General features: G+C 69.9%; 113 protein-coding genes (2 of these 113 cut by a window edge). 59 read left to right on the forward strand and 54 right to left on the reverse strand.

The features are described from left to right. Both H6G99_RS05475 and H6G99_RS05480 read left to right on the forward strand, forming a co-directional pair. On the forward strand, window positions 1-356 hold the final stretch of the coding sequence (locus H6G99_RS05475; protein WP_094585765.1) for a protein adenylyltransferase SelO. Its footprint begins 1,108 nt before the window's first position; the window shows 356 of its 1,464 coding nt (coding positions 1,109-1,464); the start codon falls outside the window, past its left edge; its stop codon occupies window positions 354-356. A 112-nt stretch (window positions 357-468) separates the two neighbouring features. After that, the gene (locus tag H6G99_RS05480; protein ID WP_094585766.1) at window positions 469-657 is read left to right on the forward strand and encodes a hypothetical protein; all 189 of its coding nucleotides are present in this window, start codon (window positions 469-471) and stop codon (window positions 655-657) included. Window positions 658-661: 4 nt separating this feature from the next. Here H6G99_RS05480 and H6G99_RS05485 read toward each other — a convergent pair whose 3' ends face one another. Together H6G99_RS05485 and H6G99_RS05490 are read right to left on the reverse strand one after the other, a co-directional pair. Further along, window positions 662-1,153 (reverse strand): GNAT family N-acetyltransferase, encoded by a 492-nt coding sequence (locus H6G99_RS05485; protein ID WP_190610404.1) that lies wholly within the window; start codon window positions 1,151-1,153, stop codon window positions 662-664. Window positions 1,154-1,167: 14 nt separating this feature from the next. Continuing rightward, complete coding sequence (locus H6G99_RS05490) at window positions 1,168-1,725, reverse strand: DUF2062 domain-containing protein (protein WP_353615221.1); 558 nt, start codon at window positions 1,723-1,725, stop codon at window positions 1,168-1,170. Between the two features lie 64 nt (window positions 1,726-1,789). On the opposite strand from H6G99_RS05490, the gene H6G99_RS05495 reads away from it, so the two are divergent. The 10 genes from H6G99_RS05495 to grrM all read left to right on the forward strand — a co-directional run bounded on the left by H6G99_RS05495 (window position 1,790) and on the right by grrM (window position 10,932). Further along, window positions 1,790-2,626, forward strand: coding sequence for a zeta toxin family protein (locus H6G99_RS05495; RefSeq protein WP_190610406.1), 837 nt, complete (start codon window positions 1,790-1,792; stop codon window positions 2,624-2,626). Beyond that, window positions 2,623-3,549 (forward strand): DMT family transporter, encoded by a 927-nt coding sequence (locus H6G99_RS05500; RefSeq protein WP_190610408.1) that lies wholly within the window; start codon window positions 2,623-2,625, stop codon window positions 3,547-3,549. Before H6G99_RS05495 ends, H6G99_RS05500 begins: the two co-directional genes overlap by 4 nt. A gap of 20 nt (window positions 3,550-3,569) precedes the next feature. Further along, window positions 3,570-4,943, forward strand: coding sequence for a tRNA uridine-5-carboxymethylaminomethyl(34) synthesis GTPase MnmE (gene mnmE / locus H6G99_RS05505; protein WP_286190992.1), 1,374 nt, complete (start codon window positions 3,570-3,572; stop codon window positions 4,941-4,943). Between the two features lie 99 nt (window positions 4,944-5,042). After that, a complete protein-coding gene (locus tag H6G99_RS05510) occupies window positions 5,043-5,780 on the forward strand; it encodes a DUF4079 domain-containing protein (protein WP_094585771.1) in 738 nt (245 codons plus the stop codon). Window positions 5,781-5,818: 38 nt separating this feature from the next. After that, a complete protein-coding gene (nadC, locus tag H6G99_RS05515; protein WP_233133952.1) occupies window positions 5,819-6,667 on the forward strand; it encodes a carboxylating nicotinate-nucleotide diphosphorylase in 849 nt (282 codons plus the stop codon). 215 nt (window positions 6,668-6,882) lie between these two features. Continuing rightward, window positions 6,883-7,809 carry an extracellular substrate binding-like orphan protein GrrP gene (grrP, locus tag H6G99_RS05520; protein ID WP_353617179.1) on the forward strand — a complete coding sequence of 309 codons (927 nt, stop codon included), beginning with the start codon at window positions 6,883-6,885 and terminating at the stop codon, window positions 7,807-7,809. Between the two features lie 13 nt (window positions 7,810-7,822). Next, window positions 7,823-8,224 (forward strand): GrrA/OscA1 family cyclophane-containing rSAM-modified RiPP, encoded by a 402-nt coding sequence (gene grrA, locus H6G99_RS05525; protein ID WP_094585773.1) that lies wholly within the window; start codon window positions 7,823-7,825, stop codon window positions 8,222-8,224. 104 nt (window positions 8,225-8,328) lie between these two features. Further along, window positions 8,329-9,288, forward strand: a complete 960-nt coding sequence (gene grrP, locus H6G99_RS05530) for an extracellular substrate binding-like orphan protein GrrP (RefSeq protein ID WP_094585774.1) — start codon at window positions 8,329-8,331, stop codon at window positions 9,286-9,288. A 55-nt stretch (window positions 9,289-9,343) separates the two neighbouring features. After that, on the forward strand, window positions 9,344-9,751 hold the full coding sequence (grrA, locus tag H6G99_RS05535) for a GrrA/OscA1 family cyclophane-containing rSAM-modified RiPP (RefSeq protein ID WP_094585775.1): 408 nt from the start codon (window positions 9,344-9,346) through the stop codon (window positions 9,749-9,751). Further along, complete coding sequence (gene grrM, locus H6G99_RS05540) at window positions 9,748-10,932, forward strand: cyclophane-forming radical SAM/SPASM peptide maturase GrrM/OscB (RefSeq protein WP_190610411.1); 1,185 nt, start codon at window positions 9,748-9,750, stop codon at window positions 10,930-10,932. Before grrA (H6G99_RS05535) ends, grrM begins: the two co-directional genes overlap by 4 nt. A gap of 82 nt (window positions 10,933-11,014) precedes the next feature. On the opposite strand, the gene H6G99_RS05545 is transcribed toward grrM, so the two are convergent. From H6G99_RS05545 to H6G99_RS05565, 5 genes are all read right to left on the reverse strand, one after another. Next, window positions 11,015-13,630 (reverse strand): zinc-dependent metalloprotease family protein, encoded by a 2,616-nt coding sequence (locus tag H6G99_RS05545; protein WP_190610413.1) that lies wholly within the window; start codon window positions 13,628-13,630, stop codon window positions 11,015-11,017. 717 nt (window positions 13,631-14,347) lie between these two features. Then, complete coding sequence (locus H6G99_RS05550; protein ID WP_190610414.1) at window positions 14,348-15,202, reverse strand: hypothetical protein; 855 nt, start codon at window positions 15,200-15,202, stop codon at window positions 14,348-14,350. 308 nt (window positions 15,203-15,510) lie between these two features. Continuing rightward, a complete protein-coding gene (locus H6G99_RS05555; protein ID WP_190610416.1) occupies window positions 15,511-16,434 on the reverse strand; it encodes a hypothetical protein in 924 nt (307 codons plus the stop codon). 76 nt (window positions 16,435-16,510) lie between these two features. Beyond that, the gene (locus H6G99_RS05560; protein WP_190610418.1) at window positions 16,511-17,353 is read right to left on the reverse strand and encodes a hypothetical protein; all 843 of its coding nucleotides are present in this window, start codon (window positions 17,351-17,353) and stop codon (window positions 16,511-16,513) included. A gap of 96 nt (window positions 17,354-17,449) precedes the next feature. After that, the gene (locus tag H6G99_RS05565) at window positions 17,450-18,343 is read right to left on the reverse strand and encodes a hypothetical protein (RefSeq protein ID WP_190610420.1); all 894 of its coding nucleotides are present in this window, start codon (window positions 18,341-18,343) and stop codon (window positions 17,450-17,452) included. Window positions 18,344-18,739: 396 nt separating this feature from the next. On the opposite strand from H6G99_RS05565, the gene argS reads away from it, so the two are divergent. Genes argS through H6G99_RS05595 form a run of 6 tightly spaced genes read left to right on the forward strand, consistent with a single transcriptional unit; the run spans window position 18,740 to window position 26,718 of the window. Continuing rightward, a complete protein-coding gene (argS, locus tag H6G99_RS05570) occupies window positions 18,740-20,536 on the forward strand; it encodes an arginine--tRNA ligase (protein WP_190610421.1) in 1,797 nt (598 codons plus the stop codon). Window positions 20,537-20,589: 53 nt separating this feature from the next. Next, the gene (locus H6G99_RS05575; protein ID WP_190610422.1) at window positions 20,590-22,779 is read left to right on the forward strand and encodes an NAD(P)-binding protein; all 2,190 of its coding nucleotides are present in this window, start codon (window positions 20,590-20,592) and stop codon (window positions 22,777-22,779) included. A gap of 41 nt (window positions 22,780-22,820) precedes the next feature. Continuing rightward, window positions 22,821-23,279: a hypothetical protein gene (locus tag H6G99_RS05580; RefSeq protein ID WP_190610424.1), complete on the forward strand. Its 459-nt coding sequence runs from the start codon at window positions 22,821-22,823 to the stop codon at window positions 23,277-23,279. Window positions 23,280-23,312: 33 nt separating this feature from the next. Continuing rightward, a complete protein-coding gene (locus H6G99_RS05585) occupies window positions 23,313-24,335 on the forward strand; it encodes a polyprenyl synthetase family protein (RefSeq protein WP_190610426.1) in 1,023 nt (340 codons plus the stop codon). Beyond that, window positions 24,335-25,417 (forward strand): saccharopine dehydrogenase family protein, encoded by a 1,083-nt coding sequence (locus H6G99_RS05590; RefSeq protein ID WP_190610427.1) that lies wholly within the window; start codon window positions 24,335-24,337, stop codon window positions 25,415-25,417. The genes H6G99_RS05585 and H6G99_RS05590 overlap by 1 nt, the downstream gene beginning before the upstream one ends. Before the next feature lie 35 nt (window positions 25,418-25,452). Further along, window positions 25,453-26,718, forward strand: a complete 1,266-nt coding sequence (locus tag H6G99_RS05595) for a hypothetical protein (protein ID WP_094585789.1) — start codon at window positions 25,453-25,455, stop codon at window positions 26,716-26,718. A 19-nt stretch (window positions 26,719-26,737) separates the two neighbouring features. Here H6G99_RS05595 and H6G99_RS05600 read toward each other — a convergent pair whose 3' ends face one another. Further along, on the reverse strand, window positions 26,738-29,797 hold the full coding sequence (locus H6G99_RS05600; protein WP_286190993.1) for an adenylate/guanylate cyclase domain-containing protein: 3,060 nt from the start codon (window positions 29,795-29,797) through the stop codon (window positions 26,738-26,740). A gap of 163 nt (window positions 29,798-29,960) precedes the next feature. Further along, the gene (locus H6G99_RS05605; protein WP_286190994.1) at window positions 29,961-30,629 is read right to left on the reverse strand and encodes a Crp/Fnr family transcriptional regulator; all 669 of its coding nucleotides are present in this window, start codon (window positions 30,627-30,629) and stop codon (window positions 29,961-29,963) included. 276 nt (window positions 30,630-30,905) lie between these two features. Here H6G99_RS05605 and H6G99_RS05610 point away from each other — a divergent pair, with 276 nt between their 5' ends. Together H6G99_RS05610 and H6G99_RS05615 are read left to right on the forward strand one after the other, a co-directional pair. Continuing rightward, window positions 30,906-34,481 carry a hypothetical protein gene (locus H6G99_RS05610; RefSeq protein WP_190610433.1) on the forward strand — a complete coding sequence of 1,192 codons (3,576 nt, stop codon included), beginning with the start codon at window positions 30,906-30,908 and terminating at the stop codon, window positions 34,479-34,481. Window positions 34,482-34,758: 277 nt separating this feature from the next. Continuing rightward, complete coding sequence (locus H6G99_RS05615; protein ID WP_190610435.1) at window positions 34,759-36,126, forward strand: vanadium-dependent haloperoxidase; 1,368 nt, start codon at window positions 34,759-34,761, stop codon at window positions 36,124-36,126. A gap of 40 nt (window positions 36,127-36,166) precedes the next feature. Here the strand turns inward: H6G99_RS05615 and speG are convergent, their stop codons facing one another. Next, window positions 36,167-36,742 carry a spermidine N1-acetyltransferase gene (gene speG / locus H6G99_RS05620; RefSeq protein ID WP_190610437.1) on the reverse strand — a complete coding sequence of 192 codons (576 nt, stop codon included), beginning with the start codon at window positions 36,740-36,742 and terminating at the stop codon, window positions 36,167-36,169. Between the two features lie 77 nt (window positions 36,743-36,819). On the opposite strand from speG, the gene H6G99_RS05625 reads away from it, so the two are divergent. Further along, a complete protein-coding gene (locus H6G99_RS05625) occupies window positions 36,820-37,953 on the forward strand; it encodes a pyridoxal phosphate-dependent aminotransferase (RefSeq protein WP_190610438.1) in 1,134 nt (377 codons plus the stop codon). Window positions 37,954-37,975: 22 nt separating this feature from the next. Here H6G99_RS05625 and H6G99_RS05630 read toward each other — a convergent pair whose 3' ends face one another. From H6G99_RS05630 to H6G99_RS05665, 8 genes are all read right to left on the reverse strand, one after another. Next, window positions 37,976-38,770, reverse strand: a complete 795-nt coding sequence (locus tag H6G99_RS05630; protein ID WP_190610440.1) for an MBL fold metallo-hydrolase — start codon at window positions 38,768-38,770, stop codon at window positions 37,976-37,978. A 43-nt stretch (window positions 38,771-38,813) separates the two neighbouring features. Further along, window positions 38,814-39,410 (reverse strand): anthranilate synthase component II, encoded by a 597-nt coding sequence (locus tag H6G99_RS05635; RefSeq protein WP_190610441.1) that lies wholly within the window; start codon window positions 39,408-39,410, stop codon window positions 38,814-38,816. A gap of 9 nt (window positions 39,411-39,419) precedes the next feature. Next, a complete protein-coding gene (locus tag H6G99_RS05640) occupies window positions 39,420-39,893 on the reverse strand; it encodes a diacylglycerol kinase family protein (RefSeq protein WP_094585812.1) in 474 nt (157 codons plus the stop codon). Window positions 39,894-39,961: 68 nt separating this feature from the next. Next, a complete protein-coding gene (gene ybeY / locus H6G99_RS05645) occupies window positions 39,962-40,498 on the reverse strand; it encodes an rRNA maturation RNase YbeY (protein ID WP_190610443.1) in 537 nt (178 codons plus the stop codon). Then, window positions 40,495-40,692, reverse strand: a complete 198-nt coding sequence (locus H6G99_RS05650; protein ID WP_190610445.1) for a DUF3285 domain-containing protein — start codon at window positions 40,690-40,692, stop codon at window positions 40,495-40,497. Before H6G99_RS05650 ends, ybeY begins: the two co-directional genes overlap by 4 nt. Window positions 40,693-40,712: 20 nt before the next feature. After that, window positions 40,713-41,838, reverse strand: a protein-coding gene (prfB, locus tag H6G99_RS05655) for a peptide chain release factor 2 (protein WP_199296980.1) whose coding sequence is annotated in 2 segments (ribosomal slippage) — window positions 40,713-41,762 and window positions 41,764-41,838 — 1,125 coding nt in all. Because the reading frame shifts where the segments join, the coding sequence is not laid out codon by codon here. 32 nt (window positions 41,839-41,870) lie between these two features. Further along, window positions 41,871-42,881 carry an FUSC family protein gene (locus tag H6G99_RS05660; RefSeq protein ID WP_190610446.1) on the reverse strand — a complete coding sequence of 337 codons (1,011 nt, stop codon included), beginning with the start codon at window positions 42,879-42,881 and terminating at the stop codon, window positions 41,871-41,873. Beyond that, entirely contained in the window at window positions 42,878-43,672 is a 795-nt protein-coding gene (locus tag H6G99_RS05665; RefSeq protein WP_190610448.1) for an FUSC family protein, read from the reverse strand. The genes H6G99_RS05660 and H6G99_RS05665 overlap by 4 nt, the downstream gene beginning before the upstream one ends. Before the next feature lie 132 nt (window positions 43,673-43,804). Here H6G99_RS05665 and H6G99_RS05670 point away from each other — a divergent pair, with 132 nt between their 5' ends. Next, a complete protein-coding gene (locus tag H6G99_RS05670) occupies window positions 43,805-44,128 on the forward strand; it encodes a glutaredoxin domain-containing protein (RefSeq protein ID WP_094585802.1) in 324 nt (107 codons plus the stop codon). Continuing rightward, window positions 44,125-45,114 (forward strand): glutathione synthase, encoded by a 990-nt coding sequence (gene gshB, locus H6G99_RS05675; protein WP_190610450.1) that lies wholly within the window; start codon window positions 44,125-44,127, stop codon window positions 45,112-45,114. The genes H6G99_RS05670 and gshB overlap by 4 nt, the downstream gene beginning before the upstream one ends. 12 nt (window positions 45,115-45,126) lie before the next feature. Here gshB and H6G99_RS05680 read toward each other — a convergent pair whose 3' ends face one another. Continuing rightward, on the reverse strand, window positions 45,127-46,518 hold the full coding sequence (locus H6G99_RS05680; protein WP_190610452.1) for an isochorismate synthase: 1,392 nt from the start codon (window positions 46,516-46,518) through the stop codon (window positions 45,127-45,129). 71 nt (window positions 46,519-46,589) lie between these two features. Between H6G99_RS05680 and menA the strand changes: the two genes are divergently transcribed. From menA to H6G99_RS05705, 5 genes are all read left to right on the forward strand, one after another. Then, window positions 46,590-47,579 carry a 2-carboxy-1,4-naphthoquinone phytyltransferase gene (menA, locus tag H6G99_RS05685; protein ID WP_190610453.1) on the forward strand — a complete coding sequence of 330 codons (990 nt, stop codon included), beginning with the start codon at window positions 46,590-46,592 and terminating at the stop codon, window positions 47,577-47,579. Further along, window positions 47,576-48,568 (forward strand): o-succinylbenzoate synthase, encoded by a 993-nt coding sequence (locus tag H6G99_RS05690; RefSeq protein ID WP_353617180.1) that lies wholly within the window; start codon window positions 47,576-47,578, stop codon window positions 48,566-48,568. Before menA ends, H6G99_RS05690 begins: the two co-directional genes overlap by 4 nt. 83 nt (window positions 48,569-48,651) lie before the next feature. Further along, complete coding sequence (locus H6G99_RS05695; protein ID WP_190610455.1) at window positions 48,652-49,908, forward strand: AMP-binding protein; 1,257 nt, start codon at window positions 48,652-48,654, stop codon at window positions 49,906-49,908. A gap of 15 nt (window positions 49,909-49,923) precedes the next feature. Beyond that, the gene (locus H6G99_RS05700; RefSeq protein WP_094587399.1) at window positions 49,924-50,190 is read left to right on the forward strand and encodes a TM2 domain-containing protein; all 267 of its coding nucleotides are present in this window, start codon (window positions 49,924-49,926) and stop codon (window positions 50,188-50,190) included. Continuing rightward, a complete protein-coding gene (locus tag H6G99_RS05705; protein ID WP_190610457.1) occupies window positions 50,190-50,381 on the forward strand; it encodes a hypothetical protein in 192 nt (63 codons plus the stop codon). The genes H6G99_RS05700 and H6G99_RS05705 overlap by 1 nt, the downstream gene beginning before the upstream one ends. Here H6G99_RS05705 and H6G99_RS05710 read toward each other — a convergent pair. After that, a complete protein-coding gene (locus H6G99_RS05710; RefSeq protein ID WP_190610458.1) occupies window positions 50,378-50,821 on the reverse strand; it encodes an acyl-CoA thioesterase in 444 nt (147 codons plus the stop codon). The genes H6G99_RS05705 and H6G99_RS05710 overlap by 4 nt on opposite strands. A 129-nt stretch (window positions 50,822-50,950) precedes the next feature. Here H6G99_RS05710 and H6G99_RS05715 point away from each other — a divergent pair, with 129 nt between their 5' ends. Further along, entirely contained in the window at window positions 50,951-51,637 is a 687-nt protein-coding gene (locus H6G99_RS05715) for a hypothetical protein (protein ID WP_190610460.1), read from the forward strand. Here H6G99_RS05715 and H6G99_RS05720 read toward each other — a convergent pair. The 3 genes from H6G99_RS05720 to H6G99_RS05730 form a co-directional block, all read right to left on the reverse strand. Next, entirely contained in the window at window positions 51,630-52,733 is a 1,104-nt protein-coding gene (locus H6G99_RS05720) for a fatty acid desaturase family protein (RefSeq protein WP_190610462.1), read from the reverse strand. The genes H6G99_RS05715 and H6G99_RS05720 overlap by 8 nt on opposite strands. 118 nt (window positions 52,734-52,851) lie before the next feature. Continuing rightward, on the reverse strand, window positions 52,852-53,265 hold the full coding sequence (locus H6G99_RS05725) for a DUF2752 domain-containing protein (protein ID WP_190610464.1): 414 nt from the start codon (window positions 53,263-53,265) through the stop codon (window positions 52,852-52,854). Continuing rightward, window positions 53,262-54,446, reverse strand: coding sequence for an NAD(P)H-quinone oxidoreductase subunit H (locus tag H6G99_RS05730; RefSeq protein WP_190610465.1), 1,185 nt, complete (start codon window positions 54,444-54,446; stop codon window positions 53,262-53,264). The genes H6G99_RS05725 and H6G99_RS05730 overlap by 4 nt, the downstream gene beginning before the upstream one ends. A gap of 43 nt (window positions 54,447-54,489) precedes the next feature. On the opposite strand from H6G99_RS05730, the gene rsmH reads away from it, so the two are divergent. Together rsmH and H6G99_RS05740 are read left to right on the forward strand one after the other, a co-directional pair. Next, window positions 54,490-55,389 carry a 16S rRNA (cytosine(1402)-N(4))-methyltransferase RsmH gene (gene rsmH, locus H6G99_RS05735; protein ID WP_190610467.1) on the forward strand — a complete coding sequence of 300 codons (900 nt, stop codon included), beginning with the start codon at window positions 54,490-54,492 and terminating at the stop codon, window positions 55,387-55,389. 10 nt (window positions 55,390-55,399) lie between these two features. Continuing rightward, complete coding sequence (locus H6G99_RS05740; RefSeq protein ID WP_190610469.1) at window positions 55,400-55,984, forward strand: DUF456 family protein; 585 nt, start codon at window positions 55,400-55,402, stop codon at window positions 55,982-55,984. Between the two features lie 6 nt (window positions 55,985-55,990). On the opposite strand, the gene H6G99_RS05745 is transcribed toward H6G99_RS05740, so the two are convergent. Beyond that, window positions 55,991-56,824, reverse strand: coding sequence for a hypothetical protein (locus H6G99_RS05745; RefSeq protein WP_094587408.1), 834 nt, complete (start codon window positions 56,822-56,824; stop codon window positions 55,991-55,993). A gap of 25 nt (window positions 56,825-56,849) precedes the next feature. Next, window positions 56,850-57,992 carry a cysteine desulfurase family protein gene (locus H6G99_RS05750; protein WP_190610470.1) on the reverse strand — a complete coding sequence of 381 codons (1,143 nt, stop codon included), beginning with the start codon at window positions 57,990-57,992 and terminating at the stop codon, window positions 56,850-56,852. A gap of 6 nt (window positions 57,993-57,998) precedes the next feature. On the opposite strand from H6G99_RS05750, the gene H6G99_RS05755 reads away from it, so the two are divergent. From H6G99_RS05755 to H6G99_RS05765, 3 genes are read left to right on the forward strand one after another with little or no spacing between them, the layout of a single operon-like run. Then, window positions 57,999-58,577, forward strand: coding sequence for a hypothetical protein (locus H6G99_RS05755; RefSeq protein WP_190610472.1), 579 nt, complete (start codon window positions 57,999-58,001; stop codon window positions 58,575-58,577). Between the two features lie 9 nt (window positions 58,578-58,586). Beyond that, window positions 58,587-59,384, forward strand: coding sequence for a response regulator transcription factor (locus H6G99_RS05760; protein ID WP_190610473.1), 798 nt, complete (start codon window positions 58,587-58,589; stop codon window positions 59,382-59,384). Further along, window positions 59,368-60,438, forward strand: a complete 1,071-nt coding sequence (locus H6G99_RS05765) for a pseudouridine synthase (protein WP_190610475.1) — start codon at window positions 59,368-59,370, stop codon at window positions 60,436-60,438. Before H6G99_RS05760 ends, H6G99_RS05765 begins: the two co-directional genes overlap by 17 nt. Window positions 60,439-60,549: 111 nt before the next feature. On the opposite strand, the gene bchM is transcribed toward H6G99_RS05765, so the two are convergent. Together bchM and H6G99_RS05775 are read right to left on the reverse strand one after the other, a co-directional pair. Further along, window positions 60,550-61,302 carry a magnesium protoporphyrin IX methyltransferase gene (gene bchM, locus H6G99_RS05770; RefSeq protein WP_190610477.1) on the reverse strand — a complete coding sequence of 251 codons (753 nt, stop codon included), beginning with the start codon at window positions 61,300-61,302 and terminating at the stop codon, window positions 60,550-60,552. Between the two features lie 31 nt (window positions 61,303-61,333). Further along, the gene (locus tag H6G99_RS05775; RefSeq protein ID WP_190610478.1) at window positions 61,334-62,548 is read right to left on the reverse strand and encodes an N-acetylglucosamine-6-phosphate deacetylase; all 1,215 of its coding nucleotides are present in this window, start codon (window positions 62,546-62,548) and stop codon (window positions 61,334-61,336) included. Window positions 62,549-62,596: 48 nt separating this feature from the next. Between H6G99_RS05775 and purE the strand changes: the two genes are divergently transcribed. Then, complete coding sequence (purE, locus tag H6G99_RS05780; RefSeq protein ID WP_190610480.1) at window positions 62,597-63,154, forward strand: 5-(carboxyamino)imidazole ribonucleotide mutase; 558 nt, start codon at window positions 62,597-62,599, stop codon at window positions 63,152-63,154. Window positions 63,155-63,233: 79 nt separating this feature from the next. Next, complete coding sequence (locus H6G99_RS05785) at window positions 63,234-64,334, forward strand: AI-2E family transporter (RefSeq protein WP_190610481.1); 1,101 nt, start codon at window positions 63,234-63,236, stop codon at window positions 64,332-64,334. Here H6G99_RS05785 and cysC read toward each other — a convergent pair. Genes cysC through H6G99_RS05800 form a run of 3 tightly spaced genes read right to left on the reverse strand, consistent with a single transcriptional unit; the run spans window position 64,309 to window position 66,306 of the window. Next, window positions 64,309-64,935, reverse strand: a complete 627-nt coding sequence (gene cysC / locus H6G99_RS05790) for an adenylyl-sulfate kinase (protein WP_190610550.1) — start codon at window positions 64,933-64,935, stop codon at window positions 64,309-64,311. The genes H6G99_RS05785 and cysC overlap by 26 nt on opposite strands. A 44-nt stretch (window positions 64,936-64,979) precedes the next feature. Continuing rightward, complete coding sequence (locus tag H6G99_RS05795) at window positions 64,980-65,303, reverse strand: translation initiation factor (protein ID WP_094587415.1); 324 nt, start codon at window positions 65,301-65,303, stop codon at window positions 64,980-64,982. Beyond that, entirely contained in the window at window positions 65,296-66,306 is a 1,011-nt protein-coding gene (locus H6G99_RS05800; RefSeq protein WP_094587416.1) for a phytanoyl-CoA dioxygenase family protein, read from the reverse strand. The genes H6G99_RS05795 and H6G99_RS05800 overlap by 8 nt, the downstream gene beginning before the upstream one ends. Window positions 66,307-66,442: 136 nt before the next feature. On the opposite strand from H6G99_RS05800, the gene trpB reads away from it, so the two are divergent. Then, a complete protein-coding gene (gene trpB, locus H6G99_RS05805) occupies window positions 66,443-67,702 on the forward strand; it encodes a tryptophan synthase subunit beta (protein ID WP_190610483.1) in 1,260 nt (419 codons plus the stop codon). A 4-nt stretch (window positions 67,703-67,706) separates the two neighbouring features. Here the strand turns inward: trpB and H6G99_RS05810 are convergent, their stop codons facing one another. The 3 genes from H6G99_RS05810 to H6G99_RS05820 all read right to left on the reverse strand — a co-directional run bounded on the left by H6G99_RS05810 (window position 67,707) and on the right by H6G99_RS05820 (window position 69,945). Next, entirely contained in the window at window positions 67,707-68,492 is a 786-nt protein-coding gene (locus tag H6G99_RS05810; RefSeq protein WP_094587418.1) for a proteasome-type protease, read from the reverse strand. After that, the gene (locus H6G99_RS05815; RefSeq protein ID WP_199296981.1) at window positions 68,492-69,502 is read right to left on the reverse strand and encodes an HrcA family transcriptional regulator; all 1,011 of its coding nucleotides are present in this window, start codon (window positions 69,500-69,502) and stop codon (window positions 68,492-68,494) included. Before H6G99_RS05815 ends, H6G99_RS05810 begins: the two co-directional genes overlap by 1 nt. A gap of 80 nt (window positions 69,503-69,582) precedes the next feature. Beyond that, window positions 69,583-69,945 carry a rhodanese-like domain-containing protein gene (locus H6G99_RS05820; protein ID WP_094587420.1) on the reverse strand — a complete coding sequence of 121 codons (363 nt, stop codon included), beginning with the start codon at window positions 69,943-69,945 and terminating at the stop codon, window positions 69,583-69,585. Between the two features lie 54 nt (window positions 69,946-69,999). Here H6G99_RS05820 and H6G99_RS05825 point away from each other — a divergent pair, with 54 nt between their 5' ends. The 9 genes from H6G99_RS05825 to H6G99_RS05865 all read left to right on the forward strand — a co-directional run bounded on the left by H6G99_RS05825 (window position 70,000) and on the right by H6G99_RS05865 (window position 77,904). After that, window positions 70,000-71,613 carry a DUF3352 domain-containing protein gene (locus H6G99_RS05825; protein WP_190610484.1) on the forward strand — a complete coding sequence of 538 codons (1,614 nt, stop codon included), beginning with the start codon at window positions 70,000-70,002 and terminating at the stop codon, window positions 71,611-71,613. Window positions 71,614-71,615: 2 nt separating this feature from the next. Continuing rightward, window positions 71,616-72,146: a phosphohistidine phosphatase SixA gene (gene sixA / locus H6G99_RS05830; protein ID WP_190610485.1), complete on the forward strand. Its 531-nt coding sequence runs from the start codon at window positions 71,616-71,618 to the stop codon at window positions 72,144-72,146. A gap of 143 nt (window positions 72,147-72,289) precedes the next feature. Next, window positions 72,290-73,432, forward strand: coding sequence for a citrate synthase (locus tag H6G99_RS05835; protein ID WP_190610487.1), 1,143 nt, complete (start codon window positions 72,290-72,292; stop codon window positions 73,430-73,432). A gap of 51 nt (window positions 73,433-73,483) precedes the next feature. Then, window positions 73,484-74,635 (forward strand): NADH-quinone oxidoreductase subunit NuoH, encoded by a 1,152-nt coding sequence (gene nuoH, locus H6G99_RS05840; RefSeq protein ID WP_190610489.1) that lies wholly within the window; start codon window positions 73,484-73,486, stop codon window positions 74,633-74,635. Window positions 74,636-74,713: 78 nt separating this feature from the next. Continuing rightward, a complete protein-coding gene (ndhI, locus tag H6G99_RS05845) occupies window positions 74,714-75,316 on the forward strand; it encodes an NAD(P)H-quinone oxidoreductase subunit I (protein ID WP_094586745.1) in 603 nt (200 codons plus the stop codon). Next, window positions 75,316-75,942, forward strand: coding sequence for an NADH-quinone oxidoreductase subunit J (locus H6G99_RS05850; RefSeq protein WP_094586744.1), 627 nt, complete (start codon window positions 75,316-75,318; stop codon window positions 75,940-75,942). Before ndhI ends, H6G99_RS05850 begins: the two co-directional genes overlap by 1 nt. After that, window positions 75,939-76,268: an NADH-quinone oxidoreductase subunit NuoK gene (gene nuoK, locus H6G99_RS05855; RefSeq protein ID WP_094586742.1), complete on the forward strand. Its 330-nt coding sequence runs from the start codon at window positions 75,939-75,941 to the stop codon at window positions 76,266-76,268. Before H6G99_RS05850 ends, nuoK begins: the two co-directional genes overlap by 4 nt. Window positions 76,269-76,295: 27 nt before the next feature. Continuing rightward, window positions 76,296-77,282: an NAD(+) kinase gene (locus tag H6G99_RS05860; protein WP_190610490.1), complete on the forward strand. Its 987-nt coding sequence runs from the start codon at window positions 76,296-76,298 to the stop codon at window positions 77,280-77,282. Window positions 77,283-77,319: 37 nt separating this feature from the next. Further along, a complete protein-coding gene (locus tag H6G99_RS05865; protein WP_190610491.1) occupies window positions 77,320-77,904 on the forward strand; it encodes a CYTH domain-containing protein in 585 nt (194 codons plus the stop codon). 18 nt (window positions 77,905-77,922) lie between these two features. Here the strand turns inward: H6G99_RS05865 and pedR are convergent, their stop codons facing one another. Then, window positions 77,923-78,186 (reverse strand): photosynthetic electron transport-dependent transcriptional regulator PedR, encoded by a 264-nt coding sequence (pedR, locus tag H6G99_RS05870; RefSeq protein ID WP_094586736.1) that lies wholly within the window; start codon window positions 78,184-78,186, stop codon window positions 77,923-77,925. Between the two features lie 114 nt (window positions 78,187-78,300). On the opposite strand from pedR, the gene H6G99_RS05875 reads away from it, so the two are divergent. Continuing rightward, entirely contained in the window at window positions 78,301-79,257 is a 957-nt protein-coding gene (locus tag H6G99_RS05875) for a methylenetetrahydrofolate reductase (protein WP_502690439.1), read from the forward strand. On the opposite strand, the gene H6G99_RS05880 is transcribed toward H6G99_RS05875, so the two are convergent. The 6 genes from H6G99_RS05880 to H6G99_RS05905 all read right to left on the reverse strand — a co-directional run bounded on the left by H6G99_RS05880 (window position 79,192) and on the right by H6G99_RS05905 (window position 86,509). Further along, window positions 79,192-80,373, reverse strand: coding sequence for a nucleotidyltransferase family protein (locus H6G99_RS05880; protein WP_094586732.1), 1,182 nt, complete (start codon window positions 80,371-80,373; stop codon window positions 79,192-79,194). The two genes, H6G99_RS05875 and H6G99_RS05880, sit on opposite strands and share 66 nt — an antisense overlap. 47 nt (window positions 80,374-80,420) lie before the next feature. Beyond that, window positions 80,421-81,323: a segregation/condensation protein A gene (locus H6G99_RS05885; RefSeq protein ID WP_190610493.1), complete on the reverse strand. Its 903-nt coding sequence runs from the start codon at window positions 81,321-81,323 to the stop codon at window positions 80,421-80,423. Window positions 81,324-81,420: 97 nt separating this feature from the next. Beyond that, on the reverse strand, window positions 81,421-81,813 hold the full coding sequence (locus tag H6G99_RS05890; protein WP_094586728.1) for a lipopolysaccharide assembly protein LapA domain-containing protein: 393 nt from the start codon (window positions 81,811-81,813) through the stop codon (window positions 81,421-81,423). Window positions 81,814-81,957: 144 nt separating this feature from the next. After that, the gene (locus H6G99_RS05895; RefSeq protein ID WP_094586726.1) at window positions 81,958-83,577 is read right to left on the reverse strand and encodes an NAD(P)H-quinone oxidoreductase subunit 4; all 1,620 of its coding nucleotides are present in this window, start codon (window positions 83,575-83,577) and stop codon (window positions 81,958-81,960) included. Window positions 83,578-83,646: 69 nt separating this feature from the next. Beyond that, window positions 83,647-85,659, reverse strand: a complete 2,013-nt coding sequence (locus tag H6G99_RS05900; RefSeq protein ID WP_190610494.1) for an NAD(P)H-quinone oxidoreductase subunit 5 — start codon at window positions 85,657-85,659, stop codon at window positions 83,647-83,649. 97 nt (window positions 85,660-85,756) lie between these two features. Further along, the gene (locus H6G99_RS05905) at window positions 85,757-86,509 is read right to left on the reverse strand and encodes an NnrU family protein (protein ID WP_190610496.1); all 753 of its coding nucleotides are present in this window, start codon (window positions 86,507-86,509) and stop codon (window positions 85,757-85,759) included. Window positions 86,510-86,628: 119 nt separating this feature from the next. Here H6G99_RS05905 and H6G99_RS05910 point away from each other — a divergent pair, with 119 nt between their 5' ends. Continuing rightward, window positions 86,629-87,630 carry a LysR family transcriptional regulator gene (locus H6G99_RS05910; RefSeq protein WP_190610497.1) on the forward strand — a complete coding sequence of 334 codons (1,002 nt, stop codon included), beginning with the start codon at window positions 86,629-86,631 and terminating at the stop codon, window positions 87,628-87,630. On the opposite strand, the gene H6G99_RS05915 is transcribed toward H6G99_RS05910, so the two are convergent. Both H6G99_RS05915 and H6G99_RS05920 read right to left on the reverse strand, forming a co-directional pair. Further along, entirely contained in the window at window positions 87,605-88,357 is a 753-nt protein-coding gene (locus H6G99_RS05915; RefSeq protein WP_190610499.1) for a DUF3172 domain-containing protein, read from the reverse strand. The genes H6G99_RS05910 and H6G99_RS05915 overlap by 26 nt on opposite strands. After that, window positions 88,354-88,701, reverse strand: a complete 348-nt coding sequence (locus H6G99_RS05920) for an NAD(P)H-quinone oxidoreductase subunit M (RefSeq protein WP_094586716.1) — start codon at window positions 88,699-88,701, stop codon at window positions 88,354-88,356. The genes H6G99_RS05915 and H6G99_RS05920 overlap by 4 nt, the downstream gene beginning before the upstream one ends. 164 nt (window positions 88,702-88,865) lie before the next feature. On the opposite strand from H6G99_RS05920, the gene pds reads away from it, so the two are divergent. Genes pds through H6G99_RS05935 form a run of 3 tightly spaced genes read left to right on the forward strand, consistent with a single transcriptional unit; the run spans window position 88,866 to window position 92,823 of the window. Then, on the forward strand, window positions 88,866-90,287 hold the full coding sequence (gene pds, locus H6G99_RS05925) for a 15-cis-phytoene desaturase (protein WP_190610500.1): 1,422 nt from the start codon (window positions 88,866-88,868) through the stop codon (window positions 90,285-90,287). After that, the gene (locus H6G99_RS05930) at window positions 90,284-91,213 is read left to right on the forward strand and encodes a phytoene synthase (RefSeq protein ID WP_502690438.1); all 930 of its coding nucleotides are present in this window, start codon (window positions 90,284-90,286) and stop codon (window positions 91,211-91,213) included. The genes pds and H6G99_RS05930 overlap by 4 nt, the downstream gene beginning before the upstream one ends. After that, window positions 91,210-92,823, forward strand: a complete 1,614-nt coding sequence (locus H6G99_RS05935) for a TolC family protein (RefSeq protein WP_190610501.1) — start codon at window positions 91,210-91,212, stop codon at window positions 92,821-92,823. Before H6G99_RS05930 ends, H6G99_RS05935 begins: the two co-directional genes overlap by 4 nt. On the opposite strand, the gene H6G99_RS05940 is transcribed toward H6G99_RS05935, so the two are convergent. Next, window positions 92,714-94,201, reverse strand: a complete 1,488-nt coding sequence (locus tag H6G99_RS05940; protein ID WP_190610502.1) for a HAMP domain-containing protein — start codon at window positions 94,199-94,201, stop codon at window positions 92,714-92,716. The genes H6G99_RS05935 and H6G99_RS05940 overlap by 110 nt on opposite strands. 122 nt (window positions 94,202-94,323) lie before the next feature. Here H6G99_RS05940 and H6G99_RS05945 point away from each other — a divergent pair, with 122 nt between their 5' ends. Both H6G99_RS05945 and H6G99_RS05950 read left to right on the forward strand, forming a co-directional pair. Continuing rightward, window positions 94,324-95,088, forward strand: coding sequence for a MinD/ParA family ATP-binding protein (locus H6G99_RS05945; RefSeq protein WP_094586755.1), 765 nt, complete (start codon window positions 94,324-94,326; stop codon window positions 95,086-95,088). After that, complete coding sequence (locus tag H6G99_RS05950; RefSeq protein ID WP_190610504.1) at window positions 95,075-95,374, forward strand: hypothetical protein; 300 nt, start codon at window positions 95,075-95,077, stop codon at window positions 95,372-95,374. The genes H6G99_RS05945 and H6G99_RS05950 overlap by 14 nt, the downstream gene beginning before the upstream one ends. Here the strand turns inward: H6G99_RS05950 and H6G99_RS05955 are convergent. From H6G99_RS05955 to H6G99_RS05975, 5 genes are read right to left on the reverse strand one after another with little or no spacing between them, the layout of a single operon-like run. Next, window positions 95,365-96,327 carry an alpha/beta fold hydrolase gene (locus tag H6G99_RS05955; protein ID WP_190610505.1) on the reverse strand — a complete coding sequence of 321 codons (963 nt, stop codon included), beginning with the start codon at window positions 96,325-96,327 and terminating at the stop codon, window positions 95,365-95,367. The two genes, H6G99_RS05950 and H6G99_RS05955, sit on opposite strands and share 10 nt — an antisense overlap. 20 nt (window positions 96,328-96,347) lie before the next feature. Next, window positions 96,348-97,031, reverse strand: coding sequence for an ATP-binding cassette domain-containing protein (locus H6G99_RS05960; RefSeq protein ID WP_190610506.1), 684 nt, complete (start codon window positions 97,029-97,031; stop codon window positions 96,348-96,350). 5 nt (window positions 97,032-97,036) lie between these two features. Then, window positions 97,037-98,224 (reverse strand): ABC transporter permease DevC, encoded by a 1,188-nt coding sequence (devC, locus tag H6G99_RS05965; protein WP_094586702.1) that lies wholly within the window; start codon window positions 98,222-98,224, stop codon window positions 97,037-97,039. Further along, window positions 98,221-99,318: an HlyD family efflux transporter periplasmic adaptor subunit gene (locus tag H6G99_RS05970; protein WP_190610507.1), complete on the reverse strand. Its 1,098-nt coding sequence runs from the start codon at window positions 99,316-99,318 to the stop codon at window positions 98,221-98,223. The genes devC and H6G99_RS05970 overlap by 4 nt, the downstream gene beginning before the upstream one ends. Next, window positions 99,315-100,358 (reverse strand): aromatic ring-hydroxylating dioxygenase subunit alpha, encoded by a 1,044-nt coding sequence (locus H6G99_RS05975; protein ID WP_158219574.1) that lies wholly within the window; start codon window positions 100,356-100,358, stop codon window positions 99,315-99,317. The genes H6G99_RS05970 and H6G99_RS05975 overlap by 4 nt, the downstream gene beginning before the upstream one ends. A gap of 161 nt (window positions 100,359-100,519) precedes the next feature. Between H6G99_RS05975 and H6G99_RS05980 the strand changes: the two genes are divergently transcribed. Further along, entirely contained in the window at window positions 100,520-101,728 is a 1,209-nt protein-coding gene (locus tag H6G99_RS05980; protein WP_190610508.1) for an MFS transporter, read from the forward strand. 23 nt (window positions 101,729-101,751) lie between these two features. Here the strand turns inward: H6G99_RS05980 and H6G99_RS05985 are convergent, their stop codons facing one another. Both H6G99_RS05985 and H6G99_RS05990 read right to left on the reverse strand, forming a co-directional pair. Continuing rightward, window positions 101,752-102,768, reverse strand: coding sequence for a Rieske 2Fe-2S domain-containing protein (locus H6G99_RS05985; RefSeq protein ID WP_190610509.1), 1,017 nt, complete (start codon window positions 102,766-102,768; stop codon window positions 101,752-101,754). 1 nt (window position 102,769) lies between these two features. Then, entirely contained in the window at window positions 102,770-103,792 is a 1,023-nt protein-coding gene (locus H6G99_RS05990) for an aromatic ring-hydroxylating dioxygenase subunit alpha (RefSeq protein ID WP_094586694.1), read from the reverse strand. A gap of 157 nt (window positions 103,793-103,949) precedes the next feature. Here H6G99_RS05990 and H6G99_RS05995 point away from each other — a divergent pair, with 157 nt between their 5' ends. Further along, window positions 103,950-104,468 carry a Crp/Fnr family transcriptional regulator gene (locus H6G99_RS05995; RefSeq protein ID WP_286190996.1) on the forward strand — a complete coding sequence of 173 codons (519 nt, stop codon included), beginning with the start codon at window positions 103,950-103,952 and terminating at the stop codon, window positions 104,466-104,468. 38 nt (window positions 104,469-104,506) lie between these two features. Further along, window positions 104,507-104,686, forward strand: coding sequence for a hypothetical protein (locus H6G99_RS06000; RefSeq protein ID WP_190610511.1), 180 nt, complete (start codon window positions 104,507-104,509; stop codon window positions 104,684-104,686). A 51-nt stretch (window positions 104,687-104,737) separates the two neighbouring features. Here the strand turns inward: H6G99_RS06000 and H6G99_RS06005 are convergent, their stop codons facing one another. Both H6G99_RS06005 and H6G99_RS06010 read right to left on the reverse strand, forming a co-directional pair. Beyond that, complete coding sequence (locus H6G99_RS06005) at window positions 104,738-105,166, reverse strand: RNA recognition motif domain-containing protein (protein WP_094586688.1); 429 nt, start codon at window positions 105,164-105,166, stop codon at window positions 104,738-104,740. 64 nt (window positions 105,167-105,230) lie between these two features. Continuing rightward, window positions 105,231-106,496, reverse strand: a complete 1,266-nt coding sequence (locus H6G99_RS06010) for a tRNA nucleotidyltransferase/poly(A) polymerase-related protein (protein ID WP_353617181.1) — start codon at window positions 106,494-106,496, stop codon at window positions 105,231-105,233. Between the two features lie 94 nt (window positions 106,497-106,590). On the opposite strand from H6G99_RS06010, the gene H6G99_RS06015 reads away from it, so the two are divergent. Genes H6G99_RS06015 through H6G99_RS06025 form a run of 3 tightly spaced genes read left to right on the forward strand, consistent with a single transcriptional unit; the run spans window position 106,591 to window position 108,205 of the window. Then, the gene (locus tag H6G99_RS06015) at window positions 106,591-106,848 is read left to right on the forward strand and encodes a Ycf34 family protein (protein ID WP_094586684.1); all 258 of its coding nucleotides are present in this window, start codon (window positions 106,591-106,593) and stop codon (window positions 106,846-106,848) included. Continuing rightward, window positions 106,845-107,501 carry a tRNA (adenosine(37)-N6)-threonylcarbamoyltransferase complex dimerization subunit type 1 TsaB gene (gene tsaB / locus H6G99_RS06020; protein WP_190610513.1) on the forward strand — a complete coding sequence of 219 codons (657 nt, stop codon included), beginning with the start codon at window positions 106,845-106,847 and terminating at the stop codon, window positions 107,499-107,501. Before H6G99_RS06015 ends, tsaB begins: the two co-directional genes overlap by 4 nt. Beyond that, entirely contained in the window at window positions 107,495-108,205 is a 711-nt protein-coding gene (locus tag H6G99_RS06025) for a YdcF family protein (protein WP_353617182.1), read from the forward strand. Before tsaB ends, H6G99_RS06025 begins: the two co-directional genes overlap by 7 nt. Here H6G99_RS06025 and H6G99_RS06030 read toward each other — a convergent pair. Further along, entirely contained in the window at window positions 108,147-108,872 is a 726-nt protein-coding gene (locus H6G99_RS06030) for a lysophospholipid acyltransferase family protein (protein ID WP_094586678.1), read from the reverse strand. The genes H6G99_RS06025 and H6G99_RS06030 overlap by 59 nt on opposite strands. Further along, a protein-coding gene (gene fabD / locus H6G99_RS06035; protein ID WP_190610514.1) for an ACP S-malonyltransferase crosses the window boundary here: on the reverse strand, window positions 108,869-109,691 show its 3' portion. The gene runs 71 nt beyond the window's last position; only the last 823 of its 894 coding nucleotides appear in the window; the start codon falls outside the window, past its right edge; it ends in the stop codon at window positions 108,869-108,871. Before fabD ends, H6G99_RS06030 begins: the two co-directional genes overlap by 4 nt.

The following is a 109,691-nucleotide window of genomic DNA, read 5'->3' on the forward strand; positions in this document are numbered from 1 at the left end:
CCCTGCGGCTGCTGGCCGGTTGGCCCGTGGCCTACGGCGCGTTCTTCGCAGGCCTGGCCCAACGCATCCGGACCGGCGGGCTGCCGGCTACGGCCGAGGACCTGGAGCCTTTCGTGGCGGAGGCTCCGGCGCCACCAAGGGCCGAATGGCTCGCCTGGCGGGACAGCTGGTGGCACTGGAGCCAGGCCGTGGCCGCCCCGGAGGGCACCACCGCCGAGGCCGCCATCAGCGCCTGCCTGCAGCGCTGGAACCTGCCGGAGACGCCGGTGCGGCCGGTGATCGAACGGATCTGGGCGGCGATCGATGAACAGGACGACTGGAGTCCCCTGCAGCAATGGCTGGCGCGGACGGTGTGATCGGTGCGGGTCCGCCGACGGTGGAGACGGCCCGTGTCAGGGGCTACAGCCGACCCAGGCGGCGTCTTCTACAACACCTCGAAGCTCAGGCTTTCTCCATCGCAGCGATGCCATGACTTCCGAACAGGCCGCCCAGCTCATCGACAACACGCTCGATCTGGTGCATCAGCGCCTGCTGGATCTGGAGTCGCAATCCCTCGACCATGAGCACAGGGCCCTGGCGGCGGAATTCCGTGAGTGGCGTCAACCTTCCGGCGGCCACATCGACCTGATGGTGTTTCCCGGACTGGCCGAATCCTGAGGCTTCAGCCTCCATCAGGGAGCGGCTTTTCCCAGAATTGGGCCCGGCCCATGGCGGGGTCCAGCTGATAGGGATGGAACCCGGCGCTCCTGTAGGCGCCCTGGGCCGCCCCGTTCCCCTCCAGCACCTCCAGGGTGAGCTTGCAGCAGCCGAGCCGCCGGGCGATCAGCTCCGCCCGCTGCAGCAGTCGCCGCCCCACCCCCTGGCGGCGGAAGTTGCTGGCCACCACCAGATCGTGCACGTTCAGCAGGGGCCGGCAGGCGAAGGTGGAGAAGCCTTCCAGGCAGATGGCCAGCCCGGCCGGCTCCTCCCCCGCGAAGGCCAGGATCCCGTGGGCCGAAGGCCGGCGGGCCAGGGCGTCGACCAGATTCGCCCGGGTGAAGGCGGACAGGCCCTGGCCACCGCCCATGGGGTCGCGGGCATAGGCCTCCATCAGGCTCAGAACTGCAGCGGCGTGGGCCGGGTTGGCGAAGTCGGCCTCGAGAATATCGATCACCGGAGACACCCTGCTCAGGAGGCCCGCTGGCGGCGCTCCAGCCACCGCAGGCAGAGGAAACCGCTGAGCGTGGCCGCCACGACCCCCACCACCGCCGAGCCCAGCAGCAGGCGGGAGGTGAAGTCCCAGCCCAGCTGGCGCAGGGTCTCGTGATGCAGGGTCAGGCGTCCCGGCCAGCCCTTGCCCGGGCCCAGCAGCAGGCTGCCCAGCTGGTAGTTGAACCAGATCAGGGGGATGTCGGTGATCGGATTGCTGATCCAGGTCCCGGCGGCGGCCAGCAGGTGGTTGCCCCGCACCAGGCTGGCCAGGCCCACCCCCAGCAGGGTCTGGAAGCCGAAGATCGGGAAGCAGCCCATGAACACCCCGGCCGCCAGCCCCCGGGCCCGCTGGCCGTGGCTGCCCTCCTGGCGCCAGACCCATTCGATGGCCTGGCGGAAGCGACGTTTCAGGGTTCGCAGGGCCAGAAGTGGAGGTCCGGGCGCGGAGGGTGGGGCATCCGGCCAGCCGCGGAGGGCCGTGGCGAACGCCGCAAAAACGTTAAGGGAGGGAATCCCCCGCTGCCCGGCGGCCAGCCCGGGCGTGGCTGTGGCTGTGGCGGGACGTCCCGCCTAGCGTCCCTGAGTGATTGGATGGGCCGTGCGGCACGCCTCGCTCCTGCTGCCGCTCCGGGGCCTGGCGGGGTTGGTCACCCTGGTGGTGCCACTGCCGGCGGCCATCGCGGCCGAGGCGCTCCCCGCCAGCTGCCAGATCCTGGAGCCCTCCGGTTCGCCGCAGATCTCGCCGGCGGCGATCGATTTTCTGGAGCAGTGCCTGGGCCGTTTCGCCCCGATCAGCAGTCCTGAATCGGAGCGGCAGCTCATCATCGCGGCAGCGCAGAAGGAGGCCGTCTGTGTGTCGCACCGGTCACCGATCGCGATCCTCACCGGCGGGCCCCCGGGGGCGGGGAAATCCACCGGGCTCCGCACCCATGCGCCGGTGGCCCTGGCACCGGGCACGCTGCGCATCGATGCCGATGCCTTGCGGGCCCAGCTGCCGGCGTACCGCGGCTGGAATGCGGATCTCACCCAGGCCGAGAGCGGTGTGCTGGTGGATCGCCTGCTGGCCGGCATCGGCCGGCCCTGCCGTTTCGACCTTCTTTACGATGGAACCATGAGCCGGGTCGATCGCTACCGACGCCTGATTCCCGAGCTCAGGGCGATGGGTTACCGGGTCTTCCTGCTGCATGTGAGCGTGCCCGAATCCCTCAGCCGCAGGAGGGTGCTGGAGCGCTATCAGGCCATGGGCCGCTACGTCTCCCGGGCGGCGATTGGACGCTATTTCGCCACTGGCCCTGCCACCTTCGAGGTGCTGTCCGGCTGGGCGGACGGCTATCTGCGGGTCGATGGCCTCACGGGCCGCGTGCTGCAGCAGGGGGGTGAGCCCGTCCCCACCGGGCCCCAGCCCTTCCCGCCCGGCGCCGCCTCGCCGCGATGACGGCGCTCGTCCTGATCGCCTACAGCGTCGTTTCGGGCCTGCGCAGCACGGTGCTCAAGGGGCTGCAGTTGCAGGGGGCGGCCCATGCCATCGCCGGTGAGAATCCGATCAGCTTCTGCAATGTCTTTTTTATCTCGCAGCTGATGATCGGCCTGGCCTTGCTGATCGCCGAGCCCGTGGATGTGGGACGGGAGATCGATGGCCTCCGTCCCAGGGTCCGTCTCGCCATCGCCGCCGATGCCTTCCTCGGCTGCTTTCTGGCCCCGCTCGCCTTCTACATGGCCCTCGACCAGCTGGCGGTGATCACCCAGACCCTGCTGTTTTCCCTCACCCTGCCGGCCTCGGCCCTGCTGGCGCTGTGGTGGCTGAAGGAACGGCTGCCGGAGCGCTTTGCCCTCAGCCTGGCCCTGATCCTGGTGGGCCTGGTGGTCGGCAGGGTCTTCGGCTCCGGCCTCGGCATGGGGATGGATCAGCTGCCAGGACTGCTGTGGGCGCTGCTGGCGGTGATCGCCACGGCCACGCGTAACTGCCTGCGCCGCCAACTGGTGGCCCAGCACCTGTCCCGCGGCCTCATCGGCGGTGTCACCAACCTGGTGGGCGCCCTGGTGTTCGGACTGATCGCCCTGCTGGTCTATGGCCCCCAGCACTTCTTCCATCTCCAGCTCTGGTGGGTGATCGGCGTGATCGTCATCTACGGCCTCACCCTCAGCCTGGGGACGGAGATCCTGCGCCAGCTGAGCACCGCCCGCTTCAGCGTCACCCAGGTGGCCTTCGCCGGCAGCGCCAGTGTGGTGGTCACGGTGCTCACGGCCGCGGCCTTCCTGCACGAACCGCTCACGCCCGGCGTTCTCGCCAGCCTCGGGCTGATCCTGCTGGGTGTCCTCCAGCGCCACCTGAGCGGCCCCAGCCCCTCCCCGTCTTGATTCCCCCCTCCCCCCCGCTCTTGGGCGACACCATCGCCGCCATCGCCACCGCCGTGGCCGCCGGGGCCGGCAGCGTGGCGATCGTGCGCCTCTCGGGGCCGCAGGCCGAGGCGATCGGCCGGCGCCTGTTCGAGGCCCCGGGCGCCCAGGCCTGGGAGAGCCACCGGGTGCTCTACGGCCATGTGGTGGATCCGGCCGATGGCCGGCGGGTGGATGAGGCCCTGCTGCTGCTGATGCGGGCCCCCCGGAGCTTCACCCGTGAGGACGTGGTGGAGTTTCACTGCCACGGGGGTCTGATCGCCGTGCGGCGGGTGCTGGAGCTGGTGCTGGCGGCCGGCGCCCGCCTGGCCGGCCCGGGGGAGTTCAGCCAGCGGGCCTTCCTCAATGGCCGCCTCGACCTCACCCGCGCCGAGGCGATCGCCGAGATGGTCGCCGCCCGCAGCCGCCGGGCGGCCGACCTGGCCATGGCCGGCATCGACGGCGGTCTGCAGCGCCGCATCGGCGGCCTGCGGGAGCGCCTGCTGGATCAGCTCGCCGAGCTGGAGGCCAGGGTCGACTTCGAGGAGGACCTGCCCCCCCTCGATGGCCGGGCGGTGCAGGCCGAACTGGAGGCGGTACGGGGCGAGCTGGAGGGGCTGGTGGCCGAGTCCCGCCAGGGGGAACTGCTGCGCGAGGGCCTGCGGGTGGCCATCGTCGGCCGGCCCAACGTGGGCAAGTCGAGCCTGCTCAACCTGCTCAGCCGCCGCGAGCGGGCCATCGTCACCGACCTGCCCGGCACCACCCGCGACCTGCTGGAAAGCGACCTGGTGCTCGATGGGGTGCCCCTCACCCTGCTCGACACCGCCGGAATCCGGCCCACGGACGACCGGGTGGAGCTGCTGGGCATCGAACGCAGCCGCCAGGCCCTGGCCGGCGCCGATGCGGTGCTGCTGCTCTTCGACCTGCTAGCCGGCTGGACCGCCGCCGACCAGGAACTGCGGGCGCTGGTGCCCGAGGGGGTGCCCCTGCTGCTGGTTGGCAACAAGCTCGATGCCCTGCCGGCTGGGGCGGCCGCCGCCGCCGTCCCGTCCGTGCCGCCCGAGGCGCCCCTGGTTCGCATCAGCGCCCTCACCGGCGCGGGCCGCGACGGCCTGGTGGCGGCCCTGCTGGGCCTCTGCGGCGCCGCCGAGATCCAGGGGCTGCAGGTGGCCCTCAACGGCCGGCAGCGGGAGCTGGCGGCGGCGGCGGCCACCAGCCTGGAGCGGTCGCTCGAGACCGCCGCGCTGGGTCTGCCCTGGGACTTCTGGACCATCGACCTGCGCGGCGCCATCGCCGGCCTCGGGGCGATCACCGGCGAGGAGGTGAGCGAGGCGGTGCTGGAGCGGATCTTCGCCCGCTTCTGCATCGGCAAGTAGCCCCCCCGACGGTCCGCCGGCCGCCATCACGAAACGCTCACCCCTGTTGACCGCTTAACCTCCAGCCCCAATGCTTTGGGAAGCGATTCCCAGCGGCGAATGCAAACGGTCGACTGGCTCTGGATCCTGCACCCCGCCCTGGCGGTGGTGCTCATCTATCCCCTGATCGGCATGGTGGTGCGGCTGGGCGTCCAGGCCCGGGAGCGCCGGGTTGAGAAGGCCAAGCTGCCCCCCACCACCGGCCGCGACCACGCCGACCTGGGCCAGTGGCTCTCGGCGGGCGTGGTCCTGCTGGTGCTCGTGGCCCTGACCGTGGTGATCGTCACCAAGCAGCCGGCGGAGGGCTTCACGGGCGGCCCCGGCCGTGCCCTGCAGCTGTTGCTGGTGCTGGTGGGCACGGTGGTGTCCCTGCTCGCCCTCTGGCGGGTGAAGGCCAAGGGCTACCGGCTCGTCTTCGCCCTGCTCACCTGGGCCGGGGTGCTCGGCCTCGGCGCCCAGCCGGAGGTGTGGCGCCTCAGCGACAACCCGCTGAGCCCCGCGTTCTGGCAGTCCCACTACTGGGCCGGGGTGGCCGTGGTGGGCCTGATGATCTTCTCGATGGCCGCCCGCCCGGAGATCCTCAAGGAGCTGCGCTGGCGCCGGATCCACCTGAGCGCCTCCATCCTGGCGGCGGTGCTGTTCGTGGCGCAGGGGATCACCGGCAGCCGCGATCTGCTGGAGATCCCCCTGGCCTGGCAGAAACCCACCATCTATGCCTGTGATCCGGTGAAGCGGGTCTGCCCGCCCTTCGCCCCACCCCCGGTGCCCGCCCCCCCCGTCGGCGCCGCCGGCAGCTGAGGCGGCCTGTGATCTCACCCGGTGGGGCCCAGGCCCCGGTGCTGTCTTTCTCCCCGGCCCTGGAGGCGCAGCTGCGCCAGTGGCTGGATGAGGACATCGGCCGCGGCGATCTGACGGCTCCAGCCCTGGTCGGCCGCACCGGCCGGGCCCACTGGGTCACCCGGGCCGACGGTGTGTTCTGCGGCGGAGTGCTGGTGGCGCCGCTGCTGGCGATCCTCGATCCCCGGGCCTCGGTGCGGTTGCTGGTGGGCGACGGCGAGCCGGTGCTGGCCGGCCAGCGGCTGCTGGAGCTGGAGGGGCCGGCGGCCGCCCTGGTGGCGGCGGAGCGCACGGCCCTCAACCTGGCCATGCGCCTCTCGGGCATCGCCAGCGCCACCGCCGCCCTGGTGCAGGTGCTGGCGGGCACCGGTGTCCGGCTGGCCGACACCCGCAAGACCACCCCGGGCCTGCGGGTGCTGGAGAAGTACGCGGTGCGCTGCGGCGGCGGCAGCAATCACCGCCTCGGCCTCGACGATGCCGCCATGCTCAAGGAGAACCACCTGGCCTGGTCCGGCGGTGTGGCGGCGGCGATCGCGGCGGTGCGGGCCTCGGCCCCCTGGCCGGCGCGGCTGATCGTGGAGGCCGAGACCGCCGCCGAAGCCGAAGCCGCCGTGCGGGCGGGGGCCGATGCGGTGCTGCTCGACGACTTCAGCCCCGCGGCGCTGGCGGCCCTGGTGCCCCGGCTGCGGGCCCTGGCGCCGGCGGTGGTGCTGGAGGCCTCCGGGGTGCGGCCCGAGCAGCTGGCCGCCTACGCCGCCACCGGCATCGATCTGATCTCCACCAGTGCCCCGGTCACCCGCAGCCCCTGGCTGGATCTGAGCATGCGCTTCGCGGCGACCCTGGCCTGAGCCGTGGCCTGAGCCCGGCCGGCGCCATGGTGAAGAACCGCCTCACTCCCCTGGCCGCCGTGGCTTCGCCGCCGATCGGTTGTCAGAGTGAGCCTCAATGCCCCCCAGCGCCGACCCGCGTGCCGCAGCGACCCTTCCCGCTTCCAAAGCTTCCGCAGCCCACACCCCGACGCAAGGCCGTCCCGAGCGCCGCCGCCTGGGCGCGGCGCTGCGCCGTGGCAGGGCCCTCCCTGGTGCTGGCGCTGGTGGCGGCGCTGGGCAGCCCCACGGCTGCCAGGGCCGAATCGGTGCTCGAGCAGGCGGCGCGCACCGGCGAGATCACCATGGCCGGCCCCACCGACATGGTGCCCTTCGCCTACCGCGATGCCAGCAAAACGCTGGTGGGCTACAGCCTGGATGTGGCCCGGTTGATCGAGGCGGAGGTCTCCACCTATCTCAACCGGCCGGTGAAGATCGTCTACACCGCCAACGCGGATCCGCTGGCGGTGTTCCGTGACGTGAGCCGCGGTGATGTGGACCTGGCCTGTGGGGTTCAGTTCACCTGGGAGCGGGAGATGTTCGTCGACTTCTCCATGCCCTTCGCCCTCTCCGGGATCCGCGTTCTCACCCGGCAGGGTGGGCTCGATGGCTCAGCGGCTTCGATGGCGGCCAAGCGGATCGGCGTGGTGAAGGACTCCCTGGGCAGCGCCACCATCGCGGCCGTGCAGCCGACGGCGGTGCGGGTCCCGTTCGCCGGAATCGAGCCGGCGGTGCGGGCGCTGCTGGCCGGCCAGGTGGATGGCGTGGGGGGTGATTCCCTGCTGCTCGCCGGTGCCCTCCAGAGCCTCGGGGGCAAGGGTTACAGCCTGGTGCCCGCGGAGCCCTTCTCCCGCTTTGCGGTGGGTTGCATTCTTCCGGAGGACAACTCCACCTTCCGCAACCTGGTCAATCTGGCCATCGCCCGGCTGGTGCAGGGCTACCTCGACGATGAGCCGGCGGCCGTGGCCAGCGTCAACCGCTGGCTGGGTCCGAAGGGAGTCCTGGAGCTGCCCCCCGAGGTGATCAAGGCCTATTTCCAGTCCGTTCTGCTCAACTACGAACGGGTCCGGCCCCTGCCTGCAACGACCCCATCGGCGGTCGCCCCCACCTCCCCTGCTCGCTAAGCGGATTCCTCCCATGTCCATCACCTCCCGCGCGGCCCTGCTCGGTTTCTCCCTGGCCCTGGCGGCCCTGACCGCACCCGGCGCCGCTCAGGCGGCCCTGCTGCCCTCCCCGGCCAGCGGAGCCTCCATTGAGCAACGGCTGCAGCGCATCACCGCGGCGTTCCGCGCCCAGGGTGACCTGAGCGGTGCTGACGGCGCCGCCGCCGGCGATCAGCGGCTGGCCTACGGCTTCGCCAACGCCGGCCGGGGCGGATGGGGCAATGTGGCCGGCGGCGGCGGCTTCGTCAATGGTCACCCCTATTACGGCGGCGGCGCCGGCTTCCGCAACGGGGGCGGCGGTTTCGTCAATGCCAGGGGCGGGGGCGGCTTCGTGAATGGGGGCGGCGTGCGCGGTGGGGCCTTCCGGAACTGGTAGGCCCCCTTCAGGGACGGCACCGGAGCCTGCGTTTCAAGCCCGGAAGCTTCCGTGGGCAAGCCAGCGAACCGCCCCTAAGGTGCAGCACGTTGACGAATCGGCGAATGGATTCTCCCGCTGCGGTGGCCCCCGGTTCCCTCCGATCCCGCCGCGCCAGGGCCCTGGCCCTGGGATCGGTGGCCTGTCTCTGTTCCCTGGGGGCCGCCCTCCCGGCCCACGCCGCCGACGCCGTGCTGGAGCAGGCGGCCAAATCCGGTGAGGTGCTGATGGTGGGTCCCGCCGACAGCCCGCCCCTGATCCGGATGGGGTCGAAGGGGGAGCCGGAGGGCTACGCCATCGACCTGGCCCGCCGCATCGATCGCCAGCTCAAGGCGGAACTCGGTGAGTCGGTGCGGATCCGCTTCGCCCCCGTCGACAACACCGGCGTCACGGTGGAGGCCGTCGCCAGTGGCAAGGCAGGCCTCGCCTGTGGGGTGCCCTTCAGCTGGGAGCGGGAGAAACTGGTGGACTTCTCCCTGCCCATCGGTCTCTCCGGCCTGAGGCTGCTCACCCGCAGCGGCGGCCCCGACGGGTCCCCCGCCTCCCTCGCCGGCCAGCCGATCGCGGTGGTGGAGGGGTCGCTCGGGGCCGGCTTCCTCGGTTCCCTCCAGCCCGGTGCCAAGGCGGTCAGCTTCCCCACCCTGCCCCAGGCCGTCACGGCCCTCGAGCAGAAGAAGGTGGCGGGGGTGCTGGGCGATGCCAACGTGCTGGCCGGCCTGCGGCACGAGCGCAAGCTCTCCGGCGTGGCCCTGGTGCCTGAGCAGCCCTACGTGAGCTACGGCGTCGGCTGCATCGTGCCGGAGAACAACTCCCGGCTGCTGAATGTGGTCAACCTGGCCATCGCCAGCCTCTTCCAGGGCTACCTGGAGGGTCGTCCCGATGCCGTGGCCAGCGTCGCCCCCTGGTTCGGCCCCACCGGTGTGCTGGCGCTCCCCGCCGACCGGGTGCGGGCCTTCTTCGAATCGGTGCTGATCACCCGCGAAGGCCTCCTGCTGGCGGCCCCCGCCCCGGCGCCCCGCCCCTGAGCCCCCCCGTTCCGCCCCACTCTTCCGCCTCCCCTTCCTTCCTGGCAGCAACCCGATGACGAACCACCCCCGTTCCGGTCTGTTCGGTTTCCTGCTGTTGCTGGCCGCCCTGGCGCCGGCCGGCGCCGCGGCCAGGGCTGTCATCGACGCACCGTCCTCCCCCCCCCTGGCGGCGGCGCCCGGTTCCATCGACGCCCGGCTGCGGCGCATCTCGGAGGCCATGGGACAGACCGCCGGCCAGCAGGCGGGGGCGGAGGGCCGGGCCAAGGCCCCTGACGGCCGCCTCGCCTACATCTTCGTGAACGGCGGCGGGCCCCGCTTCGGCTGGGGCAACGGCGGCTTCCGCAATGGGGGCTGGGGCAACGGCGGCTTCCGCAACGGTGGCTGGGGCAACGGCGGCTTCCGCAATGGTGGCTGGGGCAACGGCGGCTTCCGCAACGGCGGCTTCCGCAACTTCTGGTGACCGCCACCGGTACCCCGCCACCGGGCAACCCGGAAGGGTTCGGGCCGTTGCAGCTGCTGGTGGTCCAGCCCACGCCCTACTGCAACCTCGACTGCGACTACTGCTATCTGCCCAACCGTGACGACCGGCAGCGGTTGTCGCTGGAGCTGCTGGAGGCGGCCCTGGCGCGGGTGCTGGAGAGCCCCTACGTGGGCGGTGACTTCACCCTGCTCTGGCACGCCGGCGAACCGCTCACCGTGCCGATCGCCTTCTATGACGCCGCCACGGCGTGTGTGCGGCGGGCGCTGGAGGGCTGGCAGGGGGAGCCCCTGACGATCCACCAGTCGGTGCAGACCAACGCCACCCTGATCAACGAGGCCTGGTGCGACTGCTTCGAGCGCAACGGCATCGCCGTGGGCGTGAGCATGGACGGGCCGGCCTTTCTCCACGACGTCCACCGCCGCACCCGCACCGGCCTGGGCACCCATGCCGCCACGCTGCGCGGTATCGAGCACCTGCGCCGCCGCGGCATCCCCTTCCAGGTGATCGCCGTGATCACCGAGGAGTCTCTCGGCCACGCCGATGAGCTCTACGCCTTCTTCGTGGAGAACGGCATCACCGACGTGGCCTTCAACATGGAGGAGACCGAAGGGGAGAACCGCGTCTCCACCCTCAGCCGCCCCCGGGCCGAGGCCGCCTATCGCCGTTTTCTCGAACGGTTCTGGGCGCTGTGGCAGGAGCGGCCCGAGGTGATGCGGGTGCGGGAGTTCGAGGGCATCTGCAGCCTGGCCCAGGCCGATGCCCGGCTGGCCTGCACCGACATGAACAACCCGTTCGCGATCGTCAACGTGGATGCGAGGGGTTCGATCTCCACCTTCGACCCCGAGCTGCTGGCGGTGCACACCGACACCTACGGCGACTTCGTCCTCGGCCACGTCCAGACCGACAGCCTCGTCTCGATCGCGGACAGTGCCAAGTTCCGGCGCATCCTGGCGGACATGCGCGCCGGAACCGACCGCTGCCGGGACGAGTGCGCCTATTTCGGCCTCTGTGGCGGCGGCGCCGGCAGCAACAAGTACTGGGAGCACGGCACCTTCGCCTGCAGCGAAACCCAGGCCTGCCGCTACCGGATCAAGATCACCGCCGATGTGGTGCTGGCCGGCCTGGAGGAGGCCCTGGGGCTGGCGTCCCGATCCCGCTGAGGGCCCATGCAGAAGAGCCGCTGCGGTGAGGCAGCGGCTCTTGGATCGATCAGCCGTGAAACGCCGGCGCGTGGGCGAGGGGTCAAAGCAGGGGCTGGGTGTCGACCAGCCAGGGGGTGGCCGCTGTGGCGCCGAAGCCGGCGGCCGGGAACGGCGAGGTCAGGGGATCGGTGGCGAGGGGTTGGCTGCCGCCGAGGGAGGCGAGCTCCGTCAGGGCCATGATCGGCTCGCTGCCGAGCAGCGGATCGGTGGTCAGGGCGTCGCCGAAGGCCATCGGGGCACTGGCGATGTCGTCGCTGCCGGCCGGGGCGAGGCTGGTGCCGCCGCCGATGATCGGGTCGACCGTCTCAATGGTGGCCAACTGGGGCGTGCTGACCAGGGGCGCGCCGGTGGCAGTGACCGTGAACTGTTGCTGGAGCTGCAGGCCGGTGGAACTAGTGGGAGAGACGATGGGTCCGGCGGAGACGTAGTTCCAGTTGCTGTCGAGCGACCAGAAGTGGAAGCGGCCCGTGGACACTTCCTTCCAGAGAATCTGGTTCTGGTTGGTGCCGACGGTTTCGGCGGCGAGGATCTGCCAACCGCTGAACTGACCGGCCCTGATCTGGGAGCCGCTCCTGCGGACGGCGGACGTGATGCCGTTCATCTGAACGGAGACCAGGTCGGTGCTGGTGTCCCGCAGTAGCCGGACCGCGCCGTTGGGATCGATCACCTGAAGCGCGCTGCTGGTGGTCGTGGTCGTGGTGGTTGTTGTTGTTGTGGTGGTTGGGGGTTGGCTGGTCAGGGGCGTGCCGGTGGCATTGACCATGAACTGTTGCTGAAGCTGCAGGCCGGTGGAACTTGTGGGAGAGACGATGGGTCCGGCGGAGGCGTAGTTCCAGTTGCCGTCGAGCGACCAGAAGTGGAAGCGGCCCGTGGACACTTCCTTCCAGAGAATTTGGTTCTGGTTGGTGCCGACGGTTTCGGCGGCGAGGATCTGCCAACCGCTGAACTGACCGGCCCTGATCTGGGAGCCACTCCTGCGGACCGCTGACGTGACGCCGTTGATCCGGACGGAGACCAGGTCGGTGGTGGCGTCTCGCAGCAGTTGGACGGCGCCGTTGGGATCCAGAACCTGAAGGGTGGTCGTGGTGGGGGGCGGCGTTGTCGTGGTGGGGGGCGGCGGGGTGCTGCCGGTGGGCTGGACGGTGCCGCTCACCATGTACTGGCCGAGGCTGGCGTAATCGGTGTAGCCGTTGGGGATGGGGGCCAGGGGGTTGCCGACGCCGACGCCGTCGATGCCGAGGAAATAGGTGCCGGCGTCGAGGTTGAGGGAGAAGCTGGCCGTGGTCAGATCGGCCGGGTTGAAGGTCTGGACGAAGCTGCCGTTAGCCCGGTAGAGGGTCGCGGCGATGTCCAGGTTGGGGCCGCGGGAGGCGAGGTACTGGGTGGTGAAGCTGCCGGCGCTGCCGACGAAGGCCCTGGAGGCGTTGACGATGTTGAAGGACACCAGACCGGCGCCGGTGTCAAACCGGAACATGTCGATGTCGGTGTTGCGCTCGATGACGCCGAAGCTGCTGAAGGTCAGCCCGGTGAGCGCCGTGGCGGTGCTGAGGGTGCTGCCGTGGTCATCGACGTTGTAGGTGAAGCCGTTGCCGTTGGTGATCGTGGCGAGGTCGTCCTGGGTGTTGTTGGCGCCGAGGTACTGGGCGTTGCTCCACTGGGTGACGTTCTCGTCGTTGCCCAGCCAGGACGCCCCCATGATGGTGCCCCAGCTGGTGGCACCGGCGCCGCCGTGGCCGCCGTAGTACTCCGTGGTGGTGCCGGCGCCGTCGTGGGTGAGGCCGAGGGTGTGGCCGACTTCGTGGCTGGCCGTCTCGGCGGCGGTGTATTCACCCCGGTTGAACACCAGGGCCACGTCGTCGGTGCTCCAGTTGAAGCTGTTGTAGTAGGCGGTACCGCCACCACCGGCATTCGTGATCGCCTTGCCGGTGAGCAGGTTGAGGTTGCTGGTGAAGGCCACCCGGATGCCCCAGCGGTCATCGCCAGTGCCGAACTTGCGCAGGGCTTCGGTGCCCGGGTCCTGGGTGGTGACGTTGACGTTGAAGGGGGCGAAGTCTTCGGCCACCCGTTGCCAGATGCGCTGGATTTCCGTGAGCGCGGTGGAATCGAGGGTGCTGTAGAAGCCCTTCAGGCTCAGGTTGCCGCCGTTCTCCCAGGGGGAGTTGTTGATCTGATAGCCGTCGAAGTCGAGAAAGATCGTCTTCGTGGCTGTCGGATTGCTGTGCAGACGGAACACATTGCTCAGGTCCACGCCCGTGCCGAGGGTGACCAGGCCGCTCAGGACCAGGGGAGCCTGGTCGGTGGTGGTGTCCCAGGCAGCGGCACCGTCACCGGTGGTGACGGCCAGCACGCTGCAGGCCCGGCAGCCGCAGGTGGGTGCCATGGAGGCGGCACTCGGGCCGGAGGCTTCTCCGGGCCAGGGATCGTTCAGCGCCTGGTGGCTGCTGGTGGCCACCGTCGGGGTGGCGGCGATGGTGACACCGTTCTGGAAGACGGGCTCCGGTGCGGGGGCCTGGGCGGCCGGAGCCGAAAAGCTGGCTTCGAGGCTGTCCAGGCTGTTGCCTGAGCCGTTGGCGGGCGGTGAGGCCTTGGTCGTGGCCAGAGCGGTGTTGATCAGGATGGCGGGCGCTTCGGCTGAGGCCGGGGCCGCGTCCGCCAACAGGGTGAGGGTTGTATCGGAGGAGCGTCTGGCTTGGCTCGAAAGTTCAGGGAACAGGGGGGAAAGCGATTGTTGGGCCCCTGTGAATTCGGTGGTAGTCATGGCGAAGAGAGGGGTAAATGACCAACGAGAACCATCAGCACCTGCAGCCTCCAACCATGGACAGGCGGATGCTTCAGGAGATCTTCAAAGTCGTTGCGCCCAGAGGACTGGAGGGATCGACTTTGTTTCCGGGGGGGGCTGATGGAAGGGACCCTTTTCCCCCGCACTCATCATCGTTCTGCAGCAGCTTTGCTGTCTTTATGCACAGGCCAATTCACGGGGAGAGTTGCGTGACCGACGCTGAGCATTTCCTTGGAATTGCACCACCAACCCTGTGGGTTCGGATTCAAAAATCGCTGTAGGGCGGCCGCAGCGGCCTTGCCCGGGAGGTCGAGCGAAGGCTGGCCCGACGGCGTTGTCGAACGGTGCGGGGGGCTTCCCGAAGGGGGTGAAGGAGGCAGGATCCCAGTCGTGCCAATGCTTTCGGCTGCCTGCTGCCCGGTCTGGCGAACCTTGGAAGAACCCTTCCCGAAGCCTGAGCGTCAGAGCTTTAACGCCCTAAGCGCCTTTAAGCATTTGGTGCAGATCTGTAACGGATCCGCAGCCTCGGCGCTGCTCTCCGCTTAAAGCTCCTTTTGCCGGGATGGTGCCATCCGGAGCACCGGGTGGCAAGCCTCAGGGGGGTGGGGGGACGCCCGTCTCCGAGCTGTCGTCCTCCTCTGGGACCAGTCGGGAGAAGTACTCCTCCTCACTGGCGCCGGAGGACAGGCCCGGGAGGGGCCCACCCCGCAGGCTGATCGCCGTGTGCCACTCCACCAGCAGGGGCACCTCCTGCCCCTTGCGCTGGGCACCCATGGCGAAGGCGATGGCCAGGGCGAAGGAGGAGAGCATCACCCGCAGGCTGTCCCTGACCACGGCCTCGATGGCCTTGGGTGTCGGGGCCTGGATCCTGGCCGCCACCTCCTGCCTCACCTCCTGGAGGCGAGCCAGCATCCTGCGCTTGGTGTCCGGCAGCGGCAGCCCCATGGTCTCGAAGCGGATGCCGAGGCTCGGGGTCTGGATGGCCTGAAGGCGGGCCTGGAGGTTGTCGAGGCTGGTGGCCGTCGTGATGGTCTCCTGGAGGAGATCGAAGGTGCCGTTGGCGACCGAGAGCTGGCGAGCCACGTTGGCCCTGGCCGCCACCACGCTGTTCCAGCCGGCAAAGGCCTGCAGGGGGACGATCAGCAGGAAGCCGATGACCGCCATGACGGCCAGACGGGCGAGAGCGTCGCGCCGTTTCTGCAGGGTTGGATTCTCGGGGTCGAGGTAGGCCGCCAGATGAAGCAGCCCGAGGGCCACCAGGGGGATGGTGGCCGAGTCAAGGCAGGCCGAGATGAAGCGCAGTTGCCAGTCGGTGTCCAGCAGGCGAACGGGAAGGATGCTGGACAGCAGGGTGATGAGGTAGGTGACGAACAGGGCGATCGCCATGAAGGCGAGCCGATCGGCAAGGATCGCCGAATCGAAGGCCCTGAATTCCTTGGTGCCGGCCATCAGGAGAGCCGGGTCCCGGTTCGGGACTCTGGGTGGCCTGCTGGTTTCCCTGCGTGGATGTCGATGGGATGGGACGCGAGCGCCACGGGATCGGAAGCATTCAGGCCGCTGAACTTTCTCGCAGCGGCTTCAATCACCGAGGCTGGAAGTTGCCAGTCTGCCAACCGACCGGCCACTCAATGTGTGACTGGTTATGACCAGGACGAGGTATGGATCACGACTTCGATATCACTGACTGGTGTTGATGTCAGCCTGAACACGGCTCAGGGTGATGGAGGAATCACTTCTCCAGCAGCAAGCGATGACCATCAGGATTCGGTGCTGCTTCGGGCTGAGGAGAGTCTGATTCGGTGCCGCATCTTGCGGCTCCAGCCGAAGGCTGCCGCAGCCCCAAGAACGGGAAGCGGACCCGGAACTGCATCGGTGGGCCCTTCATCAGGAATCCGCCAGAATGCTGCCCCCGTAACCTTTTCGCCGCCGCTTTCAGTTCGTCCGTTGGCTTTTTTGACGTTCTGGTAGCGCAGAGCAATCTGGGCCTTGCTCCAGCTATCGCCCGGATCGAAGGCGTTGAAGAGGTTATAGAAACGCTCCGCCACCTGATCAGCAGTGGCGATGTTCGAGTCGTTGGATTGCAGCTTGAACTGAACCTTGACGGTGCTGCCTCCGCCGATGCCCGTGCTGCCGGATCCGCCATGGCAGCCGTTGCTGCTGCTCATGCGGGCGCAGAAATCAAAGTTGGAGAAGGGGGCATAGGGGGCGGTGGCCGAGCCTGTGATCGTCAGCCATTCGTCTTCGTTCACGCGTACACCGCGGCTGCGCTGTTGCGAGGTGGTGTTGTTGACGCCACCGAACACCCTGCCGAAGCCGGAATCCAGCGGGTTGTAGCTCAGCAGGGAGATCGCCTCGCTGCCGTTGCTGCGCAGGGGCTCGTTGAAGGCGAATCCCACCAGGGTGCCGGAGGAGGGGCCCGACGCCGGGGAGGTGTTGGTGATGCCGAGGTCAAGGGTGTAGGTGTTGCCGTTGCCCGGGTCCTTGCGGAAGTCGAAGCTCATCCGGCCCTTGACGCCGGTGTTGTAGAAGCTGGTGCCGGCGATGCCGCTGTCGAACACCACATCGAAGGCGGTCCTGGCCATGGCGGGGCTGGTGAGCCCGATCGGCCCGACCAGCGCGGCAAGTCCCAGTCCGGTGAGGCCACCGAGCAGCCGGAGGGGGGTCTTGGCTGTGGCGCGCATGAACGCTTCCTTAATCCGCGCTCATCTTAGCAGAGCCTCTCTCACCCTGCTCACAGTTTTGCCCGCCCTCGGGCCTTCAGGGGGAGGCGGGCGGATCGTCCTCCGGCGGGGCGAGCTGGGCGAAATAGTCCTCCTCGATGGCACCGGGAGAGCCAGGACGGGGTGGTCGGCCCTGCCGCCGCAGGCTCCAGATCGTCAGCACCTCGACCAGCAGCGGCACCTCCCGGCCGCGGCGCTGGGCAGCGATCGCGAAGGCCAGCGCATAGACGACGCTGGTGGCCGTCACCCGCAGGGTGTTGGTCGCCACGTTCTCGATGGCCTCCGGTGGCGGCGCCTTGATCCTGGCCTTCACCTGCTCCTCGATTTCGTTGAGGCGGATCAGCATCTGGCGTTGGGTCTCCGGCAACGGCAGGCCCAGGTTCTCGAAGCGGATGCCCAGTTCCGGGGACTGCAGCGCCTGCAGCCGCACCTGGAGATCCTCCAGGCTGGTGGCGGCATTGATCGCCTCGCGGACCAGGGCGAAGTTCCTGTTCGCGATGCTCAGCTGGCTCGTCAACCTGGTCCTGGCCGTGGCGACGGTGCTCCAGGAGGCATAGGTCTGCAGAGGAATCAGCAGCAGGAACCCCAGCACCGCCAGGATCGCCCAGCGGGCCAGGGCATCCCGACGTTTCTCAAGGGCGGCATTGGCGGGATCCAGGTAGGCCGCCAGATGCAGCAACCCCAGGCCCAGCAGGGGGATGGCGGCGGCGCTGATCAGGGTGGAGCTGACGCTCAGTTGCCAGAGGGTGTCGAATGGCCGCAGGGGAATGGCGGTGGCGACGACCCTGACGCCATAGATGACGAAGAGCGCGATCGCCATGACCGAGAGCCGGTCGGCCAGGACCGCAGCCCCACGGGGGCTGGCGGGGGAATCAGTCACCATGCGCGTTGCCTGCCCATGGCATGGTTTCTCCCATCGATGCCAGAGGCTTTGCGGGACAGGTTAGGGCCCGAAGACCGGAAACTTCAGAGCGGCTCAGGCCGCAGGCTGGTTGCGGAGTTCAGCCGTCGTGATCCTGCGGCGCAGCCGGCGGCTGAAGGCGAAGGCTGTGGCAGCACCGAGCACGGGAAGGGGGCCGGGGACTGGATCGCCAGGGCTCCTGGGCGGCTTCCTGGGAACACCAGCCACCTTGTCGCTCTTGCCCCTGGCACCACTGGTGGTGGTCACGTTCTGGAAGCGGAGGGCCACCTGGGCGTTCTTGAAATCTCCGTCATTGGTGAAGGTTCGGGAATTGAAGAGGTCGAAGAACGACTGGGCGACGAGAGTGGCGCTGTTGATGGACGATTTATTGGAGGCCAGGGTGAACCGGACAAGGGCCGACTGACCATCCGTCAGACCCGTGCCGTTCTGGGAGCCGCCGTGGCAGCTGTTGCCGGTGTCCCGGGCGCAGAAGGTGAAGCTCCCGAAGGGTGCGTAGGCAGCCCGGCTTGGCGTTGCCGTAGGGAAGTTGAGGATCTGATTATTGCTGACGTTACGCTCTGCACCACTTGTTGATGCGCCCCAGACATCTCCGAAATTGGAAGCCAAAGGGTTGTAGGTCAGCAGTTTGAAATCAGGGGATGATGTAGTGCCCGGAACGTTGAAGGCAAAGGCTGTCAGTGTTCCTGAGGGATTGCCAGAAACTGGAGATGTGTTCTGGATGTTCAGATCCAGCGTGTAGCGATTATCTGCAGCGTTGGTTGGGTCCAGCTTGATGAAGCTGAACGTCATCTTGCCGGAAACACCGGTGGCTTCTGCACTTGTTTTCTTATTGGCCGCGCTGAAATCGACGTCAAACGACGTGAACGCCATCGCGGGAGCGGCCCCCCCAACGAGGAGACCAGCCAGGCAGCCGACCGACAGAAGCTGGTTGCGGCGGGCCGAGGCCAACATTGCGACAGCATGAAAGTCCGTTCACCATACCACAGGTTTTGTCACCCTGCATCAAGGCGCTTTAGTCAATCCTTAAGCTCCGGGGTGGTTCCGGCCCCGTGCCACGGCTTCCCGGCCCTCAGGTCGTCAGGGGAGGAAGGCATGAACACCCTTGCAATCATTGGGTTCTCCCTGGCCATGGAGTGTCCATGGCTGCGTAGATCACTGTGGGATGGTGCGGATCGGAGCCGACGCTGGCAGATGTTGAATCCCCCTTTCTGCTGCAGAGGAGATGCGGATGGTCGGCGGTGTCTGTGACGGCCACCTTCGCCGGCCCCACCGGCCCCGCCGGTCCCTACGCCCCGCCGGGGAGGATGATCGTGCCCCCGCCTGCCGTTTGACCGGCTTCGCTCCATGCTGCGCATCGCCCACGCCCTGAACAGCCAGCTGCTGGGGGCCCTGGAGAGCGCGTTCCCCGAGGCGTCTGCCGCCGCCCGTGTCGCCGGCGCGCCGCTGGATCCCCAGCTCGGGCCCGCCAGCAAGCCGGAGTTCGGTGATTTCCAGGCCAATGGTGCCCTGGCCCTGGCCCGTCCCCTGCGTCTGGCGCCCCGGGCGATCGCGACGGCGATCGTGGAGCGGCTGGCGGCCGACCCGGACTTTGGGGCCCTCTGCCTGCCGCCGGAGATCGCCGGGCCGGGCTTCATCAACCTCACCCTGAGGCCCGAGGTGCTGGCCGCCGAGGTGGGGCGCCGGCTGGCCGATCCCCGCCTGGGGGTGGAGCCCGTGGCCCCCGGCGGCGCGCCAGTGGTGGTGGATTTCTCCAGCCCCAACATCGCCAAGGAGATGCACGTGGGGCACCTGCGCTCCACGATCATCGGCGACGCCCTGGCCCGGGTGCTGGAGTTCCGCGGCTATCCGGTGCTGCGGCTCAACCACGTGGGCGACTGGGGCACCCAGTTCGGCATGCTCATCACCCACCTCAAGCAGGTGGCGCCCGAGGCGCTCGACACCGCCGACGCCGTCGATCTGGGCGACCTGGTGGCCTTCTACCGCCAGGCCAAGGCCCGCTTCGACAGCGATGAAGCCTTCCAGACCACCTCCCGCGAGGAGGTGGTGAAGCTGCAGAGCGGCGATCCGGTGTCCCGCCGGGCCTGGCAGCTGCTGTGCGACCAGTCGCGCCGGGAGTTCCAGCGCCTCTACGACCGCCTCGACATCCGCCTCGACGAGCGCGGCGAATCCTTCTACAACCCCTACCTGGAGGCGGTGGTGGCCGACCTGGCCGCCGCCGGCCTGCTGGTCAGTGATGGCGGCGCCCAGTGCGTGTTCCTCGAGGCGGAGGACGGCACGGCGAGCCAGGCGCCGCCGGTGATCGTGCGCAAGAGCGACGGCGGCTTCAACTACGCCACCACCGACCTGGCGGCCATCCGCTACCGCTTCGGCGCAGCTCCCGACGGCGACGGCGCCCGCCGGGTGATCTACGTCACCGACGCCGGCCAGGCCAGCCATTTCGCCGGGGTGTTCCAGGTGGCCCGCCGCGCCGGCTGGATCCCCGAGGGCGGGCGGCTGGAGCACGTGCCCTTCGGGCTGGTGCAGGGGGAGGACGGCAAGAAGCTCAAGACCCGTGCCGGCGACACGGTGCGGCTGAAGGAGTTGCTGGATGAGGCGGTGGAGCGCTGCGAAGCCGACCTGCGCCGCCGCCTGGCGGAGGAGGAGCGCCAGGAGGAGGAGGCCTTCATCAGCGAGGTCGCCACAACGGTGGGCCTGGCGGCGGTGAAGTACGCCGACCTGAGCACCAACCGGATCACCAACTACCAGTTCAGCTTCGATCGCATGCTGGCCCTCAGCGGCAACACCGCCCCCTATCTGCTCTATGCGGTGGTGCGGATCGCCGGGATCGCCCGCAAGGGCGGCGGCGATGACGCGGTGCCGTCGGTGCTGGGCTTCAGTGAGCCCCAGGAGTGGGCGCTGGTGCGCCAGCTGCTCCAGTTCGATGCCGTCATCCAGGAGGTGGAGGAGGAGCTGCTGCCCAACCGGCTGTGCAGCTACCTGTTTGAGCTCTGCCAGCTGTTCAACCGCTTCTACGACCAGGTGCCGGTGCTCAGGGCCGAGGAACCGGCCCGCGGATCACGGCTGGCGCTCTGCCGCCTCAGCGCCGACACCCTCAAACAGGGCCTGGGCCTGCTGGGCATTCCCACCCTGGAGCGGATGTGAGGCCACGGGAAAGGTCCGGTAGCGTTTGCCGGCACGGCGGCTGATGGATCCGGATGGTCGTGGGAGAGCCGGTCAGAGCAGAGCCCGTCAGAGGAGAGCCGGTCAGAGTCGTGATCATCGGCGGTGGCTGTGGCGCCATGACCGCGGCCTACGAACTCTCCAGACCTGAGCACAACGGCCGCTACGCCGTCACTGTTTACCAGCAGGGATGGAGGCTGGGGGGCAAGGGGGCGTCGGGTCGTGGTCCGTCCGCTCGGGTGGAGGAGCACGGACTGCATGTGTGGCTGGGCTTCTATGAGAATTCCTTCCGGATGATGCGGGAGTGCTATTCCGCTCTGGAGGCGCCGCCGGAGGGGTCACCGTTCGGCCCCTGGCAGGAGGCCTTTCTGCCGGAAATGGATGTGGGCCTGTTCTCACGGGCAGGATCGGCTGACTGGCAGAAGTGGACGGCGCAGTTTCCACCCAGGCCGGGCCTCCCGGGGGACCCGCTGGAGCCCGGCGCCGTCTATTCCATGGCGGGCTATCTGCAGCAGGCCATTGCCATGCTGCGCACCCTGATCCTGGATGTGGAGGTGAGCACGTCGACGGAGCCCCGCGATGGGGGCCAGCCCGGGGACCTTCTGGACGCCATGGCCGGCTGGCTGGCGGGGGGCACGTTCACCGGAGCGGCTCTGATCGTGGAGGGGCTCGCTCTGTTGAGCAGTGCCCTGCGGATCCTGCCGCTCCCGGTGGAAGCCCCCCTGATCCGCTTCGTTGAGGAGCTGAACACCTCCATCCGATCCTGGCTGGAAGAGCGATGGCTCTCGGATCATCCCAAGCGCTACATCTGGGAGATCGTCGACCTCGTGCTGGCGATCATCGTGGGCAGTTTTCGGTTCAATCTGCTCCGTGACCCCAGGGGACTGGATGCGATCGACCACTACGAATGCAGGGAATGGCTGCGCCTGAATGGGGCTTCGGAGCGGGCCGTTCGCTCCCCTTTCGTGGTCGGTCTTTATGACCTGGCCCTGGCCTACGAGGACGGCGATTCCAGCAAGCCGGCCCTCGCGGCCGGACAGGCGATCCGGGGCTCCCTGCGCATGTTCTTCGGCTATCGAGGCTCCCTGTTCTGGCGCCTGCGGGCGGGCATGGGCGATGTGGTGTTTGCGCCCCTGTATGCCTTGCTGCGTCGCCGGGGGGTGCGTTTCAAGTTCTTCCACAAGCTCACCGATGTTCAGATCCCTGCGGGGCCACCCATCCAGCCCGGCGATCGCAGCCATGTGGAAGCCCTCGAGTTTGAGGTTCAGGCCGAGATTCACGGCAACCGCGACTACGACCCCTTGATCAACGTGGGCGATCGTCCGTGTTGGCCATCGCAACCCGATTTCGAGCAGCTGGTCGACGGTGACCGCCTCCGTATCGAACAGCGGGATTTCGAGTCGCACTGGGATCGCTCGTTCACCTTCAGGCGCCGCCTCGAAGTGAAGCGTGACTTCGATGCCGTGGTTCTGGGTGTGAGCATCGGTGCGGTCCCCCATGTCTGCCCCCAGATCCTGGCCAGGGATCAGCGCTGGGCCACCATGGTGGAGAAGGTGAAGACCACGGCGACGCAGGCTTTTCAGATCTGGCTGCAGGAGGATCTGTCCCAGCTGGGCTGGCAGGGTCCTCCCTACATCGTCTCGGCCTTCGATAAGCCCTTCGACACCTGGTGTGACATGGCCCATGTCATTCCTGAGGAGGCGTGGGCGCGCTCTCCCGCCACCGCCATTTACTTCTGCGGCGTACTCAGGGATCCACCTGTGCCGCCGCCTGATGCCGACAGCCACTATCCGCTCCTTCGAACGGAGGAGGTCAGGGAGAATGCCGTGGCCTTTCTGCGCAACGCCGGCTCAGCCCTGTGGCCCCTGGCCTATGACGCGGGTGGAAACTTCCGCTGGGAGCTGCTGGCCGATCCTGGTCCGGCGGAGGCTGACGCAGAGCCCCTGGGCGCAGAGATCCTCGGTGAGCGGAGATTTCTGAGCCAGTACTGGCGGGCGAACGTCAACCCGTCCGACCGCTATGTTCTGGCGCTGCCAGGCAGTCTGAAGCATCGGATTTCACCGCTGGATCCCACCTACGACAACCTGACCATCGCTGGAGACTGGACCGACTGTGGGTTCAACGAGGGATGTACCGAAGCCGCCGTGATCTCCGGGCGGCTGGCCGCCCATGCCATTGCGGCTTCACCCCCGCTGGCCGAGATCCACGGATATGACCATCCTTGAACGGTTCAGCATAAACTCCCCATCAGAGCGCTACACCATCGATGTCAGATACCCCGTTGCCAGATCACCAGCCGGAAATGGAGCAGGAGGACACTCCGGATGGACGTTGGCAACGTCCCCCGCTTGAGCGTGAGAGCCCTTTGCGCAGTGGCTGGTCAGACAGCGGGCCGCAGGTGGGTGCCCGGCGTATCACCGAAACGGTGGAAGACACCATACGAACGGCCTATCAGGTCATTGGCGAGAACTTTCGCCAGGGTCATGACGCCGCCGAGCGCTACAGCCAGCAGACACCCCGTGGCGCTGCCGATGCCTCCCGCGACCTGGGCGCCCTGACCAGTCGCATGATCCAGTTGGGACGGGACATGGCCAATACCTATTTTGATGCCATGGATATCCTCTTGCAGGAGGTTGATCAGCGTCGCGGGGAGCGTGAACGCCCGCAGGAGCGGCGGGATTCTGCTGCGAATAATGGAGTCGACGATGCCGGCGAGTCCCGTTAATGCAGGCCATGGTGCTTGTGGTGCGTGGGGTCCATGACCAGAACGATCCAGCCACTGCTTGAGGCCTATGGAAAGCTGATTCGCGCGTATGTGGATCGCTATCTCACGAGCCAGCCCCGGGCTCCCTATCTCCATGACCTCCTGGCCGATTATCCGAGCCGTGGCGGCAAGATGATGCGGCCGTGCATCTGCATGGCCAATGCGCGGGCCTTCGGGGGACGGCTGGAAGATGCCATTCCCTTCGCCGGCGCGGTGGAGATTCTCCACAATGCCCTCCTCATTCATGACGACATCCAGGATGAAAGTGTGGAGCGTCGAGGCCTTCCCACCTTGCATGCCCTGCATGGTGTGCCCTTGGCGATCAACGCCGGCGATGCCATGTTGCTGATGGCCTTCGGCCCCCTGCTCGACCATGTCGGCAGTCGCGGCGGCACATTTGCCCGCAGGATTCTTGACGTGACGCGACGGATGGCCAGGGAAACGGCGGAAGGGCAGGCGCTGGATATCGGCTGGAGGCAGGACCATCGCCATGACATCACCACGGCTGACTATCTCACCATGGTGCTGAAGAAGACGGCGTGGATGGCCACCATCTGGCCGGCCCAGGTGGGGATGCTGCTCGGAACCCATGGCCAGGTGGATCCAGATGCCGTTGTCCGGTTCGGTTTCTTTCTCGGTGCCACCTTCCAGATCCAGGATGATCTGCTGAACTTCTCTCCCGAAGCTTCCTACGGCAAAGAGCCACAGGGGGATCTGTTCGAAGCGAAGCACACCCTGCTGTTGATTCATGCCCGTGACCAATGCAATGCGAGTGAACGCCAGCAGCTCGACCACTTCATGAATCTGCGGCGCGAGGAGCGCACCGCTGAAGCCGTGGCCTGGCTTGCGGATCTCATGGTCAGCAAGGGTTCCCTTGACTATGCGCGCATGGTGGCGGAGTCCCTGGCGGGTGCCGCGCGCCACGAATTCACCAGGGCCTATGGCCACCTGCCGGAGTCGGAGGATAAGGATTTCATCGAGGACCTGGTTCCTTGGGTGTTCAACCGGGCAACCTGATGCCGGCTTTTCCTGGCAGCGGTGTCGTCCATCCTGGCGGTCGCGTGCTGCTCTACGGCGCCACCGGGTTCAGCGGCCGGCTGCTGACCCGGTGCCTTCTGGAGCAGGGGATCGATGTGGTGCTGGCGGGCCGGAATGAAGCCAGGCTGGCGGAGTTGGCTCGCCGATGGAAGCTGGATTTCCGTGCGTTTTGCCTCGATGATCCTGCGCAGATCGAGGCGTCCCTCGACACGATTCAGGTGGTGCTGCATGCGGCTGGTCCGTTTACGCGCACGGCGCTGCCGGTGATCGCCGCCTGTATTCGCACCGGCACCCACTATCTCGATCTGACCGGGGAATGGCCCGTGTTTCAGCTGGCGATGGATCAGGGTGAGCGCGCCGCTGCCAACGGCGTGATGTTGATGCCGGGGATCGGCTTTTCGATCGTGGCGTCGGATTGTCTCCTGGCAATGGCCCGGGCCCGGTTTCCTGAGGCGGTGGCTCTGCGTCTGGCCCTTTCCGCCCCTGATGTGATGTCACGGGGCACGTTCCGCAGCCTGATGGGACTCACCAGCTCCACCGTGATGGTGCGCAGGAACGGGACTCCCACCGGCTTGCCTGCGGGGTCGCTGTCGCGCTGCTTCGACTTCGGCGCCGGCTTGCGGAAGGCGGTCGCCGTCACCTGGCCGGATGTCTTCATCAGCCAGGTCACCGATGGCATCGCCACCCTGGAGGTGTATGCCCAGGCCGATTGGCCCGTTCAGTTCGCCTACCGGGCCGGCTCCAGCATGGCCCCGCTGCACCAGTCGGCCCTCGGCCAGCGGCTGCTGGATCTTCTCAGTCAAGGTTGGCCCGAGGCCCCTTCCGCAACGCAACGGCAGCGCTCCGGCTTCACCCTTGTGGTGGAAGCGGAGGATCGCTGGCGACGCTGCCGCTCCCTCCGCATCCAGACGCCGGATGGCTATACCGTCACCGGTGCGACGGCAACGGCGATCGTCGGGCGTGTCCTCAAGGGCCATGTGGCTCCGGGTTTTCAGTCGCCCGCGCACCTCTACGGAGGTTCGCTGCTGGAGGACGTGGGTTGTGTTCTGCCAGTAGGGTGAGCCGACGCGTATCGGGACCAGCCGCACCTGCATTCGTGAACGATCTTCCCTATCTCGATAATCCACTGGATGGCCAGCAGGAGGCACCCCCTTACCTGTTCACGGGCATTCAGTCGCACTACTTCAAGCTCAAGGCCGAGGCCGGCGCCCTGGAGAGCTTCTGCGCACGCTATCTGAACCCGGCATCCAACTCATTCACCTACTGGCCGCTGTCCTCCCTGCCGCTGGTGGGTGCCGGCTTTGGACAGCCTTTCGTTGTCCTTGGGGTCCTTTTCTATCCAGACATGCGGTCTGGCAGCTTCCACCCTGAGCGCTCCACCCGCCAGCACGAAGTCTTTTTCTCCTTCCCCGTTCTGCGCTTCAACAACGGATTCCCAGACAAGATCTGCTGGGTCTACCCCTTCATCTGTGTAGACAACATCCGTTCGGCGATCACGGGTCGAGAAGTGATCGGGCTGTCCAAGCTTGTGGGCCGATTCGATTGTCTGGACTCCCGCCCGTCTGGTTCACCTCACCCCCCGTCCCGCGACTCCCTCTCCGGAGAGCTGTTCGGTGACGATACGGACTCGATGGGGATCAGTGTCCCCACCTACCTGCGCTACGGCCGTGACAGCCATGAGCACATGCTGCCCATCATCCGCATCCAGGCGGACCCCAAGTTCCAGCCTGAGGGCCTGCTCGGCGAGATGGCGTCTGACCTGCAGGACTCACCGGTCCTCGACCGCGCCGCAGCCGAGGCACGGGCTGGCTTCGGACTGCCATGGCCCGCCCCTGACGCGGCCAGCGCGGGAGCTTTCCTGAGCCGAATCGAAGAGTTGATCCATGGATTCACCTTTCTGACTCCGAAGCTGGCCATCAACAGCCTCAAGCAGACGAGGAGCAGTGTTGATCCCGCCTATTCAGACCATCAGGCCCTGCTGGAGACGGTCTGGCAGTCGGAGAACGTTCGCCAACTCCGATTCTGGGAACTCGGCCACTTCCGAATCCAGATCTTCAACTATGCGGGCCTGCCCCTGGCTAACCAGCTCGGTCTGGGGGAATACAAGCGCGATGGTGATTTCATCGAACTGGAAGGTCTGGGCTCCAGCTATTCCCTCAGTACCGATCTGCGTATGGTGAGCTCCTCCGTTCTGGCGGAGGCGAATGGTGCTGCGCCTACGGCTGGCAGCACCCTGCTCCGTGATCTCACCACCATCCCCATGGCCTGCCTGTCCCTGACGGCCGACATGGCGGATGCCTCGATCCAGTGGGCCGGCTTGTCCGTTTCTCTGGCGCGACAGGCCCTTGGCCTGAAGCGCTGAGTGGCAACCTGCAGGCGCGTTACTGCGCGGATCCGCCGATCCGTTCCCGGGCGTAGAGCTGTTTCTTCTCGTTGATCATGGTCTCGAAGCTTGTGGCCCCCTGGGCCCTGGCCATGGCCAGGGCCTGATCCAGGGCCTCCATCACGGTGGGTTCGTCATGGCCCATGGCTCTGGCGATCACGTCCGCTTTGCGGACATGGACCAGGGGCATGAAGTAGGCCTCACCCGAGCGTCTGACCGCTTCCTCCGCTGCCTGAATGGTCGCGAAGGCCTCGGGCACCGAGCCAGCCAGGGAGTGGAGCGTCGCAATTTCCGCCAGTCGATAACCCTCCAGTGTCATCACACCCAGGCGCTGCTGTTCTCGCATGCCTTCCATCGCGATCGCCAGGGCCTCGCCCCCGGGCTCGGCCTGGCCTGCCTGCGCCAGGGCGACCCCTTTGTACACCTTGGCAATGGCGCGCCAGGTCAGGTAGCCATAGGCATCGGAGATCCTCAGGATGGAATCGCTGACGGCGATGGCCTCCAAGTAGCGGCCCTGCAGCACCAGAATCAACAGTTCATGGCTCAGCGTGTAGACCGTTTCGTAGTTCCTTCCCAGGCGTTCCGCATGCCGCCGCGCCTGTTCGAGGGTGGCGGCCACCTGATCCGGATCGCCGCAGGCCTGCTCCACCATGGCGAGGGCCGTGAGTGAGCCGGTCATCGGATCATGGGTGGAGGGAAAACTGAGATCCCAGCCCTCGTGCAGATGGTAAAGGTCAATGCTTTCGCTCAGATGCTGGCGCGCCAGGGCCATCGATCCCTTGACGTAATGGACGTAGCCGATGGAGAAATGGGCTTCGATGCCATGGATGGGATCCCTGCCCTGGTTCCATAGCTGGATGCACTGGCCTGCCGAGCGCTCGGCGTTGTCCAGATCGCAGGAGACGATGTGGAAATTGCAGATTCCCCGCAGGATCGCAAACGACGACTGGCTGTCCTCCAGTCGCTCTGCCAACGATCGGGACTCCTCCAGAATCTGGCCCACTTCGGGCGCCGAGTAGCTGCGGGATCCCGCCAGGCTCATGGCCAGGCCCAGCAGCAGCATCAGCTCCAGGGAGGCGGGCAGACCCTCCGGTCGGCAGGCGTCGTGGCGCAGCAGATCCAGGGCCGTCTGGAAATGCTGCACGGCTTCTTCATGGGAGGCCATTTCAGCGGATCGACGCCCCGCACTGATCCAGTGGGGGATGGCCTGCTCGAAGGAACCGGCGCGGGTGAAGTGATGGGCCAGCAGCTGGGGTTCCGCGTCGATGAGCTCATGAAACTGAGCCGAGAGTGTCGTGGCGATCTGTTCGTGAAGGGTCTGTCGCTCCCGCTTCAGCATCGTTTCGTAGGCCGTATCACGAATCAGCGCATGTTTGAATTCATAGGCCTCACCGGCGGTCTGATCAGAGAACTGCAGCAGCCCGGAAATCAGCAGATCATCCATCTGCTCGCGCAACACCGCCTCCGGTTCGCTGGAGACGGCCTCCAGAAGTTCGTAGGTGAAGCTTCTGCCGATGACCGCCGCGATACTGGCCAGCCTTCGGGCCGGCCCGAGTCGATCGAGGCGGGCGGCCAGGGAGTCCTGCAGCGTTTCCGGGATGGGGTCGGTGCCATCACCGCCGCTGGAGCCGTTGGCACGCAGCTGCTCGAGCATCGATTTCGTCGTTTCCTCCACGAACAGGGGAATCCCATCGCAGCGTTCGACGATGCGCCTGGTCAGCTGGGGAGAGAGGGCTTCATCGGCGTTCAGGCAGGAGCAGATCAGTTCGGAGGCGGCGCGGTCCAGTCGCTTGAGGTTGAGATGGACGCCGCTGTCGCCCGATGGCCAGGGCGGCTTGAATTCGGGCCTCGCCGTGGCCAGAACCATCAAGGGCTGCCGATGGGCTGCGGTGATCAGACGATCGAGCAGCTCCAGGGTTGTGGGATCGATCCAGTGGAGATCTTCCACGACGATCAGGCTCGGCTGACCATCGCTCCAGGCCTGGATCATCGCCAGCAGGGTGTCCAGTCGAATCTGGCGTTTCTTCTCGGGGGTCAGTCCGTCCAGCGCTGATCGGTCCCCACCGCGCAGGCCGATGAGATCGGCCAGAACCTCCAGGCCGCTGGCTTCCGTGGCGCCATAGCGCTCCATCATCCGGGCCAGCTTCTCGTGGCGGCTCTCATCGGGTTCGCCCTTCTCGAAGCCGGCGGCCTTGTTGATCTGCTCGGCGATGGGATGCAGGGTGCTTTCCCTGGTGTTCGGGCCGCAGTACCAGCTCATCTGACGATGGCCCTGATCCAGCAGGGATCGCTTCAGTTCACCGACGAGGTGGGACTTGCCGATGCCGGCTTCCCCCTGGAGCAGCACCAGCTGGCCCTGCCCTGCAGAGGCGGTCTGCCATGTCTTCCGCAGCAGCTCCATCTCCTGCTGGCGGCCGATCAGCGGCAGATCGCTCGTTTTCCAGCGGGCCTGGGAACGGCAGGAGACGTCGGTTTCCTCCAGCACCGCATAGACCTGCATGGCTTGATTGAAGCCCTTCAGTTCCTTTGAGCCCAGGCTCTGGTGATGGAACAACTCCCGTGTGATCCGATGCGTGCTCTCCGACACCAGGATCTGGTTGGGCCCGGCTTCCGATTGCAGCCTGGCGGCCAGATTCGGGGTTTTCCCCATCATCAGCCCGGCCTTGTGGGGCGTTTCGATATCGCGGATGCTGGTGGCCACCACGGATCCCGTGGCGATGCCGATGCGGCAGCGCAGGGGGTCGCAGGTGGGCGACGGGAGGCGCCGGATCGCTTCCCGCAGCCGCAGACCGGCCCTGACGGCATTGGGGGCCGCTTCTTCCGAGGCATCGGGATAGCCGAAGTACGCCAGAATGCCATCACCCAGATACTGGGCCATGTAGCCACTGTGTGAGGACACAATGTCATCACAAATGGCATAGTAAGACTCGACCAACTCCATCAGCTCCTCGGGGTCGAGTTGCTCCGCCAAGGTTGTGGAGTTGACCAGGTCACAGAACAGCACGGTGACCTGACGCCGTTCCGGTGGACGCTTGACAGGTTTCACGCTTGTGCCCATCGCTGGTTCATCGCCGATTCATTGAAGATTCGTCGCTTGGCCCGGGCCTGCGGCCAACGCTGAAACGTGCCGATTGCTGGCGGCGATCTTAGCCTTTGTGAACTTTTTCCGTGGGCGTTCTGTCATTTCCGGCCACCCGGAATCGGGCGTCACCACGGGTTCGTCAAGGTTCCAGCAGCCCCCTCCGCCGCAGCGGTTCGAGATTCGCCAGTCGCAGCCCCTCGGCCGTCTGGACGATGGTTCCCCGGGAGCGGAACTGGGTGAGGATCCGGGAGGTGGTGCCCCGGGCCAGGCCGGCGATGGTGGCGATCTCCGTCTGCTTCAGGTCGGGAATCGGGGCGAGCGGATCGTTTCCATAGCCGCTGCAGAAGGCCAGCTCCAGCAGGGTGGCCAGGACACGGGTGGAGGCATCCTCGCCCCGCAGGCTGAAGCGTCGTCCCAGGCTGAGCAGTCGTCTTCCCTGCAGGCGGGCCATCTCAAGGGCGAAGTCCGTTGAGCGATCCAGTTCGTCCTGAACCGTTTTCCAGCGCAGTTTCACCACCTCGAGCGGGGTGAGCGCCACCACATCGGCGGAACGTCGACTGTTCCCGAGCAGCATCGCCAGCTCACCGAACATTTCTCCGGCCCCCATCAGCGCGATCACCACCTCCTCCCCCTGCAGGGTGAAGCGCCGGACCTTCACCACCCCCGAGCGGATCAGGAACAAGCCATCGTTCCAGTCGCCCTCGAAGACCAGCTGATGCTGCGCCGGCACCTGCAGGGTCCTGTGCTCGCCGAGAAGGCTCTCCAGCTGCTTGATCTCAAGGCCCGCGAACAGCGGGAAGGACCTCAACTCACTGGCCTCGAAGCCCCCCATCACCCTCCGACGGCGACGCCACCATCCCATGGTTTGCCTGGGTTGTCATCCAGGTGACAGCTGGGTGGCACCGATCTCCCGCCTGGAGGCGATGGGGATCAACACACGCCGGGAGCGATCCCCGGACAGTGGCGCCATTGCGTGGGCTCGCCTGTCATGTCCTCCCCCGTCCTCCATGCGCGGCGCCGGTGGCCCGTGCCCGCTGGGACGCCTGGGTGGGTCGGTTGCTGCTGGCCGGAACTGCTCGCCCTGGTGGTCGCCGGCTCGTCGGGCCAGGCCACCGCGTGGTGGCTTCTGCTGCCCTCCCTGATCCGGCTGAGCTGGTGCTCGGCCGAACTCCTCCATGGGGCCGGCCATGGGCTGCTGCGGGCCATGGTTGACAGCGATGGCGCCGCCCTGGCCGTGGTCAACCTCCTGGAGCATCGCTCCCCTGGCGAGACCCTCCGGAGCCTGGCGCCCCTGGGGCCGATCGGTCCGGCCGACGGCGGGGTGCGATCGCTGCCCTGGGTGGCCGTCGGTGACCCGACGCCCTGGCGGGTGCGACTGAAGGCCAGCGGCGGACTGCTGTTCAACCTGCTGGCCCTCGCCCTGGCCTGGGGCGTCCTGGTGGCCTTGCCCGCCGATGGCTCCGCCCCGGTCCGGGCCCTGCTGGTCAGCGTGGCGGCGGCCAACGGCGCGCTGCTGCTGGCCTCACGCACCGACTGGCAGGCGATCGGCAGCGGCCGGGCCGCCTGCTTCCACTGCGGCCATTTCGGCTTCATCAGTGCGGACGATCCGGCGGCACGGGGGGAGCTGTTGTCGCCGCCTGCGATCGAGCGCTTCCGGGCCATGGGCCTGGAGATGGAAACCCGGGGAGCCCCCGCGGGAGCCGGTCTGGTGCTGGTGCGCGATCGGAAGGGCCGGATCGGCTTCGTCGGGCACGGGATGGCCAACGGCAAGCGCGGCCACCTCACCCGATCGCTGGAGCGCGGCCTTCGCCGTGCCGGACACCGGGCCCTGCGGACGGGCCGACGAACGCTGCCTTCCGGGCTGATCGCGGCCTGGCATTACGGCTCCGGCTCCAGCGGCGCCCCCGGCAACCTGGCGTCCCACTGGCACCAATGGTCCCCGCCCCAGCGCCGCCGTCTCTGGTCCAGGCGGCAGGGACGCTGGGTGAGTGACTGGCAGGCGGTGCAGCACCGCATCGCCCACGACGGCAGCTTTGAAGGCTTCACCCTGTTCGGCACCGAGGCGGACGTCAACGAACTGGGGGCCTGGCTGGCGGTTGCCCTCCGCTGCGGCCATCCGGCGGCCGGCGCCTCGACGACGATGGCCGGACTGATGGATCTGCTGATCTGCCAGGGCGACTGGTTCGCCTCCGTGCGGCTGGCTTCCCTCCGCCTTCTGGCGGAGCCCGCCACCGCCCCGGCCACCGACGCGTTCGGGCCCTGGGCCACGGGCTTCGAAGCCGCCTTCCAGGATCAGATCGCCTCCCGCCCGGACGCCGGCCTCGATCAACCCGGGGTGCTCGAGGAGCTGACCCTGCGGATCCAGCAGCGGCTGGAGGCCGATGCCCGGCTGCGGCGTTACAGCTCCGCGCGGACGCAACGCTGGATCCGTGCGGCCATCGGCGCGTTCCTGCACAACGACCCCTTTGCCGCGGCCCGCCAGTTCATGGCCTGCGGTCGGGGCCGCTTCGGGCTGGTCGTGATCTCCTCGACCTGGCCCGACCGGCTTGTGCTCTGCAGCCAGGGGCAGCCGATCAGCATCGGCTTCGATGGACCCGGCGCCACGGCCCTCTACGCCTCCGAACCGGCCGCGGTGGAGACCGTGCTGGCGGGCCGGCCCGGCTGCCACCGCATCGATCTGGATCCCATCGCCGGCGAGATCGCCCTTCTGTCCCCCACGGACCTCACCATCCACTCCCTGTCGCAGGAACGGGAGCTGACCCTGGAGGAGATCCGTCGCCGCCGCCAACTCTGCAGTGAGGGCCATGGATCAGCGGGGGCCCCATCCAGGCACGGCCGCCTGCGCCTGGACCCGGTCGCCGCGGACCTGGCGGCCATCCCCGGCCTGCTGTCCAGGATCCAGGACGACTGGATCAATCCCCGCTCGGCCAATCGCGCCAGCGCCAAGGCCCTGGCCCGGTTGCTGATCGGCACGGCGACGCGACGGCATGACAAGCAGGCATCGCTCGGCCGGGAGGGGCTGGATCCGGCCCTGGCCCGGTCCAGCCATGTGGACCTCCTGGTCACCGGCATCGAGAACAACCTCTGGCTGGGTGCCCACTTCGCACGGGACCTGGAACGGCTCATGCCCATGCTGCATGTGAGCACGCTCTCCGCCAGCTGCGTGCTCCAGCAGCTGCACCGCGACCCATCGTCCCTGAATCTGTCCCGCCGGTCGATCGTGCTGGTGCTCAGCGATTCCGGCCAGAGCACCCCCTGCCGGCAGGTGCTGGACGCCTGCGATCGGCTGGTGAGCGAGGCCGTGATCCAGGATGTGTTCCTGGTCATCGGCGATCCGGCCAGCCTCCCGGGGGCTTCGTCGCTGGCCCCCGACGCCCCCGACGGCCCCGGCAGCCCCGAGTCTCCCGACCAGGCCTTCCGCCATCGCCTGTTCACCACGGCCGCGGGACGCCGCAGCTCCGAAGCGGCCACCGCCACGGTGGCCGCCATGCACCAGACCCTCACCGAGCTGCTGTTCTGCCTCTGCCGCCAGGTCCAGCAGGCCTTCCCGGAGCAGCGCCCCCTGGGACTGCGGCTGCGACCCGAGGCCCTGCTGGCCCTGGAGACCATGGAGGACCAGCTCCTAGTCAACGATGTCCGCGAGATCATCGGTGCCGATGAAGGGGGGCAGCCCCTCACCAGCGCCGTCTCCCGTCAGCTGGTGCAGGAGGGACGGCAATGGGCCTGGCATGTCCTGGAGACCCCGACCGCCTGGCTGATCCACGCGCTCTACGTCCTGGGCAGCCTGGGATGGGGGACGCCGCTGTTCCGGGGCGTCACCCTGGCCCTGTTGCCACTGCTCGGCCTTGCCGAAGGGCAAGGGATGGGGGCCCTGTTGCTGGCCCTGAGCCTGCCCGCCGACGTGGCCCTCTACGTCCTGGGTCCCTGGTGCTGGACCCTGGGCCTGAGGTTCCTGCAGGGGCGCCAGCTCCTGGCCCGTACCGGCCGGCGCACCCTGGTGATCGGGGAGGCCGAGGGGGTGCACCAGTTGCTCAGCAACTACGTCAGCAAGCTCTTCGCCCTGAGCTATGGCCTCACGGCCCTCGATGTGCATGGCACTGATCCGATCGATTCCCTGCTGCATGGCTATGGCCATCGGCTGGTGCGCGGCACGCTGCTGTTCCTGGGCGTCCCGGACGGCCGCTGCAGCCAAAGGCAACGTGCCCACGCCGATGCGGTGATCCAGGCGGCACGGCAGGCCGATGGCCTCCGCCACCTGGGCGCCGGCCCCGACATCGTCGCCCTGAGTTCCGATCCCTGCATCACCGCCGAGCGCTTTCATGCGGCCCTGGTGATCCCCAGCCCGATCCATGGGGGCTGCGGCAACGGCATCCGCCTCCCCAGCGACGATGGCATCGAAGCGATCCGGGAATCCCGCTTCGGATCCCTCCGGCGGTTGCTGGCCGCCTATGTGTTCTTCCATGCCATGGCCCGCCGGGTGGCCATGTTCCCGGGGCTGGGCTTCGACTGGTGGACCTCCCAGAGCTGTCCGAAGCCGTTGACGGCCACCCCGCCGAAGGCCCGCGCGGCTGGGCACGCCAGGGCTGGGTCGGTGGCGGCTGGGTCGGTGGCGATCGAGCCACCTGTGCGCGCCAGGCTGGTCCATCAGCTCCGCCGCTGATGACTCACGGGCGTGTTCAGGGCCTGGCCATCGGCCTGTCACCTTGATGACAGCCAGCCACCATCAACAGGACAGGAGGGCGTGATCGCGGGTCCAGGTCTTTTTGATCGTCCTCTTCACACTCAGGGGGCCCTTCACGGACATGACCATGACGGCAGGTGGCATCAGAACACGGTTCTGGATTGACATGAGCCTGGAGTGTGTTCGCAGGGATCACACCAATTCCCTGTCCTCCGGTGACCAGAGGGGACCCTTTCTCACGGCTCGGGCCCTCGGGATGGCCCTGGCGGCTCTGCATGACGTCAGGGCCGTGGTCGACGGCTCCGCCACCAAGCTGCTCAGCCTTCCGATCCCCGCCGGCCTGCTCCCGTTTCCCAGCCATAAGGAGAGGGATCTGGCCGCCGCTGCCGCCTGTCACCAGGTGCTCCGGCTGCGCTATCCCAACCAGGCCTCCATGCTGGAGCCGGCCTGGATCAACTGGCTCGACTACTTCGAGATGGGTCCTGCCAGGACGCCGGTGGAGATGGCCGGCAGGGCCTACGGCACGGCCGTCCATCAGTTCGGCATGGACGACATGAACAAGGCGCGCGCCGCTTACACGCCTGACGGCACGCCCTACAACCACAAGGCGCCACCCACCCAGCCGACCCAGGGTTTTCTGGGTGGCGTCTGGGGAAGCGCCACACCCCTGGCCGCGGCCCGGGTGATGGACTTTCCGCCGCCGCCCGGTCGCCTCGGCGCCGACACCGTCACCTCCACCCAGCACTATCGCGATGACTTCGGCAGAGTTGCGGCCAAGGGTGAGATCAACCGCGCCCCCGGCGACCCGGCCTTCCGGACCCTCGCCGAAGAGGTCATCGGCATCGCCTGGGGGTACGACGGCCCCCAGGAGCTCGGAACCCCACCCCGCCTCTACCTGCAGGTGGTGCTGACCGTTCTTGACTCCATCGAGGAACGCAATCCCGGCCAACTCGAGGAGCTGGATGAACTGGGTGTCATCGCTGGCGCGGCCGTGGCCATGGCCGATGCGGGCATCGATGCCTGGCACTACAAATACGCTCCGACCCACATGATGTGGCGCCCGGCGGTGGGGATCCGCGAGGCCGTTGCCGGCAACGGGGTCGCCGACCCCGACTGGCTGCCCCTGGGGCGTCCGGACACCAACGGCGCCGGCACGGGGCTGACGCCCGATTTCCCCGCCTACCCCTCCGGCCATGCGACCTTCGGGGCGGCCGCCTTCCAGCTGCTGCGGCTGTTCCTGGTGGAGAGGGGTGTCAGCAGCTTCGATCTCGGCGGCAGCGGCCTGGATGATGTGCGCTTCGAATTCGTCTCCGATGAGTTCGATGGCCGCAACATGGATCCCCGCACGCAGCGGCCGCGGGAACTTCTCACCCTGAGTTACGACAATCTGTGGCAGGCGATGGTGGATAACTCGCTGAGCCGGGTCTACCTGGGTGTGCACTGGCAATTCGATGGCATCACCAGCCGCCTTCCCGGTACCAGCGAAGACATCTTTGGTGTTCCTCCCACTCCCAGGGAGCTGGGCCATACCGGTGGCGTCTGGCTTGGTGCCCAGATCGCCAATCAGCTGGCTATGAAACTCGACATCTCGAGGGCCACGATCGCCGCCTCCGGGATCCTCTGAGCCCCCGGGCGCGAAGGCGGCCAGCGCGCCGCCTCGGGCCTCAGCCCTTGGGCGTTCTGGCCAGATAATCCTCCTGAAGGATGTACATGCGTTTGACGTCCCGGTACTGGCCTTCGATGAAGAACTCGCCCACCAGATGGCCCTCTTCGACGAAGCCGCACTGCTGATAGAGGTGCAGGGCCTTTTCGTTGTCGACCGCCACGGACAGGTAGATCTTGTGGAGATTCAGGATGGTGAAGGAGTAGTCGAGGGCTTTGTGGATGCAGAACCTGGCGTAGCCCTTGCCCTGGTGCGCCGGGGCGATGATGATCTGGAATTCCGCCCGGCGGTGGATGTAGTCGATCTCGATCAGCTCCACCAGGCCGATCAGCTCCCTGGCCCCGTTCTCCACGCCCCCGTTCTCTGCGCCCCCGTTCTCTACGCCCCGATTCTCGACGACAAAGCGGCGCTCGGCATTGTCGTGGATGTGGCGGTTGTAGAGCTCCTCAAGCTCATCGAAGGACTCGTAGGGCTCTTCGAACCAGTAGGCCATCACGCTGCGGTTGTTGACCTGGTCGTGGATGAACCGCAGATCCCCCCGCTCCAGGGCCCGCAGGGTCAGCTCCGCTCTCGCCACCGGATTCCAGATCGTCCTGCACAGACGGTAGGGCTGCACTGCAGGATGGCAGTCGCAGCGATCTGAGCTCCGCCGCCGTGACCAGCCCCACCCCAGGCGAGAGCCCGGCCGTTCCCCCCTGCCCCCGGGCCCGGCCGGAGGTGGAGACCCTCACCGCCTACAGCGCCCCCCTGGAGGGGCGCCGCGGCCTGCTGCGGCTTGACTTCAACGAGAACACCGTCGGGCCCAGCCCCCGGGTGGTGGAGGCGATCCGCGCCATCCCGGCCGATCATTACGCCATCTATCCGGAGTACGACGGCCTGCGGGAGGCGGTGGTGCGCTCCCTCGGGGGCCGGGGCCTGACGCCGGCCCACATCGGCCTGTTCAACGGCGTGGATGCGGCCATCCATGCCGTCTTCCAGGCCTTCGGCTCGCCGGGCGACCGGTTGCTGACCACCAGCCCCACCTTCGGCTACTACACGCCCTGTGCCCGTATGCAGGGCATGGCGATCGAGGCCATCCCGTACCGCCTGCCGGATTTCGGCTTCCCGCTCGAGGCGATCCGGGCGGCTCTGGAGGCCCCGGCAGCGGCGGCGGGCGCCCCACGGATCCTGCTGATCTGCAACCCCAACAACCCCACCGGCACCCGGCTGGCGCCCGAGCGGATCCTGGAGCTGGCGGCGGCGGCGCCGGACACCCTGGTGGTGGTCGATGAGCTCTACGAGGCCTTCACCGGCGACAGCGTGCTGCCCGTCGCCGATTTCGCGGTGGCCCCCAACCTGCTGGTGCTGCGCTCCCTGGCCAAGACGGCCGGCCTGGCGGGCCTGCGCATCGGCTTCGCCATCGGCGCGCCGGCGCTGGTGGAGCGGGTGGGCCGGGTCTGCGGGCCCTACGACATCAACAGCTTCGCGGTCACCGCCGCCCATGCCGCCCTGGCCGACCAGGCCTATGTGGATGCCTACGTGGCCGAGGTGCTGCGTGCCCGCGACCAGCTCCTGAGCCAGTTGCGCCAGGCGGGTGTGCGCCACCATGCCGCCGGCGGCAACTACCTGCTGCTCTGGCCCCGCCGTTCCGCGGAGGCGGTGGAGGCCGACCTGCGCCAGGCCGGCATCCTGGTGCGCTCGATGGCCGGCAAGCCGCTGATCGACGGCTCCCTGCGGGTCAGCCTCGGCACCGGTGAGCAGATGGAGCGCTTCTGGGCGGCCTACCGCCGCATCGACGGGCTGGGGTGAGGCGCGCGTGCCGGTGCAGGCCTCAGCGCATCACCTCCACCACCACCCCATCCCCGAGGGGCGGCACCACCGAGATGGTGCGGCCGCTGCGGCGCACCGTGGCCCCCACCATCGCCTTCAGGAACGGCTCCACCGACCCCTGGTCGCAGCCGGCGGGGGGCTTGCCGGTGGTGTACTGCACCGGAATCACCCGACGGGCCTGCAGCTCCCGGGCCACCTCGGCCGCCTCCTGGCCGGTGTAGACCTTGCCGCCGCCGCCCACGCCGATGATCAGCACATCGGGGCGTCCCAGCAGCACCCGGTCGGCGGGGCCGAGGCGGCCGGCGGTGCCACCGAGGTGGGCGATGTCGAGGCCGCCCTGGCGCCAGCGCCAGAGGGTGGCGTTGCCGAAGCGGCGGCCGCCCACCCGGTCGTGGGGGGCGGCGATGCCCTCGATCTGCAGGCCGGCCAGCCGGTAGGAGCCCGGCTTCACCAGGAACTTGCCGCTGGCCACCTGGGCGCCCTCATCCTTGAGCAGGCTGCTGGCCAGGATCACATCGGCGCTGACGCGGGGCACGGGCAGGCCGGCGGCGCACCCCACGGCCTGGAACGGGTTGACCAGCACCCGGGCGCCACCCCCCTGGATCATCAGGGCGCTGTGGCCCAGGTGGGTGATCGAGACGCCGCCGCCCTTCTGGGCCAGGGCCGGCATCGGCAGGGTGAGTCCGGCCGCCAGGGCCAGACCCGCACCCAGACGCAGGGCCGTGGTGGTGGTGCGACGCAACGCTGTCGCGGATCCGGTCAGCGCTGTCGCGGACCGGCTGGTGGGGTCAACCATGGAGTCGCGTCTGGCCCCACCGGGCCCGGGATGTGGCGCGAAACTAGCAGTGGGAGGCCAGGCGCAGGAAATTGGCCAGCAGCTGGTGACCGGCCTGGGTGAGCACGCTCTCCGGATGGAACTGCACCCCCTGCAGGTGGTGGTGCTCCCGGTGCTGCAGGCCCATGATCGTGCCGTCCTCCAGCCAGGCGGTGATCTCCAGGCAGTCGGGCAACGTCTCCCGCTCGGCGATCAGGCTGTGGTAGCGGGTGGCGGTGAGGGGCTCGGGCAGGCCTTCGAACACCCCGGCGCCCCGGTGGTGCACCGGTGAGGTCTTGCCGTGCATCAGCTCGCCGGCCCGCACCACCCGACCGCCGAACACCTGGGCCAGGCACTGGTGCCCCAGGCACACCCCCAGCACGGGCACGGTGGGTCCCAGGTCCCGCAGCACCTCCAGGCAGACCCCGGCCTGGTCCGGGTCGCCGGGGCCGGGGGAGATCAGGATCGCCGCCGGGTCGAGGGCCCGGATCTGCTCCAGGTCGAGGGCGTCGTTGCGTTCCACCCGCACCGTGGCGGCGAGGGGGTGGTCGGCGGCCAGTTCACCCAGGTACTGGACCAGGTTGAAGGTGAAGCTGTCGTAGTTGTCGAGGACCAGGAGCATGGGGACGGTCTAGACGCCGAGGCGGATCAGCAGGGGGGGCACGAGCAGCAGCAGGGCGATCAGCAGCGACGAGAGGGCGGCGACGAGCACGGCGGCGGCGGCGCAGTCCTTGGCGATGCGGGCCAGGGGGTGGAACTGGCGGCCGATGGCGAGGTCCACCACCGCCTCGGTGGCGGTGTTGAGCAGCTCCAGCACCAGCACCGCCGCCACCGTGAGCACCAGTACCGCCAGGCGGTCAGCGGCCAGCCGCAGCCACAGCCCCAGGCCGAACACCACGGCCCCCGTGAACACATGGATGCGGAAGTTGCGCTGGCTGGCGAAGCCGTAGGCCAGGCCCTGGGCGGCGTAGCGGAAGCTCGCCGGCAGGTCGCCCGCCACCTTCCACGCCCCCACCCGCAGGCGCCTGCCGCGGCGATGCACGTCGTTGGTCACGTCGCTGGTCACTTCGCGGAGGGCCGGCGGATGTTCCTCTGGAACGAGCATCGGCATCGCACCGCCGTTGGAGGGACAAGCGGCACCCTACCGCCGATGACCGCTGGGAACAGCCCCTGTCAGGAGGGGGACGCCGCCAGCAGGGCCGTCTGCCGGGCCAGCATCGCCTCCAGGCTGTCGTCATCGGGGTGATCCCAGCCCAGCAGGTGCAGCAGGCCATGGCTGGCCAGGAACAGCAGCTCCTCCTCCAGGCCGTGGCCGGCCGCCTCGGCCTGCCGCCGGGCCGTGTCGAGGGAGATGACGATGTCGCCCAGCTCCAGCCACTCCGGCTCCGCCCCCGGCGGGGCCGGCGGCGCCTCCTCCTGGGCGGCGAAGGCCAGCACGTCGGTGGGGCCGCTGTGCTGGCGCCAGGCCTGGTTGAGCTCGGCGATCGTGGCGTCGTCCGTGAGCTCCAGCCCCAGGCTGTAGCCCTCGGCGCGCAGGGGGGCCGGCAGCTCCGGCCGCAGCTGGGCCAGCCAGGCGCCCAGGTGGGAGCACCAGAGCGCCTCGGCCCCGGCGGGGTCCGCCAGGGGCTCCGGGGGCATGGCGTCACCGGCAGCCCCGGACTCCAGGCTGAAGGCCAGGTCGATCTCCGGCGCCGCCTGTGGGGTGGTCATCCCGGCAGGCTGGGGCGACCCAGCCAGGCGATCAGCAGCAGGAAGCCGCTCAGGCCCAGGGCGGTGAGGCCGAAATGGAGCAGGCTCTGGCGGCCCTTGCGCACCATGTTGCGCATGGCGAGCTTCACGAAGCTCGGGTTCTCGCCCCCGGCCTCGGCGGTGGGGGTGGGCTGGGGGCTGGGGCGCTCGGGCATGGGGGGCGCTGCGGTGGGGATCAGGCGGCCGCGTCGGCGGCGATCTCCACACCCTGGCGCAGCAGCGACTGGATGAAGGGATCCAGATCCCCGTCCATCACCCCCTGCACGTCGGTGGTCTCCTGGGCGGTGCGCAGGTCCTTGACCATCTGGTACGGGTGGAACACGTAGTTGCGGATCTGGTTGCCCCAGGCCGCCTCGACGATGTCGCCGCGGATGTCGGCGATCTCGGCCGCCCGCTGCTCCTGGGCGATCACCAGCAGCTTGGCCATCAGCAGGGCCATGGCCTTCTCCTTGTTCTGGAGCTGGGAGCGCTCCTGGGTGCAGCGCACCGCCAGGCCCGTGGGGATGTGCAGGATCCGCACGGCCGTCTCCACCTTGTTGACGTTCTGGCCGCCGGCGCCGCCGGAGCGGGAGGTGGTGACCTCCAGGTCCTTCTCGGGGATGTCGAGCTTGACGTCCTCCTCGAGCTTGGGCATCACCTCCACGCCGGCGAAGCTGGTCTGGCGCTTGTCGTTGGCGTTGAAGGGCGAGATCCGCACCAGCCGGTGGGTGCCCTTCTCGTTGCGCAGGTAGCCGTAGGCGTAGCGGCCGTCAATCTCGATCGTGCAGCTCTTGATGCCCGCCTCCTCCCCTTCCGAGAGCTCGTCCACGGTCACCTTCATGCCGTGGTCCTCGGCCCAGCGGGTGTACATCCGCATCAGCATCAGGGCCCAGTCCTGGGCGTCGGTGCCGCCGGCACCGGCATTGATCGAGATCACCGCCCCCTCCTTGTCGTAGGGGCCGCTCAGCAGGCGCTCCAGCTCCCAGCGGTCGAGGGCCCCCTTGAGGCTCTGCAGGCCGCCGTTGGCCTCGCTGAGGAGCTCCTCATCGGGCTCCAGGTCGTACAGCTCCAGGGTGGCGCGGGCATCGTCGACCGCCGCCTGCCACTGCAGCAGCTGCTCCAGCTGGGCCTTCACCTCATCCAGATGGCGCATCTGCTTCTGGGCCTGCAGCTGGTCGTCCCAGAAACCGGGCTGGGAGGCGAGCTGTTCCAGGTCCCGCTGGCGGGCTTTCAGGGCCGGTACGTCAAAGACAGTCCTGGGCATGGCCCAGGCGGTCGGTGAGCTCGGAGAGGTCGCGCTTGAAGTCGGTGAGATCCAGCAAGGGGAAGCGAATCCGGCGATGGCTCGACCCTATCAGCGCCCCGCCTCCGGTCGCCCCGGGCGTTGCGGGGACCGGGGCAGGCGGATCAGGGCGTCCGCGAGCAGCAGCAGCCGACTGGCGATCAGCAGCTGGGTGCGGTCGCCCTGGGGCGCCGCCGTCGACTCCGGCAGCGCCGCGCTCAGCAGGTCCCGACAGCGGCCCAGGTCCGCCACCGCGTCAGGGGCGTCCCGTCCCTGCACCAGCGCCTCGATCCGGGTCCGGCCGTCGTCCAGCAGCCGCGGGACCAGCCCGGGCGGCACCCAGGCCGCCGGGGCCGCCTCCTTGAGCAGCAGGCCGAGATCCCGCGCCGCGCTCATCACCGTGCTGCCGTGCTGCAGCTGCTGCTGGGCCCGCAGCACCGCCTCGTCCGGCTGGCCGTGGATCAGCGTCCGCTCGGCCGCCAGCTGGGGTAAGCGGCGGCGCAGGCCATTGCGGCGCTCCCGCAGGGCGGCGAACGCCTCCTCCGGCTCGGGACTGTGCGGCAGTCGCTCCAGCAGGCGGGCCAGATCGAGCAGCCAGCCGTCACAGGAGGCCTGCCAGGCGCTGGAGGACCGCTGGCTGTAGATGTGGCGCGACACCAGCACCCCGATGATCACGCCCAGGATCGTCATCACCATCCGCCAGAACACGTAGTGCCACCAGGCGTCGCCGTGGTTCATCAGGCTGCCCGCCACCATGTGGCCGCCCACCACGAAGCCGCTGGTCAGACCGGCGGCGAAGCCGAACAGCCGCACCAGGGTCAGTCCCAGGAACACCCCGAGGGCGCTCGACAGGCCGCCCAAGACCCCCGCGGCGATCACCACGGCGAGCAGTCCCAGCAGGGTGCCGATGATCCGCTCGCGCCCGGCCAGCACGCCGCCGCCGAGGTCGGTCTCGAGAATGATCAGGACCCCCAGGGCCAGAAACAGGCCCTCCGGCAGCGCCAGGTGGTTGCAGGCGGCCACCACCAGCGCCAGGACCGCCCCGTTGCGCACGATCACGGCCGATCGCCCCGGCGCTGTCATGGCGCTGCCGCCAGGCTCCGCAGCCGCAGCAGGGCCTCGCGGCAGGCCTCGGCGTCGATGGAGCGCAGCACGGCCGGCACCCGGACCATGGCGACGGCGTGGCGCAGCGCCTGCTCAAGCGCCTCATGCCGCTGCTGCATCCCGTCACTCGCCAGGCCGTGGGCCTGGGGGCTGCGCAGCACGGCGGCGCGCACGGCGCAGTGGGCGCCGTAGGCGCTGATCAGTTCCTCCTCCCCGTCGTGGGAGGTTCCAGCCAGCAGGGCTTCGATCCGGCCCAGCAGAGTCCGCTCGCTGTCCTCCAGGCGCTGCAGCGGTGAGCGGAACCAGAACAGGCGTTCGACGGCCATGCCCAGCAGCAGCCCCAGCAGGTGCCAGCCGGTCCTGTCGATGACGTACCAGCCCCCCATCCGCTCGTGGGCGGGAACCGCCAGGATCAGCACGGTCATGATCACCGCGTTCATCAGCGTGGCCGGACTCAGCCCCAGCCGGCGTCCCAGCAGCTGGATGAGGACGTAGCCGACCCCGATGGCGAGCCAGTTGTGCAGGGCCTGGGTGAGCAGCACCACCACGGCGCCCCCGAACACGGTGCCCACGATCCGCGCCCAGGCCGCCTCCCGCGACGCCTCCGGTGTGGGCAGCAGGCTCCGGGCGGCGCCATAGACCACATAGAAACCGTCGACCGCGTTGACGTCCGGTCCGGCCGCCGCGTGGATGCCGGCCGCGAGGAAACCGGCGAACCCCACCTGCAGGGCGTTGCGGATCTGCTGGGGCGAAGGGGGACGGGGGAGCATCGAGCCGACGGACCAGGCGCCGCCGGGAGATCAGGCCACAGGATGCCGGGCCTGCGCGGATCGGCACGGGCGGGTCTGGTGGGGCATGGCCGATCCCCTTAAGCTGCGCCACGACGCCCCACGAGTGACCGGATGGAGATCCCAGGAGTCCCCCCAGAGCAATCCGGGCAGGACGCCGTGGAGGTGAAGCCGCCGGCCAAGGTGGAGATCTACACCTATCGATTCTCCCCCGACTGCATCCGGGCCAAGGGTCTGCTGGACCGGCTCGGGGTCACCTACAACGAATTCATCATCGACGACGACGAGATCAACAAGGAAGTGATGATGAAGCGCTCCGGCGGCCGCACCAGCGTTCCCCAGATCTTCATCGACGGCATCGCCATCGGCGGCTACGTCGAGCTCGCCAAGCTCAACACCTCCGGTGAGCTGGGCCCCATCCTGCGTCTGAGCGCGTGAGCCGCGATCGGGACGCCCAGCTGTTCGTGGTCGATCCGATCACGCGCCTGCGGCCGGCCAAGGACTCCAGCGTGGCCCTGATGCAGGCGGCCCAGCGGGCTGGCCTGGCGGTGTGGGTCTGCACCCAGGCCGATCTCTCCAGTGCCGCCGCGGACGACGGCAGCCACCGGCCCCGGGCCTGGGCCCAGCCGGTGCGACTGGCCCCGATGGCCGCCACCGCCGAGGGCTGGAGCGTGCCCGATCCCTGGGTCGAGGCCGACGAGCCCCGTGACATGCCGCTGGATCACTTCCGCTGGATCTGGATGCGCAAGGATCCGCCCGTCGACGAGGCCTACCTCTACGCCACCCAGTTGCTGGAGCTGGCCGAGCCCTTCGGGGTGCGGGTGCTCAACCGCCCGGCGGCCCTGCGGTCCTGGAACGAGAAGCTGGGCGCCCTGCGTTTCAGCCATCTGATGGCGCCGTCGCTGGTCAGCGCCCGGGTGGAGCAGCTGGCCGCCTTCGCCGCCGGCCACCAGGAGGTGGTGCTCAAGCCCCTGGCGGGGCGGGCCGGCCAGGGGGTGGTGCGGACCGCGGCTGCGGCCCCCGGCCTGCGGTCCCTGCTGGAGCTGGTCACCCTCCAGGAGACGCTGCCCGTGATGGTCCAGGCCTTTCTGCCCGCGGTCACTGCCGGCGACAAGCGGATCCTGCTGGTGGACGGGGAGCCCCTCGGCGCCGTGAACCGGGTGCCGAAGGCGGGGGACTTCCGCAGCAACCTGGCCCTGGGGGGCGCCCCCGTCGCCGCCGACCTGACCGACGCCGAGCGGCGCATCTGCGATGCGCTGGCGCCGGTGCTGCGGGCCGAGGGGCTGTTCTTCGTCGGCATCGACGTCATCGACGGCCGGCTCAGCGAGATCAACGTCACCAGTCCCACCGGCGTGCGGGAAGTGGAACGGCTGGGCCGCAAGCCTCTGGCCGATCAGGTGATCGAGCGCCTGCTGGCCGGCTGAGGGGGGCCCTGCTCAGCCGAAGCCGGCCGCCAGCGGCAGGTTGAGCTGCTGCTGCAGCACCCCGAGCTTGAGCGCCACCTCCTGCAGCTCCCGCTCGGGGTGGGAGCCCCGCACCAGCCCCGCCCCGGCGGTCAGCTCCAGCTGCCGCCCCCGCAGGGTGCCGCTGCGGATCGCCACCCGCAGGTCCGTGTCGCCTTCGGTGTCGATCCAGCCGATCGGGGCGGCGTAGTGCCCCCGCTCGAACGGCTCCAGGCTGCGCAGCCAGGCCATCGCCTCGCGCCGGGGCAGGCCCGCCACCGCCGGGGTGGGGTGGAGGGCTTCGGCCAGGGTCAGCGGGGCCTGACCGCGCAGCGACGCCGTGATCGGGGTGTGCAGATGGACCAGGGAGCCGTGGCGGGCCAGCCGCGGCCGCCGCGGCCGCCGCGGATCGAGGCCCGCCTTCTGCAGCACGGCGGTGATCGTCTCCACCACCAGCTCGTGTTCGTGGCGGTCCTTGCGCGACTGGAGCAGGAGATCGGCCGGCTCCCCCAGCGGCGCGGTGCCTGCCAGGGCATCACTGCGCAGCTGGCCCTGCCGCAGGGTGAGCAGCCGTTCCGGCGAGGCCCCCACCAGCGCTTCCCGCTCCGAGCGCTGCCAGAGGAAGCGGCAGCTGCCGGGCTGGCTGCGGCGCAGGTGCGACAGCAGGCTGAGGGGATCGAGGGGACCATCGAGCAACAGCTGCTGGCGCACCGCCAGCACCAGCTTCTGCAGCTCGCCCCGCTCCACCAGCTCCAGGGCCCGGTCAAGGGCGGAGCGGTAGCCCGCGTGCCAGTGGGAGCCATGGGCGATGCCCACCGGGGTGCCCCGGCCCGCCACGGAAGGGCCGCGCCCGACCAGGGCCTCGAGCCGCTGGCGGGCGTCCCAGAGTTCCTCGGCCACGCTGCGGGCCGTGACGTCGCCCCCCAGGCTGCGCTGCAGCCGCAGCCAGCAGTGGCGGCCCTGGCGGCTCAGCTGCCAGGTGGGCAGGACCGCCTGCACCCCCGCCGCTCCAGTGCCGGGATGCAGGGGGCTCTCGAAGAAGGCGAAGGCCAGCAGCACCCGGGGCCGGGCCAGGGCTGGACAGGGGGCCGATTCGCGGGCCAGGCGGCTGAGGCTGAGGCTGCTGAAGCGCTGGGCCAGCTCGAAGCGCCGCGGACCGCTCAGCTCCAGGCTGTTGCACTGGCCGGCGGCGGCGATGCTGAGGCCCGGGGCGCCGTCCCAGAGGAAGCGGAAGTCGCCGCCCGTGCCCAGGTGGGTCAGGGCCACGAGGGGGTCGAGGGCGGCCATCGGCAGGGCCAGGCTGAGCACTCCCTCCTCCTCCAGACGCCGGCTGGCGGCGGTGGCTGCCGAGAGCAGCGCGGAGAAGGTGGCAGGGGCCTGCACCAAGGGGCCGCGGGACCGGGGCGGAAGGCTGCTCAAATGTATGGGCCTTTCCCCGCCCAACGCCCGCGGCCCCCATGTCTGAGCCACAGGTCGTCGCAAGCCGTTACGCCGCGGGGGGTGGGGCCGCCTCTGGGGCCTCTTCCCGCGGCCGCCTCTGGCGGGCGGCGGTGAAGTGGCCCATGTACGCCGTGGCGGTGATGCCGGTGCTGCTGGCGGCGGGCTGGCGGCTGGGCCAGGGTCTGGGCCTGCGGCCCGGGCAGCTGCTGCTCTTCCTGCTGGCCGCCGTGCTGCTGCTGGCCTGGGAGAACCTCGCCAACGACGTCTTCGATGCCGACACCGGCGTCGACACCCACGGCAAGCCCCATTCGGTGGTCAACCTCACCGGCCGGCGCGACCGGGTGCTTGCTCTGGCCAATGGCTGTCTGTTGGTGGGGCTGGCCCTGATGACCCTGGTGGCCCTGCGCAGCAGCACCGCCGTGCTGCTGCTGGTGCTGCTCTGCTGCGGCCTGGGCTACCTGTACCAGGGGCCCCCGTTCCGCCTCGGCTACCGGGGCCTGGGGGAACCCCTCTGCTGGCTGGCCTTCGGCCCCTGCGCCACCGCCGCCGCCCTGCTGGCCCTGGCCCCGGCCGGTGAGGGGGCGGGCGGGGTGCCCTGGGGGGCCGCCCTGCTGCTGGGCAGCGGACCGGCCCTGGCCACCACCCTGGTGCTGTTCTGCTCCCATTTCCACCAGGTGGAGGAGGACGCCGCCCACGGCAAGCGCTCGCCGGTGGTGCGCCTCGGCACCCAGCGCGCCGCCGGCCTGGTGCCCTGGTTCGTGGCCGCGGCCCTGGCCCTCCAGTGGGCGCCGGTGCTGCTGGGCTGGTGGCCCCTCACGGCCCTTCTGGGGGCCATCGGCCTGCCGCCGGCCCGGGCCCTGATCCGGCTCCTCGGCGAGGAGCACCACCAGCCCGAGCGCATCATCGGCAGCAAGTTCCTGGCCCTGCGCTTCCAGGCCTTCAACGGCCTCGGGCTCGCCTGCGGCCTGGCCCTGGGCCCCTGGCTGATGGCGCTGGCGGGCCGGTGAGCGCGGGCGCGGCCATCGGGGGCCCTGGGGGTCGGCTGGCCCTGCAGATCCGGCCCTTCGCCTTCCGGCTGCCCAGGCCGCTGCAGACGGCCACCGGCGCGGTGGCGGCCAAGCGGGGTTGGCTGCTGCGGCTGCAGGGCCCCGACGGCGGCGTCGGCTGGGGGGAGGCGGCGCCGCTCGACCCGGGGGAGACGGGCGCGGTGGCCGCCGCCCTGGAGGGCCTCGGCCCCGACCTGGAACGGATCGATCTGGAGCGCAGCCTGCCCGCCCTGCCGCCCAGCCTGGCCTTCGCCCTGGGGGGCGCCCTGGCCGAGATCGACGCCGAGGTGGGGGCGGACGCCGGTGGCTGGCTGGCCGCTCCCCCATCGGCCTGGCTGCTCCCCGCCGGCGACGCGATGCTCGAGGCCCTGGAGCGGGGGCTCGCCGGCCCTCCAGGCCCGCCCACCTTCAAGTGGAAGGTGGCGGCGGCGGCCGATGGGCTGGAGCGGCGCCTGCTGGAGCGGCTGCTGGAGCGCCTGCCGGCCCACGGCCGCCTGCGGCTCGATGCCAACGGCGGCTGGGACCGGGCCACCGCCGCCGCCTGGGCCGAACGGCTGGGGCAGGAGCCGCGGCTGCAGTGGCTGGAGCAGCCCCTGGCCGCCGGCGACCAGGAGGGCCTCGAGGCGCTGTCCCTGCGGATACCGGTGGCCCTGGATGAATCCCTGCGCCATTGGCCAGAGCTGCGGCAGCGCTGGACGGGCTGGCAGGTGCGACGTCCGTCCCAGGACGGGGATCCCCGGCCCCTGCTGGCCGAGCTGGGCCGGGGGATGCCCCGGCTGATGGTCAGCACCGGCTTCGAGACGGGCATCGGCGCCCGCTGGACGGCCCACCTGGCGGCCCTGCAGTGGCGGGGCTCGACGCCGGTGGCCCCGGGCCTGGCGCCGGACTGGACGCCCGCCGGCCCCCTGTTTGATCCGGACCCCGAGCGGGTCTGGGCGGCGGCGGCCTGAGCCGGGGCCGGCGCTGGCGCCCCTCACCAGCCCTACCGTGCCCGAAAGCGCCGCCTGCCCGTGGCGCTCCGCCGAGACCCCGCGTGGCCGATCCCCCCTGGGCGCCCCTGCTGCTCGATGCCGCCCGGGCCGACCCCGCGGCGGCGGCGGCGGCCCGCCTGGAGCAGGCCTGGGGGCAGCAACGGCTGGTGGCCCTGGCGGGCCCCGGGCAGCAGGGGGAGCTGGCCGCGGCCCTGGGCGGTGCTCCGGGGGAGCTGGCGGACCTGGCCCGGTTCGGGGCCGCCGTGGTGGTGGGCAGCGGCGGCAGCAGCGGCGGCCGCCACTGGTGTCTGCAGCCCCTGGCCCATCTGCAGGCTTCCGCTGACGCCACCGCCGCCTGGCTGGAGGGCCTGGGCCTGGAGCCGGCGGCCTGCCTCCATCTCGACCCTTTGCCCCTGCACCACGTCAGCGGCCTGCTGCCGCTGGTGCGGGCCCGCCGCTGGGGGGGGGAGCTGCGCTGGCTGGCCCCGGCGCTGCTGCGCCGGCCGGAGCTCCTGCCCGAGGCCTGTCCCCTGCCCGGGGGGCGGCCCGTGCTGCTCTCCCTGGTGCCCACCCAGCTGGCCCGGCTGCTGGCCAGCCCTGCGGCCACGGCCTGGCTGGCCGGCTGCGCCGTCATCTGGGTCGGCGGGGCGGGGCTGCCGGCCCCGCTGGCGGCCGCCGCCCGCCGCGCTCGCCTGCCCCTGGCCCCCTGCTACGGCGCCACCGAGACCGCCGCCATGGTGTGTGCCCTGCCGCCGCAGGACTTCCTGGCCGGCGTGCCGGGCTGTGGCGCGCCCCTGGCGGACGTGGCCCTGCGCCTCGATGGCGCCACCGGGGCCGTGGAGGTGCGCTGCGCCCGCCTCAGCCCCGGCCGGCTGGTGGGGGGGCGCCTGCAGCCCCTGCCGCTGCAGCCGGACGGCTGGTGGCGCAGCGGTGACGGCGGCCGGATCGGGCCCGAGGGGCTGGAGCTGCTCGGCCGCCTCGATGGGGCCCTGCACAGCGGTGGCGAGACGGTGTTCCCGGAGCGGCTGGAGGAACGGCTGCAGGCCGAGGCGGCCCGCGACGGGGCTGACGTGGAGGCCCTGCTGCTGCTGGCCCGCCCCGATCCGGAATGGGGGGAACGGCTGGTGGCCCTGGTGCGGCCACGGCGTGAGGCGGAAGGGGCCGAGCTGCTGGCTCTTCTGCAGGCCATCACGGCCGCCTGGGCCCCCGCCGAGCGGCCCCGGAGCTGGCACCTCTGCCCCTCGCTGGCGCCGACCGCCGCAGGCAAATGGGAACGGGGACGTTGGCAGCGCTGGCTGGACTCGCTAGAAGCCTTCTGAACCGCCCCTGCCGCCATGACCGAAAGTCAACAGGTCGAGACCAGCAACAAGAAGCTGGCGGCAGGGCTGCTGGCCATCTTCCTGGGGTCGCTGGGCATCCACAAGTTCGTCCTCGGCTACAGCAAAGCCGGGCTGATCATGTTGCTGGTCACGGTGCTCACCTGCGGCTTCGGCGCTTCGGTGATGGGAATCATCGGGGTGATCGAAGGCGTCATCTATCTCACCAAGTCCACCGACGAGTTCCAGGCCCAGTACATCGACGCCACCCGGGAGTGGTTCTGATGCCCGTGCTCCGGCCGGCCGGGGCCAAGCCACGACGGCTGGCCCTCGCCTTGGTGGCGGGAGGTGGGCTGGTCAGTTTCCTGGCCCTGGCGGCCACGCCCCATGACGGCCTGCACCCCCTGGCCCTGATGGCGGCGCTGCTGCCGCTGCAGCTGGCCGCCCTGGCCTGGGCCGGGATGCACCGCCGCTAGGGGCCCGTCCGGCTGGCCTCCAGCCACTCCACGATCCAGCCCGGCAGGGCCGTCCGCCGCCGGCTGGCCGCCTCAATGGCCACGTGCCGGGTCAGGCCGGTGGCCGCCTCCTCGGGGCCGTGGAGGAAGCGGTAGCGAATCTCGAAGCTGCCGCCGTCGAGCTGCAGGGGCCGCAGCTCGATCGCCAGGGGATCGCCGCAGGCCAGGGGGCGCCGGTAGTCGGCGCTGACGTGCACGATCGGCAGGGCCACGGCCGGGGTCCGGCCCGGCCCGGGGAAGATCTCGCCGGCCACCACGCCAAACCGCTCCAGGCTTTCCTCGTAGGCCACATGGCACCAGCGCAGCAGCTGGTGGAAGTGCATCACCCCGGCGGCATCGGTGTCACCGAAGCGCACCGTGCGGCAGAGCAGCAGCCAGTCGGCCGGGTCGGATGGGGACATGCAACCTCCGTGGCGCCGGCAGGGCGCTCCTGGGCCCATGCTGGCGCCCCCTTCTGCCCCGGGCAGGCCCGAAGTCGTTGCTGGCCTGCCGGAACGCCCCTAGGTTCCGCCCAGTACGCAACCTTCCCCTTGGCCGCCGCGATCGCCTACGAGCCGCCCAGCATCTCCAAGGCCTGGGACGCCTTCCTGGCCCACATCCCCACCATCCTGCTGATCTGGGTGGTCACGATCGTCATCGGCGTCATCGGCTTTGTGGTCTCCCTGGCGCTCACCACCCTGGGGGTGGGTCTTTCCAGCGGCGCCGCCGGGGCAGACAGTGCCGCCGGCCTCGCGGCGGTCCTCGGCAACCTGGTGCAGCTGCCGTTCACGATCCTTTCGAACCTGGTGGGGGTGCTGTTTGTGGCGGTTCCAGCGATGCATTACGCCAGTGGCGAAACGATCGACGCCGAAGCCGCCCTGCGGGTGCTGATGCACCGACCGGTGCGCTACATCCTGGCCGGCGCGCTGTTCACGATCGTCGCCGCGATCGGCTTCGTCCTCTGCATCCTGCCGGGCCTCGCGGTCACCCTGGTGATGCCGGTCTACGTGAACAAGATCTTCCTCACCGACAGCCCCATCCTCGAGGCCTTCTCCTCCTCGTTCCAGGCCGTCTACGGATCCCCCCAGGGCCGCATCTTCGCCGGCATCGAGCTACTGGCCTGGCTGCTGGTGCTGGTGGTATCGGTCTTCACGTGCTTCCTGGGCTCGTTGGTGGCGGTGCCGGTGGCCACCTTCTACATCCAGAACGCGGCCTACCACAGGGGGGTGCTCAGCTGAGGGGGCAGGGCCGAGTGATGCTGCCGCAACTGCTGGCGAAGGTGGTGGCATCCACGTAATGCCTTGGGGTCCGCATCAGCAGCTGCCAGGCGTCGCGGGGGGGCAGGAGATTGAAGCGTTCGGGATAGTGCTCGAGCAGCAGGGCCCTCACCTGGGGGTAGTACGCCGGATTCATTCCCGGAAAGATGTGGTGTTCCGTGTGATAAGAGAAGTTGAGGTGCAAAGTGTCGAAGAAGGCTGGCATCTTCAGTGAGATGCTGTTGATCAGCGGATCGTTCGTCTCGGTGAGCTGGCAGGCCAGGTGATTGGTGTAGATGTAGGCAATCACGACGCTGTAGCCGATCCAGATCGGCAGGAAGTAGCCGAGAAGCAGCGGGACCGGCCGCAGGCCGATGAAGCCGATGATGGCCAGGTGGACCATCACCACGGCGGCCAGTTCGATGGCGATCCGCCGCCGCTCCCGGCGGCTCACCTGAAAGGAGAACACGGGGTAACGGGTGGATCCGTTGTTGAACAGCAGTACGGAGGTCAGGTTCCGGAAGGCATGCACACCCCAGGCTGAGGTCATCCCCACCCACAGCCAGAAGGGATGAACTTCCAGCGAGGGAACGAACAGGTTCTGGATCCACTTACCCCAGCTGTGCGGTTGCTGAAGGGTGTAGTTGCGATCCGGATCCTGTTCGGAATTGGTCTTGCCGTGATGCTCTCTGTTGTGAACGGCCTTCCACAGGGTGGGGGGCATCCACAGCAGCGCCAGGCCGAGCACCTGAACGGCCTGGCGCAGCTGGGGCTGGCGGATCGCCTTGCTGTGCATCAGGTCATGGGTGGCGAAGAGCAGCACCACCACGGCATTGCCCATCACCAGGGCGAAGGGCAGAAAGATCAGCAGGCCCTGCCAGTGGCTGGCATCCAGCTGGCGGGCCATGGCCCAGCCCAGCAGCAGGATCGCCCCATTGAGGCCGAGAACGATGGGGGTGGCCCGATCGGGCGTGAAGGCTTCGTCCGGCAACAGGGGGCGAAGCTGTTTGGCGTAGTCGGGCTGGGCAATCAGGTTCTGGGGATCAACGGGGGCGACGGTGCCGGACGGGTGATGCAAGCAGTTCCTTGGGCGGCCCGGAGAGCAAGGAGGGAGGGCCGACCGGGATGCAGGCTAGGGAGCCCGATCGCCCCACTGCGCTGTCTGGGCCTGCCCTGTGGACAGCGGCCGGCGTGGCTCAGCTGAGCGGAAACGCCTGCAGGCCGATGCCATAGGTCAGCCCCATCCGGCCGGCCCAGTAGAGCAGCAGCAGCATGCCCATGGCCGCCAGATGCCAGCCCCGCAGCAGCCGGGGCACCAGCCGCCCGGTGCGCAGGGCCGCCAGCGACCAGAGCACCAGGCCGGCCGCGACCACGGGCCCGAAGGCGTGCAGGGCCACGGCGTCATCCAGGCGACCCACCAGGCTCGCCGCCGTGGCCCTGGTCAGGTAGCAGGTGGGGCAGGGGATGCCGGTGAGGGCCCGCAACGGGCAGCTGAAGCCGGGCAGGCCCGGATGCAGCCCCTTGAGCACCAGAAAGGCGGTGGCCCCCAGCGGCAGCAGGGGGCCGCAGCGTTCCAGCCGGCGGATCCAGCGCCGGCCGGCCGTGCTCACCGATCCACCGATCCCATGATCACGTCGATCGAACCGAGGATGGCCATGATGTCGGCCACCTTCGCCCCCTTGAGGATGTGGGGCAGGATCTGGAGGTTGTTGAAATCGGCGGCGCGGATCTTCCAGCGCCAAGGGGTGACGTCGTTGTTGCCCATGATGAACACGCCCAGTTCACCCTTGCCCGATTCCACCCGGCAGTAGAGCTCGCCATCGGGGATCTTGAAGGTGGGTGCCACTTTCTTGGCGACGTACTGGTAGTCGAAGCCGTACCACTCGCTCTTCTTGCCTTCGGCCATCCGCCGGGCTTCGAGATTCTCGGTGGGGCCACCGGGAATCATGGCGATGGCCTGGCGCAGGATCTTCAGGGACTGGCGCATCTCCTCGATCCGCACCCGGTAGCGGGCGTAGCAGTCACCCTCCTTCTCCCAGGCCACCGACCACTCGAAATCGTCGTAGCACTCGTAGTGATCCACCTTGCGCAGATCCCAGGGCACGCCGGAGGCGCGCAGCATCGGACCGGAGAGGCTCCAGTTGATCGCCTGCTCCCTGCCGATCACACCGAGCCCCTCGATCCGCTTGCGGAAGATGGGGTTGTTGGTGATGAGTTTCTCGTACTCGTCGATCTTGGGGCCGAACCAGTCACAGAAGTCAGCGCACTTCTCCAGCCAGCCATACGGCAGATCGACGGCCACCCCGCCGATGCGGAAGTAGTTGTTGTTGATCAGCCGCTGGCCGGTGGCCGCTTCCCACAGGTCGTAGATCATCTCCCGCTCCCGGAAGATGTAGAAGAAGGGCGTCTGGGCGCCCACGTCGGCGAGGAAGGGGCCAAGCCAGAGCAGGTGGTTGGCGATGCGGTTGAGCTCCAGCATCAGCACCCGGATGTAGCTGGCGCGCTTCGGAACCGGCACGTCGGCCAGCTTCTCCGGGGCATTGACCGTGATCGCCTCGTTGAACATGCCTGCCGCGTAGTCCCAGCGGCTCACGTAGGGCACGAACATGACGTTGGTGCGGTTCTCGGCGATCTTCTCCATGCCGCGATGGAGGTAGCCGATCACCGGCTCGCAGTCGATCACGTCCTCGCCGTCGAGGGTCACCACGAGCCGCAGCACCCCATGCATCGACGGGTGGTGGGGGCCGAAATTGACCACCATCGGCTCGGTGCGGGTCTCGAGCTGGGTCATGCCCTTCGCAAGGAACGGAGTGCCGGGATCTTAGGAAGGTGAGATGGCCGTTTCGTTCGCCCATCTCCCGGTTCTGGCCGATTCGGTGGTTGAGGCCTTCTCCGGGTTGCCTGGACAACCAGCCGGTGCCTATGTCGGGCAGGCCCTGCTGCTCGACTGCACCCTCGGCGGGGGCGGCCACAGTGCCCTGCTGCTGGCGGCCCACCCCGCTCTGCGCCTGATCGGCCTCGACCGGGACCCCGCCGCCCGCGCCGCGGCCACCGAGCGGCTCGCCCCCTTCGGCGATCGGGCCGTGATCCAGGCCGCCAACTTCGCCGACTTCACCCCGCCCGCCCCCCTGGTGGGGGTGCTGGCCGACCTCGGAGTCAGCAGTCCCCAGCTCGACGAGCCCACCCGGGGCTTCAGCTTCCGCGCCCCCGGCCCCCTGGACATGCGCATGGATCCTGCCGCCGGTGAGACCGCCGCCGAGCTGATCGACCGGCTGGAGGAGTCGGCCCTGGCGGACCTGATCCACGGCTACGGCGAGGAGCGGCTGTCACGCCGCATCGCCCGGCGCCTGGTGGCCGAACGCCCCTGGGCCGGCAGCGGCCGCACCACCGCCGATCTGGCCTATGCCGTGGCCGGCTGCTTCCCCCCCAAGGCGCGCCATGGCCGGATCCACCCGGCCACCCGCACCTTCCAGGCCCTGCGGATCGCGGTCAACGACGAGCTGGGCGCCCTCGACCGGCTGCTGGAGCGGGCCCCCGACTGGCTGGTGCCAGGGGGGCTGCTGGCGGTGATCAGCTTCCACTCCCTTGAGGACCGGCGCGTCAAGACGGCCTTCCTCAGCGATCCCCGCCTGGAGCGGCTCACCCGCAAGCCGCTGGTGGCCAGTGAGGTGGAGGAGCAGGCCAACCCCCGCAGCCGCTCCGCCAAGCTGAGGGTGGCCCGCCGTCTGGCCTGACCCCGCCGCCATGTCCCTGGCCAGCCTGCCCAGCCTCGACCGCGCCGATCTGCTCTGGTGGATCGCCCTGCTGATCCAGTCCCTGGCGATTCCCGGCACCGTGCTGCCGGTGGCGCCCGGCCTGACCCTGCTGCCCCTGGGCGCCCTGCTCTGGTGCTGGGCCGTCGGCTGGGCCGCCGGCTGGCCGGCCCTGGCGCTGGCGGTGGTGCTGCTGCTCCTCGGCTGGGGTGCCGAGGCCCTGGGCCTGCTGCTCGGCCCGGCCCGGCTGCAGGCCACCCGCTGGAGTTACGTCGGTGCCGGCGTGGGTCTGGTGGTGGGTCTGCTGGGGCTGCTGCCGGCCCTGCCGGTGGGCGGGCCCCTGCTGGGTGCCCTGGTGGGTCCGCTGCTGGGCGCCAGCCTGGGGGAGCTGATCACCGCCCCGCCGTCCCTCGGCCCGCCCGGCCTGGGCCGGCTGCGCCGCTCCCTGCTGGTGGGCCTGGCGGTGGTGGCCGGGATGCTCGTCAGCCGGGTGGCCCAGCTGCTGCTGGCCCTGGTGGGGGTCCTGGGCTTCGTGCTGCTGACGGTGGGCCCCTTCGCCCCCGGGCCCGCCGGCTGAGATCCCTCAGCGGCCGGGCAGGGGCGGCAGGGGATCGGGGCCGCCGCCGGCCAGGGCCAGCTGCCGGTAGGCGGCGGTGGCGATGCAGACCACCAGGGGCCAGGCCACGAAGGCCCCCACCAGGCAGGCCAGCAGACCCAGCAGCACCAGCAGACCGCCGATCAGGGTGAGCAGCAGCACCATCAGCCAGCTGGGATCCACCAGGGCCCGCCCGCGCTGGATGGCGGTCCGCGAGCCGGCGCGCTCGAACAGCACGATCTGGGTGAGGAAGCTCTGGTTGATCGCCAGGTAGATCACGCCCAGCAGCAGCACCCCCAGGAGCAGGGCGAACACCACCGCCAGGCTCAGACCCAGCACCTCCACCAGGGTGCGGCTGAAGGGCACGAGCTGGTCGGCGTAGAAGCTGAGCAGGGCCAGGGGGCCGCCCACCAGCAGCAGCAGGCCGATCAGGGGCACGGCCACCACCGCCGCCAGCAGCAGCCAGGCCCGCAGCAGCCGCCCGAACACCTCCCCGTCCCAGCGCATCAGCTGCCCCAGGGAGGGGTGGCCGCCCTGGAGGGCGCTGCCGGCGCCGCGCACCAGCCCGATGGCGCACCAGAGATTCAGCAGCAGGTTCGCCGTCAGCCCGATCAGGTACAGCACCCAGTCGAGGGGGTCGCTGGAGGCCACGCCGCCGTTGCTGATGCGGCTCTGCAGGGGCTGGATCAGGAACTGGAGGGCCACCACCACCAGCGGGAAGCCCACGAAGGGACCCGGGCTGCGGCTGAAGGCACGCCAGCCCTCCTGGAGCGCATCACCGAAGTTGAGCCGGGGCCCCTGTCGACCGCCGGGTGTGCTCATCCATGCCAGGCCATAGACCCGAAAGCTAGACAGGCACTCGCAGCTGTGCCACCGCCTCGCCCACCGCCGCCACGGCGACGTCGATGTCCGCCGCCGTGGTGCCCCGACCCAGGCCGAAGCGGATCGCGGCGCCGGCGGCGCGGCGGTCGAGGCCGAGGGCGGCCAGCACGTGGGAGGGGCTGCCCTGGCTGCAGGCCGAACCGGTGCTCACCGCCAGGACCCGGCGCAGCTGGCGGTGCAGGCGGGTGCCGTCCACCCCCTCGACGCTGACATTGAGGCTGTGGGGCAGGCACTGGCGCGGGTGGCCGTTGCGGTGCACCCCGCCCAGGGCCGCCAGCTCCTCCCACAGCCGGTCCCGCAGGGCCCCGAGCCGTCCGGCCCGTTCCTCCCGGTCGGCCAGTGCGCCCGCCACGGCGGCGCCAAGGCCCACGATCAGGGGCACCGGCAGGGTGCCGCCCCGCAGCCCGCCCTCCTGGCCGCCGCCGAGTTGCTGGGGGGCCAGGGGCACCCCCGGGCGCCGCAGCAGGGCGCCCACCCCCTTGGGTCCGTAGAGCTTGTGGCCGCTGAGGCTGAGCAGGTCGATGCCGAGGTCGGCCATGGCGAGGGGAATGTGGCCCACCGCCTGGGCGGCGTCGCAGTGGAACAGCACGCCGCGATCGCGGCAGAGGGCGCCGATGGCGTCCAGGGGCTGCAGCACACCGATCTCGTTGTTCGCCGCCATCACCGACAGCAGCAGGGTGTCGGGCCCCAGGGCCGCCGCCAGGCGCTCGTGGTCCACCAGGCCATCGGCCTCCACTGGCAGCACCGTGAGCGGAAACCCATGGCGCTCCAGCCAGGCCAGCGGCTCCAGCACGGCCCGATGTTCGGTGGCCAGGGTCACCAGCCGGCGGCGGGCTTCCCCCCGCTCCAGGGCCGCCTCGGCCACCCCGCGCAACGCCAGGTTGTTGGCTTCGGTGGCGCCGCTGGTGAAGACCACCGCGTCGTCGGCCATCCCCAGCGCCCCGGCCACCCGGCTGCGGGCGATGTCCACCGCCGCGCCCGCCTCCAGGGACGGCCGGTGCAGCCGGCTGGAGGGGTTGGCGGCGTTCGCCGTCCACCAGGGCGCCATGGCCGCTACCACCGCCGGATCGCACGGGGTGCTCGCGTGGTGGTCGAGGTACGTCAGCATGGGGTCATGCTGATCCGTCCCCGCTCCTTCGGTGTCCCCCCCCTGCGGCTGGGGTCGGCCGTCCCGATGGCCCCACTGGCGGCGCTCACCCTGGCGGCGGTTGCTCTGACGGCGGCCTGGCCCCTGGCCCTGCCCCGCCCGGCGGCCGCCCAGGGCGAGTCCCGCAGCAACGAGGAGAGTCGGCCCAAGGGCTTCCGGGTGCTGCTGGACAGGGTCACCCACCGGGGCCGGGAGGTGGTGGGCATCTACGGCCTGGTGGCCGAGCCCGCCCAGCCCGGGATGTGGCGCGTGCAGGTCTGGGAGGAGCTCGACGACCGGGTGACCGTCGCCACCGACAAGATCGGCTGCAGCGTCACCGCCCCCCTGCGGATCACCGGCAGCTCCCGCCGGCTGGTCATCCGCGAGCTCAATCCGGGCGGGGTGATCACCCCGGCTAACCGCCTCGATCACCTGATGTGGTGGGCCGTCTGCTTCCCTGAGCAGGCCGGCAGGGATCCCGCCAGCCTCGGTCCGGTGGCCCGTCAGCTGGGCTACAGCGGCCTCCTGCCTGAACGGGAACAGGTGGTGCTCGGTCCCGGTCGATAGATTTCCCCCATGAGCCAGGAACCCTCCGCCGCCGCCGGCCCCACCCCCGAGCCGTCCGGGCCGCCGGAGGGGGCCGAAGCCGCCGTCAGCACCCCGGTGCGGCTGCTGCTGGTCGATGACGAACCCGGACTGCGCACGGCGGTCAAGGCCTATCTGGAGGACGAGGGATTCGCCGTCACCACCGCCAATGACGGCGAGGAGGGCTGGACGGCCGCCCAGGCCCAGATGCCCGACGTCGTGATCACCGACGTGATGATGCCCCGCTGCGACGGCTACGGCCTGCTGAAGCGTCTGCGTGCCGACGAGCGGCTCGGCGGCACGCCGGTGATCTTCCTCACCGCCAAGGGCATGACGGCCGATCGCATCGCCGGCTTCCAGGCCGGCGCCGACGACTACATCCCCAAGCCGTTCGATCCGGACGAACTGGTGGCCCGGGTGCGCAACGTGGTGCGGCGCCAGGAGCGGCTGCTGGCGGAGGCGGCCCGCTTCGCCGATGCCGACATCGGCGCCATGGCCCGCCAGATCACTGAGATCCGCTCGATGCTGGGCGGCGGTGGTGGCTCCGGCACCGGCAGCGGCGGCAGCACCCGCAAGCCCGTCGGCGACGTCAAGCTCGACTTCACGCCCCGCGAGGCGAGCGTGCTGCAGCTGGTGGCCGAGGGGATGATGAACAAGGAGATCGCCCGCCGGCTGGAGACGTCGATCCGCAACGTCGAGAAGTACGTGAGCCGGCTGTTCATCAAGACCGGCACCGCCAGCCGTACCGAGCTGGTGCGCTTCGCCCTCGAGCATGGGCTGGTGGATTGACGCCGCCCCGTCCCCACCCCTGACCCTGCCGCCGGGCTGGCTGCCCTCCCGCCCCAACGGCGGCTGGGCCTACCGCGACCGCATCCCCCCCGCGGCAGCCGGCATGGGGGTCGTCGCCTTCTACGCCGGGCGCTACGGCCACACCAGCGCGGCGGCCTGGGAACGGCGTCTGGCGGACGGCGAGATCAGCCGCAACGGGGTGCCGCTGCGGGCCGATGCGGTCCTGGTCGGCGGGGATCGGCTCGTGTGGCAGCGGCCCCCCTGGCCGGAGCCCGCCGTCCCGGCCCACTGGGACGTGATCCACGACGACGGCGATCTGCTGGTGATCGACAAGCCCAGCGGCCTGCCCGTGCTGGCGGCGGGCGGCTTCCTGGAGCACACCGTGCTGCGGCTGCTGGAGCGCCGCCATGGCGATGACCCCGCCGGCGTGCCGAGGCCGGTGCACCGCCTGGGGCGCTTCACCTCCGGCCTGCTGGTGTGCGCCCGCCGGCCCGCTACCCGCGCCTGGCTGAGCGCCCAGCTGCGGGAGAGCACGGGTTCACTGGCCAGCGGCGCGGGTGGGGGCGTGGGTGGCAGCGTCGGTGGCGGGCTCCCGCCCTTCCGCAAGCTCTACCGGGCCCTGCTGGTGCCGGGCCGGCTGGCGCTGGCGGCCGGCGACAGCCTGGCGATCACCACGCCGATCGGCCGGCGCCCCCACCCGCCGCTTGGGGAGATCTGGTGCGCGGCCGAGGCCGGCGACCCGGCCGCCCTGGCGGCCCACAGCCAGCTCACCCTGCTGGAGAGCGGCGGCGAAGCCGATCTGGTCGAGGTGGCGATCCTCACCGGACGTCCCCACCAGATCCGTATCCACTGCGCCGCCATCGGGGCGCCGCTGCTGGGGGATCCGCTGTATCGGCCGGGCGGGTGGGCCCGCCCCGGGGGACTGCCGGGCGAGGGTGGCTACCGGCTCCAGGCCCGCTGGCTGCGGCTGCAGCGGCCGGACGGGTCGGTCCTGGAGCTGGAGGCCCCACCGGCGCAGGACCTGGCCATGGCGGCGGCGTCCCAGGCCGGCTGAGCCGCAGAACTCAGTCGCAGATCGGTGTGACCGTTTCAAGGCGGGTTTCCCCGTTCCTGTACAGGCTGTACAGAATCGGGAAAGACCCGGCAACACCGCCTCCGGTGCTGATCAGGCCGCTGATCGGGCCGGGTCGCGCTCGAAGGCGATCAGGCGGGAGAAGTAGAACGGCGCCTGGTTGAGGCTGCGGTGGACGGGGCGGAACCCGGCGGCGGCGGCCGCCGCCACGATGCCATCTTCCCGCAGGGTGTAGGCGCGGGTGGTCTTGCTCGGTCCGGGGAACAGCTGGCCGATCTGCTTGAGCACCGCCAGCAGCGGCGTGTAGGGGGCGAAGCTGACGATCAGCTGCCGCTCGGCCATGGCGGCCAGGTGCCGCACCATCGCTTCGGCGGCCGCCTGGGGGTAGTGGATGAAGACGTCCAGACAGATCACCGTGTCGTAGCGGCCCTGGAGGCTCTCCAGATCGGAGGCGCTGAAGCTCAGCCGATCCGAGGCGAGACCGGCCTCGCTTGCCCGGCGGCTGGCCTCGGCCACCATGGCGGCGGAGAGATCGCTGGCGGCGATCGAGCCGGCCCCGAGGGCGGCCAGGGGCAGGCTGAGGCTGCCGACACCGCAGCCGGCATCGCAGAAGCTGCGGCTGGCCAGGTCGCCCTGCTGCTGCAGCCAGGCCAGCACGGCGTCCACGGTCTTCTGGTGGCCGATGCGGATGTTGCGCTGGACCCGGTTCACCTCCTCGCTGTCGCTGTAGATGCGGTTCCAGCGCTCGAAGCCGGTGCTCTCGAAGTAGGCCTGCACCTCGGCCTTCTCGGCCTGCGTCTCAGCCTGTGCCTCGGTGGGCGCGGGGGGTTGCAGTTCCGGGGGCATGGGGCGCAGGGCCGTTCAGGTGGGCCGGATCCTAGGGAGCGGGGGCCAGGGTCCCCGCTTCGGATCCGCCGGCCACCGCGTGGGGGCGCCGCCAGTCCAGACGCCCGTCGGCCGCCGTGCTCCAGCGCAGGGTGTCCGCCAGGGGCCGCCCCAGCAGCAGCTGCTCCAGCGGCTGCCGCTCCCCCAGCAGGCGCCGCGGGGCCAGGGTGGCCGCGGCGATCGACGCCGGCACCAGGCCGCCCCAGCCGGCCAGCCGCCGCACCCCCTCCAGCAGCGGCAGGGTCACCCCGGCCAGGGTGCCGTCCTCCAGCCGGCAGCTGCCGTCCTCCACCAGCAGGACGCGCTCGTCCCAGCGGTGGCGGCCGTCCGCCAGTCCGTAGGGGGCCAGGGCATCACTGACGATCACCACCTGCCGGGGCGCCAGCCGCTGCAGCAGCACCGCCATGGTTGGGTCCACGTGGACGCCGTCGGCGATCAGCCCCAGGGCCACCTCCCCCTGCCGCAGGGCCTCCCCGACCGGTCCCGGGGCGCGGTGGTGCAGCCCGGCCATGGCATTGAAGCTGTGGGTGAGCATCCCCACCCCCTGGTTGAAGGCCCGGCGGGCCTGCACCGCATCGGCGCCGCTGTGGCCCAGGCTCACCACCACGCCGGCGGCCCGCAGCGCCGCGATCACCTCGGCGGCCCCCTCCAGCTCCGGGGCCAGGGTCACCAGGGCGACATCGGCCTCCGGGCCCCCCTGGAAGCCGGCGATCAGCCGCTCAAGGGCAGCCCGGCTGGGGGTCTGCAGGTGCTGGGCCGGATGGGCACCCCGGCGCTCCGGCGCCAGGAAGGGCCCCTCCAGGTGGGCGCCCAGCAGACGGCAGCGGCCGGGCCGGTGACGGCGGCGGGCCTCGGCCAGCACCGCCAGGGCCCGGCGCAGGGCCTCCGGGGCACAGGTCACCAGGGTGGGACAGATGGCATCCACCCCATCCCTCCACAGCAGCTCCAGCAGGGCCTGCAGGCGGGGCAGATCGTCCAGGCTCAGTTCGGGGAAGGCCAGCCCCAGGCCACCGTTGATCTGCAGGTCCACCCCCCCCGGGGACAGCCAGTCGCCGCCCCAGTCCTCCCCACCGGCCCGGCTGCCCGGCGGTGTGGGCCGCACCCGGGCGATCCGCCCCTCGTCGTCGACACCGACCCGCCAGCGCCAGCCCGCCTCGGCCAGGGCCGGGTCGTCGCCCGCCAGTCGCAGGTTGGTCAGCCAGCGCATCCGGGCAGCGACGAGACGGGACAATGCCATCCTCGCCGCCACCACCCCATGGATCCCGAACCCGCCCCGTCCGCGAGCACAACAGTCCCCCGGGTGGCGATCGTGATGGGCAGCGATTCCGACCTGCCGACGCTGGAGCCGGCCGTGCGGATCCTGGAGCAGCTGGGGGTGGCCAGCGAGGTGCGGGTGCTCTCGGCCCACCGCACGCCGCGAGAGATGGCGGAGTTCGCCGAGGCTGCCGCGTCCCGGGGCCTGCGGGTGATCATCGCCGGGGCCGGCGGCGCCGCCCACCTGCCCGGCATGGTGGCGGCGTTCTCCATGCTCCCGGTGATCGGCGTGCCGGTCCGCAGCCAGGCCCTCTCCGGGGTGGACTCCCTCCATTCGATCGTGCAGATGCCGGCGGGGATCCCCGTCGCCACGGTGGCCATCGGCGGCGGCCTCAACGCGGGCCTGCTGGCGGCCGCGATCCTGGCCACCGCCGATGCCCGGCTGGCGGAGGCCCTGGAGGCCTACCGCCGGGGGCTCCACGATCAGGTGGTGGCAAAGGATGCGCGCCTGCAGGCCCTCGGCAGTGCCGCCTTCCTGGCGGCGATGGGCCAGGGATGAGACGCTCCCCGTCGCCGGCCCGGCAGGCCAAGCTGGTCGACGATCGTCGATCCTCCGGGGCCAGGCCCCGCTCCCGCTGATGCTCGAGCGGCTGGTCCTGCCCCCCTGGCTGCGGTTCTCCCTGGCCCTGCCCCTGCTGGTGCTCAACCTCTGGGTGCTGCGCCAGCTGCTGGTGCCCCTGGCGCCGTTCCCGGCCCTGTTCCTGACGGCGGCCCTGCTGGCCTTCCTGCTCGACATCCCCAGCCGCTGGCTGATCCAGCGGGGGCTGCCGCGGGCCCTGGCCCTGCTGCTGGTGCTGGGGCTGAGCCTCTCGGCGGTGGTGCTGGCGGCCCTGGTGCTGGTGCCGCGCCTGGTGGAGCAGCTCGGCGACCTGGTGCTCGCCCTTCCGGGCTGGCTGGCGGAGGGGGAGACCCTGCTGGGGCAGTTGCAGAGCTGGGCCACCGAGCGGGGGCTGCCCACCGATTTCGGCGGGCTGAGCAGCGATCTGATCACCCGCACCAGCAAGATCGCCTCCCAGCTGAGCCAGCAGGTGCTGGGGATCCTGGGGGCCACCGTCAGCATCACCGTCAATACGGTGATCGTGCTGGTGCTGGCGGTGTTCCTGCTGCTGGGGGGCGAGGGCATCGCCAGGGGATTGGCGGAATGGCTTCCCGCGGGCACCCGCGCCCTGGTGCTCAGCACCCTGGATCGCACCTTCCGGGGCTACTTCGCCGGCCAGGTGGTGCTGGCCCTGATCCTCAGCGGCGCCCAGAGTCTGGTGTTCACCCTGCTGGGGATTCCCTACGGCGTGCTGTTCGCCGTGGCGATCGGCTTCACCACCCTGATCCCCTACGCCAGTGCCCTCACCATCGTGGGGGTGAGCGTGCTGCTGGCGCTCGAGGATCCACGCACCGGCCTCGAGGTGCTGGCGGTGGCGATCAGTGTCGGCCAGGTGGTCGACCAGGTGATCCAGCCGCGGCTGATGGGCTCGATCGTGGGGCTGCAGCCGGCCTGGCTGCTGATCAGCCTGCCGATCGGTGCCCGGCTGGGGGCGTTGATGGGGCTGGGGGAGCTGCTGGGCCTGCTGCTGGCGGTGCCGGTCGCCAGCTGTTCCAAGACCTTCCTCGATGCCTGGGCCCTGCGCCTGCGCAGGGAGTGGTCAGAACCGGGGCCGCTCAGGCTTCCGCCGGAGCCGGAATGATGCCGCGGCGCTCCAGTTCGGCCATCACCTGGGCGACCGAATCCTCCAGGCTCTGCTCCCCGGTGGCCACCCGCAGCTCGGGGGCCTCGGGGGCCTCGTAGGGGCTGGAAATGCCGGTGAACTCCTTGATCTCCCCCGCCCGGGCCTTGGCGTAGAGCCCCTTGGTGTCCCGCTCTTCGCAGACCGCCAGGTCGGCGGCGCAGTGGATCTCCAGGAAATCACCGTCCTCCACCAGCGCGCGGGCCCGCTGGCGGTCGGCCTGGAAGGGGGAGACGAAGGCGGTGAGCACCACGACGCCCGCATCCAGGAACAGCTTGGCCACCTCACCGATCCGGCGGATGTTCTCCTCCCGGTCGGCGTCGGAGAAGCCCAGGTCGCTGCACAGCCCATGGCGCACGTTGTCGCCATCGAGCACGTAGCAGGCCAGTCCCTGTTCGAACAGGGCCGAATTCACCGCGTTGGCCAGGGTGCTCTTGCCCGCCCCGGAGAGCCCCGTGAACCAGAGGATGGCGCTGCGGTGGCCCCGCTGGTGGGCCCGGGCGGCGCGGGTCACGGTGGAGTGGTGCCAGACGATGTTGGTGGTCTTGGCCGGCGAGGTCATCTCGGACACGGAAACGGGGCGGGGGCTTCGGGCCGCATTCTCCCCTACCCCCCCGCCTGCTTCGGCCGGTAGCCGTCCTTCTCCAGGGCGGCCAGGGCCGCCGCCACGTGATCCCCCTGCAGTTCGATCACCCCGTCCTTGAAGGTGCCGCCGGTGCCCGTGCCGGCCTTGAGCCGCTTGAGCAGCTGGCGCGCCTCGGCTTCGGGAGCCTCCAGGCCCGTGATGGTGGTGACCAGCTTCCCCCCCTTGCCGGCCCGGGTGCGCTGCACCCGCACCTTCTGGAGCCCCCTGGGCGTCGTGGCCGAGGCGGCCTCGGGCCGCTGCAGGTTGTCCGGCCCGCTGAACTCCCTCCAGCCCCCCTTAGGCACGGGTGGGCCCTCCCGCGATCAGTCGCTGGAGGCGGCGGCCGGCGGCGGCGGCCAGCCGGGTGGGCAGGGACCTGGGGCGCATCGTCTCGGGCAGGGCGGGGGGCTCGGAGAAGTCGTAGCCGTCACCGACGCGGTGCCGGGCCATGGCCTTGTGGTTGGCGGCGGCCGTGTAGTGACAGACGTAGGAGCGACGGGTGAGCGCGGGGTCGCCCATCGGGGTGCCGCCGTGGATCAGGGCCCCGTGCCAGATCAGCACATCGCCGCGCCGGGGCAGGTAGATGGTCGGCGTCCAGTCCTGGGCTTCGATCAGGGCCTCCAGGTACGGGCCGTAACCCGCCGCCGTGTGGGGGTCGCCGTCGCGACTGGCCAGGATCCCACCCCCGCCCCAGTCGTAGAACTGATCGTCCGCCAGCAGATGGGAGCCCTTGTAATAGACGAGCGGTCCGGCCTGATCGCTGATGTCCTCCAGGGGGATCCAGGCGGCGGCCAGGTGGCCCAGCCGGCTGTGGTGATGCACGTAGGAGAAGTCCTGGTGCAGGGACTGCTCGCTGCTCTTCCAGAAGGTGAGCGACTGGATCAGCCCCGGCGACGATCCGAAGAGTTCATCGAGGAAATGGATGATGGGATCGGCGAAGGCCAGTGAACGGGCCGCCTCGAAGTAGCGGTGCAGGTCGTTGAGCTTCAGCCCCGGGGGGGCCGTACGGAGATCGGTGATGCCGAGCCGGGGCAGATTGCGCAGAACCCGGGCGTCGTAATGCTCCGCCTTGCCATCGATGCCGATCATGCCGTGCAGCAGTGAGGTGCGGGCCAGACCCGGCAGGGCCTCGAGGTCGCCGTCCATCCGATCGAGAAGCTCAGGGTCCAGCGCCTGAGGAAAGATCACCACCCCATCCCGCAGGAAATCGAGCACCGGGCCGGAATAGATCCGGCCGGCCAGATCGGGCTGCTGTCGATACAGGCGTTCCGCCAGAGGCAGGGAGGTCAGGTAGTCGGCGGGAAGCATCTCTGACGTTCGTGGGCGACGCGGTCGGAAGCAGTTCGGGCGGATGGTTCTCCGGTGGCAACCGGATCTCCGCTCCGCCGCTGCCGCCCTGGGTGGCGGCTACCTAAGGTGAATCATCTCCTCTCGCGCAGCGCCGGTGACCAGCACCGCCCCAACCCGCAGCGCCGATCCTGCCGAGCTGCAGCCGTCGGTCCGCCCGGATGGCCTGGGCCGTTTCGGCCCCTTCGGCGGGCAGTACGTCCCCGAAACGCTGATGCCCGCCCTGGCGGAGCTGGAGGCGGCCGCGGCCGAAGCCTGGGCCGATCCCGCCTTCACCGCCCGGCTGAATCACCTGCTGCGCACCTACGTGGGCCGGCCCACGCCCCTCTATGAGGCCGAGCGGCTCACGGCCCACTACGCCCGCCCGGAGGGCGGTCCGCGCCTGTGGCTGAAGCGCGAGGACCTCAACCACACCGGCGCCCACAAGATCAACAACGCCCTGGGCCAGGCCCTGCTGGCGCTGCGCATGGGCAAGAAGCGGATCATCGCCGAAACGGGCGCCGGCCAGCACGGGGTGGCCACGGCCACGGTCTGCGCCCGCTTCGGGCTGGAGTGCGTCATCTACATGGGCGCCGAGGACATGCGCCGCCAGGCCCTGAACGTGTTCCGGATGCGGCTGCTGGGGGCCACCGTCCAGCCCGTCACCGCCGGCACCGCCACCCTCAAGGACGCCACCAGCGAAGCCATCCGCGACTGGGTCACCAACGTGGAGAGCACCCACTACATCCTCGGTTCGGTGGCCGGCCCGCACCCCTACCCGATGCTGGTGCGGGATTTCCATGCCGTGATCGGCCAGGAAGCCCGGACCCAGTGCCTGGAGTCCTTCGGCCGGCTGCCGGATGTGCTGATCGCCTGCGTGGGCGGCGGCTCCAATGCCATGGGCCTGTTCCATCCCTTCGTCCAGGACACGTCCGTGCGTCTGATCGGGGTGGAGGCGGCCGGGGAGGGCGTGGCCACCGGGCGCCATGCCGCCACCATCACCGAAGGCCGGGTGGGGGTGCTGCACGGCGCCATGAGCCTGCTGCTGCAGGACGACGAAGGCCAGGTGCAGGAGGCCCATTCGATCAGCGCCGGCCTCGATTACCCGGGCGTGGGCCCGGAGCACAGCTATCTGCGCCAGATCGGCCGGGCCGAGTACGCCGCCGTCACCGATGCCCAGGCCCTTGAGGCCCTGCGGCGGGTGAGCGAACTGGAGGGCATCATCCCGGCGCTGGAGACGGCCCATGCCTTCGCCTGGTTGGAGTCCCTCTGCCCCACCCTCGCCCCCGGCACCGAAGTGGTGCTCAACCTCTCGGGCCGCGGCGACAAGGACGTCAACACCGTGGCGGAGAAGCTGGGCGACGGCCTGGCGGGCTAGGCCCTCAGAGGGGGTCGTGCTCCCAGGGGAAGCGGGGCAGCTTGTGGAGCCCCTCCTGCATATGGCGGGCCCACACGTCCATGGTGTGCTGGATCTCCGGTGCCTCCTTCTCGAGCTTCAGGTGCCGGCTCACCTTGAAGGCGTCGCGGGGGACCATGGCGATCTCGAAGGGTGGCCCCACGGTCAGATTGGAGCGCCGGGTGACGATCTCTGACACCAGGCAGAGCCGCGCCGCATCCTCCAGGGAGAGGTCGGGGCGGCCGATGTAATCGAGGGGAGGCTTGCCGTACTTGGTCTCGCCGATCTGCAGGAAGGGCGTGTCGTCGGTGGCCATGATCGCGTTCCCCTGCGGGTAGATCATGTAGAGCCCATGGGGCTGGCCAGCGATCTGGCCGCCGAGGATGAAGCTGGCCTCGCCGCTGGCGCCCGCCTGGCGCAGGTTGGGATTGAACTCCTTCTGGACCATCACGTTGAGCCGGCCGATGTAGTCGGCCACCTCGAACAGGTAGCGGGCCGTGAGCATGCTCGGCCCGGCCGGAGGGTCGTCCTGGCGGGTCCACTGGGGGCTGGGGCCGGCGCCATGGTTCTCGATGTCACGGCGGATCCGGTTGAGCACCGCCTGGGTGGTGCCCAGATTGCCCGCCGCCATCAGCACGAACAGCCGGTCGGGGGCCGGGGCCAGCACGTGCATCTTGCTGTAGCTGGAGATGTAGTCGACGCCCGCGTTGGTGCGGGAGTCGGAGGCGAACACCAGGCCGCTGTGGAGGAGGAAGCCGAGGCAGTAGGTCATCAGCTGAGCAGCCTCTCCAGGATCGAGGCCACCGACTGGACCGCGGCGCGGGCGGTGGCGTAGGCCATGCGCATCGGCCCCACCAGGCCCACCTGGCCCCGGCCGCCGTGCCCGGTGCGGTAGGTGGCCTGCACCACCGCGCACTGGCCGAGGGCCGCATGGGGATGCTCCGTGCCGATCCAGATCGCTTCGTTCAACACCGGGTCCTGGGAGCCGGTGAACCCGAGCAGGGTGCGGGGGCCGTGCTCCACCAGCTGCACCACGGGCAGCAGGCTGGAGCTGTGGCGGAATTCGGGCTGGGCCAGCAGGCCGCCCAGGCCGGCGGCCACCACGGCATCGAGCTCCTCGCTGCGGATGCGGCCGTGGCTGTCGAGGGCCTGTCGCAGCAGACCGCCGCTGCGGCGCAGTTCCGCCGGCAGCCGCTCCCAGGGGATGCGGCCGTTGCCGCCGGCGCGGAGCTGCTCGTTGCTCCAGCGCTCCAGGATCGGCAGCTCCTCTTCCAGGCCGGCGCCGAGGCGCAGGTTGAGGCTGGTGCTGAAGTCGGGCCCCTGGACGAGAAACACCAGCAGCCGGTCGCCGCTGGGCACGAGCCGCACCGCCTGCAGCAGGGGGCTGGGCCGCTGGGGGCGGGTGATCAGGCTGAGCAGGCCGGTGAGATCGGCCAGGCGGCGGGCCAGGTGCAGCAGCAGGTCATCGAGGGCGGCCCACTGCAGGCTGATCCCGGCCAGCTCACGCTCCAGCTGCAGGGCGGCGGCCCCCGGGGCCGGCAGCAGCTGGTCGACGTAGAGGCGGTAGCCGCGCTGGCTGGGGATCCGGCCGGCGGAGGTGTGGGGCTGGGTCAGCAGGCCGCGCTGCTCCAGGGCCCCCATGGCCGTCCGCACCGTGGCGGGGCTGGCCGGCAGGCCGAAACGCCGCACCAGCGTGTGGCTGCCCACGGGTTCGACGGTGTCCACGTAGTGCCGCACCGTGGCCCGGAGGACCTCCTGTTGTCGGCGCGGCAGCGTGTCCAAGGAATGGGGGAAAAGTTGAAAAGATAAACAGAAGATTGATCCTAGGTGCGGTGGACCCGCCACCGGCCCGGGGCGGGGACTCAGTAACGGGGAACCTGGGGATCCACCTCCCGGCTCCAGGCGTCGATGCCCCCTTTGAGATTCCAGACGTCGCCGTAACCCTTCTCCTGGATCAGCCAGCAGGCGAAGTCCCAGCTGCGGATGCCGGCATGGCAGAGCACCACCACCGGTTGCTCGCGGTCGAGGTGGGTCTCCAGCTCCGGCAGCCACTCGCGGTGACGGCTCAGCGGGAGGTGCACAAAGGCGAGCGGCAACGTGGCCAGGGCCAGTTCGCCGTCCTCCCGCACGTCCACGATCCGGAGAGGTTCCCCCTCCGCCAGGCGCCGTTGCAGCTCCACGGCGGAGAGGGTGCGGGGGGTGCCCGGGGGGGTCGGCTCGTCCATGGCGGGCGTCGGAGGGGGGGTGGCGTCAGGATGGTCCCATCCTGCTGAGAACAGATGAAGGCCCGCCCATTCCTGGCGGTGCTGCTGGCCCTGGTGCTGGTGGTGCTCGGTCTGGGGCTCGGTGGCTGGTGGCTGGTGTGGCAGCGCAGTGCCCTGCGTCTCCAGCGGCTGCCGCTGGAGGTGCCGCGGGCGGCCCGGTTCGTGCCCCGGGACGCCCCCTTCAGCCTCCACCTGTTCACCGATGGTGAGCAGCCCCTCGACTATGCCCGTGCCGTCGCGCCGCCCCGCCGGCGACGCCAGGCGGCGGAGGCGGTCGGCCGGCTGCGCGACGGGGCCTTCGCTGCGGCCGGTCTCGATTACGGCACGGAGCTGAGCTCCTGGCTGGCATCACCGGTGGGCCTGGCCCTGTTCGAGGCGGACACCGGCGGCGCGGCGGGGGCCACCCGGCGTGGAGGGTGGCTGCTGGTGCTGGGCAGCCGGGACGACGGTGGCGCCCGCCGCTTTCTGCAGCGGTTCTGGCAGACCCGCAGCCTGGCGGGCACCGATCTCCAGATCAGCACGTACCGGGGCCTGGGTCTGATCAGCGGCCGGGGAGCCCTGCTGGGCCGGACGCCGATGCCCCTGGCCACGGCCCTGGTGGATGACGACCTCGTCCTGATCGCCTCGGGACGGGGGGTGCTGGAGCAGGCCCTCGACGTGTCCCAGATCGACGAGCTCAACCAGGCCGGCCAGCCCGGCTTCCAGGAGGGTCTGCGGCGTCTTGGCACCGGGGCCGCCCTGGTGCAGGCGGCCCCGGATGCCCTGGAGCGCTGGCTGGGGCTGCCGCTGCCGGCCCCGGCCGACCAGCGGCCCGGCGGCCTGCTGCTGGCCCTGCGGCCCGACGGCCGCAGCCTGCGGCTGTCGGGCCTGCTGGAGCTGCCGCCACAGACGACGCTGCCCGAGGTCGGTGCCGACGGCGACCTGGGCCGGGCCCTGCGGGCTGCCCTGCACCGCCCCTCCGCCAGCCTCGCCGTGGTGCAGGACCCCGCCGTCATCGACGCGATTCCCCTGCTGCAGCCGCTGCTGAACCGCATGACTGGAGGGGCCGGGGCGGCGGGGCCTCTGCCCGCCCTGGTGGTGGGGGCCGACGCAGGCCCCCTGCTGGCGGCCGCCAGCGGCGAGCGCTGGCTGCTCGGGACCGCGGCCGATCGCCCGGCGGCGGCCGCCGTCGAGGCCTCCCTGGCGGCCGATGGCCTGATCGCCGCTCCCCTGGACGTGGAGGGCCGCTCGCTGCAGGTCTGGACGCGGCTGCGGGCCGGCACCGGCCGCCGCGACGACAGGGCCGAGCAGCTGCAGGCCCCCCTGCTGGGCTGGCGCTGGCAACGGGGCGACCAGGCCTGGTGGGGGGAGTCCCTGGGGCAGCTGGAGAGCCTCGACGCACCGGGTTCGAAGGGCGCTGCACAGCCCAAGGACCCGCTGGAGGTCCTCGCGGCCCCGGCGGCGGCCTTGCAGTGGGCCCTCGATGGTCCGCGGGCCCGCGACCTGCTGGCCTCCTGGCAGCCGTGGCAGCGCCTCACCGCCCTGGCCGGAGGCCCCCTCAGTGACCCGGTGGCGGGGCTGGCCCTGGCCCTGACGGGGGAGTCCGGGGTGCTGGCGGTGGATGCCCGTCTCGACTTCGGGGACGCCTGACCATGGCGTCTCTGGGCTGGGACCTGCTGCTGCTGCGCCATGGCATCGCCGAGGAGCGCAGCCCTGACCGCGTCGACGCCGAGCGGGAACTCACCGCCGCCGGCCGGGCCCGCACCCGGGCCGTGCTGGAGCGGGCCGCCGGCCTGGGGCTGCGGGCGGATCGCCTGCTCTCCAGCCCCCTGGCCCGCGCCCGGCAGACGGGGGAGATCGCCCGCGAGGCCGGGCTGGCCCCGGCCCTGGAACTGGCCCAGGCCCTGGAGCCGGGGGGTGACCCCCTGCCCCTGCTGCCGGCCTGGCGGACCCAGGCGGAGGGGGACGCGGCGGCGCCCTTCCGGCTGTTGCTGGTGGGCCATGAACCGGACCTGGGGCTGCTGGCGGCCCGCCTCCTGGGGGCGCCGCCCGGGGCCATCACCCTGCGCAAGGCGGGCCTGGCCCTGCTGCGCCTGCCCGTGGTGCCGACCGGGGCGGCGCTGGCCGGCAGCGCCCGGCTGGAATGGCTGGTGCGGCCCAAGCTCTGGCTGCCCCGCCCCTGAGCCGGCAGCCGGCGCTACGGCAGAAGCCCGTTCCTGCGCCTAAGTTCGTCCCATCCACAGGATTCGGCATGGCGGCGGTGAGCACCCCAGAGGCCAACGACCCTCAGGGCACCCCTCCCTCTCCATCGCCCCCGGCGCCGGCCATGCCCACGTTCCGCCCCGGTCTGGAAGGGGTGCCGGCCTCCCAGTCGGCGGTGTGCGATATCGAGGGCCAGCGGGGCCTGCTCACCTACCGGGGCTACCCGATCGAGCAGCTGGCGAGCCACAGCAGCTTTCTGGAAACCGCCTACCTGCTGATCTGGGGTGAGCTGCCCACCATCTTCCAGCTGCGGGAGTTCGAGCAGGAGGTGCAGATGCACCGGCGGCTCAGCTTCCGCATCCGCGACATGATGAAGTGCTTCCCGGCCACGGGTCATCCGATGGATGCCCTGCAGGCCAGTGCGGCCTCCCTGGGGCTCTTCTATTCCCGCCGCGCCCTCTACGACCCCCAGTACATCGTCGATGCGGTGGTGCGGCTGATCGCCAAGATCCCCACGATGGTGGCGGCGTTCCAGCTGATCCGGAAGGGCCAGGACCCGATCCAGCCCCGGGACGACCTGGCCTACTCGGCCAACTTCCTCTACATGCTCACCGAGCGGGAGCCCGACCCACTGGCGGCGCGGATCTTCGACGCCTGCCTGATCCTGCACGCCGAGCACAGCCTCAACGCCAGCACCTTCAGCGCCCGGGTCACGGCCAGCACCCTCACTGACCCCTACGCGGTGGTGGCCTCGGCGGTGGGCACCCTGGCGGGCCCCCTGCACGGCGGCGCCAACGAGGATGTGCTCGACATGCTCGACCAGATCGGCAGCATCGACCAGGTGGAACCCTGGCTCGACCGGGCCATCGCCCAGAAGCAGAAGATCATGGGCTTCGGCCACCGGGAGTACCGGGTCAAGGATCCCCGGGCCGTGATCCTGCAGGGCCTGGCGGAGGAGCTCTTCCAGCGCTTCGGCCACGACGCCATGTACGACGTGGCCCTGAAGCTGGAGGAGGTGGCCGGCCGGCGGCTGGGGCCGAAGGGGATCTACCCCAACGTCGACTTCTACTCCGGTCTCGTCTACCGGAAGCTCGGTATTCCCCGCGACCTGTTCACCCCCATCTTCGCCATCGCCCGTACGGCAGGATGGCTGGCCCACTGGAAGGAACAACTGGGTGCCAACCGCATCTACCGTCCCTCGCAGATCTACACCGGCCCCACCGAGCGGGGCTGGCTCCCCCTGGAAAGCCGTCCGGTTCCTGGCTGAGTCACTGGCTGACCCTTTTCCCCCTAGGTTCCCCCCCAACGGAGTTCTCTGATGCTGTCCACTGGCCTGCTGGGTGCCGCCGTTGCTCCCCCCGGTCTCGACCTCCAGTCGAGCTTCCTCGACCTCGCCCAGGCCATGGGCCTCACCCCCGGGGCGGCCCGCCTGCTGTGGCTGCCCCTGCCGATGGTCCTGGTGCTGGTGGGGGCCGTCGTCGGCGTGCTGGTGAGTGTCTGGCTCGAGCGCAAGATCTCGGCGGCCGTGCAGCAGCGCATCGGCCCTGAGTACGCCGGCGCCCTGGGGGTGCTCCAGCCCTTGGCCGATGGCCTCAAGCTCGTCTTCAAGGAGGACATCATCCCGGCCCGGGCCGATGGCCTGCTGTTCAGCCTCGGCCCCGTGCTGGTGGTGGTGCCCGTGATTCTGTCCTGGCTGGTGGTGCCCTTCGGCCAGAACCTCCTGATCAGCAATGTGGGGGTGGGCATCTTCCTGTGGATCGCCCTGAGCAGCATCCAGCCCATCGGCCTGCTGATGAGCGGCTACTCCAGCAACAACAAGTACTCCCTGCTGGGTGGTCTGCGGGCCGCCGCCCAGTCGATCAGCTACGAGATCCCCCTGGCCCTGGCGGTGCTGGCGGTGGTGATGATGAGCAACTCCCTCAGCACCGTCGACATCGTCGCCCAGCAGACCGGGGCCGGCATCTTCAGCTGGAACATCTGGCGTCAGCCCGTCGGTTTCGTGATCTTCTGGATCTGTGCCCTGGCGGAATGCGAGCGCCTCCCCTTTGACCTTCCTGAGGCGGAGGAGGAGCTGGTGGCCGGCTATCAGACCGAGTACTCCGGCATGAAGTTCGCCCTCTTCTACCTGGGCAGCTACATCAACCTGGTGCTCTCGGCCCTGCTGGTGTCGGTGCTCTACCTGGGCGGCTGGGGCTTCCCGCTGCCCGTCGAGTGGATCACCGGCTGGCTGGGTCTCTCCCCCGACGCCCCGCTGGTCCAGGTGATCACCGGCTCGATCGGCATCGTCAGCACGATCCTCAAGGCCTATCTGCTGGTGTTCTTCGCGATCCTGCTGCGCTGGACCACTCCGCGGGTGCGGATCGACCAGCTGCTCGACCTGGGCTGGAAGTTCCTGCTGCCGATCGCCCTGGTCAACCTCCTGGTCACCGCCGGCCTCAAGCTGGCCTTCCCGGTGGCCTTCGGCGGCTGAACCCGTTCCCCGGATACCAACACAGCGGCCCCCTCGGGGCCATCATGGTCCCCATCCCGTAACCCCCTCGCCCTAGCCATGTTCGGGTTTCTCAAGCAAGTCGGTGATTACACCCGGGAGGCGGTGAGCGCGGCCCAGACGATGACCCAGGGGCTGGCGGTCACCTTCGATCACCTGCGGCGGCGGCCGATCACGGTCCAGTACCCCTACGAGAAGCTGATCCCCTCCGAGCGGTACCGGGGCCGGATCCACTACGAGCTCGACAAGTGCATCTCCTGCGAGGTGTGCGTGAGGGTCTGCCCCATCAACCTGCCCGTGGTGGACTGGGTGATGAACAAGGCCACCAAGAAGAAGGAGCTGCGCAACTACTCGATCGATTTCGGGGTGTGCATCTTCTGCGGCAACTGCGTGGAGTACTGCCCCACCAACTGCCTCTCCATGACCGAGGAGTACGAGCTGGCGGCCTTCGATCGCCACAGCCTCAACTACGACAACGTCGCCCTCGGTCGCCTGCCCACCAGCGTCACCTCCGACCCGGCGGTGTTCGCCCTGCGGGAACTGGCCTACCTTCCCAAGGGCGCCATGGATCCCCATGGGGTTCCCGCCAGCGAGCCCCGGGCCGGCCGGCTGCCGTCCCAGGTGCTGGAAACCCTCCCCTCCGACAGCACCGCAGAGTCCTGATGTCGATCGCTTCCACCACCCAGCAGATCTGTTTCCTGGTGCTCTCGGCCACCACGGTGATCGGCTCCCTGGGCGTTGTCCTGCTGCCCAACATCGTCTATTCCGCTTTCCTGCTCGGCGGCGTCTTCCTCTCGGTGGCCGGCCTCTACCTGCTGCTCAACGCCAGCTTCGTCGCGGCCGCCCAGATCCTCGTCTACGTCGGGGCGGTCAATGTCCTGATCCTGTTCGCGATCATGCTCGTGAACAAGAAGGAAACCCTCGCCGCGATCCCCGGCCTGCTGGTCCGCCGTCTGCTGTCCGGCGCCGTCTGCGCCGGCCTGTTCGCCCTGCTGCTGCGGGTGGCCTTCACCACCCCGTGGGCGCTGCCGGGTCCCACGCCGGTCGGCGAGGAAGCCACCATCCGCATCGGCGAGCACCTCTTCACCGACTATCTCCTGCCCTTCGAGCTGGCGTCGGTGCTGCTGCTGATGGCCATGATCGGGGCCATCGTCCTGGCCCGCCGCGATGTCTTCAGCACCGACGTGATCACCGGTGAGCCGGCCGATCAGGGTCTGATCGAGAAGGATCGCACCCCCCTGCTGATCGAGACGTCCGCCAACGCCCCCACCCTGCTCACCAAGCCATGATCTCCGACGCCGCCTCCCCGATCCCCCTCGAGGCCTTTCTCGCCGTCGCGGCGATGCTGTTCTGCGTCGGTGTCTGGGGGCTGATCAACAGCCGCAATGCCGTGCGGGTGCTGATGAGCATCGAGCTGATGCTCAATGCCGTCAACATCAACCTGATGGCCTTCTCCGACTACCTCGATGGTCAGCTGATCCGGGGGCAGGTGTTCGCGATCTTCGTGATCACCGTGGCCGCGGCCGAGGCGGCCGTCGGTCTGGCCATCCTGCTGTCGCTCTATCGCAACCGCGAAACCGTCGACATGGAGCGCTTCAACCTGCTGCGCTGGTAGCGGTGTCAGCGTCCCCGGTTTCCGCCCATGCGGCTTGAGAGGGTCTGGCTGATCCTGCGCAAGGGCAGCCAGGCTGCCCAGCGCCAGGCCCGTCGCTGTGCCCAGGACCTGCGCTCCCAGGGGGCCAGCGTCACCACCGCCGTCAGCGGGCTGGGGCTGAACCCCTTCCCCGGCCTTCTGGCCACCGAGGCCGAGCTGCCGGACCTGGCCGTCGTTCTCGGCGGGGACGGCACCGTGCTCGCCGCGGCCCGTCATCTGGCCAGCTACGGGGTGCCGGTGCTCAGCTTCAACGTCGGCGGCCACCTGGGCTTCCTCACCCACGAGCGGCGCCTGCTCAGGCTGCAGGGCGATGGCCACGGAGAGCCGGGCCACGATCCGGACGACACCCTCTGGCAGCGCCTGCGCGACGACCGCTTCGCGATCGAGCGGCGCATGATGCTGGAGGCCCGGGTCGACCGCGGCGACGGCGTGCCCCAGGAGGGGGACGTGGCCTCCGACGGCGACCTCAGCGGGGGCGGCGATGGCCCCCACACGGCCCTCAACGACTTCTACTTCCGTCCCGCCCTCGACGAGCTCTCCCCCACCTGCATGCTCGAACTCGAGATCGACGGGGAGGTGGTGGATCAGTACCGGGGCGACGGGCTGATCATCGCCACCCCCACCGGCTCCACGGGCTACGCCATGGCCGCCGGGGGGCCGATCCTCCACCCGGGCATCGAAGCGATCGTGGTCACGCCGATCTGCCCGATGAGTCTCTCCAGCCGGGCGGTGGTGGTGCCCCCCGGCTCCAGGCTGTCGGTGTGGCCCCTGGGGGAGGCCAGCCGCCGGGTGAAGCTCTGGAAGGACGGGGCCCATGCCACCGTGCTGGAACCCGGGGATCGCTGCGTCCTGCAGCGGGGCCGCCATCCGGTGCTGATGCTCCAGCTCGAGCAGAGCCCCTCGTACTACAGCACCCTCACCCACAAGCTCCACTGGGCCGGCAGCCTCACCGCCGGCGAGCCGTCCCGCAACTGATCCGCGCCCATCCACGCCCCGACGCCCACCCTGACCCATGGCCCTGGAAATCGAGCGCCGCTTCCTCGTCCGTGGCGAGCTGTGGCGCCCCCATGCGGTCGGAGAGAACCTGATCCGCCAGGGGTATCTGGCCAGCGGCCGTGACGACCTCACCCTGCGGGTGCGGCTGGCCCGCCCCCCGGAGGGCCCGATGGCGGCCTTCCTCACCCTCAAGCTGCCGGCCGCCGGCGGGGGCCTGATGGGGCCGGAGCATGGGGAGCCGATCCCGGCGGCCGGTCAGGCCCTGACGCGGCAGGAGTACGAGTATCCGATTCCGGCCGACGACGCCGAGGCCCTGCTGGAGCGGTGCGACCATCGGCTCGGCAAGATCCGCTTCGGCCTGGACCTGCCCGGGGGCGACTGGGTCCTGGATGTGTTCGAGGGGGCCAATGCGCCCCTGGTGGTGGCGGAGGTGGAACTGGAGCGCGCCGACCAGCCGGTGGCCGTTCCCCCCTGGTGCGCCCTGGAGATCACCGGCCGCCGTGAGCTCAGCAATGCCGCCCTGGCACACCGTCCCCTGGCGATGTGGCCGGAGGCCGACCGTCAGGCCCTGCTGGCCCAGGCCCACGGAGGACCCGACTGAGGACCCCACCGGTGCCGCTCAGCCGGGGCCTGTCCCGGCGTCAGGGGGCAGAGCGCAGCAGTTGAATCCGTCACGGCAGATCTTGCCGTGATCCATCGCCCAGTTCAGCAGGGCCACCCGGTTCTTGGCGCCGGTCTTGGTGAAGATGTTGCTGACGTGGTTGTCGACCGTGCGCTTGCTGATGGTGAGCTGGCCGGCGATCTCGAGGTTGGTCAGTCCGGTGGCCACCAGCTCGATGATCTCGATTTCCCGCTCAGATAACTCGCTGTGTGGATGCACCATGGGCCGCTCCAGGGACGGGGATGGGGACAGTGAGCTGGAAGCCGCCATGGACCTGCGCTCAGCCATCGGCTCCTCGGCGAGGGCTGTTTCACTCTAGGCAGCGGCTGCTCCATGATGCCCCTGTCTTGGAGATGGCCGTTGCAGCTTCGACAGGCCCTGGCGGACGGTCGGTTCGCCGTGACGGCGGAGGTGACACCGCCCCGGGGGGGCGATGCCACGCGCACCCTCGAGGCGGCGACGGCGCTGCGGGGTCTGGTGCATGCGGTCAACGTCACCGATGGCAGCCGGGCCGTGATGCGGATGAGCAGCCTGGCGGTGTGCCGTCTGCTGCTGGAGGCCGGCATCGAGCCGGTGCTGCAGATGACGTGCCGCGACCGCAACCGCATCGCCTTGCAGGCCGATCTGCTCGGCGCCCATGCCCTCGGCATCCGCAACCTGCTCTGCCTCACCGGTGACCCGGTGCGGGCCGGCGATCAGCCCGGGGTCCGGGCGGTGAACGAGCTGGAGGCGGTGCGGCTGCTGCAGCTGGTGCGGGGCCTCAACGCCGGCGAGGATCCGGTGAAGGGGGAGCTGCCGGATGGGGCCACGGCCCTCTTCCCCGGCGCCGCCGCCGATCCCCAGTCGCGGAGCTGGAGTGGGCTTCTCTCCAGGGTGCGCCGCAAGCAGGAGGCGGGCGCCCGTTTCCTCCAGACCCAGATGGTGATGGATGCGGCCGCCCTGCGCCGCTTCGTGGAGGAGATCACCGGCCCCCTCGGACTGCCGGTGCTGGCCGGGGTGTTTCTGCTCAAGTCGGCCCGCAATGCCCAGTTCATCAACCGCGTCGTGCCGGGGGCCTGCATCCCCCAGTCCCTGATCGACCGCCTCGCCGGCGCGGCCGATCCGGCGGCGGAGGGGGTGGCGATCGCCGCCGAACAGGTGGCCGCTTACCGCTCCATCGCCCAGGGGGTGCACCTGATGGCCATCAAGGCCGAACACCGCATTCCCCAGATCCTGCGGCTGGCGGGCCTAGGGGGCGCCGCTGGCGGCGAGGTCGGTGCCCAGCAGCTCGGCCATGGCCTTCTGCTGCGGTGAGGGGGTGCCCACGTCCTGGCGGCGCGAATCGGTGATCAGCCAGTCGAGGGCGGCCTCCTGGAGATCGAAGTGGTCGCCGTTGCGGTCGACGCAGTAGCGGCCGTAGACCAGCTTCTCGACGAGCTGGACCCCGGGGCCGATCCGGGAGTAGTCGAAGATGATCGAGTTGTCGATCGTGGCCCCTTCGCAGATGTGGCAGCTCGGCCCGATCATGGCCGGCCCGATGATCGTGACGCCGTTCTCGATGCGGGTCATGCCGCCCACGAAGATCGGCCCCTCGACGTGGATCTGGTCCCAGTCGGCCGCCACATTCAGGCCCGCGTAGATGCCGGGGCGCACCTGCTTGCCAGGAATCTGCACCTGGCGCACATCCCCCTGCAGCACGCTGCGGATCGCCTGCCAGTAATCCGGCACCTTGCCGATGTCCACCCACTCGAATTCCATGGGCAGGGCGTAGAAGGGGGCCCCGGATTCCACCAGCCTGGGAAACAGGTCGGCGGCGATGTCGAAGGGTTCGCCGCTGGGGATGAAATCCAGGACGGCCGGTTCGAAGATGTAGATGCCGGTGTTGATCATGTCGCTGGCGGCCTCTTCCACCGACGGCTTCTCCTGGAAGGAGAGCACCCGGCCGGCTTCGTCGGTCACCACCACCCCGTAGCTGCTCACCTGGTCGCGGGGCACCCGTTTGGTGATCAGGCTGGCCATGGCCCCCTTCTCGCGATGTCGCCGCACGGCTTCGGTGAGGTCGAGATCGATGAGGGCATCGCCGCAGAGCACCACGAAGGTGTCGTCGAAGAAGGACTGGAAGTCCTGGATCTTCTTGAGGCCTCCGGCCGAACCCATGGCTTCGCCGATCAGCTCACCGTCCTTGATGCGTCCCTCGAAGCTGTAGGCGATCTGGACATCAAAGCGCTGGCCGTCGCGAAAGTAGTTCTCGATCTCCTCCGAAAGGTGGGAGACATTGACCATGATTTCGTTGAAACCGTGCTCCCGGAGCAACTCGAGCAGAAACTCCATCACGGGTTTCTGGAGGATCGGAATCATCGGCTTGGGCGTTGTGTGCGTGATCGGACGCACCCTTGTTCCCTTGCCTGCCGCCAGGATCATCGCCTTCATCGGCGTCGTTTCAGGTCGGAGGTGAAGACCCACCCTACGGAGAAAACTCAGGCGGCCACTGCCTCCAGAGCCGGCCCCCTATCTGACCCCTGCCCCGGCAGCCGCGGCAGGCTGAGCGCTTCGACCCGTTCCTCCCCGCGGCGGCGCAGGCTGAGGGGACCGTAGAGGCCGCCCTCCTGGGCCAGTTCCACCTTGCCCTGGGAGGAGAGGAACAGCAGGGCCCAGAACACCCCCACCCGATCGCTGTCCAGATCGGCGTCCTCCGCAGAGCCGGCGGGGGGGCTGGCCAGGGCCTCCGCCCAGGCGCCCACCAGGGCGTCGAAGGTCACCCACGCGAGGGCCTCGGCGGTGGGCTCCCACGCCAGCAGGAAGCGGCTCAGGGCGGCGGTGGTCTCCGGCAGTTTCTCCCGGTGGGCCAGGGAGGCCACCTGGGCGATCGCCGCCCGTTCGCTGTAACGGCGGGCGCGGGGCCTGTGCCGCCCTTCCCCTCCCTCCTGCTCGAGCCGCTCGGCGATGTCCTCGAGCTGGCGGATCAGTTCCCCCAGGGTGACGGGGCGCTGCAGGGGGGGTGGCGCCACCGGCCGGCGCTGCAGGTGCCGTTCGGGCCGCCGCGGCAGGGCCACCGCCGAGGGGTCCCAGCCGCCGTCGTCCTCGGCGTCGAAGGCGTCCTCCAGCAGGGGCTCGGGCGGGAAGGTGGCCGATTCCAGCAGTTCCGCCTTGAGCCCCACCAGCACCGAGGCGGCCAGGAAGGCCTCGCTGGACTCGGCCAGATCCCGTTCGTAGCTCCCTCCCTGGGGGGCCAGGCGCCTGGGCAGCTCGATGCGCTGGCGCAGCTGGTCGAGGAAACCGTCGACGACGGCGATCACATCGACGTCCCAGGGATCGATGTCGCCCCGTTCGGCCGCGTCCTGGAGCAACCGGATGGCGAGTCTGGCGCCCGCTTCTGCCACGCGCGATGTCCTGCTCGGAGGGTGCCGTCCCTGGGCAAGCTACCGGCTGCGGCCCGATGGCACCAGTCGCGGTGATGACCGAACCGGCCCCAGGGCCTCAGTCGGCGGCCAGCGAGAGGCTGCCGTCGCCCCCCTCATCACGGGACGACGCCGAGCTCTCGCCGGCGGCAGGCAGCAGCCCCAGCTGGGCATCCACGGTGGCCCGGTAGCGGCGCAGATCGTTTTCCAGCTCGCTGATCCGCACCTGCTGGGCCTCCGCTTCGCCGGCGGTCTGCAGGGTTTCCACCTTGCGCACCACGCCGCTCCAGACGGCGTAGATCCAGGCGGCGGTGGCACCGAGACCGCCCACCAGGAGCAGCAGGGCCGCCAGCGGCAGGGTGGTGCTCACGCCCGGAAGGAAATGCACCGTGGTGGCGGTGGTGTTCTCCAGGGTGAACATCACCGTGGCCAAGCCGAAGCTGAAGATCAGAAGGAAGTTGATCTGCCGCATGGAGACCCTCGCTGTGCGATGGAGGAGCGTAGGCATCCTCCCCGGAGGATGGCGCCATGGCCCCGGGCCTGCGCAGGGTTTCGTAACCGGCCCCCAGGCGGCCCACCGCCGTGGCGTGGACGGGGCTCAGCGGACGGCCTGGGCTCAGCCGAGGGCCGGGGCGTGCAGCAGGGCAGGCGGCAGGTGGCCGAAGGCGCCGGTCGCCATCACCGCCGGGACCGGGGCGCGGCCCACCTTCACCAGGGCGACGGACTCCCGCTCCACCAGGGCCTCGATCGCGGCCTGGTAGCTGTCGGTGACCAGGCGCGGGTAGAGGCCGATGCCGATGATCGGCACCAGCAGGCAGGAGATCACGTAGATCTCCCGCGGCTCGGCGTCGACCAGGTGGGTGTGGGAGGCGAGCTCGGGGTTCTCCTTGCCGAAGAAGATCTCCCGCAGCATCGACAGCAGGTAGATGGGGGTCAGGATCACGCCGATGGCCGCCAGGACGGCGATGACGATGCGGAAGCTGAGGCTGTAGGCCTCACTGGTGGCGAAGCCCACGAACACCATCAGCTCGGAGACGAAGCCGCTCATGCCCGGCAGGGCGAGGGAGGCCAGGGAGCAGACGGTCCAGAGGGCGAACATCTTGCGCATCTTCTGGCCCACCCCGCCCATCTCGTCGAGCTGGAGCGTGTGGGTGCGGTCGTAGGTGGCGCCCACCAGGAAGAACAGGCTGGCCCCGATCAGGCCGTGGCTGATCATCTGGAGCATGGCGCCGCTGGTGCCCAGGGCGCTGAAGCTGCCGATGCCGATCAGCACGAAGCCCATGTGGCTGATCGAGCTGTAGGCGATCTTGCGCTTGAGGTTGCGCTGGGCGAAGGAGGTGAGGGCGGCGTAGATGATGTTGACCACCCCCAGGATCACCAGCAGGGGGGCGAACTGGACGTGGGCCTCGGGCAGCAGCTGCACGTTGAAGCGCAGCAGCGCGTAGCCGCCCATCTTCAGCAGGATGCCCGCCAGCAGCATGTGCACCGGCGCGGTGGCCTCACCGTGGGCATCGGGCAGCCAGGTGTGCAGGGGCACCACCGGCAGCTTGACGCCGAAGGCGATCAGCAGGGCCGCGTAGCAGAGCACCTGGAAGCCCGTGCCGAACTCCTTGGCCGCCAGCACGGTGTACTCGAAGCTGGGGGCGCCGCCGCCGTAGAAGGCCATCGCCAGGCCCGCCAGGAGGATGAACAGCGAGCTGCCGGCGGTGTAGAGAATGAACTTGGTGGCGGCGTACTGGCGCTTCTTTCCGCCCCAGATGGCCAGCAGCAGGTACACCGGCAGCAGTTCCAGCTCCCAGGCCAGGAAGAACAGGAGCATGTCCTGCACGGCGAACACGGCGATCTGGCCGCCGTCCATGGCCAGGAGTAGGAAGTAGAAGAGCTTGGGCTTGAAGGTGACCGGCCAGGCGGCCAGGCAGGCCAGGGAGGTGATGAAGCTGGTGAGCAGGATCAGCGGCATCGAGAGGCCGTCGGCCCCCACCGACCAGGCCAGCCCCAGGTCGGGCAGCCACTGCACCCGCTCCACCAGCTGCAGGCCGGGATCGGCCGGGTCATAGCCGCGCAGGTAGGCCGCCACGGTCACCAGGAAGGTGGTGAGGGCGACGCCGAGGGCGTACCAGCGGACCTGCTTGCCATCGCCCTTGTCGGGCACGAAGGGGATCAGCAGAGCGGCGCCGATCGGGAACAGAATCGCGGTGCTCAGCCAGGGAAAGGGCACAGAAACGGTGCTGTCCATCTGGCCGGAGTGTAGAAATCCCTGCCTCCGACACACCCACCGGATGGGCGTTGTCACACACAGAGGGACTCAGCCGAAGGCGCTGAACAGGAGCACCAGGCCGATGACGCCGCCGAAGACGATCAGGGCATAGAACTGGACCCGGCCGGTCTCGAAGTACTTCAGGCCCTCGCCGCTGCCCAGGGTGAGCAGGCCGGTGAGGTTGACCACCCCATCCACCACCTTGGAGTCGACGTCGAGCACCTGGCGGGCCAGGCGGCGGCTGCCCTGCACGAACAGCTTCTCGTTGATGGCATCGAGGTACCACTTGTTGGCCAGGAACCGGTTGATGGCCGGGAAGCGACCCGCCACGGCGGTGCCCAGATCGATGCGGTGCAGGGCGTAGGCGAGCACCGCCAGGCCGATGCCGAGGCTGGAGATGGCCACCGAGGCGCCCGCCAGGGGCAGGAACTCGCCCCAGCTGAACTCCTTGGCCACCTCGGCGGCCTCGACGGGATCGACGAGGTTGCCGAAGCGGCTGTTCCAGGGGGTGCCGAGCAGGCCGATCAGCACCGACGGCACCGCCAGCACCACCAGGGGGGCCGCCATCTGCCAGCCCGACTCGTGCGGGTGGCTGGCGTGGGCGTGGTGGTCGTCGTCGGTGGATCCGCCGGAGGGCTGGCCGGCGGCGCTGAGCAGCTGGGCGCGGATGCCGGCGTCCTGGCCGCGGAAGGAGCCCTCAAACGTGAGGAAATAGAGGCGGAACATGTAGAAGGCGGTCATCCCGGCGGTCAGGAAGCCCATGGCCCAGAGCAGCGGGAAGCTGTTGAAGGCCTGGCCGAGGATCTCGTCCTTGCTCCAGAAACCCGCCAGGGGGGGGATGCCGCTGATCGCAATGCAGCCGATCAGGAAGGTGGCGGAGGTGATGGGCATGTATTGGCGCAGGCCGCCCATCAGGCGCATGTCCTGGGCCAGCACGGGTTCGTGGCCCACCACCTCCTCCATGGCGTGGATCACCGAGCCGGAGCCCAGGAACAGCATCGCCTTGAAGAAGGCGTGGGTGACCAGGTGGAACATGCCGGCCACCGGGGCGCCGCAGCCCATGGCCAGCATCATGTAGCCGAGCTGGGAGACGGTGCTGTAGGCCAGCCCCTTCTTCAGATCCATCTGGGTGAGGGCGATCGAGGCCCCCAGGAACAGGGTGATGGTGCCGATCACGGCGATCACCAGCTGCACCTGCGGAAAGGGCTCGTAGACCGGCTGCAGCCGGGCCACCAGAAACACGCCGGCCGCCACCATGGTGGCGGCGTGGATCAGGGCCGAGATGGGGGTGGGGCCCTCCATGGCGTCGGGCAGCCACACATGCAGGGGGAACTGGGCCGACTTGGCCATCGGACCCATGAACACCAGCAGGCAGAGCAGCACGGCCACCCCGGTGGGCAGGCCGCCACCGGCGACGGCGGCCGAGAGCCGTTCACCGATCTCCTCGAAGCCGAAGCTGCCGGTGGCCCAGAACAGGCCCAGGATCCCCAGCAGCAGGCCGAAGTCGCCGACCCGGTTGACCACGAAGGCCTTCTGGGCGGCGTTGGCGGCGGCGTCACGGTCGTACCAGAAGCCCACCAGCAGGTAGGAGCACATGCCCACCAGCTCCCAGAAGACGTAGATCTCGAGCAGGTTGGGGCTGATCACCAGCCCCAGCATCGAGCTGCTGAACAGGGCCAGGTAGGTGAAGAAGCGGACATAGCCCTTGTCGTGGGCCATGTAGCCGTCGGAATAGACCATCACCAGGAGGGCGATGGTGGTGACCAGCGACAGCATCACCGCCCCGAGGGCGTCGACGCGGAAGCCCATCTGCAGGTGGAAGGTGCCGGCGCCGGCCCAGTCGAACAGCACCTCCGTGGCACCGGCTCCGGCCAGCTGCTCGGCCAGGATCGCGAAGCTCAGCACCGCAGCCATGCCCACGCTGGTGATCAGCAGCAGGGCCACCGGCTTGCGCAGGCGGTTGACGGTGCGGTTGAAGGTGATCAGCCCCAGCCCGGTGAGGCAGGCCCCCAGCAGGGGAAGCACCGGGATCAGCCAGGCAAGTTCGGAAGCGGCGGGCATCCTGGGGGCTCTGTTGGCGCGAGTTTAGGCAGGCCCGTCGGCATGGCTCCGCCTCTGTGGTGGCCTGCCCATCGACCCCCGCCGGCTGGTGGGGGCTTCAGCCCAGCCAGTGGGCAAGGGCCGTGCGCGAGAAGGTGGTGGCGCCGAGGCCGATCCAGCGGTGGGCCCACCAGAACACGCCGATGGCGATGGCGATCCCCAGCTGGGAGGGCCGCAGGAATTCCGCCGCCACCAGCGTCTGGCGGCCGTCCAGAACGGCAGCGAAGGGCAGCACCGAGGTGGAGGCCCGCAGCTCCTCGAAGGCGGCGCCGAAGCGGTGGCGCAGGCGCCGGTCCCCGTTCCAGACGGCGAACAGGTGGTGGCCGATCAGCCCCACGCAGGCCACCAGGGTGAAGCTGGTGCCGATCCAGAGCAGGTGGGTGGCGCACCAGAGCACCTGGCCCACGGCCTGGGGATGGCGGCTCACCCGGATGATCCCCGTGGCGTACAGACGCACCTGGGGCTTCAGCACCGCCGGGATCTCCAGCAGGTTGTAGGTGGCCGGATACAGGAACAGGAAGCTTATTGCCGTGCCGGTCCAGACCAGCGGCACCACCCAGGGCTGGTCCTGCAGGTTCCAGAGCCTGACCCCGTCGTAGCGGTGGGCCAGGAAGTACCCCACCACCACCACCGCCGAGGGAATGCTGAGCCCGGCGAACAGCAGGCGCCAGAGCCGGGCCCCGATCCGCTCCTCCCCCCAGACCCTCAGGGAGGCCCCGCCGCTGTGGATCAGGGCGAAGAGCACCAGCAGGGCCAGCATCACCACGCTGCTGTGCTGGGGGCCCGCGGTCAGCAGGGGAAGCGAGGCCATGGGGATGGGGCGTCCTGGAGCGGATGTGACAGGCCGATTCTTGCCACCGGGCAAGCCCCCTAGAGTTCCGCACGGCCTGCCGGCTCCGGCGAACGGTCCCCCCGCGGCCTCCCCGACCCATGGCAGATCTGCCTTTCACCCTCGACCAGCTGCGCATCCTGCGCGCCATCGCCAGTGAGGGCAGCTTCAAGAAGGCGGCCGACAGCCTCTACGTCACCCAGCCGGCGGTGAGTCTGCAGATCCAGAACCTGGAGAAACAGCTCGACGTCTCCCTGTTCGACCGCGGCGGCCGCAAGGCCCAGCTCACCGAGGCCGGTCACCTGCTGCTCAGCTACTGCGACCGGATCCTGAGCCAGTGCCAGGAGGCCTGCCGGGCCCTCGACGATCTCCACAACCTGCGCGGCGGCTCCCTGGTGGTGGGGGCCAGCCAGACGACGGGCACCTATCTGATGCCCCGGATGATCGGCCTGTTCCGCCAGAAATACCCGGACGTGGCGGTGCAGCTGCAGGTGCACAGCACCCGCCGCACCGGCTGGAGCGTGGCCAACGGGCAGATCGATCTGGCGATCATCGGCGGTGAGCTGCCGGCGGATCTCAACGACCTGCTGCAGGTGGTGCCCTACGCCAACGACGAACTGGCCCTGGTGCTGCCCCCCAAGCACCCGCTCTCCCGCCTGCCCGAGCTCACCAAGGACGATCTCTACCGCCTCGGCTTCGTCTGTCTCGACGCCCAGTCCACCACCCGCAAGATGGTGGACCAGCTGCTCAGCCGCTCCAAGCTCGACGTGCAGCGACTCAAGATCGAGATGGAGCTCAACTCCTTCGAGGCCATCAAGAACGCCGTTCAGGCGGGCCTGGGGGCGGCGTTCCTGCCGGTGGTGTCGATCGAGCGGGAGCTGGCCGCCGGCACCCTGCACCGCCCCCAGGTGGCCGACCTGATGGTGCGGCGCCAGCTGAAGCTGATCACCCACCCGGCCCGCTACTGCTCGCGGGCCGCCGACGCCTTCCGCCGGGAGGTGCTGCCGGTGTTCGCCAGCCCGGACAGCCCCCTGCGCCAGGTGCAGACCACGCCGGGGCTGGCCGAGCGCAACGGCGTCAGAACTGATCGGCCTCAGGGGTGATGCCGACGGCGTCATCGGCGGCGCCGGCGACCCCGCGGGTCTGGAACTTGTTGCCGGTGATGTCCGTCTGGTAGACGCAGCGGACGATCGGCTTGTCGCGCACCGAGCCGATGTAGGCGAAGGTGTTCATGCGCTGCTTGCACTGGCGCATCTGCTCGGCGGTCACGGCGCCCTCCTTCTGCAGCACCGACCAGTTCTCCCGGCGGATGACGCAACCGGGCTGGAGGGTCGGCTGGGTCACGAAGCTGCTGCTCGGGTTCATCGTGGTGTACAGCTCGATGTCCATCACGAAGGCGCTGGCGCCCCACTGCTTGCAGAACTCGGGGTCGGGCACCGCCATGTCGAGCTGCTGGGCGCTGGCGATGTTGCCCTGGTTCCCCTGGGTGGTGCTGGTCACGGCGCTGCCGATGCCGATGCCCACCACCAGCACGCCGGCCAGCACCGCCACCGTGGCCACGTTCAGCTGGATGTTGGGTCCGCCGCCGCCGCCACCGCCGTTACCGGCGGGGGGCCGGCCGCCGCCGCCACCGTTGCTGCCGCGGCGGCCCTGGGGCCCGTAACGGGGATCCTCCCGGCGGTCATAGCCGGTGGCGAAGCGATCGGCCCGGTCGTCGTAGCGGCCGGAGCGCGCGTCGGCCCGGGGGTCGTAGCGGGGATCGGTGCGGTCGGGTCGGGGCGCGTAGCCGCCCGGTTCGGGGCGGCCGGCGCTGCTGCGGGAGCGGGTCACAGGGTTTCCGGGCTGCGGGGCAGGCCCATCGAGTAGTTCAGAACCCGGGCCTCGGGGTTGTAGCTGAGTTCACCGGCCTGGAGCATCTGACGCACCAGCCCCTCGAGCTCGGAGCCGATGCGGCGCAGGCTGTAGTCGCTCAGTTCCTGGCCGGCCTGGGCCGCCACCAGCTCCCGGAACCGGGCGCGCACCTTCTCGAGGGCCGCCTCGTCCCAGAGGAACTCGTTGTCGGGATCGATGTCGAGGGTGAGCTGATCCGGGTCAGGGATGAGGTCGTTGTTCTCGACCCGCGCCGTGAACAGCCGGATGTGGCGGGTGGTGGACTTGAGCAGCGTCTCGACCATGGGCTCGGCCTCGGGGGCGGGGATCGTCAGAAGGGGGTGGCACCCATTGAGTGCTGCCGCAACTTTAGGTAGGTCGGCGGCCGATTCCGTCGCCGCGGCCCCCCGGCGCCGGTCACCCCTGCCCTGGGAGGCCCGATAAGGTTGCTGCTGATCTCGGGTACGACATGCGGGTTGTCATCGCCGGGGCCGGTCTGGCCGGTCTGTCCTGCGCCAAATACCTCTGCGACGCCGGCCACACCCCGATCGTGCTCGAAGCCAGAGACGTGCTGGGCGGCAAGGTGGCGGCCTGGCAGGACGCCGATGGCGACTGGTACGAAACCGGTCTGCATATCTTCTTCGGCGCCTATCGCAACATGCGCCAACTCTTCGCGGAGCTGGACATCGAGGATCGCCTGCAGTGGAAGTCCCACTCCATGATCTTCAACCAGAAGGAAGTTCCCGGCACCTACAGCCGTTTCGATTTTCCGGATCTGCCGGCTCCGCTGAACGGGGTGGCGGCGATCCTGGGCAACAACGACATGCTCACCTGGCCGGAGAAGATCGCCTTCGGCCTCGGCCTGGTGCCGGCCATGCTGCGCGGCCAGGCCTATGTGGAGGAATGCGACAAGTACAGCTGGAGCGAATGGCTGCGGATTCACAATATCCCCGAGCGCGTCAACGATGAAGTCTTTCTCGCCATGAGCAAGGCGCTCAACTTCATCAATCCCGAAGAGATCTCCAGCACGGTGGTGCTCACCGCCCTCAACCGCTTCCTCCAGGAAACGGACGGCTCCAAAATGGCCTTCCTGGACGGCAACCCGCCGGAGCGGCTCTGCCAGCCGATGGTCGAGTACATCGAGGCCCGGGGGGGTGAGGTTCATCTGGAGTCGGCCCTCAGGGAGATCCGCATCGACAAGGACGGCGCCGTGACGGGCTTCCGCATCGGCGGCATCAAGGGGCGGCCCGAGCGCGAGATCCAGGCCGACGCCTACGTGAGCGCCATGCCCGTTGATCCGCTCAAGCTGCTGCTGCCGGACGCCTGGAAGTCGCTGCCCTACTTCAGCAAGCTCGAGGGGCTGCGGGGGGTGCCGGTGATCAACATCCATCTCTGGTTCGACCGCAAGCTCACGGACATCGACCACCTGCTGTTCAGCCGTTCCGACCTGCTCAGCGTCTATGCCGACATGAGCAACACCTGCCGGGAGTACGAGGATCCCGACCGCTCCATGCTGGAGCTGGTGTTCGCCCCGGCCGCCGACTGGATCGGTCGCCCCGATGCCGAGATCGTGGCCGCCACCATGGAGGAGCTCAAGCGCCTTTTCCCCATCCACTTCACCGGTGACGCCCCGGCCGTGCTGCGCAAGTCGGTGGTCGTTAAGACGCCCCTCTCCGTCTACAAGACCGTGCCGGGCTGCCAGCAGCTGCGACCCTCCCAGGACTCCCCCATCCCGAATTTCTTCCTCGCGGGCTGCTTCACCATGCAGCGCTACCTGGCCTCGATGGAGGGGGCGGTGCTGAGCGGCAAGCTCTGCGCCGCCGCTGTCGACGCCCACCTCTCCGGCAGTGGCCAGGGTCCGGCCCCCGCCCAGAGCCTGGCGACGGTGTGAGTGTGCTGGCCCCGCTGCCCCTCGACCGCGCTTCCGACCTGGAGGAGGCCTACGAATCCTGCCGACAGGAGACGGCGCAGTGGGCCAAGACCTTCTATCTCGGCACGATGCTGCTGCCGCCGGCCAAGCGCCGGGCGATCTGGGCGATCTACGTCTGGTGCCGCCGCACCGACGAACTGATGGACAGCGCCCAGGCCCAGACGCTGTCGGCCGAGGTCCTGCTGGAGCGTCTCGATGCCTGGGAGGAGCGCACCCGCGCCCTGTTCGCCGGCCATGCCGTCGATGGCCTCGACCGGGTGATGCTGGACACGATCGAGCGCTTTCCCCAGCCCCTGCAGGCCTACCTCGACATGATCGAGGGCCAGCGGATGGACGTGCTGCGCGACCGCTACGCCAGCTTCTCCGATCTCCAGCTCTACTGCTACCGGGTGGCGGGCACCGTGGGTCTGATGACCCAGGAGGTGATGGGGGTCGATGCGGCCTACACCTCCGCACCCTGGAGCGAGCGTCCCGACACCTCCGAAGCGGCCGTGGCCCTGGGCATCGCCAACCAGCTGACCAACATCCTGCGGGATGTGGGTGAGGATCGCGGTCGTGGCCGCATCTACCTGCCCCAGGAGGATCTCGACCGCTTCGGTTACTCCGAAGCCGATCTGATGGCCGGGCGTCTCAATGAGAACTGGCAGGCGCTGATGCGGTTCCAGCTGGAGCGGGCCCGGGACTGGTTCAACCGCTCCGAGGCCGGGGTGCGCTGGCTGGCTCCGGATGCCCGCTGGCCGGTGTGGGCATCGCTGCGGCTGTATCGGGGGATCCTTGATGTCATCGAGAGGTTGGATTATGACGTCTTCAATCACCGCGCCTTCGTGCCCAGGGTCGGCAAATTGCTGGATCTCCCCCTCTCCTATGTGATCGCCCAGACGCGATGAAGCGGCGCCCCATCCGCCAGGCCATCGGGCCGCTGAAGCTGCTGCTGCCTGCGTCTGTACGCCTCACCCTCGCCGCCACCGCCGGGCTGACGCTGCCGGGCCCGGCCCTGGCCCAGTCCCTGCCGGCCACGGTCAGCCCTCCCGAGGTGAAGGCGGTGGAGGGACTGGGGGCGGGATGGCCCGGCCCGATGCCCAGCGGCGACCGCCTGCCCCCCTTGCCCCCAGAGCTCCTGGGGGCCCTGACGATGGAGCAGGCGGCAGCCTGGGCCGTGGATCGCAATCCCGTGGTGCGCTCCGCCTATCAGTCGCTGGTGGCCACCCAGAACAGCCTCGGCGCCGCCTACGCCAGCTGGTGGCCGACCCTCAACCTCAGCCTCAACGGCGGGCCCTACGCCTCCAAGACCTTCTACAACTACCCCTTCAGTGCCTCCGCGGGCTTCTCCATCTCGGGCTCCGGTCTCAGCAGTCAGAGGGTGTTCGAGGCCAGCTACTTCCAGGCGATCGGCCAGATCGACACCACCTGGAACCTGATCGATCCCACCCGGTCGGCCACGATCTGGCAGAGCAAGTACCTGGTCCGCCAGGCGGCCGACACCTATGTGATCACCCGCCGCGACCAGCGCCTCAAGACCCAGTCGGCCTACATCGATCTGCAGCGGGCCCTCGCCGCCGTCCAGACCGGCCGTCAGATCGTCGAGAACGACGAGCTGCTGTATCGCCTCGCCCAGACCCGGGTGCAGATGGGGGTGGCCTCCCGGCTGGAGGTCTATAAGCAGCAGACGGTCTTGCTGGCCGATCGCCAGGCCCTGCTGGCCGCCGAGCAGCAGGTGGAGACCGCCCGGGCCAACCTCGCCCAGCTGCTGGCCACCCCCAGTCCCGACGCCCTCACCCCCGCCACGCCCTTCGCGCCCCTCGGCGCCTGGGACCATTCCCTCGACGACTCGATCACGGCGAGCCTCGCCTACCGCAAGGTGCTCGAGCAGCAGCTCCTCGCCGTCCAGACCAACGAGGCCCAGGCGCGGATCTACCTGGCCACCTACCGCCCCACCCTGCAGTTGATCACGTCCCTCTACTGGACCAAGGGGGTGGGCTATCTCAACCAGGGCCCGCCGTTCGTGCCCAACGCCCGCTCCGACGAATGGAACGGATCGGCCCTGCTGCAACTGACGTTCACGGGCTTCGACGGCGGCCAGGCCCGCATGAACGCCGCCGCCGCCCGCCGCCAGGCGGCGGCCGCCGCCGAGACCTACAGCGCCACCGTGCTGCAGGTGCGCAGCGACGTGCAATCCCTGGTGGCCCAGGCCCGCTCCGGCCGCAGCATCGTGCTGGCCGGCGCCGAACGGGTCAAAGCGGCCAACGGGGCCCTGCGCCTCCAGACCCTGCGCTTCAACGCCGGCTACGGCACGATCACCGATGTGGTGCAGGCCCAGCAGGAGATCAGCCAGGCGGTGAGCTCCTACATCCAGAACCTGGCCACCTACAACGACACCCTGGTGCAGCTCAGCCGCTCGAGCGGCCTGCAGGTTCAGCCTGATCCCGCCCTGCTCCAGGCGGTGGGCAATCCCCTGCAGACCCTGCGTCTGCCGACACGGATGGGGCAGATGCGCTGATCTGCTCCAGGCGTCGCTGGCGCATGGCCCGGGCCCGGGCACTGAGCTGCTCGAAGCCGGGGTCGTTGAGGATCGAGCAGACCTGGCCCTGCAGTTCGCTGGCGTTGATGTTGATCTCCATCTGCCGGATCTGGTCCCGCAGGGAGTTCTCCCGGTCCGCCACCGCCCCCGACATGCGGTTGAAGGCCCGCACCAGCCGGCCGATGGCGTCGTCCGACGGGTAGGTGAGGGCCTGATGGCCCTGGCCGTCGGCGATGGCATCGGCGGCGGTCGCCAGCTCCCGCAGCTCCCGCCGGATGCCGCGGGCGATCAGCCAGGCGGCGACGCCACTGGCGCTGATCAGGATCAGGGTGAGGATCACCAGCCGGCGGACCATCTCGTCCTTGGCCTCCTGCATCGGCAGGAGGGCATCCGCGAGGGCCTCCTCCTCCACGGAGACGACCGCCAGCCAGTTCCACTCCGGGAAGGCGGCGATGTAAAGGTGCTGCAGCACCGGGGTGGTGGAGCCCGGGGGGCGCACCATGGCCTTGCGCTCGAAGGGCTCGCTATGGCCGAGGGTGCGTGGATCGGGAATGCCGCCGTTCTGGCGCAGGGCCATGGCCAGGTCGATGCAGGCCTGGGTGTCCACGGTCTGGTAGCTGCAGTACAGCCCACCGGTGGGGGTGATGCCGAAGAAGGCCGCCTGGTGGGTCTCGGCGGGGAAGAGGCTGGAGCCGGCGGCGAGGAGCTTGGAAGCGGCCTGGGTGCTGACGTCCACCAGCAGGGCCAGGTGGCCTTCGCCGGGTTTCCGACCCGAAAGGACGGTCAGCCGGGCCATCCGCCATTCCCCATCCAGCTTCAGCATGGCGCTGCGACTCATCTCCGCGGCCGGAGCGCCCTTGAAGAGGTGTTGGAAGTCGTCCACCGTGGCTGGCAGGGCAGGGGCGCCGGGCTCCAGGGCCTGGCCCTGGCTGGTGATGCCCGTGAGCCGGCGCCAGGTGCCGCTGCGGTCGCGGTAGTAGACGGCGGCCCGCTCCCGCAGCAGGGCCAGGGGGAGTCGCAGCCGGTCGTTGAGCAGGGCGGGGGCCTGGGCCTGCGTCAGGGGCTGGCCCTTCCAGGACAGGCGGCCTTCGGTGTCCATCCGCAACGGCGCCAGGGCCTTGCGCAGGTCCTTGGAGTCCTGACGGATGACCCGGCTGAACTCCTCGGCCGACTTCTCGATGATGGAGGTGGTGACCGCCAGGGAGGAGAGGTTGTCGTGGTCGAACATGGTGCTGATCTCGATCCGGGCCTTCTGGGCCAGGCGGATCGAGCCGATCGTGGCCAGCGCCAGGAAGATCGCCAGGCTCACGAGCGGGCCGCTGACCCCCAGGAGCATCAGCCGCACGGACAGGCGCAAGGGTCGCCCCCTCCTCACCCCCGCTGTCCGTTGAGGCCGTCCCGCGAGCCGTTGGCGAATCGTCAAAAGGGCCTTCAACGCCATGCCTATGATTTTCCCACGTCCGTGAGATGGATCGCTTCATGACCAGGATCCTTTCCGTCCATTCCTTCCGCGGTGGAACGGGAAAATCCAACCTCTCGGCGAATCTGGCGGCCGCATTCGCGGCCCGCGGACTCAGGGTCGGCGTCTTCGACACCGATCTTGCTTCACCAGGTATTCATGTGCTGTTTGGGTTCACGGCAGGGCCGGAATCCCATACGCTCAATGATCATCTTCAGGGCTCCATTCCGATTGAACAGTGCTCCCATGACGTGACCCCCGCCTCGATGGCGGGCGGCAAGGGGCGCATCTTTCTGGTGCCTGCCGCCATGGAGGGCGACCGGATCGCCCGGCTGCTGCGGGAAGGCTATGAAGTGGAGCGGCTCAACGATGCCCTGTTCAGCCTGGGCCAGAGCCAGCACCTGGATCTGCTGATCGTGGACACCCACCCCGGGATCAACGAGGAGACCCTGCTCACCACCGCCATCTCCGACTGTCTGGTGATGGTGATGCGCCCCGACCAGCAGGACTACCTCGGCACGGCCGTGGCGATCGAAGTGGCCCAGAGGCTGATGGTGCCCGAGGCCCGCCTGGTGGTGAACAAGCTGCCGGCCCATTTCGACGCCGAACAGGTGCGCGCCCGGGTGGCCCAGAGCTATGGCATTCCCGTCGGAGCGATCCTGCCCCTCAGCGACGACCTGCTCACCATCGCCAGTGGCAGCCTGGCCCTGATGGATGTCCCCACCCATCCATGGAGCACCGGGGTGACCCAACTCGCGGCTGACCTCGCCGATGCGCTCCTCTGAGCCCGACACCGGCGCTGATCCCGCCGCCGCCGGCCCGCTGACCATGGCCCGGCTGCTGGCGCTCGAACCCGCCGCGTTGCGCCAGCTGCTGACGACGGGCCTGCGGGCCGGACTGGCCGAGGCCGAGCTCGACGCCGGTTGTGCGGCCGCGGTGGCCCCGGGTCAGGCGCCGGCGGAGCTGCGGGCCCTTCTGCAGGAGCGGGGCTGGCTGGCCTGGGATCCCGATCGCCAGCGCTGGCGCACCCGGCTGGGCGCCACCAGGCCGGCGGCGCCACCTCAGGGCTGATCCGCCAGCGCCAGCCACTCCTCCAGCGCCGGGTTCACCAGGGAGGGATTTTCGTCGTGGGGGCAGTGGCCGAGGCCGCTCAGGACGCGCAGGTCGCGGACGGCGGCGAAGGCCCCGGCCCAGCGCCGCGCCTCGGCCACCGGCTCCCATGGATCCGCCTCCCCCCACAGCAGCCGGACCGGGATGGTCAGTTCCGCCAGCAGGTCGGGGGCGAGGCGGTCGCGGAAGAGGTTGATGAAGCCCCGGAAGCTCTCGTCGGCGCCGGGGCTGCGCGCCGGGGTCAGCAGCAGCTGCACCAGCTGGTCGTCGATGCCCTGGCCGGAGGGGTAGGCGGCGCCCAGCACCCGGCGGATCACGCCAGGGTTGGCCACCCAGCGGAACAGGCGGCCCGTGAGCCACCGCTGGCGCACTAGGCGCTTGAGCAGGGGCCGGCCGATCCTGCGCAGGGGCGGCTGCTCGCTCAGGCGGCGGTCGTCGAGGCTGCGCTGGGCACAGTCGATCAGGATCACCTGGCGGGCGTCGTCGCCGAGCCTGGCGGCGGCGGCCAGGGCCACGACGCCCCCGATCGAATTGCCGACCAGCTGGACCGGCGTGCCGATCACCTCCCGCACGAAGGCGGCCACCTGGTCGGCCCACAGGTCGATGCCGTAGCGGAGCGCCAGCCCATCCTCCGGCTCATCCTCGAGCCGGGAGGGGGGCTTGCTGCTGGCCCCGAAACCCACCAGGTCGATGGCGTAGACCGGGCGCCGGCCGGCCAGCGCCGGCAGGTTGTGGCGCCAGTGCTCCTTGCAGGCGCCGAAGCCGTGGATCAGCAGCACGGGCAGCGCCCCGCTCGCCTCCGGGGCCGCCGATGCCTGGGTCACGTAGCTGATCGTCTGCCCCTGCCACGACCAGCTGCCCAGCCAGTCCGCCGGGAAGATCGTGCCGTCGTCGGCCGGGAGTGAGACGGTCATGGGGCCTGGGGTCGGGGGACTCAATGGGACCCCTTCCAGGGTTCGACCCAGCCATCTTCGATGGCCCAGATCCGATCGGCGTCATCCAGCAGGCGCAGGTCGTGGGTCACCAGCAGCACGGAGCTGCCCCGTTTGCGGCAGAGGTCGCCCAGCAGGGCCACCACCTCCTGGCCGGAGCTGCTGTCGAGGGAGGCGGTGGGTTCGTCCGCCAGGACCAGATCGGGCTCGGGGGCCAGGGCCCGGGCGATCGCCACCCGCTGCCGCTGGCCGCCGGAGAGCTCGGAGGGGAAGTGGTGCAGACGGTGGCCCAGACCCACCGCCTCGAGCAGGGCGGTGGCCCGGTGCCGGCGCCGCTCGGGGTCCGGCTCGCTCAGCTGCAGCACGAGCGCCACGTTCTGCAGGCTGGTGAGGGAGGCCACCAGGTTGTGGCTCTGGAAGATGAAGCCGATGCGGCGGCGGATCTCCACCCGCATCCGCTCACTGGAGCGCCGCACCTCACTGCCCAGCACCCGCAGGGAGCCCTCCTGGACCGATCGCAGCGCCCCCACCAGGGTGAGCAGGGTGCTCTTGCCGCTGCCGGAGGGTCCCACCAGCAGGGTGATCTCGCCGGGGTTCACGGTGAAGCTGATCCCGTGCAGGATCTCGCTGCGCAGCGGACCTTCCCCGTAGGCGTGGCGCAGATTCTCGGCGACGACAGGCAGCATCGGGTTCAGAAGACGCTGGCCGGATCCGCATCCCGCAGCTTGTTGAGCGCGATGGCGGCCGCCACGGCGCAGACCCCGATGGTCAGGCTGAACACCAGCACGGTCTTGCCGGTGGTCATCACGATCTGGATGCCGGAGACGGCGGTGAGGAAGGCATAGAGGGCGGCGCTCGCCACCAGGGCGGGAACAAACGAGGAGATCGCCAGGATCGAGGCCTCCTGCAGCACCAGAATCAGCAGGAATCGGTTGCGGAAGCCCAGGGCCTTGAGGGTGGCGTACTCGTGCAGGTGGTCGCTGACATCGGTGTACAGCACCTGATAGACGATCACCCCACCCACCAGCAGACCCATGATCGTGCCGAAGCCGAAGATGATGCCGAAGGAGGAGCTGGTGTTCCAGTAGTTCTGCTCGTTCGCGATCAATTCGGGCTTGGTGAACACCTGCAGCTGGCTGCCGTAGAGGGCCCGCAGGTGACGCTGAACGGGGGCGATGGCGGCCGGATCGCTGACGCGGATCAGGCCCATGGAGATCTCGCCCTCGTTGATCTGCTTGTAGGCCAGCTGCAGGGCCGTGGTGTCGCTGCTGATCAGGTTGCTGTCGGCGGCGAAGGTGGAGCCGAGGCGGAACAGGCCCACCACCCGGAAGGTCTTGGAGTAGTCGGAGAGGATCATCGTCTGGCTCCCCTGGGCCTTGACCGCGGCGGCGACCGGTCCGGTGTTGCTGTTGCCGGCCGCGTCGAAGAGCACGTAGCCGGGGGTGCGGATGCGGTCGATCTGCTCGCGCACCGGCGCCAGATCAAGAATCTGCTGGTCGGGATCGAAACCGATCAGGCGCAGGCTGGTGGGCTTGATCCCGCCCATCTGCTGGGCGTTCACATTGGCGACATAGACGGGGATGACATCGGCCACCCCCGGCACCCCCAGCGACTGATAGAGCTGGGACTGGGGGAACTGCTGGAAGGCGCCGCTGTCCCGGGTGCCGGGGCTGATCACCACCAGATCCGTGATCAGGGCCTGGTAGAAGGTGGTCGCGCTGGTGAGCAGACCGGACTGGAAGCCCAGCTGCATGAACATCAGCAGGGCGGCGAAGCCGATGCCGGTGACGGCCACCAGGTAGCGGATCGGCTGGCGCTTGAGCTGCAGCCAGGCCACCGGCAGATCGCCCAGGCTGCGTTTCAGGGAGCGGCCGATCACGGCAGGAAGCGGACGTTCACGTTCAGCCCGCTGAGCTTGGCGAGGCGGGCGGAGTCGGCGGGGGTCAGCGCGATCTTCACCAGCACCACCCGGGCATTGACGTTGTTGTTGGAATTGACGCTGAAAAGATCCCGGTCGGAGACCTCCCCGGTGATGGCCAGGACCCGGCCCTGCAGCTTGCCGCTGAAGCCGCCGCTCTCCGGCCAGATCTCGACGGGCTGGTCAGGTCGCACCTGGGGAATGTCGCTCTGGAACACCTGGGCCCAGACCTGCATGGCGCCGATCTTGCCGATCTGGGCGAGCCCCTGGTCGGTTTCCTTCATGCCCGGCCAGCTGTAGATCCGCAGCAGCTTGCCGTCGAGGGGGGAGCGGATCTCGGCGTTCCGCAGCTGGCTGCGGGCCTGGGCCAGGTTGGCCTTGGCCACCGCCACGTCGGCGAGGGCCACCTCCCGGTCGACCGGGCGGACCGTGAGGTTGTCGTAGAGGGTGCCCTTGAGGGCCTGGATGTTGGCCTGGCCCTGGGCGAGGGCCGCATCGGCCTTGCCGAGTTCCTCCTCGGAGATCGCCCCGGCCTTGAACAGCTCCACGCTCTTCTGCTGGCTGATCTTGAGATAGGGAATCACCACCTGCTCGGCCTTGAGATCTGCCTCGGCCTTGGCACGGGCCCCCTGGCGGGCCCCCGCATCCACCTGGGCCAGCTTGGCCTCGCTGAGGGCCAGCTGGCTCTCGGCCTGGACGACCCCCTTGCGGAGACTGGCCCAGCTGCTGAGGAACCCCAGCAGCTGGTCGCGGCGGATCGCCGCCCCCTCGGGCACCAGCCACTTGTCGACGACCTCCGAGCCGCCGCTGTTGCCCGAGGCGGTGGAGAGGGACACGACGCCCCCCTGGGGGGTGAGGCGTCCCAGGGCGGTCACGGCCCGGGGCGCCAGGGGCGGTGGCGGCGGGGCGGGGCGGTGGGTCAGCTGCCAGCCCGCCAGCCCCAGCACGGCCAGCACCGACACCGTGACGACCTTGCGGCGGCCGCTGCCCCAGGCCCGCTCCCGCCAGGTGCGCTGCAGGCCCTCCAGCCTGTCGCCGTGCGGCGTTTCCGTCACGAACCGAGGGGCTCCGGGCGCGCCATGGTAACCGCGGGATCCGCGCCCAGCCAGCGGCGGTGCATGCGGCGGTACTCGATCGAGAGGATGTCGGAGGCCACATGCCGCTCCTGGGTGAGATCCAGGGGGACGGGGGTCGGTCGCTGGCTGCGCACCACCCCATGGTCCTCCTGGAAGATGGTGCGGGAGATGGCGATCGACTGGGCTTCGCTCCCCGGCAGCCGCAGGCGCTTGCGTTTGGAATACTTCACCCAGCGGGCCAGGGTGTGGGTGTCGCTCTGGGGAAGGCTGGCGTTGAAGAAGACGAAGCGCAGCTGGTCGCCGATGCTGGTGTCGACGATGTTGAGGTTGGGGTAATAGAAGCTGAAGGTGGTGGTGGCGCACAGGGGGCCGCTCTGGCCGCTCAGGGTGCGCAGCAGCTTCAGGACCCCTTTCACCGGCAGTTCGAAGCTCACCGTGGCGGCGATCATGCGGTCCTCCTTGCGGAGATCGACGGGAATCGACAGGGGTGAATCCTGGCTGGCGAAGGTGCTCTTGTGCACCCAGTAAGCATGGGAATTGTCGAGGTTGGACTCGATCACCCGGCTGAAGTGGGTGTCCCAGTCGAAGCTGCTCTCCACATGGCCCCAGGCGTCGTCCGGGAAGACGGGCAGATCGGGCAGCAGGGCCGGATCGGGCGGGCCCTCGCCCCACCACATCCAGATGAAGCCCCGGGACTCGACCGCCGGCCGCTCACCCACCAGGTCGCTGCGCGCCGGAGGGCTGGAGCCGGCCGGCTCGGCGGGAGCCTCCAGGCAGGTCCCGTCGGCGGCGAATTTCCAGCCGTGGAAGGGGCAGCGCAGGCAGCCGCCCTCCTCCAGCCGCCCAAGGGCCAGGGAGGCCCCCCGGTGGGGACACCGGTCGCTGAACAGCCTGGGCCGGCCTTCGGCATCCGGGAAGAGCACGAAATCGTGGCCCGCGAAGGGGACGGCCACCGGACCCTGGCGGAAGGCGAACGAAGAGGCGACGGCGTACCAGCAGTTCCGGGCCAGTTGAGACACCTGGGGAGGGGATGTCTCTGAGGCGCTCCCAGCCAATGACATGCTCTGCCGATGCTGCGCGGATCTTAAGCGAAGCGTCCCGATCGAGAGAGCGACACCCCCTAGATTGGCGCCGCCGCCAAGGTTGGGTCGCCCCACACTGCCGTCCGAATGATTCGCAAGTGATTCGCAAGCTGCGCAGTCCCCTGGCGATCGTGTTTCTCACCCTGTTGCTGGACAAGCTGGGCGAAAACATCGTCTATCCCCTGCTTCCCTTCATCCTCGAGAAGTTCTCTCCCGACGGACTCACCCTGGGGCTGCTGGCCTCCACGGCCACCCTGTTTTCCGTGCTGGCGTCACCGATCATCGGTTCCCTCAGTGATGCCTGCGGCAGGCGGCCGGTGATCCTTCTCTGCGTGGCCATCAACTGTCTGTCCCTGTTCATGTTCGGCCTGGCCGGAACCCTGGGGCTGATCTTTCTCTCCAGGGCGATCAACGGCGTCTCCACGGCCACCGTCGGCACCGCCCAGGCCTACATCTCCGATATCTCCACCCCGGCGAACCGGGCCCGCAACTTCGGCATCAGCGGCGCCGCCTTCGGCCTCGGGGCCATCGCCGGCCCGGCCCTGGGGGGGGCGCTCGTGGGATTCGGCATGCGCTTTCCGGTGTTCGTGGCCGCCGCCCTGGCGGCCTACAACTTCCTGATGGCGTTTCTGTATCTCAAGGAGACGCTGCCGCTCCCGAACAGGCCCCGCTTCCAGTGGTCCCAGATCAACGGACTGGCCCCGGTCATGGCCCTGCTGGCGCTGCCGAAGGCGAACCGCGTGGCGCTGGCCTTCTGCTGCTTCAACTTCGCCTTCAGCGGCTTCACCACCCTGCTGGTGCTCTATCTCAAGGATCAGTTCTCCTGGTCGGCCTCGCAGTCGAGCGGCATCTTCGTGATCGTCGGCCTCACCGTCACCTATGTGCAGGTGGCCCTCACCGGCCCGCTGGTGCGGCGCCATGGGGAGGCCCGCCTCAACATCTACGGCCTGCTGGCGGTCGCCGCCGGCATCGCCCTGATCCCCCTGGCCCGGGTGTTCGGCGCCGGCGCCGCCGTCGTGATCGTCACGGCCGCCGTGATGCTGTCGGTGGGGGCGGCCTGCGTGATCCCCACGGCCCGCAGCCTGGTCTCGCGGCTGGTCCCGGAGAACCGGCAGGGCGTGATGCTGGGCAGCCTGCTGGCCCTCACGGGTCTGGCCAGTGCCCTGGGTCCGATGCTGGCGGGGGTGCTCTACGACCTCTCCCCCACCCTCTGCTTCCTGCTCCAGGCGGTGGTCTGCCTGCTGGGGGCGCCCCTGCTGCGCGGCGTCAGGGAACCGGTGCCGGTCCCCGTCGACATCGCCGGCTGAACTGGCGCTCTGATGACGGCGCCTCAGGCGCGGGCGTGTTCGCGCATCATCCGCCTGTACTCCACCAGGATCAGGTCGGACTCGATCAGCACCTCATTCGAGCCCCGGAAGCTCACCCGCTTGGGCTGCTGTTCGCTGATCACGGCGGCGTCCTCCTTGGAGATCTGCAGGCCCGTGTCCAGGGTGACGCGATCGAACAGGCGATTCAGCACCGGCGTGGCGGTGAGGAAATTGCGGCCGTTGGTGACCCGGACGGTGGTTTCGCCGTCGTTGTCGGGCACATGGGCCTGCAGGGCCGCCAGGGTCACCGCGCCGAAATGGATGATCGAGACCACCACGTTGGGGTAGAGGAAGCGGTACTCCTTGAAGGCATTGGCGCTGTCTCCCTTCAGCAGCAGGCAGGTGAGCCCGTTGAGCTTCTTGACCTTGATCGGCATGCGCCCGTAGAGGCTGCCGGGTTCCACCTGCACCGGATAGTGCTCGAGGCTGAAATCGGTGGTCGGGTCCACCCGTCCGATGCTTTTGCCGTGCACGAAGGCGGCGTGGGTGGGGTCGATGCCGTTCTCGATCGTGCGGGTGAAATGGGTGGCGTAGGTGTAGGCCATGTCACCGCCGGCCCGCAGGGTCAGCCCGTCCAGTTCCGGGATGTCGAGCACATCGCCATCGGGGCTGGCCTGGCCGCCGGCGAGCCACAGCCAGACGAACCCGTGCCGCTCCCGGGTGGGGAAGGTGCGCAGCCGCGCCTGGCGCGGGATCGACTCCTCGGCCCGCAGGGCCGGGATGTGCACGCAGGTGCCCTGGGCGTCGTACTGCCAGCCGTGGTACGGACAGACCAGGCTGTCCCCCTTCGCCCAGCCCCCCGCCAGGGAGCAGCCCCGGTGGGCGCAGCGGCCATCGAAGGCCAGCACCCGGCCGCCGCCATCGCGCATCAGCACCACCTCCCGGCCCTGGAAGCGGTGGGCCAGGGGCTGGTCGCCCACCTGGCTGGAGAGTCCGACGGCATACCAGCAGTCGGTGGGCCAGGGGGACGGCGTCGGCATCTCAGGGCGTGGGGACGGGGGGCGTGGGCACGGGGGCTGTGGCCGGGCAGGCCCGGGCCAGGGCACGCCTGTAGGCCAGGATCAGCTGGTCGGAGGCCAGCAGCAGCTCATCCCCCTGGGTGCTCCAGGACGGGCCCGGGGGCTGGGTTTCCACCACCGCCTTGTCCTCCTCGTAGGTGTCGACCGTGTTGCGGATCGAGTTGCCGTCGGCCCAGCCGTAGGGGAGGAAATTGCGCACGCCGATCCACTTGGTGAGGGTGGTGTGGTCGTCAACGGGGATGTTGCTGGCGAAATAGATGTACTGATACCCCTTCCAGTTGAAGTCCAGGGCGATTCTGTTGACGTTGGGAAGGTAGCCGGTGAGGGTGGAGCTGGAGTGGCTCCTTTTCCGCTTGACGATGTACTTCAGCAAGCCCACGCGGGCCGGCGGCTTCAGCTTGTGATGGGTGGACACCAGACCCGGTTCGCTCACGATCTCCAGGCTTTCCACGCTCGCGTCCTCCCGGTTGCCGAAGAAGGGCCGGTGGACGAAGGGGGCGTGGGAGGTGTCCAGCGCCGACTCCACCACCCGGCTGAAGTGGGCGTTCCAGGTGTAGGACCCGCTCACCGCCCGCCAGCCCGGCTGACCCAGTTCCGGGAAGGGGGGGATGGGCACCTCGGAGGCCCGATCGGCCTCGCCGGGGAAGATCCAGAGGAAGCCGGACTGCTCCCGGATGGGGAAGGTGGCCATCCGGGCCCGGGCCGGGATGGGTGTTCCCGGGGGGTCGGCCGGAATCCGGACGCAGTGCCCATCCACGTCATAGCTCCAGCCGTGGTACGGGCAGCGCACGCAGGAGCCCTCCACCCACCCCCTGGCCAGGCTGGCGCCGCGGTGGGCGCAGTAGTCGGCCAGTGCATGGGCCTGGCCGCCCGCGTCGCGGAAGAGGAGGTAGCGGCGCCCCAGGAGGGTGACGGAGACGGGTTGGTCGCGAAGCCCGTGGGCATGCTCCACCGCATACCAGAAGTTCTCGAGTCCCTGGGTCATTCCTCGGGTCGTTCCTCGGGTCGTTCCTGAGCTGGGTGCGACACCGGTTCCACGGGTCGACCGACCCTGTTTAGCACCGATGGGGCCTGGATCCAAGATGAACCGGCTGAAGGAATTGCTGAACGATTTAGAATCGGTTTCTGTTGAGTGGCGACCATTGCGCAAGCTTCACCTGGACCCCGGTGAGTTCGCCTACCGAAGTGGAGACAGTGGTCAGGAGGTGTATCTCGTCCGCACCGGGGCGATCGAACTGGTCACCCTCTATCCCGAAACCGGAGAAGGCATCGACGGGCGCCATGGCCCGGGCCACGTGTTCGGTGAGGTGGAGCTGATCGACGGCCGGGCCCGCACCCACACCGCCAGGGCCTCCCAGCCCACCGAGCTGCTCGTCTTCAGCCGCGACGAGCTGATGGACCTGCTGTTCGAGCATCCCGAGCGCAGCCTGGTGCTCGGACGCAGCGTCTTCGACCGCCTCCGGGACCTCTACACCAACGAGACCCTGGAGTCCGACCTGGCCCGGCTGCGCGAGGAGATGCAGGCGAGCATCCGCGATGCGGTCGTCGCCCATGAGGGCCGGGTGGTGCGCAGCCACAGCGGCATGGCTGCCATCGCCGTTCCGATCGTGCTGATGGTGCTTCTGGCGATCGGTTCCTACTGGTACTTTCACCGGGGCTGAGCCCCGTTCGCGCAGCCCATCACCACTGGTCCCGTTCCATGAGCATCCAGCCGGTCCCCCCTGAAGACAAGGAGCACGCCCTCTCCGAATTCCGGGAGCTGATCAGTGCCGACGTCGAGGCCGGCATCGACAGCCACGAGCGCAGGATGAGCCGTATGGGCTTTCTGTTCCTGGCGATCTTCGTGGGCGTGGTCGGGCTGATGGCCTTTCTCCCCTGACACCGCCTCCGCTCCGGCGGGATGGTGGGCCAGGGGAGTGGCGGTGCCGGATCAGACCGCGGCCTTCTGGTTGGCCAGCAGGCTCTTCAGCTTGGCCAGCTCGCCGGCCCAGCGGGGATCGGGGGCGCCTTCGCCGACGGCGTCGGCATGGACCACCTTGTTGACGCTCTTGCGGGCGGCGGTGGGGGCGCTGCCGGGGCGGCGGTCGTTGCCGGCGGCACCGCGGACCTCACGGCGCTGCTCGGAAATCTCGATGCGCAGGGTGCTGCCGCCGAAGTCCTTGCCGTTGAGCTGGGCGATCACGGCCTCAGCCTGGGCCAGGTCGTCGACGTTGGCGAAGCCGAAGCCACGGCAGGTTCCGGTCTCCCGGTCGTTCACGGCCTTGAAGCGAACCCCTTCTCCCACGCTCGAGAAGAGAGCATCCAGCTCTTTGGCATCAAAGGTTTGCGGCAGGTTGCCGACATAGAGACGAACGCTCATGGGGAGGGGCTCAGGAAAGGAAAAACTCTGGCAGGCGGTGCGATCGCGCCATTGCATCCAGCAGTTAATCACGCCGTGGGTCCGGGTCCGCGCCGGGTCCCCGGCGGTCGAGCCAGAGCCGGGCCGCGGCAACGGCCTCATCAACTGCATGCGGGTCGGTCAACTCCGCTGTGTCCGTCGCTGCGGTTCCGCCAAGTCGACCGAAGGCCCGTTCGGCCGTCAGGTGATCGATCAGCTGGCCCAGACGGGGCCCTGGCGGGATGGCCAGGAGCTGTTGCAGCCGGCGGCCGTCGAGGGGCGGGCGGGGGTGGAACAGGCGATCCGCCGGGTTGCGCCACCGCTCCATGGCCGCCCCTGCCGCTGTGGGATCGAGCTGCAACAGCAGGGCGGGCAGATCCTCCTCCAGTTGGCGGTGCAACTGCAGCCGATCCGCTTCGTCCAGGGCCTCCAGGGACGGCCCGCCCCGGGGCGAATCGCTGCGCTGGAGACGGTCGTGCCAGTGACGCAGCCGCTGGCAGCGTTGCTGCAGGCGCCGGCTGGCCCGCAGCCGCTCCAGGGTCGGGCCGTCGAGCACGGCCGCCAGCCGCGCCAGCGGCAGGGCCCAGGCCGCCTCCGTCGGCATCAGGCCGCAGGCTTCCGGCCGTTGCGGCCCCAGGGGCTCCAGCCGGGGCCCGGACCCGTCGGCGGCCCCCCAGGGCTGGAGCAGCCCCGCCTCCAGGGCCAGCTCCAGCCCCCGGTGCCCCTCGGGAGCGGCGGCCAGCCGTTCCAGCTCCGCCAGCACCCGCTCCCCGGCCACGGCGGTGATCCGCTGCCGATGGCGCCCGATCAGCTCCCAGGTGGCCGGAGCGATGCTGAACGCCAGTTCGCAGGCCAGCCGCACCCCCCGCAGCAGCCGCAGGGGGTCATCGAGCAGGTTGGCTTCGCTGATGGCCACCAGCCGGCCTGCCGCCAGATCCGGCAGGCCGCCGCAGGGGTCGATCAGCCGCAGATCCGCGGCCGATTTGCGGCCGGACGGCGTCGCTCCTTCCAGGGGCAGGGCGATGGCGTTGGCGGTGAAGTCCCGGCGGGTGAGATCGGCGGCCAGATCCTCACCGGCGCAGCGGGCCAGGTCGATCGTCCAGCCCTGCAGCACCAGTCGGGCGATCGAGCGCTCCTGGTCCAGCACCACACAGCTGCCGCCCAGCTGCCGCCCCAGGCGTCGGGCCAGGTCGATGGCGTCCACGGGCACCACCAGGTCCAGATCCGGCCGGGCGCTCAGGCGGCCCAGCAGGCCGTCCCGCACCGCCCCCCCCACCAGCGCCGTGCCCGCCGGCAGCTGGTGGAGGGCCACCGGCCAGGTCTCGGGCGCCAGGGCCCGCCACAGTTCAGGGACTTGACGTCCCGGCTCCCACGCCACAATGGGCGCCCTGCTGGGCCGCGGCGGCATGTGCATCTGCGTGGATTGCCACTGGGTCGAGCGGTGTCAGGCCTACCACGCGGTCGAGCGCCAGCATGGCGTCGCCCATCTCAATCCCCATCCTGACTTCAGCCCCCGCCAGCCGCGCATCCACGTGCAGGTGATCGATCTCGACACCGCCGGCACCAGCGTCGGGGTGGAGTGGGATGTGCGCGCCTGCTCCGACTTCCGCTCCGACCCGGGCCGCTGGCGTCGCTGTCGCCCCGACGGACCCCTGCCCCGATGAGTGTCCTCCCCGATCCGGACGGGCGCCCCTGGCTGCTGGCGCTGCACAGCTCCAGCGAAAGCCTCGGCGTGGGGCTGCAGCGCCTCGGGGCGGCGGCGCCCGAGCGGCTGGAGACGTTCCCCCTCGGCCGCTCCCTCTCCAACGGACTGTTCGAGTGTCTGGAGTCGGTGCTGCCGGCCAGCGCCTGGCCCCGGCTGGGCCGCCTGGCGGTGGCCACCGGCCCCGGAGGCTTCACCGGCACCCGATTGACGGTGGTGCTGGCCCGCACCCTGGCCCAGCAGCTGGCGCTGCCCCTGGACGGGATCAGCAGTTTCCGCCTGATGGCCCGCCGCCTGCTCACCGGATCCGAGCCCCCCAGCGAAGGCCCCTTCTGGTTGCTGCAGGAACTGCCGCGGCGCGGTGTGGTGGCGGGGCTCTACGGCGCCGACCCGGACCAGCCCGGTGGCGTCGCCGAGCTGGAGGCGCCCCGTCTCCATCGGGGCAGCGAGGCGCTGACCCCGTACCCGATCCATCCGGCCGAGGTGCAGCTGCCGGAGGACGTGATCCAGCTGCTGGGCATCGGTGCTGCCAACGCCGCGGAAGGGCGGGACGCCCCCTGGCAACCGGTGCTGCCCCTCTATCCCACCAGCCCGGTGGAGGCGCTCCCATGCTGAGCCGCCCCGGACCCCGCCCCGAGCCGCGGCCGCGCCGTCGCCGCTCCCGTCGCCCAGCCGCCGCCGCCATGCCCCCGCCCGTCGCCCCCCAGCGCTCCCGCCGCGGGCCACGCCGCCGGCGACCGGTTTCGGGGCGGGTGGTGCTGGCGGGCCTGGCGGGACTGGCCCTGCTGTGGCTGTCGCGCGGTGGCTGGTGGCCCACGCCGCCGCCGCCCCAGATGATCCTGGTGCTGGGGGGGGATGCGGATCGGGAGGCGGCGGCGGCCCGCCTGGCCCGTGTGGACGGCCTGCCGGTGGTGGTCACCGGCGGCACCAACCCCGAGTACGCCCACTGGCTGTTCCTGCAGAAGGAGGGTCTGCCCGCCCGCCAGGTCCAGCTCGACTACCGGGCCCGCGACACGATGTCCAACTTCACCTCCCTGGTGGACGACCTGCGCAAGGCACGCATCCGCCATGCCCTGCTGGTCACCTCCGCCGACCACATGGAGCGGGCCCTGCTGGTGGGACGGATCGTGGCCGGCAGCCGCGGCATCCATCTCACCCCGGTGCCCGTGCCCTGCGGCGAGCTCTGCGTCGTCGAGGGCCGGCGGCGCCTCTGGGGCGACGGCGCCCGGGCGGCCCTCTGGGTGATCAGCGGTCAGGACATCAGGCCGTGGGTGGAAGAGCGGGTGGCTCCCTGGCTGGAAAAAGCAGGGATCCGCTGATCGGACCCAGGTCGAGCATCCGGTTGATCTGCTCCTGGGCGGCGCGGGTGGCGGCGTCCAGGTCGGGGCGGCGCCGGGAGGCAGGCGGCGGGATCGGTGTGCCGATGCGGATGTGGATCGGCACCAGCCTCGGGCCGTGGCCGCCGGGTCCCAGGGCCCGGTGGCTGTTGATGATCGCCACCGGCAGCAGCGGCACCCCGGCCCGGGCCGCCAGCAGGGCCGCCCCCGGCTGGGGGGCATTGACGCGGCCGTTCGCCTGCCGGGTGCCGTCGATGAACACGCCGGTGGCCCAGCCCTGCAGCAGCCGGTCGGTGGCGGTGCGGATCGCTTCGCGGTCGCCGGCACCGCGCTCCACCGGGTAGGCGCCGCAGGCCCGGATGATCGGCCCCAGCAGGGGCACCCGGAACAGCTCCGCCTTGGCCATGAAGGCCACCGGCCGGCCGAGGGCGTGCCCCAGCAGCGGCGGATCCAGGTGGGAGCCGTGGTTGGCCACCACCACCACGGCCCCCTCCAGGGGCACGTTGTCGTTGCCGGTGGTCCGGCCCCGGAACAGCACCCGGAACACAGGGAACACCAGCAGGTAGCTGATCAGCCGGTAGGTCAGGCTCGGCTTCGGCGTGCTCAGCAGGGCGGGGGGATCGGCGGGGGGGCGGCGGCGGCGTCTCACTGGCCCATGTCGCCGGAGGTGGCGATCTGGGCGGTGCCGAGCCCGGGGCAGCTGCGCTTGATCAGGCCGGAGAGCACGTTGCCCGGCCCGATCTCCACGGCGGTGCTGATCCCCTCGGCCTGCAGCCGGTCCATCGTCTCCCGCCAGCGCACCCCCATGGTCATCTGCTGGCGCAGGCGCTCCTTGAGCACCGTGGCGTCGGTCTCGGGCCGGGGATCGGCGTTGCTGAGCACGGGGATCCGGGCGTCAGCGAACGGCACCGCCTCCAGTTCGGCGGCGAAGGCCTCGGCGGCGCCGGCCATGAAGGGGGAATGGAAGGCGCCGGACACCGCCAGGGGGATGGCCCGCTTGCAGCGCACCGTCGCCGTGACACTGGCCAACGCTTCCGGGGTGCCGGAGAGCACCACCTGGGCGGCGCTGTTGTCGTTGGCGATCACCACCCCCTCGGTGGCGGCCACCGCCTGCTCGAGCTCGTCCCGGTCGAAGCCCATCACGGCGGTCATGGCGCCGCCGCCGGCGGCCGCCATCAGTTCGCTGCGGCGGCGCATCAGCTTCAGGCCGGTCTCGGCATCGAAGACCCCGGCGGCGTAGAGCGCCACCAGTTCCCCCAGGCTGTGGCCCGCCACCAGCCGGGCGCTGCGGCCCTGGCCGTGGAGCGCGTCCACCAGCAGGCTCTCGACCACGAACAGGGCCGGCTGGGTGTTGCGGGTGTCGTTGAGGTCGCTGGGTTGGCCACCGGTCTCCGTTCCCGCGCAGATGGCCAGCAGGTCACGGCCGAGCAGCTCGGAGGCCCGATCGAAACGCTCCCGGGCCCCCGGC

It is taken from the genome of Synechococcus sp. FACHB-909, from assembly GCF_014698945.1.
Lineage (GTDB): Bacteria > Cyanobacteriota > Cyanobacteriia > PCC-6307 > Cyanobiaceae > Cyanobium.

Excerpts from the sequence above, each read along its gene's own strand:
- H6G99_RS05835 (WP_190610487.1), top strand. The coding sequence starts at position 72,290 with ATGCCCACGTTCCGCCCCGGTCTGGAAGGGGTGCCGGCCTCCCAGTCG.
- H6G99_RS05950 (WP_190610504.1), top strand. The coding sequence starts at position 95,075 with ATGCGCTCCTCTGAGCCCGACACCGGCGCTGATCCCGCCGCCGCCGGC.
- H6G99_RS05710 (WP_190610458.1), bottom strand. The coding sequence starts at position 50,821 with ATGTCCCCATCCGACCCGGCCGACTGGCTGCTGCTCTGCCGCACGGTG.
- ybeY (WP_190610443.1), bottom strand. The coding sequence starts at position 40,498 with ATGACCACCCCACAGGCGGCGCCGGAGATCGACCTGGCCTTCAGCCTG.
- H6G99_RS05635 (WP_190610441.1), bottom strand. The coding sequence starts at position 39,410 with ATGCTCCTGGTCCTCGACAACTACGACAGCTTCACCTTCAACCTGGTC.
- nuoH (WP_190610489.1), top strand. The coding sequence starts at position 73,484 with ATGCTGTCCACTGGCCTGCTGGGTGCCGCCGTTGCTCCCCCCGGTCTC.
- H6G99_RS06005 (WP_094586688.1), bottom strand. The coding sequence starts at position 105,166 with ATGAGCGTTCGTCTCTATGTCGGCAACCTGCCGCAAACCTTTGATGCC.
- H6G99_RS05580 (WP_190610424.1), top strand. The coding sequence starts at position 22,821 with ATGTCAGATACCCCGTTGCCAGATCACCAGCCGGAAATGGAGCAGGAG.
- H6G99_RS05955 (WP_190610505.1), bottom strand. The coding sequence starts at position 96,327 with ATGACCGTCTCACTCCCGGCCGACGACGGCACGATCTTCCCGGCGGAC.
- H6G99_RS05810 (WP_094587418.1), bottom strand. The coding sequence starts at position 68,492 with ATGACCTACTGCCTCGGCTTCCTCCTCCACAGCGGCCTGGTGTTCGCC.
- H6G99_RS05480 (WP_094585766.1), top strand. The coding sequence starts at position 469 with ATGACTTCCGAACAGGCCGCCCAGCTCATCGACAACACGCTCGATCTG.
- H6G99_RS06015 (WP_094586684.1), top strand. The coding sequence starts at position 106,591 with ATGTGCATCTGCGTGGATTGCCACTGGGTCGAGCGGTGTCAGGCCTAC.
- H6G99_RS05615 (WP_190610435.1), top strand. The coding sequence starts at position 34,759 with ATGGCCCTGGCGGCTCTGCATGACGTCAGGGCCGTGGTCGACGGCTCC.
- H6G99_RS05985 (WP_190610509.1), bottom strand. The coding sequence starts at position 102,768 with ATGCCGACGCCGTCCCCCTGGCCCACCGACTGCTGGTATGCCGTCGGA.
- H6G99_RS05895 (WP_094586726.1), bottom strand. The coding sequence starts at position 83,577 with ATGGACAGCACCGTTTCTGTGCCCTTTCCCTGGCTGAGCACCGCGATT.
- H6G99_RS05755 (WP_190610472.1), top strand. The coding sequence starts at position 57,999 with ATGCTGATCCGTCCCCGCTCCTTCGGTGTCCCCCCCCTGCGGCTGGGG.
- pds (WP_190610500.1), top strand. The coding sequence starts at position 88,866 with ATGCGGGTTGTCATCGCCGGGGCCGGTCTGGCCGGTCTGTCCTGCGCC.
- rsmH (WP_190610467.1), top strand. The coding sequence starts at position 54,490 with ATGGCCGTTTCGTTCGCCCATCTCCCGGTTCTGGCCGATTCGGTGGTT.
- H6G99_RS05800 (WP_094587416.1), bottom strand. The coding sequence starts at position 66,306 with ATGCTTCCCGCCGACTACCTGACCTCCCTGCCTCTGGCGGAACGCCTG.
- H6G99_RS05905 (WP_190610496.1), bottom strand. The coding sequence starts at position 86,509 with ATGGCCTCGCTTCCCCTGCTGACCGCGGGCCCCCAGCACAGCAGCGTG.
- H6G99_RS05650 (WP_190610445.1), bottom strand. The coding sequence starts at position 40,692 with ATGCCCGAGCGCCCCAGCCCCCAGCCCACCCCCACCGCCGAGGCCGGG.
- H6G99_RS05910 (WP_190610497.1), top strand. The coding sequence starts at position 86,629 with ATGGCAGATCTGCCTTTCACCCTCGACCAGCTGCGCATCCTGCGCGCC.
- H6G99_RS05990 (WP_094586694.1), bottom strand. The coding sequence starts at position 103,792 with ATGACCCAGGGACTCGAGAACTTCTGGTATGCGGTGGAGCATGCCCAC.
- purE (WP_190610480.1), top strand. The coding sequence starts at position 62,597 with ATGGATCCCGAACCCGCCCCGTCCGCGAGCACAACAGTCCCCCGGGTG.
- H6G99_RS05630 (WP_190610440.1), bottom strand. The coding sequence starts at position 38,770 with ATGGTTGACCCCACCAGCCGGTCCGCGACAGCGCTGACCGGATCCGCG.
- H6G99_RS05705 (WP_190610457.1), top strand. The coding sequence starts at position 50,190 with ATGCCCGTGCTCCGGCCGGCCGGGGCCAAGCCACGACGGCTGGCCCTC.
- H6G99_RS05700 (WP_094587399.1), top strand. The coding sequence starts at position 49,924 with ATGACCGAAAGTCAACAGGTCGAGACCAGCAACAAGAAGCTGGCGGCA.
- H6G99_RS05935 (WP_190610501.1), top strand. The coding sequence starts at position 91,210 with ATGAAGCGGCGCCCCATCCGCCAGGCCATCGGGCCGCTGAAGCTGCTG.
- H6G99_RS05825 (WP_190610484.1), top strand. The coding sequence starts at position 70,000 with ATGAAGGCCCGCCCATTCCTGGCGGTGCTGCTGGCCCTGGTGCTGGTG.
- H6G99_RS05590 (WP_190610427.1), top strand. The coding sequence starts at position 24,335 with ATGCCGGCTTTTCCTGGCAGCGGTGTCGTCCATCCTGGCGGTCGCGTG.
- H6G99_RS05785 (WP_190610481.1), top strand. The coding sequence starts at position 63,234 with ATGCTCGAGCGGCTGGTCCTGCCCCCCTGGCTGCGGTTCTCCCTGGCC.
- H6G99_RS05745 (WP_094587408.1), bottom strand. The coding sequence starts at position 56,824 with ATGAGCACACCCGGCGGTCGACAGGGGCCCCGGCTCAACTTCGGTGAT.
- H6G99_RS05550 (WP_190610414.1), bottom strand. The coding sequence starts at position 15,202 with ATGGCCGGCACCAAGGAATTCAGGGCCTTCGATTCGGCGATCCTTGCC.
- H6G99_RS05945 (WP_094586755.1), top strand. The coding sequence starts at position 94,324 with ATGACCAGGATCCTTTCCGTCCATTCCTTCCGCGGTGGAACGGGAAAA.
- H6G99_RS05555 (WP_190610416.1), bottom strand. The coding sequence starts at position 16,434 with ATGCGCGCCACAGCCAAGACCCCCCTCCGGCTGCTCGGTGGCCTCACC.
- H6G99_RS05880 (WP_094586732.1), bottom strand. The coding sequence starts at position 80,373 with ATGAAGGCGATGATCCTGGCGGCAGGCAAGGGAACAAGGGTGCGTCCG.
- H6G99_RS05640 (WP_094585812.1), bottom strand. The coding sequence starts at position 39,893 with ATGCTCGTTCCAGAGGAACATCCGCCGGCCCTCCGCGAAGTGACCAGC.
- H6G99_RS05775 (WP_190610478.1), bottom strand. The coding sequence starts at position 62,548 with ATGCGCTGGCTGACCAACCTGCGACTGGCGGGCGACGACCCGGCCCTG.
- sixA (WP_190610485.1), top strand. The coding sequence starts at position 71,616 with ATGGCGTCTCTGGGCTGGGACCTGCTGCTGCTGCGCCATGGCATCGCC.
- menA (WP_190610453.1), top strand. The coding sequence starts at position 46,590 with ATGTCTGAGCCACAGGTCGTCGCAAGCCGTTACGCCGCGGGGGGTGGG.
- H6G99_RS05760 (WP_190610473.1), top strand. The coding sequence starts at position 58,587 with ATGAGCCAGGAACCCTCCGCCGCCGCCGGCCCCACCCCCGAGCCGTCC.
- H6G99_RS05600 (WP_286190993.1), bottom strand. The coding sequence starts at position 29,797 with ATGGGCACAAGCGTGAAACCTGTCAAGCGTCCACCGGAACGGCGTCAG.
- H6G99_RS05765 (WP_190610475.1), top strand. The coding sequence starts at position 59,368 with ATGGGCTGGTGGATTGACGCCGCCCCGTCCCCACCCCTGACCCTGCCG.
- H6G99_RS05510 (WP_094585771.1), top strand. The coding sequence starts at position 5,043 with ATGCAAACGGTCGACTGGCTCTGGATCCTGCACCCCGCCCTGGCGGTG.
- H6G99_RS06000 (WP_190610511.1), top strand. The coding sequence starts at position 104,507 with ATGAGCATCCAGCCGGTCCCCCCTGAAGACAAGGAGCACGCCCTCTCC.
- H6G99_RS05875 (WP_502690439.1), top strand. The coding sequence starts at position 78,301 with ATGCCCCTGTCTTGGAGATGGCCGTTGCAGCTTCGACAGGCCCTGGCG.
- H6G99_RS05660 (WP_190610446.1), bottom strand. The coding sequence starts at position 42,881 with ATGACAGCGCCGGGGCGATCGGCCGTGATCGTGCGCAACGGGGCGGTC.
- bchM (WP_190610477.1), bottom strand. The coding sequence starts at position 61,302 with ATGCCCCCGGAACTGCAACCCCCCGCGCCCACCGAGGCACAGGCTGAG.
- H6G99_RS05740 (WP_190610469.1), top strand. The coding sequence starts at position 55,400 with ATGTCCCTGGCCAGCCTGCCCAGCCTCGACCGCGCCGATCTGCTCTGG.
- H6G99_RS05730 (WP_190610465.1), bottom strand. The coding sequence starts at position 54,446 with ATGACCCAGCTCGAGACCCGCACCGAGCCGATGGTGGTCAATTTCGGC.
- H6G99_RS05575 (WP_190610422.1), top strand. The coding sequence starts at position 20,590 with ATGGTCGTGGGAGAGCCGGTCAGAGCAGAGCCCGTCAGAGGAGAGCCG.
- H6G99_RS05890 (WP_094586728.1), bottom strand. The coding sequence starts at position 81,813 with ATGCGGCAGATCAACTTCCTTCTGATCTTCAGCTTCGGCTTGGCCACG.
- tsaB (WP_190610513.1), top strand. The coding sequence starts at position 106,845 with ATGAGTGTCCTCCCCGATCCGGACGGGCGCCCCTGGCTGCTGGCGCTG.
- grrA (WP_094585775.1), top strand. The coding sequence starts at position 9,344 with ATGACGAACCACCCCCGTTCCGGTCTGTTCGGTTTCCTGCTGTTGCTG.
- grrP (WP_094585774.1), top strand. The coding sequence starts at position 8,329 with ATGGATTCTCCCGCTGCGGTGGCCCCCGGTTCCCTCCGATCCCGCCGC.
- H6G99_RS05960 (WP_190610506.1), bottom strand. The coding sequence starts at position 97,031 with ATGCTGCCTGTCGTCGCCGAGAATCTGCGCCACGCCTACGGGGAAGGT.
- nuoK (WP_094586742.1), top strand. The coding sequence starts at position 75,939 with ATGATCTCCGACGCCGCCTCCCCGATCCCCCTCGAGGCCTTTCTCGCC.
- H6G99_RS05865 (WP_190610491.1), top strand. The coding sequence starts at position 77,320 with ATGGCCCTGGAAATCGAGCGCCGCTTCCTCGTCCGTGGCGAGCTGTGG.
- argS (WP_190610421.1), top strand. The coding sequence starts at position 18,740 with ATGCTGCGCATCGCCCACGCCCTGAACAGCCAGCTGCTGGGGGCCCTG.
- H6G99_RS05500 (WP_190610408.1), top strand. The coding sequence starts at position 2,623 with ATGACGGCGCTCGTCCTGATCGCCTACAGCGTCGTTTCGGGCCTGCGC.
- cysC (WP_190610550.1), bottom strand. The coding sequence starts at position 64,935 with ATGACCTCGCCGGCCAAGACCACCAACATCGTCTGGCACCACTCCACC.
- H6G99_RS05665 (WP_190610448.1), bottom strand. The coding sequence starts at position 43,672 with ATGCTCCCCCGTCCCCCTTCGCCCCAGCAGATCCGCAACGCCCTGCAG.
- H6G99_RS05920 (WP_094586716.1), bottom strand. The coding sequence starts at position 88,701 with ATGGTCGAGACGCTGCTCAAGTCCACCACCCGCCACATCCGGCTGTTC.
- H6G99_RS05860 (WP_190610490.1), top strand. The coding sequence starts at position 76,296 with ATGCGGCTTGAGAGGGTCTGGCTGATCCTGCGCAAGGGCAGCCAGGCT.
- H6G99_RS05900 (WP_190610494.1), bottom strand. The coding sequence starts at position 85,659 with ATGCCCGCCGCTTCCGAACTTGCCTGGCTGATCCCGGTGCTTCCCCTG.
- ndhI (WP_094586745.1), top strand. The coding sequence starts at position 74,714 with ATGTTCGGGTTTCTCAAGCAAGTCGGTGATTACACCCGGGAGGCGGTG.
- H6G99_RS05670 (WP_094585802.1), top strand. The coding sequence starts at position 43,805 with ATGGAGATCCCAGGAGTCCCCCCAGAGCAATCCGGGCAGGACGCCGTG.
- H6G99_RS05585 (WP_190610426.1), top strand. The coding sequence starts at position 23,313 with ATGACCAGAACGATCCAGCCACTGCTTGAGGCCTATGGAAAGCTGATT.
- H6G99_RS05820 (WP_094587420.1), bottom strand. The coding sequence starts at position 69,945 with ATGGACGAGCCGACCCCCCCGGGCACCCCCCGCACCCTCTCCGCCGTG.
- H6G99_RS05750 (WP_190610470.1), bottom strand. The coding sequence starts at position 57,992 with ATGCTGACGTACCTCGACCACCACGCGAGCACCCCGTGCGATCCGGCG.
- pedR (WP_094586736.1), bottom strand. The coding sequence starts at position 78,186 with ATGGTGCATCCACACAGCGAGTTATCTGAGCGGGAAATCGAGATCATC.
- grrA (WP_094585773.1), top strand. The coding sequence starts at position 7,823 with ATGTCCATCACCTCCCGCGCGGCCCTGCTCGGTTTCTCCCTGGCCCTG.
- H6G99_RS05850 (WP_094586744.1), top strand. The coding sequence starts at position 75,316 with ATGTCGATCGCTTCCACCACCCAGCAGATCTGTTTCCTGGTGCTCTCG.
- H6G99_RS06025 (WP_353617182.1), top strand. The coding sequence starts at position 107,495 with ATGCTGAGCCGCCCCGGACCCCGCCCCGAGCCGCGGCCGCGCCGTCGC.